Annotated in this window: 91 protein-coding genes, 2 tRNA genes and 1 other RNA gene; 31 read left to right on the top strand and 63 right to left on the bottom strand. The window is 69.8% G+C overall.

Features of this window, described 5'->3' with window-relative positions; genetic code table 11:
• Positions 1–1,151: GNAT family N-acetyltransferase (locus tag VEC03_RS18625; protein WP_324918705.1), on the top strand; the 1,151-nt coding region annotated here is incomplete at its 5' end.
• A gap of 3 nt (positions 1,152–1,154) precedes the next feature.
• Here the strand turns inward: VEC03_RS18625 and ppa are convergent.
• Entirely contained in the window at positions 1,155–1,697 is a 543-nt protein-coding gene (gene ppa / locus VEC03_RS18620; RefSeq protein ID WP_324918702.1) for an inorganic diphosphatase, read from the bottom strand.
• Positions 1,698–1,920: 223 nt separating this feature from the next.
• On the opposite strand from ppa, the gene VEC03_RS18615 reads away from it, so the two are divergent.
• The 7 genes from VEC03_RS18615 (at position 1,921) to glp (ending at position 10,477) form a co-directional block, all read left to right on the top strand.
• The gene (locus VEC03_RS18615; protein ID WP_324918699.1) at positions 1,921–4,089 is read left to right on the top strand and encodes a sodium-translocating pyrophosphatase; all 2,169 of its coding nucleotides are present in this window, start codon (positions 1,921–1,923) and stop codon (positions 4,087–4,089) included.
• A 122-nt stretch (positions 4,090–4,211) separates the two neighbouring features.
• Complete coding sequence (locus VEC03_RS18610) at positions 4,212–5,030, top strand: metal-dependent hydrolase (protein WP_324918696.1); 819 nt, start codon at positions 4,212–4,214, stop codon at positions 5,028–5,030.
• 31 nt (positions 5,031–5,061) lie between these two features.
• Positions 5,062–6,495: an aldehyde dehydrogenase family protein gene (locus VEC03_RS18605; protein ID WP_324918693.1), complete on the top strand. Its 1,434-nt coding sequence runs from the start codon at positions 5,062–5,064 to the stop codon at positions 6,493–6,495.
• Between the two features lie 184 nt (positions 6,496–6,679).
• On the top strand, positions 6,680–7,441 hold the full coding sequence (locus VEC03_RS18600; RefSeq protein WP_324918690.1) for an SDR family oxidoreductase: 762 nt from the start codon (positions 6,680–6,682) through the stop codon (positions 7,439–7,441).
• 44 nt (positions 7,442–7,485) lie between these two features.
• A complete protein-coding gene (moaA, locus tag VEC03_RS18595; protein WP_324918687.1) occupies positions 7,486–8,601 on the top strand; it encodes a GTP 3',8-cyclase MoaA in 1,116 nt (371 codons plus the stop codon).
• Complete coding sequence (gene mobA, locus VEC03_RS18590) at positions 8,601–9,209, top strand: molybdenum cofactor guanylyltransferase MobA (protein WP_414708517.1); 609 nt, start codon at positions 8,601–8,603, stop codon at positions 9,207–9,209. The genes moaA and mobA overlap by 1 nt, the downstream gene beginning before the upstream one ends.
• Positions 9,206–10,477 (top strand): gephyrin-like molybdotransferase Glp, encoded by a 1,272-nt coding sequence (gene glp / locus VEC03_RS18585; protein WP_324918685.1) that lies wholly within the window; start codon positions 9,206–9,208, stop codon positions 10,475–10,477. The genes mobA and glp overlap by 4 nt, the downstream gene beginning before the upstream one ends.
• Positions 10,478–10,479: 2 nt before the next feature.
• On the opposite strand, the gene VEC03_RS18580 is transcribed toward glp, so the two are convergent.
• The 5 genes from VEC03_RS18580 to VEC03_RS18560 all read right to left on the bottom strand — a co-directional run bounded on the left by VEC03_RS18580 (position 10,480) and on the right by VEC03_RS18560 (position 16,545).
• Positions 10,480–10,629 (bottom strand): hypothetical protein, encoded by a 150-nt coding sequence (locus VEC03_RS18580; RefSeq protein WP_324918682.1) that lies wholly within the window; start codon positions 10,627–10,629, stop codon positions 10,480–10,482.
• A gap of 143 nt (positions 10,630–10,772) precedes the next feature.
• Entirely contained in the window at positions 10,773–13,901 is a 3,129-nt protein-coding gene (locus VEC03_RS18575; RefSeq protein ID WP_324918679.1) for an efflux RND transporter permease subunit, read from the bottom strand.
• 21 nt (positions 13,902–13,922) lie between these two features.
• Complete coding sequence (locus VEC03_RS18570) at positions 13,923–15,173, bottom strand: efflux RND transporter periplasmic adaptor subunit (protein ID WP_324918676.1); 1,251 nt, start codon at positions 15,171–15,173, stop codon at positions 13,923–13,925.
• A 125-nt stretch (positions 15,174–15,298) separates the two neighbouring features.
• A complete protein-coding gene (gene rnhA, locus VEC03_RS18565) occupies positions 15,299–15,760 on the bottom strand; it encodes a ribonuclease HI (protein ID WP_324918673.1) in 462 nt (153 codons plus the stop codon).
• On the bottom strand, positions 15,757–16,545 hold the full coding sequence (locus VEC03_RS18560) for a class I SAM-dependent methyltransferase (protein ID WP_324918670.1): 789 nt from the start codon (positions 16,543–16,545) through the stop codon (positions 15,757–15,759). The genes rnhA and VEC03_RS18560 overlap by 4 nt, the downstream gene beginning before the upstream one ends.
• Between VEC03_RS18560 and gloB the strand changes: the two genes are divergently transcribed.
• The 4 genes from gloB to VEC03_RS18540 all read left to right on the top strand — a co-directional run bounded on the left by gloB (position 16,544) and on the right by VEC03_RS18540 (position 21,001).
• A complete protein-coding gene (gloB, locus tag VEC03_RS18555) occupies positions 16,544–17,314 on the top strand; it encodes a hydroxyacylglutathione hydrolase (protein ID WP_324918667.1) in 771 nt (256 codons plus the stop codon). The genes VEC03_RS18560 and gloB overlap by 2 nt on opposite strands.
• On the top strand, positions 17,311–18,813 hold the full coding sequence (locus tag VEC03_RS18550; protein WP_324918664.1) for a transglycosylase SLT domain-containing protein: 1,503 nt from the start codon (positions 17,311–17,313) through the stop codon (positions 18,811–18,813). The genes gloB and VEC03_RS18550 overlap by 4 nt, the downstream gene beginning before the upstream one ends.
• A 276-nt stretch (positions 18,814–19,089) precedes the next feature.
• The gene (locus VEC03_RS18545) at positions 19,090–19,656 is read left to right on the top strand and encodes a dTDP-4-dehydrorhamnose 3,5-epimerase family protein (protein WP_324918662.1); all 567 of its coding nucleotides are present in this window, start codon (positions 19,090–19,092) and stop codon (positions 19,654–19,656) included.
• 10 nt (positions 19,657–19,666) lie between these two features.
• Positions 19,667–21,001 (top strand): NAD(P)H-dependent oxidoreductase, encoded by a 1,335-nt coding sequence (locus VEC03_RS18540; protein WP_324918659.1) that lies wholly within the window; start codon positions 19,667–19,669, stop codon positions 20,999–21,001.
• 52 nt (positions 21,002–21,053) lie between these two features.
• Here the strand turns inward: VEC03_RS18540 and VEC03_RS18535 are convergent, their stop codons facing one another.
• From VEC03_RS18535 to dnaX, 10 genes are all read right to left on the bottom strand, one after another.
• Entirely contained in the window at positions 21,054–22,091 is a 1,038-nt protein-coding gene (locus VEC03_RS18535; protein ID WP_324918656.1) for an NAD-dependent epimerase/dehydratase, read from the bottom strand.
• Positions 22,092–22,101: 10 nt separating this feature from the next.
• Positions 22,102–22,809 (bottom strand): PIG-L deacetylase family protein, encoded by a 708-nt coding sequence (locus VEC03_RS18530; protein WP_324918653.1) that lies wholly within the window; start codon positions 22,807–22,809, stop codon positions 22,102–22,104.
• Between the two features lie 7 nt (positions 22,810–22,816).
• Positions 22,817–23,620, bottom strand: a complete 804-nt coding sequence (locus VEC03_RS18525) for a glucose-1-phosphate cytidylyltransferase (protein WP_324918650.1) — start codon at positions 23,618–23,620, stop codon at positions 22,817–22,819.
• A gap of 151 nt (positions 23,621–23,771) precedes the next feature.
• Positions 23,772–24,611 (bottom strand): ABC transporter permease, encoded by an 840-nt coding sequence (locus VEC03_RS18520; protein ID WP_324918721.1) that lies wholly within the window; start codon positions 24,609–24,611, stop codon positions 23,772–23,774.
• Positions 24,612–24,613: 2 nt separating this feature from the next.
• Positions 24,614–25,426, bottom strand: coding sequence for an ABC transporter ATP-binding protein (locus VEC03_RS18515; protein WP_324918647.1), 813 nt, complete (start codon positions 25,424–25,426; stop codon positions 24,614–24,616).
• Positions 25,427–25,531: 105 nt separating this feature from the next.
• A complete protein-coding gene (locus tag VEC03_RS18510) occupies positions 25,532–26,575 on the bottom strand; it encodes an ABC transporter substrate-binding protein (protein ID WP_324918644.1) in 1,044 nt (347 codons plus the stop codon).
• A 149-nt stretch (positions 26,576–26,724) separates the two neighbouring features.
• The gene (locus VEC03_RS18505) at positions 26,725–27,132 is read right to left on the bottom strand and encodes an MAPEG family protein (protein ID WP_324918641.1); all 408 of its coding nucleotides are present in this window, start codon (positions 27,130–27,132) and stop codon (positions 26,725–26,727) included.
• Between the two features lie 70 nt (positions 27,133–27,202).
• A complete protein-coding gene (recR, locus tag VEC03_RS18500) occupies positions 27,203–27,790 on the bottom strand; it encodes a recombination mediator RecR (protein ID WP_324918637.1) in 588 nt (195 codons plus the stop codon).
• 1 nt (position 27,791) lies between these two features.
• On the bottom strand, positions 27,792–28,124 hold the full coding sequence (locus VEC03_RS18495; RefSeq protein WP_324918635.1) for a YbaB/EbfC family nucleoid-associated protein: 333 nt from the start codon (positions 28,122–28,124) through the stop codon (positions 27,792–27,794).
• A gap of 50 nt (positions 28,125–28,174) precedes the next feature.
• Positions 28,175–30,064, bottom strand: a complete 1,890-nt coding sequence (gene dnaX, locus VEC03_RS18490; RefSeq protein WP_324918634.1) for a DNA polymerase III subunit gamma/tau — start codon at positions 30,062–30,064, stop codon at positions 28,175–28,177.
• Between the two features lie 74 nt (positions 30,065–30,138).
• On the opposite strand from dnaX, the gene ffs reads away from it, so the two are divergent.
• From ffs to VEC03_RS18460, 6 genes are all read left to right on the top strand, one after another.
• Positions 30,139–30,235: signal recognition particle sRNA small type (gene ffs / locus VEC03_RS18485), an RNA gene on the top strand.
• Positions 30,236–30,384: 149 nt separating this feature from the next.
• Positions 30,385–30,717, top strand: coding sequence for a thioredoxin TrxA (gene trxA / locus VEC03_RS18480; RefSeq protein ID WP_324918632.1), 333 nt, complete (start codon positions 30,385–30,387; stop codon positions 30,715–30,717).
• A 205-nt stretch (positions 30,718–30,922) separates the two neighbouring features.
• Positions 30,923–32,188 (top strand): transcription termination factor Rho, encoded by a 1,266-nt coding sequence (gene rho, locus VEC03_RS18475; RefSeq protein ID WP_324918629.1) that lies wholly within the window; start codon positions 30,923–30,925, stop codon positions 32,186–32,188.
• Positions 32,189–32,337: 149 nt separating this feature from the next.
• On the top strand, positions 32,338–32,598 hold the full coding sequence (locus tag VEC03_RS18470) for a type B 50S ribosomal protein L31 (protein ID WP_324918626.1): 261 nt from the start codon (positions 32,338–32,340) through the stop codon (positions 32,596–32,598).
• Between the two features lie 82 nt (positions 32,599–32,680).
• Complete coding sequence (locus VEC03_RS18465) at positions 32,681–34,369, top strand: hypothetical protein (protein WP_324918624.1); 1,689 nt, start codon at positions 32,681–32,683, stop codon at positions 34,367–34,369.
• Entirely contained in the window at positions 34,369–35,721 is a 1,353-nt protein-coding gene (locus VEC03_RS18460) for an MATE family efflux transporter (protein WP_324918621.1), read from the top strand. The genes VEC03_RS18465 and VEC03_RS18460 overlap by 1 nt, the downstream gene beginning before the upstream one ends.
• On the opposite strand, the gene phoR is transcribed toward VEC03_RS18460, so the two are convergent.
• The 11 genes from phoR to VEC03_RS18405 form a co-directional block, all read right to left on the bottom strand.
• A complete protein-coding gene (gene phoR / locus VEC03_RS18455) occupies positions 35,669–37,027 on the bottom strand; it encodes a phosphate regulon sensor histidine kinase PhoR (protein ID WP_324918618.1) in 1,359 nt (452 codons plus the stop codon). The two genes, VEC03_RS18460 and phoR, sit on opposite strands and share 53 nt — an antisense overlap.
• 12 nt (positions 37,028–37,039) lie before the next feature.
• Positions 37,040–37,750, bottom strand: a complete 711-nt coding sequence (gene phoB, locus VEC03_RS18450) for a phosphate regulon transcriptional regulator PhoB (RefSeq protein ID WP_324918615.1) — start codon at positions 37,748–37,750, stop codon at positions 37,040–37,042.
• A complete protein-coding gene (phoU, locus tag VEC03_RS18445) occupies positions 37,747–38,460 on the bottom strand; it encodes a phosphate signaling complex protein PhoU (protein ID WP_324918612.1) in 714 nt (237 codons plus the stop codon). Before phoU ends, phoB begins: the two co-directional genes overlap by 4 nt.
• 17 nt (positions 38,461–38,477) lie before the next feature.
• Positions 38,478–39,251, bottom strand: a complete 774-nt coding sequence (gene pstB / locus VEC03_RS18440; protein ID WP_324918609.1) for a phosphate ABC transporter ATP-binding protein PstB — start codon at positions 39,249–39,251, stop codon at positions 38,478–38,480.
• Positions 39,252–39,255: 4 nt separating this feature from the next.
• Complete coding sequence (gene pstA / locus VEC03_RS18435) at positions 39,256–40,149, bottom strand: phosphate ABC transporter permease PstA (protein ID WP_324918607.1); 894 nt, start codon at positions 40,147–40,149, stop codon at positions 39,256–39,258.
• Positions 40,146–41,102, bottom strand: coding sequence for a phosphate ABC transporter permease subunit PstC (gene pstC / locus VEC03_RS18430; protein ID WP_324918604.1), 957 nt, complete (start codon positions 41,100–41,102; stop codon positions 40,146–40,148). The genes pstA and pstC overlap by 4 nt, the downstream gene beginning before the upstream one ends.
• A 93-nt stretch (positions 41,103–41,195) precedes the next feature.
• Positions 41,196–42,233: a phosphate ABC transporter substrate-binding protein PstS gene (pstS, locus tag VEC03_RS18425; RefSeq protein ID WP_324918602.1), complete on the bottom strand. Its 1,038-nt coding sequence runs from the start codon at positions 42,231–42,233 to the stop codon at positions 41,196–41,198.
• Between the two features lie 178 nt (positions 42,234–42,411).
• The gene (glmM, locus tag VEC03_RS18420) at positions 42,412–43,746 is read right to left on the bottom strand and encodes a phosphoglucosamine mutase (protein ID WP_324918599.1); all 1,335 of its coding nucleotides are present in this window, start codon (positions 43,744–43,746) and stop codon (positions 42,412–42,414) included.
• Positions 43,743–44,600 (bottom strand): dihydropteroate synthase, encoded by an 858-nt coding sequence (gene folP / locus VEC03_RS18415; RefSeq protein WP_324918596.1) that lies wholly within the window; start codon positions 44,598–44,600, stop codon positions 43,743–43,745. Before folP ends, glmM begins: the two co-directional genes overlap by 4 nt.
• A gap of 76 nt (positions 44,601–44,676) precedes the next feature.
• Positions 44,677–46,590 (bottom strand): ATP-dependent zinc metalloprotease FtsH, encoded by a 1,914-nt coding sequence (gene ftsH, locus VEC03_RS18410; RefSeq protein ID WP_324918593.1) that lies wholly within the window; start codon positions 46,588–46,590, stop codon positions 44,677–44,679.
• A 163-nt stretch (positions 46,591–46,753) separates the two neighbouring features.
• Positions 46,754–47,416 carry an RlmE family RNA methyltransferase gene (locus tag VEC03_RS18405; protein ID WP_324918590.1) on the bottom strand — a complete coding sequence of 221 codons (663 nt, stop codon included), beginning with the start codon at positions 47,414–47,416 and terminating at the stop codon, positions 46,754–46,756.
• 36 nt (positions 47,417–47,452) lie between these two features.
• Here VEC03_RS18405 and VEC03_RS18400 point away from each other — a divergent pair, with 36 nt between their 5' ends.
• Complete coding sequence (locus VEC03_RS18400; RefSeq protein WP_324918587.1) at positions 47,453–47,926, top strand: YhbY family RNA-binding protein; 474 nt, start codon at positions 47,453–47,455, stop codon at positions 47,924–47,926.
• 9 nt (positions 47,927–47,935) lie between these two features.
• Here the strand turns inward: VEC03_RS18400 and VEC03_RS18395 are convergent, their stop codons facing one another.
• The 20 genes from VEC03_RS18395 to rpsB all read right to left on the bottom strand — a co-directional run bounded on the left by VEC03_RS18395 (position 47,936) and on the right by rpsB (position 68,517).
• Positions 47,936–48,379 (bottom strand): DUF4149 domain-containing protein, encoded by a 444-nt coding sequence (locus VEC03_RS18395; RefSeq protein ID WP_324918584.1) that lies wholly within the window; start codon positions 48,377–48,379, stop codon positions 47,936–47,938.
• Positions 48,380–48,381: 2 nt separating this feature from the next.
• Positions 48,382–48,858 (bottom strand): transcription elongation factor GreA, encoded by a 477-nt coding sequence (greA, locus tag VEC03_RS18390; RefSeq protein ID WP_324918582.1) that lies wholly within the window; start codon positions 48,856–48,858, stop codon positions 48,382–48,384.
• A gap of 136 nt (positions 48,859–48,994) precedes the next feature.
• Positions 48,995–52,246 carry a carbamoyl-phosphate synthase large subunit gene (gene carB / locus VEC03_RS18385; protein ID WP_324918579.1) on the bottom strand — a complete coding sequence of 1,084 codons (3,252 nt, stop codon included), beginning with the start codon at positions 52,244–52,246 and terminating at the stop codon, positions 48,995–48,997.
• A 2-nt stretch (positions 52,247–52,248) separates the two neighbouring features.
• Positions 52,249–53,418, bottom strand: a complete 1,170-nt coding sequence (gene carA / locus VEC03_RS18380; protein WP_324918576.1) for a glutamine-hydrolyzing carbamoyl-phosphate synthase small subunit — start codon at positions 53,416–53,418, stop codon at positions 52,249–52,251.
• A gap of 163 nt (positions 53,419–53,581) precedes the next feature.
• Positions 53,582–54,358: an RNA methyltransferase gene (locus VEC03_RS18375; RefSeq protein ID WP_324918573.1), complete on the bottom strand. Its 777-nt coding sequence runs from the start codon at positions 54,356–54,358 to the stop codon at positions 53,582–53,584.
• Positions 54,355–55,020, bottom strand: a complete 666-nt coding sequence (gene rnhB, locus VEC03_RS18370) for a ribonuclease HII (protein WP_324918570.1) — start codon at positions 55,018–55,020, stop codon at positions 54,355–54,357. Before rnhB ends, VEC03_RS18375 begins: the two co-directional genes overlap by 4 nt.
• Complete coding sequence (gene lpxB, locus VEC03_RS18365; RefSeq protein WP_324918718.1) at positions 54,992–56,110, bottom strand: lipid-A-disaccharide synthase; 1,119 nt, start codon at positions 56,108–56,110, stop codon at positions 54,992–54,994. Before lpxB ends, rnhB begins: the two co-directional genes overlap by 29 nt.
• 53 nt (positions 56,111–56,163) lie before the next feature.
• Positions 56,164–56,955: an acyl-ACP--UDP-N-acetylglucosamine O-acyltransferase gene (gene lpxA, locus VEC03_RS18360; protein ID WP_324918567.1), complete on the bottom strand. Its 792-nt coding sequence runs from the start codon at positions 56,953–56,955 to the stop codon at positions 56,164–56,166.
• Positions 56,956–56,965: 10 nt separating this feature from the next.
• Positions 56,966–57,409 carry a 3-hydroxyacyl-ACP dehydratase FabZ gene (gene fabZ / locus VEC03_RS18355; RefSeq protein WP_324918563.1) on the bottom strand — a complete coding sequence of 148 codons (444 nt, stop codon included), beginning with the start codon at positions 57,407–57,409 and terminating at the stop codon, positions 56,966–56,968.
• The gene (lpxD, locus tag VEC03_RS18350; RefSeq protein WP_324918561.1) at positions 57,406–58,374 is read right to left on the bottom strand and encodes a UDP-3-O-(3-hydroxymyristoyl)glucosamine N-acyltransferase; all 969 of its coding nucleotides are present in this window, start codon (positions 58,372–58,374) and stop codon (positions 57,406–57,408) included. Before lpxD ends, fabZ begins: the two co-directional genes overlap by 4 nt.
• A 7-nt stretch (positions 58,375–58,381) precedes the next feature.
• Complete coding sequence (locus VEC03_RS18345; protein ID WP_324918558.1) at positions 58,382–58,888, bottom strand: OmpH family outer membrane protein; 507 nt, start codon at positions 58,886–58,888, stop codon at positions 58,382–58,384.
• Positions 58,888–61,182 (bottom strand): outer membrane protein assembly factor BamA, encoded by a 2,295-nt coding sequence (gene bamA, locus VEC03_RS18340; protein WP_324918555.1) that lies wholly within the window; start codon positions 61,180–61,182, stop codon positions 58,888–58,890. Before bamA ends, VEC03_RS18345 begins: the two co-directional genes overlap by 1 nt.
• A gap of 55 nt (positions 61,183–61,237) precedes the next feature.
• Positions 61,238–62,614 (bottom strand): RIP metalloprotease RseP, encoded by a 1,377-nt coding sequence (gene rseP, locus VEC03_RS18335; RefSeq protein ID WP_324918552.1) that lies wholly within the window; start codon positions 62,612–62,614, stop codon positions 61,238–61,240.
• 16 nt (positions 62,615–62,630) lie between these two features.
• Positions 62,631–63,821 carry a 1-deoxy-D-xylulose-5-phosphate reductoisomerase gene (ispC, locus tag VEC03_RS18330; protein ID WP_324918549.1) on the bottom strand — a complete coding sequence of 397 codons (1,191 nt, stop codon included), beginning with the start codon at positions 63,819–63,821 and terminating at the stop codon, positions 62,631–62,633.
• Complete coding sequence (locus VEC03_RS18325; protein WP_324918546.1) at positions 63,818–64,672, bottom strand: phosphatidate cytidylyltransferase; 855 nt, start codon at positions 64,670–64,672, stop codon at positions 63,818–63,820. Before VEC03_RS18325 ends, ispC begins: the two co-directional genes overlap by 4 nt.
• A 13-nt stretch (positions 64,673–64,685) precedes the next feature.
• Positions 64,686–65,411 carry a polyprenyl diphosphate synthase gene (uppS, locus tag VEC03_RS18320; RefSeq protein ID WP_324918715.1) on the bottom strand — a complete coding sequence of 242 codons (726 nt, stop codon included), beginning with the start codon at positions 65,409–65,411 and terminating at the stop codon, positions 64,686–64,688.
• On the bottom strand, positions 65,408–65,971 hold the full coding sequence (frr, locus tag VEC03_RS18315; protein ID WP_324918543.1) for a ribosome recycling factor: 564 nt from the start codon (positions 65,969–65,971) through the stop codon (positions 65,408–65,410). The genes uppS and frr overlap by 4 nt, the downstream gene beginning before the upstream one ends.
• 20 nt (positions 65,972–65,991) lie before the next feature.
• Entirely contained in the window at positions 65,992–66,711 is a 720-nt protein-coding gene (pyrH, locus tag VEC03_RS18310) for a UMP kinase (protein ID WP_324918540.1), read from the bottom strand.
• Between the two features lie 86 nt (positions 66,712–66,797).
• Positions 66,798–67,688, bottom strand: a complete 891-nt coding sequence (gene tsf, locus VEC03_RS18305; protein ID WP_324918537.1) for a translation elongation factor Ts — start codon at positions 67,686–67,688, stop codon at positions 66,798–66,800.
• Between the two features lie 76 nt (positions 67,689–67,764).
• Positions 67,765–68,517: a 30S ribosomal protein S2 gene (gene rpsB, locus VEC03_RS18300; protein ID WP_324918535.1), complete on the bottom strand. Its 753-nt coding sequence runs from the start codon at positions 68,515–68,517 to the stop codon at positions 67,765–67,767.
• Between the two features lie 182 nt (positions 68,518–68,699).
• Here rpsB and VEC03_RS18295 point away from each other — a divergent pair, with 182 nt between their 5' ends.
• The 3 genes from VEC03_RS18295 to VEC03_RS18285 are packed head-to-tail and all read left to right on the top strand — an operon-like array spanning position 68,700 to position 72,788.
• Positions 68,700–70,034, top strand: a complete 1,335-nt coding sequence (locus VEC03_RS18295) for an amidase (protein WP_324918532.1) — start codon at positions 68,700–68,702, stop codon at positions 70,032–70,034.
• 19 nt (positions 70,035–70,053) lie between these two features.
• Entirely contained in the window at positions 70,054–71,325 is a 1,272-nt protein-coding gene (locus VEC03_RS18290) for a D-amino acid dehydrogenase (RefSeq protein WP_324918529.1), read from the top strand.
• A 26-nt stretch (positions 71,326–71,351) separates the two neighbouring features.
• On the top strand, positions 71,352–72,788 hold the full coding sequence (locus VEC03_RS18285) for an NAD(P)H-hydrate dehydratase (protein ID WP_324918526.1): 1,437 nt from the start codon (positions 71,352–71,354) through the stop codon (positions 72,786–72,788).
• Here the strand turns inward: VEC03_RS18285 and rnr are convergent, their stop codons facing one another.
• The gene (gene rnr, locus VEC03_RS18280; protein ID WP_324918711.1) at positions 72,789–74,999 is read right to left on the bottom strand and encodes a ribonuclease R; all 2,211 of its coding nucleotides are present in this window, start codon (positions 74,997–74,999) and stop codon (positions 72,789–72,791) included. It abuts the gene before it with no gap.
• Positions 75,000–75,057: 58 nt separating this feature from the next.
• Between rnr and VEC03_RS18275 the strand changes: the two genes are divergently transcribed.
• A tRNA-Leu gene (locus VEC03_RS18275) sits at positions 75,058–75,142 on the top strand.
• Between the two features lie 146 nt (positions 75,143–75,288).
• Here the strand turns inward: VEC03_RS18275 and rimO are convergent.
• The 5 genes from rimO to VEC03_RS18250 all read right to left on the bottom strand — a co-directional run bounded on the left by rimO (position 75,289) and on the right by VEC03_RS18250 (position 80,651).
• On the bottom strand, positions 75,289–76,668 hold the full coding sequence (rimO, locus tag VEC03_RS18270) for a 30S ribosomal protein S12 methylthiotransferase RimO (RefSeq protein ID WP_324918523.1): 1,380 nt from the start codon (positions 76,666–76,668) through the stop codon (positions 75,289–75,291).
• 78 nt (positions 76,669–76,746) lie between these two features.
• Positions 76,747–77,280, bottom strand: coding sequence for a polyhydroxyalkanoate synthesis repressor PhaR (gene phaR, locus VEC03_RS18265; protein WP_324918521.1), 534 nt, complete (start codon positions 77,278–77,280; stop codon positions 76,747–76,749).
• 137 nt (positions 77,281–77,417) lie between these two features.
• A tRNA-Val gene (locus VEC03_RS18260) sits at positions 77,418–77,494 on the bottom strand.
• 47 nt (positions 77,495–77,541) lie between these two features.
• Positions 77,542–79,749 (bottom strand): bifunctional (p)ppGpp synthetase/guanosine-3',5'-bis(diphosphate) 3'-pyrophosphohydrolase, encoded by a 2,208-nt coding sequence (locus VEC03_RS18255; protein WP_324918519.1) that lies wholly within the window; start codon positions 79,747–79,749, stop codon positions 77,542–77,544.
• The gene (locus VEC03_RS18250; RefSeq protein WP_324918517.1) at positions 79,746–80,651 is read right to left on the bottom strand and encodes an alpha/beta hydrolase; all 906 of its coding nucleotides are present in this window, start codon (positions 80,649–80,651) and stop codon (positions 79,746–79,748) included. Before VEC03_RS18250 ends, VEC03_RS18255 begins: the two co-directional genes overlap by 4 nt.
• A 96-nt stretch (positions 80,652–80,747) precedes the next feature.
• On the opposite strand from VEC03_RS18250, the gene VEC03_RS18245 reads away from it, so the two are divergent.
• Positions 80,748–81,518 carry a 3-hydroxybutyrate dehydrogenase gene (locus VEC03_RS18245; protein WP_324918514.1) on the top strand — a complete coding sequence of 257 codons (771 nt, stop codon included), beginning with the start codon at positions 80,748–80,750 and terminating at the stop codon, positions 81,516–81,518.
• Between the two features lie 2 nt (positions 81,519–81,520).
• Here VEC03_RS18245 and VEC03_RS18240 read toward each other — a convergent pair whose 3' ends face one another.
• From VEC03_RS18240 to VEC03_RS18230, 3 genes are read right to left on the bottom strand one after another with little or no spacing between them, the layout of a single operon-like run.
• Positions 81,521–82,336, bottom strand: coding sequence for a metallophosphoesterase (locus tag VEC03_RS18240; RefSeq protein ID WP_324918511.1), 816 nt, complete (start codon positions 82,334–82,336; stop codon positions 81,521–81,523).
• The gene (locus VEC03_RS18235) at positions 82,333–83,313 is read right to left on the bottom strand and encodes a diacylglycerol/lipid kinase family protein (RefSeq protein ID WP_324918508.1); all 981 of its coding nucleotides are present in this window, start codon (positions 83,311–83,313) and stop codon (positions 82,333–82,335) included. The genes VEC03_RS18240 and VEC03_RS18235 overlap by 4 nt, the downstream gene beginning before the upstream one ends.
• Positions 83,314–83,361: 48 nt before the next feature.
• Entirely contained in the window at positions 83,362–84,093 is a 732-nt protein-coding gene (locus VEC03_RS18230; RefSeq protein ID WP_324918504.1) for an SIMPL domain-containing protein, read from the bottom strand.
• 164 nt (positions 84,094–84,257) lie between these two features.
• Here VEC03_RS18230 and ompR point away from each other — a divergent pair, with 164 nt between their 5' ends.
• Entirely contained in the window at positions 84,258–84,989 is a 732-nt protein-coding gene (gene ompR / locus VEC03_RS18225; protein ID WP_055902032.1) for a two-component system response regulator OmpR, read from the top strand.
• A gap of 114 nt (positions 84,990–85,103) precedes the next feature.
• Positions 85,104–86,561, top strand: coding sequence for a sensor histidine kinase (locus VEC03_RS18220; RefSeq protein ID WP_324918498.1), 1,458 nt, complete (start codon positions 85,104–85,106; stop codon positions 86,559–86,561).
• A 33-nt stretch (positions 86,562–86,594) separates the two neighbouring features.
• On the opposite strand, the gene VEC03_RS18215 is transcribed toward VEC03_RS18220, so the two are convergent.
• The 5 genes from VEC03_RS18215 to VEC03_RS18195 form a co-directional block, all read right to left on the bottom strand.
• A complete protein-coding gene (locus VEC03_RS18215) occupies positions 86,595–88,037 on the bottom strand; it encodes a coniferyl aldehyde dehydrogenase (protein WP_414708518.1) in 1,443 nt (480 codons plus the stop codon).
• Positions 88,038–88,052: 15 nt separating this feature from the next.
• On the bottom strand, positions 88,053–88,328 hold the full coding sequence (locus tag VEC03_RS18210) for a KTSC domain-containing protein (protein ID WP_324918492.1): 276 nt from the start codon (positions 88,326–88,328) through the stop codon (positions 88,053–88,055).
• 43 nt (positions 88,329–88,371) lie between these two features.
• Entirely contained in the window at positions 88,372–89,565 is a 1,194-nt protein-coding gene (locus VEC03_RS18205; RefSeq protein ID WP_324918708.1) for a PLP-dependent aminotransferase family protein, read from the bottom strand.
• Between the two features lie 80 nt (positions 89,566–89,645).
• Entirely contained in the window at positions 89,646–91,550 is a 1,905-nt protein-coding gene (locus tag VEC03_RS18200; protein ID WP_324918486.1) for a 3'-5' exonuclease, read from the bottom strand.
• A gap of 151 nt (positions 91,551–91,701) precedes the next feature.
• A complete protein-coding gene (locus VEC03_RS18195; RefSeq protein ID WP_324918482.1) occupies positions 91,702–92,325 on the bottom strand; it encodes a hypothetical protein in 624 nt (207 codons plus the stop codon).
• A gap of 153 nt (positions 92,326–92,478) precedes the next feature.
• Between VEC03_RS18195 and VEC03_RS18190 the strand changes: the two genes are divergently transcribed.
• Positions 92,479–93,369 carry a YihY/virulence factor BrkB family protein gene (locus tag VEC03_RS18190; protein ID WP_324918480.1) on the top strand — a complete coding sequence of 297 codons (891 nt, stop codon included), beginning with the start codon at positions 92,479–92,481 and terminating at the stop codon, positions 93,367–93,369.
• Here VEC03_RS18190 and VEC03_RS18185 read toward each other — a convergent pair.
• The gene (locus VEC03_RS18185; RefSeq protein WP_324918479.1) at positions 93,366–94,988 is read right to left on the bottom strand and encodes a gamma-glutamyltransferase family protein; all 1,623 of its coding nucleotides are present in this window, start codon (positions 94,986–94,988) and stop codon (positions 93,366–93,368) included. The genes VEC03_RS18190 and VEC03_RS18185 overlap by 4 nt on opposite strands.
• Positions 94,989–95,021: 33 nt before the next feature.
• The gene (locus VEC03_RS18180; protein ID WP_324918477.1) at positions 95,022–95,939 is read right to left on the bottom strand and encodes a crotonase/enoyl-CoA hydratase family protein; all 918 of its coding nucleotides are present in this window, start codon (positions 95,937–95,939) and stop codon (positions 95,022–95,024) included.
• A 54-nt stretch (positions 95,940–95,993) separates the two neighbouring features.
• On the opposite strand from VEC03_RS18180, the gene nth reads away from it, so the two are divergent.
• Genes nth through crcB form a run of 4 tightly spaced genes read left to right on the top strand, consistent with a single transcriptional unit; the run spans position 95,994 to position 97,927 of the window.
• Positions 95,994–96,638, top strand: coding sequence for an endonuclease III (gene nth / locus VEC03_RS18175; RefSeq protein WP_324918474.1), 645 nt, complete (start codon positions 95,994–95,996; stop codon positions 96,636–96,638).
• 43 nt (positions 96,639–96,681) lie between these two features.
• Positions 96,682–97,245: a J domain-containing protein gene (locus VEC03_RS18170; protein ID WP_324918470.1), complete on the top strand. Its 564-nt coding sequence runs from the start codon at positions 96,682–96,684 to the stop codon at positions 97,243–97,245.
• A gap of 32 nt (positions 97,246–97,277) precedes the next feature.
• Entirely contained in the window at positions 97,278–97,547 is a 270-nt protein-coding gene (locus VEC03_RS18165) for a hypothetical protein (protein ID WP_324918467.1), read from the top strand.
• Positions 97,547–97,927 carry a fluoride efflux transporter CrcB gene (gene crcB / locus VEC03_RS18160; protein WP_324918465.1) on the top strand — a complete coding sequence of 127 codons (381 nt, stop codon included), beginning with the start codon at positions 97,547–97,549 and terminating at the stop codon, positions 97,925–97,927. The genes VEC03_RS18165 and crcB overlap by 1 nt, the downstream gene beginning before the upstream one ends.
• Positions 97,928–97,930: the final 3 nt, after the last annotated feature.

The following is a 97,930-nucleotide window of genomic DNA, read 5'->3' as shown; positions in this document are numbered from 1 at the left end:
CCGTCGTCCGCATCCATGGCGCCGTCTCGGAGATCGACGCCGCCGCCTGGGACAGCCTGCTGGCCGCGCAGGCCGCCCCCTCCCCGTTCATGCGCCATGCCTACCTCGATGCCCTGGAACAGAGCGACAGCGCTGCGCCCGAGAGCGGCTGGGCGCCGCGCTTCCTGACGGTGTGGCGCGGCCGCGAGCTGGCCGCGGCGTGCCCGATGTACCTCAAGGGCCACTCCTATGGCGAGTACGTGTTCGACTGGGCCTGGGCCAACGCCTACGAGCAGCACGGCCTGGACTACTACCCCAAGGGCCTGGTGGCGGTCCCGTTCACGCCGGTGCCGGGCTCGCGCCTGCTGGCGCGCGACGACCGGGCGCGACGGGCCCTGCTCGATGCCCTGCTGGGCCTGTGCCGGGACGAGCGCCTGTCGTCGCTGCACCTGTTGTTCCTCTCGGACGCCGACGCCGCAACCTGCAGCCAGGCCGGCCTGCTGGCGCGGCAAGGCGTCCAGTTCCACTGGCTCAACCAGGACTGGCCGGATTTCGATGCCTTCCTCGCCAGCCTGGCGCAGGACAAGCGCAAGAAGATCCGGCAGGAGCGGCGCAAGGTGGCCGATGCGGGCGTGGCCTTCCGGGCCCTGCGCGGCGGCGCCATCCGCGAAGCCGACTGGGACTTCTTCTACCGCTGCTACGAGCGCACCTACCGCGAGCACGGCAACCCGCCCTACCTGCGCCGCGACTTCTTCCGGCGCATGGCGGCCGACCTGCCCGATCACTGGGTCCTGTTCGTGGCGCAGCGCGCCGGCCGCGACATCGCCAGCAGCCTGGTCGCGCTGTCGGACGAGGGCACGTCACCGCAGGCCGCCTACGGCCGCTACTGGGGCGCCCTGGAGCGGGTGGACTGCCTGCACTTCGAGGCCTGCTACTACCAGCCGCTGCAGTGGTGCATCCAGCACGGCGTGCAGCGCTTCGAAGGCGGCGCCCAGGGCGAGCACAAGATGGCGCGGGCGCTGCTGCCGGTCAAGACGCGCAGCGCCCACTGGCTGGCGCACCCTGCCTTCGCCGATGCGGTCGAGCGCTTCCTCGCACGCGAGGGCGCCGGCATCGACGGCTACCTGGAGCACCTGGAAGGGCGATCGCCCTTCCGCCGCAACGGGGCCTGACCCTCAGGCCGCCTTGGGCGTGCGGCGGTAGTTCTGGATGCCTTCGAGGATTTCCTGGCGCGCCGCGTCCGGGCCTTCCCAGCCCAGCACCTTGACCCACTTGTTGGCCTCGAGGTCCTTGTAGTGCTCGAAGAAGTGGGAGATGGTCTTCAGGCGCAGCGGGTTCAGGTCCTGCGGCTTCTGCCAGTGCGAATAGATCGACAGCACGCGGTCCACGGGCACGGCCAGCACCTTGGCGTCGTCACCGGCCTCGTCCTGCATCTTCAGCACGCCCAGCGGCCGGCAGGTGACGACCACGCCGGGGATCAGCGGGACCGGGGTGATCACCAGCACGTCGACCGGGTCGCCGTCGCCGCTGATGGTCTGCGGCACGTAGCCGTAGTTGGTCGGGTAGTGCATGGACGTGCTCATGAAGCGGTCCACGAAGATCGCGCCGGAGGCCTTGTCCACCTCGTATTTCACGGGGTCGGCATTCATCGGGATCTCGATGATGACGTTGAAGGCATCGGGCGCCTGCTGGCCCGGCGTGACGTTGTCGAGGGACATGGGGGAGGGTTCTGGTGAAAGGAAAAACCTAGGACTAACCCTGATTTTACTTTCGCGACCCTGAGGCCATCCGGGCCGAGGCCGGCTGCCGACGAGTTTGGATTTATAGTCCGCCGGTTGGCCAATCGTCTCCCGACCGTAGGGAAGCCACGAGGAAGCAACGCAGCGGGGGCACCGCTCGCGGTGTCTCCTCCAAGCAGACAAACGGACAGGAGATGAAGAAATGAGTGGCAACTCGGCGCTGATACTGGCGCTCGTCTGCGGCCTGGCGGCCGTGGCCTACGGGTTCTGGGCCCGCAGCTGGATCCTCTCGCGCGACGCCGGCAACCCCCGCATGCAGGAAATCGCCTCGGCGGTGCAGACCGGCGCGGCGGCCTACCTTGCCCGGCAGTACAAGACCATCGCCATGGTCGGTGTGGTGCTGGCCATCCTGATCGGCGTGTTCCTCGACGGCCAGACCGCCGTCGGCTTCATCATCGGCGCGGTGCTGTCCGGCGCCTGCGGCTTCATCGGCATGAACGTGTCCGTGCGCGCCAACGTGCGCACCGCGCAGGCCGCCACGCACGGCATCGGTCCGGCGCTGGACGTGGCCTTCCGCGGCGGCGCCATCACCGGCATGCTGGTGGTCGGCCTGGGCCTGCTGGGCGTGACCGGCTTCTACTGGTTCCTGGTCGGCAACGGCCGCCTGACGCCCGACGCCAACCTGGCCAGCCTGCTCAACCCGCTGATCGGCTTCGCGTTCGGCTCCTCGCTGATCTCGATCTTCGCGCGGCTGGGCGGCGGCATCTTCACCAAGGGCGCCGACGTGGGCGCCGACCTGGTGGGCAAGGTGGAAGCCGGCATCCCCGAGGATGATCCGCGCAACCCCGCCGTGATCGCCGACAACGTGGGCGACAACGTGGGCGACTGCGCCGGCATGGCCGCCGACCTGTTCGAGACCTACGCCGTGACGCTGATCGCCACCATGGTGCTCGGCGCGCTGCTGGTCGGCGCCGCCGCCACCCAGGCCGTGCTGTACCCGCTGGCCCTGGGCGGCGTGTCCATCATCGCGTCCATCATCGGCTGCTTCTTCGTCAAGGCCTCGCCCGGCATGAAGAACGTGATGCCGGCCCTGTACAAGGGCCTGGCCATCGCCGGCGTGCTGTCGCTGGTCGCCTTCTACGCGGTCACCGTCTGGCTGATCCCCGACAACGCCATCGCCGCCAGCGGCTCGCAGATGCGCCTGTTCGGCGCCTGCGCCGTGGGCCTGATCCTCACCGGCCTGCTGGTCTGGATCACCGAGTTCTACACCGGCACGCAGTACTCGCCGGTGCGCCACATCGCCCAGGCGTCCACCACCGGGCACGGCACCAACATCATCGCCGGACTGGGCGTGTCGATGCGCTCCACCGCCTGGCCGGTGCTGTTCGTCTGCCTGGCCATCATCGTGGCCTACTGGCTGGCCGGCCTGTACGGCATCGCCGTGGCCGCCACGTCCATGCTGAGCATGGCCGGCATCGTGGTGGCGCTGGACGCCTACGGCCCCATCACCGACAACGCCGGCGGCATTGCCGAGATGAGCGAGATGCCCTCCTCCGTGCGCGACATCACCGACCCGCTGGACGCGGTGGGCAACACCACCAAGGCCGTGACCAAGGGCTATGCCATCGGCTCGGCCGGCCTCGCGGCACTGGTGCTGTTCGCCGACTACACCCACAAGCTGGAGAGCTTCGGCCATGCCATCAGCTTCGACCTGTCGGACCCGATGGTGATCGTGGGCCTGTTCATCGGCGGCCTGATCCCCTACCTGTTCGGCGCCATGGCGATGGAAGCGGTCGGCCGCGCCGCCGGCTCGGTGGTGGTGGAAGTGCGCCGCCAGTTCAGCACCATCAAGGGCATCATGGAAGGCACGGCCAAGCCCGAGTACGGCAAGGCGGTGGACATGCTCACCACGGCCGCGATCAAGGAAATGATCGTGCCCTCGCTGCTGCCCGTGGTGGTGCCGATCCTGGTCGGCCTGATCCTCGGCCCGAAGGCGCTGGGCGGCCTGCTGATGGGCACCATCGTCACCGGCCTGTTCGTCGCCATCTCCATGTGCACCGGCGGCGGCGCCTGGGACAACGCCAAGAAGTACATCGAGGACGGCAACCACGGCGGCAAGGGCTCCGAAGCCCACAAGGCCGCGGTGACCGGCGACACGGTGGGCGACCCCTACAAGGACACCGCCGGCCCGGCCGTCAACCCGCTGATCAAGATCATCAACATCGTGGCGCTGCTCATCGTGCCGCTGGTCGTGAAGTTCCACGCCGGCGATGCGGAAGCGGCCAAGGCGCATGTCACGTCGCCGCCCGCCGTGACGGCGCCGGCCGGCTCTGCCGCCCCCGCCGCGGTGCCGGCGAGCGAGACCAAGTAAGCGCCTCGCTCCCGACCGGAAAGGCCCGCCCCGGCGGGCCTTTTCCTTTGCGGCCGCCGCCGGCCTTGACTCTGTACGATCACCCGCCAAGCTTTCACCTGCATCCCGACCCCGACCTCGCCATGACCGATCTCGTCGTCCGCCGCCTGCTCGTCGACATGGAAGCGCCGATCCAGCGCCACTGGTGCGCGGGCGATGCGTTCCGCACGGCGTTGCTCAATGCGCTGTCGATGAGCTTCCCCGTCGGCGAGCAGTTCTTCATCGACAGCGTGCGCGACGGCTTCAAGGCGCTGCCGCCAGAGCTGCAGGACCGGTTCCGCGAGCAGGTCCAGGGCTTCGTCGGCCAGGAGGCCACGCACCGGCGCCTGCACGGCCTCTACAACGAGCACCTGGGCCGGCTCGGGCTGGTCAACCGCTGGGAGGAACGGGCCCGAAAACGGCTGGAGCTGATGGACGGCGTGGACGTGCGGCACTGGCTGGGCATCACCGCCGCCAACGAGCACTTCACCGCCATCCTGGCCGACTGGCTGCTGCACAACGCCGACCTGCTGGGCGACCGCGATCCGCGGCTGGCCACGCTGTGGCTGTGGCACAGCGCCGAGGAGTCGGAGCACAAGTCGGTCGCCTTCGACCTGTACCAGGCCCTGGGCGGCAACCATGATTGGCGCCTGCGCTGGTTCCGGCGCGTCACCTTCTTCTTCCTCACCGACACGCTGCGGCAGACGCTGGGCAACCTGAGGCGGGACGGCACGCTCTGGCGCTGGCGCACCTGGCGGCAGGCGGCTTCCTTCCTGTTCGGGCGGCGCGGCCTGGTGCGGCAGACCTTCGGTCCCTGGAAGCAGTACCTGCGGCGCGACTTCCACCCGAGCCAGCAGGACAGCAGCGCCTCGCAGCGCTGGCTGGCCGCGCACGCGCACCAGTTCGTGCCCGTGGGCCGCTGAGGGTCGCCGGCGCTGGCGCACAATCGGCGCCATGCAATTCCACTACATCGCCAACGAAGGCGTCCGTTCCGCATCCGGCCACACGCTGCCCGTCATCGATCCGTCCGACGGCCAACCTTTCGACGAACTGCAGCGCGGCAACGCCGAGGACATCGACCTCGCCGTGCAGGCCGCGCGCCGCTGCTACGACAAGGTCTGGAGCAAGCTCAGCGCGGCCGAGCGCGGCCGCCTGCTGATGCGCCTGTCGAACAAGGTCGCCGAGCACGCCGACGAACTGGCGGCGCTGGAGCAGCGCGATTGCGGCAAGCCGACCAAGCAGGCGCGCGCCGACGCCCTGGCGCTGGTGCGCTACTTCGAGTTCTATGCCGGCGCCTGCGACAAGCTGCACGGCGACACCATTCCCTACCTCGACGGCTACAGCGTGCTGACCTGGCGCGAGCCGCATGGCGTCACCGGCCACGTCATCCCCTGGAACTACCCGATGCAGATCTTCGGGCGCAGCGTCGGCGGCGCCTTGGCAGCAGGCAACGTGTGCGTGGTCAAGCCTTCCGAGGACGCCTGCCTGTCCCTGATCCGCGTGGCCCAGCTGGCGGCCGAGTGCGGCTTCCCGGCGGGCGCCATCAACATCGTCACCGGCCTGGGCCACGAGGTCGGCGACGTGCTGGCGCGGCACCCGGGCATCGACCACATCAGCTTCACCGGCAGCCCGCGCGTGGGCACGCTGATCCAGCAGGCCGCCGCCGAGCGGCACTGCCCGGTGACCCTGGAGCTGGGCGGCAAGAGCCCGCAGATCATCTTCGACGACGCCGACCTCGAGGCCGCCCTGCCCGCCGTGATCAACGCCATCGTGCAGAACGCCGGCCAGACCTGCTCGGCCGGCTCGCGGCTGCTGGTGCACCAGCCGCTGTACGAATCGCTGCTGGACCGCCTGGGCAACACCTTCTCCAACCTGCGGGTGGGCCCCGCGACGATGGACCTGGACGTGGGCCCGCTGATCCGCGCCAGCCAGCAGCAGCGCGTGTGGGACTTCCTGTCGGATGCCCAGCACGCCGGCATCCCCATGGTGGCCCAGGGCCAGATCGTCGAGGAGGCGCCGGAGACGGGCTACTACCAGGCCCCCACCCTGCTGCGAGACGTGCCGATCACCCATCGGCTCGCCCAGGAGGAGGTGTTCGGCCCGGTGCTGGCCGCCATGGCCTTCAAGGACGAGGACGAGGCCGTGGAACTGGCCAACTCGACCCACTTCGGGCTGGTGGCGGGGATCTGGACGCGCGACGGCGGCCGGCAGTTGCGCATGGCCCGGCGCGTCAAGAGCGGCCAGGTGTTCATCAACAACTACGGCGCCGGCGGTGGCGTCGAACTGCCCTTCGGCGGCGTCAAGTCCTCCGGCTACGGCCGCGAGAAGGGCTTCGAGGCGCTGTACGGCTTCACCACGCTCAAGACGGTGGCGATCCGGCACGGGTAATCGGCGGGCGGTCCCGCCATCCCTGGCCTCCGCTGACGCGCGACAGGAGTCGGGGAGTCCAGCAGCACGCTGTCGTTCACCCGCCGGCGGGGCTGCAGCGCTCGCCGCGGGAGGCCCTGGATTCCTGCCTTTTCAGGAATGACGGAGAAACCAGAGTCAACAATAGCGGATCAGAGGAAAACATATGCGAGTGAAAGACAAATCGATCATCGTCACCGGCGCCGGCCAGGGCATCGGCGAAGGCATTGCCCGGCGGCTGGCCGAGGAAGGCGCCCAGGTCATCGTCAATGACATCAACACGGCGCTGGGCGAGAAGGTCACGGCCGCGATCTGCGCCGCCGGCGGCCGCGCCTCGTTCTTCGCCGCCGACGTGACGAAATCGGCAGAAGTGAAGGCGCTGGTGCAGGCCGCGCTGGACCGCCACGGCAAGCTGGACGTGATGGTCAACAACGCCGGCTGGACGCACCGCAACCGCCCGGCGCTGGAGGTCAGCGAGGAGGAGTTCGACAAGGTCTATGCCATCAACATGAAGAGCATCTACCTGTCGACCATCCACGCCGTGCCGGCCTTCCGCGCCAACAAGGGTGGCAGCTTCATCAACATCGCCTCCACCGCCGGCATCCGGCCGCGTCCGGGGCTGGCCTGGTACAACGGCTCCAAGGGCGCCGTGATCACCACCAGCAAGTCGCTCGCCGCCGAGTTCGGCCCGGACAACATCCGCGTGAACTGCATCAACCCGGTGTTCAACCCCGACACCGGCCTGTCGGCCGAATTCGCGGGCGGCCCGGTGGACGAGGCCCGCCGCGCGAAATTCCTGGCGACCATCCCGCTCGGTCGCTTCTCCACCGCGCTGGACGTGGCCAATGCGGCGCTGTACCTGGCCAGCGACGAGGCGGCCTTCATCTCGGGCGTGTGCATCGAGGTGGACGGCGGCCGATGCGTGTGATCCCCCGCAAGCCGTAGGGCTGCCTGCTGCGGCAGAATCAGGCCGTGTCCGAACGTGCCATCCCCCAGGTCGACCCGCGCACGCCCGTCCTGCCGGCGCGAGTGCCGTCGATCCCGATCGTGGCCAGCGGCCGGCTGCAGGACACCTTCGCGCGGCCGCTGCGCGACCTGCGCATCAGCGTCACCGACCGCTGCAACTTCCGCTGCAGCTACTGCATGCCCAAGGAGGTGTTCGGCAAGGACTACCCCTACCTGCCGCATGCCTCCCTGCTGAGCTTCGAGGAGATCACCCGGCTGGCGCGGCTGTTCGTGGCGCACGGCGTGCACAAGATCCGGCTGACCGGCGGCGAGCCGCTGCTGCGCAAGAACATCGAGGTGCTGGTGGAGCAGCTCTCGCAACTGCGCACGGTCGAAGGCGAACCCGTGGAACTGGCCCTGACCACCAACGGTTCGGTGCTCGCGCGCAAGGCGCAGGCGCTGCGCGACGCCGGCCTGCGGCGGGTCACCGTCAGCCTCGACGGCCTGGACGACGCAGTGTTCCGCCGCATGAACGACGTGGATTTCCCGGTGGCCCAGGTGCTCGATGGCATAGCTGCGGCGCGGGCGGCCGGCCTGGATCCCATCAAGGTGAACATGGTGGTGCAGCGCGGCACCAACGAGCAGGAGATCCTGCCCATGGCCCGGCACTTCCGCGGCAGCGGCATCGTGCTGCGCTTCATCGAATACATGGACGTGGGCGCCACCAACGGCTGGCGAATGGACCAGGTCCTGCCCTCGGCCGAGGTCGTGAAGCTGCTGCAGCAGCATTTCCCGCTGCGGCCGCTCGACCCCACCGCGCCCGGCGAAACCGCCGAGCGCTGGGCCTACGAGGACGGCGCCGGCGAGATCGGCGTGATCAGCAGCGTCACCCGGGCCTTCTGCAGCAGCTGCAACCGGGCGCGGCTGTCCACCGAAGGCCGGCTGTACCTCTGCCTGTTCGCCGAACAGGGCTACGACCTGCGCGCGCTGCTGCGCGGCGGCGCGAGCGACGATGACATCGCCTCGGCGATCGGGCTGATCTGGCAGGGCCGCACCGACCGCTACTCGCAGCTGCGCGGCCAGCAGGCGCCGGACACCGGCGGCGGCCGGCGCCGGGTCGAGATGAGCTACATCGGCGGCTGATGGACGCGCAGCAGGTCACCGGCATCGTGCTGGCGGGCGGCCGCGGCTCCCGCATGGGCGGCGTCGACAAGGGCCTGCAGAACTTCAACGGCATGCCCTTGGCGCTGCACGCGCTGCTGCGCCTGCAGCCGCAGGTGGGTGAGTCCATGGTCAACGCCAACCGCAACCTGGCGGCCTACGAATCCTTCGGCGTGCCCGTCTGGCCCGACGCGCAGACCGACTACGCCGGCCCGCTGTCCGGCTTCCTCGCCGGCCTGGAGCAGTGCGGCACGCCCTGGCTGGCCACCGTGCCCTGCGACAGCCCGCTGTTCCCCACGGACCTGGTGCAGCGGCTGGGCGAGGCGGCCGAACGCGAGGACGCCGAGATCGCCATGGCCAGCGCACCCGAAGCGGACGGGCAGCAGCGCACCCAGCCGGTGTTCTGCCTCCTGCGCCGCGAACTGCTCGAGAGCCTGGTGCGCTTCACCCATGGCGGCGGCCGCAAGATCGACCAGTGGACGGGCCAGCACCGCACCGTGGTCGTTCCCTTCGGCCCGCCGCGCGACGACCCGCGCGCCTTCTTCAACGCCAACACGCTGGCCGAACTGCGCGCGCTGGAGCGCCCGTGAAGACGCTGGACCAGATCGCGGCCCGGTTGCAGGGCTACGACCCGCAGGCGCTGCCCGCCGCCGCGGTCAACGAGTTCCTCGCGCGCCTGGTGGAGCCCGTCGAGGACACGGAGGACGTCGCCATCGCCGATGCACTCGGCCGCGTGCTGGCGCAGGACGTGATCTCGCCGCTCAGCGTGCCGCCCCACGACAACTCGGCCATGGATGGCTATGCCTTCGACGGAGCCCAGTTGTCGCCGGATGCCGCCCTGACGCTGCAGGTGGTCGGCACGGCCCTGGCCGGCAGGGCCTGGCAGGGCCAGGTGGGCCCCGGCCAGTGCGTGAAGATCATGACCGGCGCCATCATGCCGGCGGGCCTGGACACCGTGGTGCCCCAGGAGTTCACCCGGCGGGCCGGCGAGCAGGCGATCGAAATCCCGGCCGGCGTACTGCGCCAAGGCGACAACCGGCGCCATGCCGGCGAGGACCTGATGGCCGGCCAGCCGGCGCTGCGCCAGGGCGAGCGCCTGGGCCCGGCGTCCTGCGGCTTGCTGGCCAGCCTCGGCTTGCCGCGCGTGCCCGTGTTCCGGCGCCTGCGCGTGGCCTACTTCTCTACCGGTGACGAGATCCTGAGCCTGGGCGAGGCGCCGCGCGAAGGCGCGGTCTACGACAGCAACCGCTACACGGTGCGCGGCCTGCTCGACCGGCTGGGTTGCGAAGTGATCGACATGGGCGTGGTACGGGACGAGCCCGCCCTGCTGGAGCAGGCCTTCCGCCGCGCCGCCTCCGATGCGGACGCCATCATCACCAGCGGCGGCGTCAGCGTGGGCGAGGCCGACTTCACCAAGGCCATGATGAAGCAGCTGGGCGACGTCGCGTTCTGGCGCATCGCCATGCGACCGGGCCGGCCCATGGCGGTGGGCCGCATCGGGAATTCCGTGCTGTTCGGCCTGCCCGGCAACCCCGTGGCCGTGATGGTCACCTTCCTCGCGTTCGTTCGCCCGGCTCTGCTGCAGATGATGGGCTGCCGCGACACGGCGCCGCCGCCCCTGCTCCGCGCCCGCAGCCAGGAGGCCATGCGCAAGAAGCCGGGCCGCACCGAGTACCAGCGCGGCATCGTCTCCACCACGCCCGACGGGCGACTGCAGGTGCGCACCACCGGCAACCAGGGGTCCGGCGTGCTGAGCTCCATGGTGCAGGCCAACGGCCTGATCGTGTTGCACCACGCCCAGGGCAGCGTGGCCGTCGGCGACGAAGTCGACGTGATGATGTTCGAGGGCGTCGTCTAGCCCTACGCGAACATCCGCCGCGCCTCGTCCGCCAGTTCCTGTCGCTTCATGACGAGCCGGGGCAGGTCCGGGTGCATGGGATCGATCTCGCGCAGCGCCCAGCCATAGAACGCCTGCGCGAACGTCAGGTGGATAAAGCGGAGGATCTTCATGGCAGCCATGGTGCGCGGCTACAGCAGAGCCATCCCGTCGGCGGCGCCCGGAACGCAGCGTCGGCGGCCGGCCGCACGCCGTGTCGGACGGCGGCGACGCGACGGCTGCGTGCAGCCCGCGCCGCGCGGCCGCCGCGGATCGGCTACTTGGCGATCAGGTCGCCGTGGTGCGCCGGCAGCTCGTCCTTGGCGACGGCCTTGTTGGCACCCGGCACCTTGGAGCGGGCGAACAGCGAGTACATGGTGGGCACCACGAACACGGTCAGCATCGTGCCCAGCGACATGCCCCCCACGATCACCCACCCGATCTGGGTGCGGCTCTCCGCGCCGGCCCCGGTCGACAGTGCCAGCGGCATCGCGCCCAGCACCATGGCGCCGGTCGTCATGAGGATGGGGCGCAGGCGCAGCGAGGCCGCCTCGACCACCGCATCCACCATGTCGCGGCCCTGCTGGCGCAGCTGGTTGGTGAATTCCACGATCAGGATGCCGTGCTTGGTGATCAGCCCCACCAGCGTGATCAGGCCGATCTGCGAATAGACGTTGAGCGATCCGCCGGACCACTTCAGCGCCAGCAGCGCGCCGATCATGGACAGGGGCACCGCCAGCATGATCACCAGTGGGTCGACGAAGCTCTCGAACTGCGCCGCCAGCACCAGGAAGATGAACAGCAGCGCCAGCACGAACACGATGCCCAGCGCGCCCTGCGAGTTGCGGTACTCGCGCGAGGTGCCGTTCAGGTCCGTGGTGTAGCCGGGCTTGAGCACCTTGGCGGCGGTCTGCTCCATGAACTGCAGCGCCTGGCCCAGCGAGTAGTCCGGCGACAGGTTGGCGGTGATGGTGGCCGAGCGGCGCTGGCCGAAGTGGTTCAGCTCGCGCGGGCTGACGCTCTCGCTGACCTTCACCAGTGCCGACAGCGGGATCATGGTGTCGCCACGCCCGCGCACGTAGATGCTGTCGATGTCCTCCGGCGTGGAGCGGCCGCTCGGGCGGTTCTGGATGATCACGTCGTACTGCTCGGCGTCGCGCTTGTAGCGGGTGACCTGGCGGCCGCCCAGCGTGGTCTCCAGCGCGCGGGCCACCACGTCCACGCTCACGCCCATGTCGGCGGCCTTGTCCCGGTCGACCTGGATGCGCAGCTCCGGCTTGTTCAGCCGCAGGTCCATGTCCACGCCCTGGATGCCCGGATTCTTCGCGATCTCGTCCAGCATCTGCCGACCCACCTGGGCCAGGTTCTCGTAGCTGTCGGAAGTCTGGATCACGAAATTGAGCGGCCGGTCGCGGAAGCCCTGCCCCAGCGAGGGCGGCGTCAGGATGAAGGCGTTGATGCCGGCCAGGCTGCCCACCTTGGGCTGCAGTTCGCGCGCGATCTCCAGCGTGGTGCGCTCGCGCTTCTCCCAGTCCACCGCGCGGTAGACCACGCTGCCCTGCGACACGGTGGGATTGCCCAGGCTGGCGAAGATGCGGTCGAACTCGGGGTAGTCCTGGCCCAGCTTCTCCAGCACCCGGGCGTAGCGGTCGGTGTACTCCATGGTGGAGCCGTCGGGCGCGTTGATGCTGGCCAGGATGGTGCCCCGGTCCTCCAGCGGCGACAGCTCGGACTTCATGGATGGCCACACCGCGGCGATCGCCAGCGCGCTGGCCAGCATGGCGCCGACCACGATCCAGCGCGCCTGCAGCAGCTTGCCCGCCGCACCGGCTGCGCGGGTGGTGAGCACCCAGCGCAGCACGCGCGCGTAGCCGTCGCACAGGGCCGTCAGCCAGCGCTCCATGCTGCGGTCGAACCAGTTCGGCTTCGGGTTGTGCCGCAGCAGCTTGGAGCACATCATGGGCGTGAGCGTGAGCGCCACGAAGCCCGACACCAGCACCGCGCCGGCCAGCGCCAGCGCGAACTCGATGAACAGGCGGCCGGTGCGCCCGGGCGTGAACGCCAGCGGCGCGTACACCGCCACCAGCGTCAGCGTCATGGTGATGACGGCGAAGCCGATCTCGCGCGCGCCCTTGATCGCGGCCGAGAACGGGTCCAGCCCCTCCTCGATGTGCCGGAAGATGTTCTCCAGCATCACGATGGCGTCGTCCACCACCAGGCCGATCGCCAGCACCAGCGCCAGCAGCGTCAGCGTGTTGATGGTGAAGCCGGCCAGCGCCATCATGCCGAAGGTGCCGATCAGGCTGACCGGGATGGTCACGATCGGGATGATCGAGGCGCGCACCGTGCGCAGGAAGACGAAGATCACCAGCGCCACCAGCAGCACGGCCTCGGCGATGGTGGTGTAGACGTTCTTCACCGAGCGGTCGATGAACAGCGAGTTGTCGTTGGCGACCTCGATGTCGATGCCCGGCGGCAGGTCCTGCTTGAGCTTGGGGATCATCTCCCGCACGCCCTGCGAAAGGGTCAGCGGGTTGGCGGTGGCCTGCCGGATCACGCCCGTGCCGATGGCCGAGCGGCCGTTCAGCCGCATGCCGCTGCGCTCGTCGGCCGGGGCTTCCTCCACCCGCGCGACGTCCCGGATCTTGACCGGGAAGCCGTTGACGTTGCGGACCACGATCTCGCCGAACTGGGCCGGCGTGACCAGGTCGGTCTGCGAGGTCACGCTGAACTCGCGCTGCTGCGACTCGATGCGGCCGGCGGGCACTTCCAGGTTGCTGCGCCGGACCGCGTCCTCGATGTCCTGGGTGGTCAGCCGGTAGCCGGCCAGCTTGTCGGGATCCAGCCAGACCCGCATGGCGTACTTGCGCTCGCCGTAGATGCGCACGTCGGCCACGCCGGTCACGGTCTGCAGGCGCGGCTTGATGATGCGGTTGACCAGGTCGTTGATCTGCAGCGGCGTGTAGGTGTCGCTGGTGAAGGCCAGCCACATCACCGGGAAGGCGTCGGCCTCGACCTTGGCGATCACCGGCTCGTCGATCGCCTGCGGCAGCTTGTTGCGCACCCGCGAGGTGCGGTCGCGCACCTCGGCGGCGGCGGCGTCGGCGTCCTTCTCGAGCCGGAAGCGCACCGAGATCTGGCTCTCCTCGGGGCGGCTGATCGAGGTGATGACGTCCACCGCGTCGATACCGGCGATGGAGTCCTCCAGCGGCTTGGTGACCTGCGATTCGATCACCTCGGCCGATGCGCCGGCGTACTTGACGCGCACGGTCACGACCGGCTCGTCGATCTTGGGGTACTCGCGCACGGCGAGGCGGTCGAAGCTGACGGCGCCGATCAGCACCACCAGCAGCGACAGCACGGTGGCGAAGACCGGCCGCCGGATCGCGATCTCGGGCAACAGCATGGCGCGCTCCTGGCTCGTTCGTCAGCGTGCGGGGGCCGCCAGGGCCACCCGGCAGGGATTGCCATCGGCCGGCGCCGCGGCAGCCTCGGCCTGCGGGGCCGGGCCACCAGCCGGCTTGCCGCCGACGGGGGTTCCGTTGGGTGCGGCGCTGCTAGCGCCGCCCTGCCCCGCCATGTCGACCACGCGCACCGCCATCCCGTCGCGCTGGATGCGCTGGTGGCCGGCGGTCACGATCAGGTCGCCCGGCTGCAGGCCTTCGACGATCTCCACCCGCCCCGGCTGGCGCAGGCCGATCTTCACCTCGACCCGCTGCGCGGTCTTGCTGTCCTGGTCGGGACCGTCGACCAGCCGGAACACGAACTGGTGGCCCCCCTGGGGCACCAGCGCCTCCTCCGGGACCACGCGGGCGTCGTTGCGTTCGCCGAACACGGTGGTGATGCGCGCGAACATGCCGGGGCGCAGCGCCAGCTGCCGGTTGTCGATGCAGCCGCGCACGCCGATGGAGCGGCCATCGGCATCCACCAGCGGGTCGATGGCTTGGATCACGGCCTCCCAGCGGCGGCCCGGCAGGGCATCGGTCTGCACGATGGCGGTCTGGCCGACCCGCAGCTTGGTCTGCAGGCGCTCGGGCAGGCGGAAGTCCACGTACAGCGCGTCCAGGTCTTCCAGGTTGACGATGTCGGCGCCGTCCTTGAGGTAGTCGCCGACGTTGACGCTGCGGATGCCGGCGATGCCGTCGAACGGCGCCACGATCCGCAGGCGGGCCGCGGTCGCCTCGGCCAGCGCCAGCTTGGCCTGCGCCACCTGCAGGTTGGCCGCGCTCTCGTCGACCTGCCGCTGGCTGATGAAGTTCTGCGCCACCAGCTCCTGGTTGCGCTTGTGGTTGGCCTGCGCGATGGACAGCTCGGCCCGGGCCTGCTGCACCTGGGCGCGCGGCAGCTGGTCGTCCAGTTGCACCAGCAGTTGCCCGCGCTGCACGCGCTGGCCGTCGCGGAAATTGAGCCGCGTCACGCGTCCGCTCACCTCGGGCCGCACGATCACGCTGCGGCGCGAGCGCAGGCTGCCCACCGCCTGGGCGTCGTCGGTCAGTCGCATCACCTCCACCCGGGAGACTTCCACCGCGGGGGCCCGACCGGCGGCACCCGTCGGCGCGGAAGCGGCGGCCTCCTGCGAAGGGGCGCCGGGTGCCTTGTGCTGATACCACCACGCAGCTGCCGATGCAGCCGCGATGCCGGCGACGGCGATCACCGTGTAGAGGGGCCTCGATGCCATGTACTGCTTTTTTCTGGGGGGATACGCCCGCGGGCGCGAACACGTCAATGTAGCAGCCGCGCTGGCTGCCGACATGAGCGCAACCCCGCGCCCGGCCGCAGCGCGGGCACAGCTTTACCGTGGCTTTACAGGGCGGCCCGGCGGGAACCCAGGGCCAGCTCGACGCCGCGGTTGGCCAGCGCATCCGCCCGCTCGTTGCCGGGGTCGCCGTTGTGGCCGCGCACCCAGCGCCAGTCGATGACGTGGCCGCTGTCCTGCACCAGCTGGTCGAGCTGCTGCCAGAGCTCGACGTTCTTGACCGGCGCCTTGCTGGCCGTGCGCCAGCCCTTGGCCTTCCAGCCCGGCAGCCATTCGGTCATGCCCTTGAGCACGTACTGGCTGTCCAGGTACAGCGTGACGTTGCAGGGCCGCTTCAGTGCCGAAAGGCCCTGGATCACGGCCATCAGTTCCATGCGGTTGTTGGTGGTGCTGCGCTCGCCGCCGAACAGCTCCTTCTCGGTGGCGCCGGACTGCAGCAGCACCCCCCAGCCACCCGGCCCGGGGTTGCCCTTGCAGGCGCCGTCGGTGTAGATCACGACCTGGTTCAAGAAATCTCCTGCTGCATCTCGGGCTGCGGGCGCCGGTTGGCCAGCGGCACCGGGGCGGTGGCGATGGACTTGGCCGGCTTCCAGAGCCGGCCGACCAGCTTCATGCCGCGCACCCGCTTGGTGGCGACCACGAAATAGACCGCCCCGAAGATCGGCCACCAGCGCTCGCCCACCGGGTCCATCCACTCGAACCGTTCCAGCCAGCGCTCGGTGGACAGGGCCGGCCGGTAGCAGCCGAAGCTGCCGGTCTCGACCTCGAAATTGAGCAGCCGCAGCCAGTCGCGCAGGCGCCGGTAGCCGATGAACTCGCCCGCGTCGGGCAAATACAGCTGGCCGAATCCGAGCCGCCGGTACAAATGCGCGCGCCGCTGGCGCAGGCCCCACAGGCTGGCCGGATTGAGGCAGGAAATCACGACCTTGCCTTCCGGCACCAGGACGCGTTCGACCTCGCGCAGCGTGGCGTGCGGGTCCAGATTGAGTTCCAGCGAGTGCGGCAGCACCACCAGGTCGAGGCTGTTGGCCTCGAACGGCAGGGCGGCATAGTCGGTGAGCAGCGAAGGGCGCCGCGTGCCGTCGTCCAGCGGGCGCAGGTGGCGCAGCCCCAGCCAGCGGTGCGGCATCCGGTTGGCGGCGAGCGCGTCGAGTTCCGGCAGCCCGAGCTGCAGCGCGTGGTAGCCGAAGATGTCGCTGACGGCGCGATCGAATTCGGCCCGCTCCCAGGCCAGCACGTGCCGGCCCGGCGGGGTCTCGAACCACTCGTGCATTCCTATAATCGCATCGCTCATGAAGTTGATTCCCCTGCCCGCCTTCCAGGACAACTATCTCTGGGTGTTGCACGACGGACATCGGGCGCTGGTGGTCGACCCGGGCGACGCGCAGCCGGTGGTCGATTTCCTCTCCCGCACCGGCCTGCAACTCGAGGCGATTCTAGTCACGCACCACCACCCCGACCACATCGGCGGGCTGGTGCCCTTGCGCGATGCCACGGGTGCCGCGGTCTTCGGGCCGGCGCGCGAAGCCATCCCGGGCCCGCTGCAGCGGCTGTCGCAGGGCGACAGCGCAACCGTGCTCGGCCTGCGCTTCCAGGTCATCGACGTGCCGGGCCACACCGCCGGCCACATCGCGTACTTCACCGACGATGACGACGGCGGCCCGCTGCTGTTCTGCGGCGACACGCTGTTCTCCGGCGGCTGCGGACGGCTGTTCGAAGGCACGCCGGCCCAGATGCTGGCCTCGCTGGATGCGCTGGCCGCGCTGCCCGATGCCACGCGGGTGTGCTGCGCACACGAGTACACCCTCTCCAACCTGCGCTTCGCCCGTGCCGTCGAGCCCGGCAACGAGGCGCTGGCCGCCTACCAGCGGCACTGCGAAGACCTTCGCGCACGCGGCGAGCCCACCCTGCCGGCGCTGCTGGGCGAGGAGAAGCGCATCAACCCCTTCCTGCGCAGCCGCGAGCCCGCCGTGGTCCGCTCCGCGCAGGCCTTCAATGGCACCACCGGGGATGACGTGGCCGTGTTCGCCGCCATCCGCCAGTGGAAGAACGAATTCCGATGAGAGTCCTGCTGCAGGCCGCCGGCCTGGCGATCACGCTCTGGCTGGCCGGCTGTGCAAGCACGCCGGGCGCCGACGCCCCCTCCTCCCGCGCGAGCGGCGCCGAAGAACCGACCACCGCTGCCACGGTGCCTGCCGGCCCTCCGGTGGTGCCCAGCGGGCCGCTCACGCCGATCACGACCGTCCACGCGACGTCGCTCAACGTCGTCCCCCTGCAGCCGCCGGCCGACCTGTGGGAGCGCATCCGCGCCGGCTTCGCCATCCCCGACATCGACTCGGACCTCGTGCGCCAGCACGAGCAGTGGTACGCCAGCCGGCCCGAGTACATGCAGCGCATGACGGACCGCTCGCGCAAGTACCTGTTCCACATCGTCGAGGAACTGGAGCGGCGCGGCATGCCCAGCGAGCTGGCGCTGCTGCCCTACATCGAGAGCGCCTTCAACCCGCAGGCGGTCTCCAGCGCGCGCGCCGCCGGCATGTGGCAGTTCATGCCGGCCACCGGGCGCGACTACGACCTGCGCCAGAACTTCTTCCGCGACGACCGCCGCAACGTGCTGGCGTCCACGCGCGCCGCGCTCGACTACCTGCAGCGCCTGTACGGCATGTTCGGCGACTGGCACCTGGCGCTGGCCGCCTACAACTGGGGCGAAGGCAGCGTGAGCCGCGCCATCGCCGCCAACAAGCGCCGCGGGCTGGGCACGCGCTACGTCGACCTGAAGATGCCGGCCGAGACGCGCAACTACGTGCCCAAGCTGCTGGCGGTCAAGAACATCATCTCCGACCCCGACAAGTTCCGCGCCGAGCTGCCGGTCATCGAGAACCACCCGTACTTCGACGTGGTGACGGTGGACCGCGACATCGACATCGAGCTGGCGGCCAAGCTGGCCGACGTGCAGCTGGCCGACTTCAAGGCCCTGAACCCGCAGCTCAACCGGCCGGTCATCCTGGCGGCGGGCACGCCGCAGATCCTGCTGCCCTGGGACAACGCCAAGGTGTTCACCCGCAACCTGGCCGAGTACAGCGAGGGCCGCTTCGCCAGCTGGACGGCATGGACCGTTCCCCGGACCATGAGCGTGGCCGAGGTCGCCCGGCGGGTGGACATGAGCGAGGCCGACCTGCGCAGCGTCAACACCATCCCGCCGCGCATGCTGATCAAGGCCGGCTCGGTGCTGGTGGTGCCGCGCCCGCCCAACATGCAGGACGACGTCGCCAGCCACGTGGCGGACAACGGCCAGCTGGCGCTGGCGCCCGAGGTGACCCTGCGCCGGCGCGTGGTCAGGGCCGGCAAGCGCGACTCGGTGGCCACCATCGCCCGGCGCTACCGCGTGACGGCTGCGCAGGTCGCCGACTGGAACGACGTGGCGACCGGCGCCCGCTTCAAGCCGGGGGAGAAGGTCGTGGTCTACGTGCCCGTCCGTGCCAAGGCGACCGCCTCCAAGCGCAGCGGGGTGAAGCCGGTCAGCACGCGCAAGAAGTCGGTCGCCAAGAAGCGGCGTCGCTGAGCCCGCGCTGCCCGCGGTGGCAGCTCTTCGAAGGCGCGAGGCCTCGGGTCGCAACGCGACCTTGCCCGCCGACTCCTGTATCGAACGTATGTGCTTGTGAACGCCGCGCGCGCGCAGCCGGCGGAACACATGAGCTTGGGCCCGGCGTGGCTTGCGACTCCGCGCTGCCTCGCCCTGCCGATGAGGCGCGGTCCCCCGGCGCCCAAACATACAAATTGACGGGCCCACGACGGCAGACGGTTTCTCACAATCCAGTCACGGAAGGTGAAACCACACATGCGATTTACCGAAACCAGCCTCCCCGGCGCGTTCATCATCGACATCGAGCCGCGAACGGACAACCGGGGGTTCTTCGCCCGGGCCTTCTGCCAGCGGGAGTTCGAGGAACATGGGCTCAAGCCGGTGATCGCCCAGGCCAACATTGCGTTCAACATCCAGCGAGGGACGCTGCGAGGCATGCATTTCCAGTTCCCGCCCTACGCGGAAACCAAGGTGGTCCGGGCCACCCGGGGCGCGATCCTCGACATCATCGTCGACCTGCGGCCGGAGAGCCCCACCTACCTGCGGTCCATCGCCGTCGAGCTGACCGCGGACAACCACCGGGCGCTCTACGTGCCCGAGCGGTTCGCCCACGGTTACCAGACCCTGGTGGACGACACCGAGACGAGCTACCAGGTCGGCGAGTTCTATGCCCCCGGCGTCGAGAGCGGGCTGTCGCCCTTCGATCCGGCGCTCCGGTTGGAATGGCCCTTGCCGGTGACCGAGATGTCGCCCAAGGACCGGGCGTGGACCGCGCTGGCCGAGGTCGGGGACACGGTGCGCCAGCGCATGACCCTTTCGTGAGAGGTGCACGATGATCATCGTCGACAACGCGCTTCAGAGGCTGGCGGCGCTGGACGCGCCGATCCGCGTGGGCATGGTGGGGGCCGGGTTCATGGCCCAGGGCCTGACCAACCAGATCGAGAACAGCGTGCCGGGAATGCGCATGGCCGCGATCTACAACCGCAGGCCCGAGCGAGCCCGGCACTGCTACGAGTATTCGGGCCGCACGCCCGTCATGGCCGGCAGCCAGTCGGCCTTCGATGCCGCGGTCGAGGCGCGCCAGGCGGTGGTCGCGGAGGATCCGTTCCTCATCACCCGCTCGCCGCACATCGACATCGTGGTGGACACGACCGGCTCGGTCGAGTTCGGCTCGCACGTCATCCTGGACGCCTTCAAGCACGGCAAGTCCGTGGTGCTGATGAATGCCGAGGTCGATGCGACCATAGGCCCCATCCTGCGCGTGTACGCGAAGCAGCACGGCCAGATCCTGTCGGCCTGCGACGGCGACGAACCCGGCGTCCAGATGAACCTGGTGCGCTGGGTGCGCGGGCTCGGGCTCAAGCCGCGGCTGGTGGGCAACGTCAAGGGCCTGCAGGACCCCTACCGCAACCCCACCACCCAGCAGGGCTGGGCCGAACGCTGGGGCCAGAACGCAGCCATGGTGACCTCCTTCGCGGACGGCTCCAAGATCAGCTTCGAGCAGGCCATAGTGGCCAACGCCACCGGCTTCGGCGTGCTGCAACGGGGCATGTCGCGCGGCCTGAAGTACGACGGCAGCATCATGGACATCGCCAAGCTGTACGACGTCGAGCAGCTGCGGGCCATGGGCGGCGCGATCGACTACACGGTGGGCCCCAGCCTCATCAAGGTGTTCGTGCTGGCCGAGCACGAGGACCCCAAGCAGCGGCACTACCTCAACCTCTACAAGATGGGCGAAGGGCCGCTCTACCCGTTCTGGACGCCCTACCACCTGGTCCATTTCGAGTGCCCCAACGCGATCGCGCGGGTGCACGTGTTCCAGGACGAACTCGCACCGCCGCTCGGCGGGCCGGTGGTGGAAGTCTGCGCGGTCGCCAAGCGCGACCTGAAGGCCGGGGAGACGCTCGACGAGTACGGCATGTACATGACGTACGGCGAGGCCGCCAATGCACGGGAGATGTGCGAGAACCGCTACCTGCCCGAAGGCCTGGTGCAGGGCTGCCGCCTCAAGCGCGACATTGGCCAAAACCAGGTGCTGACCTACGACGACGTCGAGCTGCCGCCCGACCGGCTGGCCGACCGCCTGCGCGCCGAGCAGTACGCCCACTTCATGGGCGAGACCTGGCTGGCCGACCTGCTGCAGGAGCGGCAGGCGCTTGCGGCCTGATGGGCCGGGCGCCCGCTCCTGCGCTGGTTCGGCGCGGGAGCGGGGCAAATGATCAATAGCGCCAGAACAGCCGCTCGTCGACCTGGCCCGTGGTCCTCAGGTACTTGATCTGCTTGAGGCGGGTGAAGGGCCGCGCGGCGAAGCCGTCGGCGTCCAGGCCGATGCGCTCGAACACATCGTGCAGCTGGCGGGCCCCCTTGGCCGCATCCCATGCACAGCGGAACGTGGGCAGCCGCTCGTGGATCTTGGCGAAGCTGACGCGGTAGCTGCGGTTGTCGCCACCCGAGGGGCCGAAGGACACCTCGCAGGCGGGATAGACGTCCGCGACGATCTTCGCGATCTCGCGCACCTGGTAGTTGTCGGCGTCGTGGCCCACGTTGAACACCTCGCCATGCACGGCGTCTGTCGGGGCCTCCAGCACGCAGGCGATCGCCTCGCAGATGTCCAGCACGTGCACCAGTGGGCGCCATGGCGTCCCGTCGCTGGTCATCACGATGCGCCCGGCGGTCGCCGCGATGCCGCACAGGTTGTTGAGGACGATGTCGAACCGCATTCGCGGCGAGGCCCCATAGGCGGTGGCGTTGCGCAGGAACGTGGGGGAGAACGTGGCCGAGGCCATCGCGCCCACGTCACGTTCCACCAGCGTCTTGCACTTGGCATAGGCCGTCTGCGGGTTGACCGGCGAACGCTCGGTCATGGGCTCGGCGCCGTCGGCGACGCCGTACACGCTGCACGACGAGGTGTAGACGAAGCGCCGCACGCCGGCGTCGCGGGCCAGCTGGGCCAGCCGCACCGAGGCCCGGTGGTTGATCCCGAAGGTCAGTTCCGGGTCGTTCTCGCCGAGCGGGTCGTTCGACAGCTCGGCCAGGTGCACGACGGCATCGATGCCCTGCAGGTCCGCGGCCTCGATCTCGCGGATGTCGCGGTTGACGGTGCGCGGGAAGCCGGGGACCAGCCCGCGGTCGCTGAACAGCCAGCCGTCGCGGTAGTAGCCGGTGTCCATGCCGACCACGTCGTGGCCTCGTGCCTGCAGCAGGGGGGCGAGCAGGCAGCCGATATAGCCTTCCACGCCGGTGACGAGCAATTTCATCGAAGGGGCCTCATGAGGAGCGGGTTGATGGATGCAGGCTCATACCCGGCGCAGCACGACCGGGCGCGCCGGACAGCATGAACTTGCGGCAGTAGAAGGCTTCGGCATACCGCGCGGCGCACTCGACGCCGCGCAGCCGCATGAGCGCGAGGAAGGTGTCCGGCGTGAGCCAGGCCTTGTTGCGCTCGCTCTGGAACGCCTCGCAGATCAGGGCGGCCTTGCGTTCGCAGACCTCCGGCTCCAGCGGCACGAAGCAGTTGGGTGTGCCCAGGTCGCCGTCGTACTTCGGGATCTCGTACTCGAGGATGAGGTGATGGCGCCAGGTGTTCCAGGTCAGGTCGCTGATGGTGCGGTGGTCCTGGTGGCGGTCGTCGCGGTGGTGCGTGAAGACGAGGTCGAAATCGGCCTCCTTCTTCAGCACCTCGAAGGCCTCCTTGATCTGGGCACCCTGGTAGGGGAAGTAGCCGTCGCGGAAGGCGTGCACCGTCACCTGCTGGGCGCCCGCCCCCTGCAGGAACGTCGCCGCGCTCGCACGTGCCTCGCGCTCGCGCTGCGGGTTGGAGGCGAAGACGACCCAGCGCACGTCCACGCCGGGCCGCAAGGCCAGCAGCTGCAGAACGGTGCCCCCGCAGCCGATCTCGATGTCGTCGCAGTGCGCGCCGAGGAACAGGACCCGCAGCGGCCTGGCCGGGTCCTGGAGCAGCGGCAGCGGCAGCATGGCCGGCTCAGTGCGCCGCGACTGCAGCCGGGGCCCCGGACCGCCAGATCTCCCACGGCGCCGTGCCGCTGGCGTACAGGCTCTCCAGCTGCTGCTTGTCCTTGTGGGTGTCCATGCTGGCCCAGAAGCCGTCGTAGACGTAGCCCACCAGCTGCTGCTCGCGTGCCAGCCGGCGGAAGGGCTCCTCGACCAGTTCCTCCCGGTCCTGCATGTACTCGAAGATCTCCTTGCGGAAGATGAAGAAGCCGCCGTTGATCCGCAGCCCGCCGTTGTTGATCGGCTGGATGTCCGAAACCAGGTGGGTGCCCTCCTGGAGCGACACGACGTGGTAGCTCAGGTTGGGGCGGACGCACAGGAAGCTGGCCACCCGCCCCTGCGCGTGGAAATCGTCCAGGTACCTGGGCAGCGACAGGTCGGTCAGCCCGTCGCTGTAGTTCGCCATGAACTCGTCCTCGCCTTCGAGGTACTTCTGGACGGCCTTGAGCCGCTGCCCGATGTTGGAGGAGACGCCGGTGTCGGCGAAGGTGATGCGCCAGTCCTCGATGTCCCGGCTCATCAGCTCCAGCTTCTTGCCACCGCCGGACAGCACGAAGTCATTGGAGACGCACTCGTTGTAGTCCAGGAAGTAGCTCTTGATCGCGTCCGCGCGGTGGCCGAGGCAGAGGATGAAGTCCTTGTGCCCGAAGTGGGCGTAGTACTTCATCACGTGCCACAGCAGCGGCCGCTGGCCGATCCGCACCAGGGGCTTGGGCAGGTTCTCGGCATCCCGGATGCGCATCCCCAGACCGCCACAAAACAGTACGACCTTCATGCCCGTTGCCCTGCCGATGTGCCGGCGCACCCGCCCCATGCAGGTGCGAAACCGGATCGCAGTTTGCGGGCAGCCGAGATTGATCGGATTGCCGCTTGGCGGCCGTTTCAGTCCTTACGCTTTGCCACTGGAAGACCTCGCGGCCGTGACGCTAGAGCTTCTCGGTCTCGCCTGCCTTCGGCTGCCACTTCATGAGGCGCTTCTCGATGCGGCCGACCAGCCCATCCAGCACCAGCGCGAACGCCGTCAGCACCACGATGCCCGCGAACACCGTGTTGACGTCGAACGTCCCTTCGGCCTGCAGGATGAGGTAGCCGACGCCGCGCGCGGAGCCGAGGTACTCGCCCACCACCGCGCCGACGAAGGCCAGGCCGACGGAAGTGTGCAGGCTGGAGAACACCCAACTGGTGGCGCTGGGCAGGTACACGGTGCGCAGCAGCTGGCGCTGGTTGGCGCCCAGCATGCGGGCATTGGCCAGCACCACCGGGCTGACTTCGCGCACGCCCTGGTAGACGTTGAAGAAGACGATGAAGAACACCAGCGTCACGGCCAGTGCCACCTTGCTCCAGATGCCCAGCCCGAACCACAGGCCGAAGATGGGCGCCAGGATCACGCGCGGCATGGAGTTGGCCGCCTTCACGTAGGGGTCGAGGATGGCGCTGGCCGTCGGAGCCAGCGCCAGCCACAGCCCGAAGGCCAGCCCCAGCAGCGTGCCGATGCCGAAGGCCAGCACCGTCTCCAGCAGCGTGACCCCCAGGTGGATGTAGATGTCGGCCCGGCCTTCCAGCCCCTCGGGGAACAGCGCGTTGGCGGGCAGGCCGAAGGGCAGGAACCACGACCAGATGCGGCCCGCCACCTTGATCGGCTCGCCGATGAAGAAGGCGGTCTGCTCGTTGCGCGAGGCCAGTTGCCAGATGGCCAGCACCAGGACCAGCACGCCGACCTGCCAGCCACGCAGGTTCCGCTCGTTGGGGCGCAGGGTGGTCCACATGGTCATGCCGCCTTCTGCAGTTGTTGCGCGTAGCCCTTGAGCACTTCCTCGCGCAGCTCGCCCCAGATGCGCGCGTGCAGTTCCACGAAGCGCGGCTGGTTGCGCACTTCGGCCACGTCGCGCGGGCGCGGCAGGTCGATGGCGAACTCGCCGATCGGGCGTGTGGCCGGACCCGCGGACAGCACCACCACCCGGTCGCTCATCGCGATGGCCTCGTCGAGGTCGTGCGTGATGAACAGCACGGCCTTCTTCTTCGCGGCCCAGAGTTCCAGCACCTCGTTCTCCATCAGCTGGCGCGTCTGGATGTCCAGCGCCGAGAAGGGTTCGTCCATCAGGATGATGTCGGGGTCCAGCGCCAGCACCTGCGCCAGCGCGGTGCGCTTGCGCATGCCGCCCGAGAGCTGGTGCGGGTAGCGATCCTCGAAGCCGGCCAGGCCCACGCGCGCCAGCCAGGCCCGGGCCTGCTCGCGCGCGTCGGCGTCCGCCACGCCGCGGTACTGCAGGCCCAGCATCACGTTGTCGATCGCGCTGCGCCACGGCATCAGTGCCTCGGTCTGGAACATGTAGCCGGCGCGGCGGTTCAGCCCCACCAGCGGTTCGCCGAACACCCGCACTTCGCCCGACGAGGCCTGCAGCAGGCCGGCGCCCACGTTCAGCAGCGTGGACTTGCCGCAGCCGGTGGGTCCCACCACCGACACGAATTCGCCGGCGGCGATGCGCAAGGTGGTGCCGGCCACCGCGGTGTAGCGCTGGCCGGGATCGTCCTTGGACCGGAAGGTGACGGTGATGTCCTGCAGTTCGAGCGCGTGCGGCATGGGCGCAAGCCTACCAAACCGAAGAGCCAGGCCGGCCGAACGAATGCCGGGCGGAGCCCCAGAAAAAAGCCGGCCTGCCGGCCGGCCCTGAGGAGAGGCGGCGCGTCAAGCCTTGTACTTGTCCTTGGCGCGGCGCGCGAACTCGTTGGTGTAGGTCTTGGCCAGGTCGATGCTGTCGCTCTTGATCGTCGGCACGAAGCTGGAGAGCGCCCGCAGCGCCGTGCGCGCGCCCTCGTCGGGCAGCACGCCGTCCAGCGAGATGGCCTCACGCACCTTGTTGAAGGAGGCCAGGTACAGCGCGCGGTCGCCCAGCAGGTAGGCGTCGGGCACCGTCTTGATGATGTCGCTGGGGCCGGCCGTCTGCAGCCACTTGAGGGCGTGCACCACCGCATTGGCCAGCGCCTGGCAGGTGTTGGGGTTCTTCTGCACGAACTCGGCGTGCGTGTAGAAGCAGGCCGCGGGCATGGGGCCGCCGAAGACTTCCTGCGTGCCCTTGAGCGTGCGCGTGTCGCTGATGATCTTCACGTCGCCCTTCTGCTCCAGCATGGTCATCACCGGGTCGGTGTTGCTCATGGCGTCGATCTGGCCCGAGCGCAGCGCGGTCAGCGCGCCGGCCGAGGTGCCCACGCCGACGAAGCTGACGTCGGATGCCTTGAGGCCGGCACGCGAGAGCACCAGGTTGGCCACCATGTTGGTGGACGAACCGGGCGCCGACACGCCGATCTTCTTGCCGCGCAGGTCGGCCACGGACTTGTAGCCGGGCATCGCCTTGGTCGACACGCCCACGGCGATCTGGGGCGCGCGCCCCATCAGCACGATGGACTGGATGAACTGGTTCTTGCTTTGCAGGTTGATGGTGTGCTCGTAGGCGCCGCTGACCACGTCGGCGGAGCCCCCCATCAGCGCCTGCAGCGAGCGCGAGCCGCCGGCGAAGTCGGAGATCTCGACGTCCAGGCCCTCGGCCTTGAAGTAGCCGAGCTGCTCGGCGATGGTAAGCGGCAGGTAGTAGAAGGCCGCCTTGCCGCCCACGGCGATGGCGACCTTGGGCTTCTCGAGCCGGTTCTGCGCCCGTAGGGCGGGGGCCGCCAGCACGGCGGCGGTGGCGGTGGCCGCCAGGGTGAAACCGCGGCGGGTGATGGTGTTCTTCATTGACGTCGAGCCTCTCTGATTCAGCTCGGGCAAGGGTAGCCAGCGCCCCTGCCAACCGCATCCGGAACATCCCGTGCGGGTTTCCACGTAAACGCCGGCGCAGCGCGACGAGCCCTGCGTTTTTCGGTGCCGGCAGCAGGTCTTTCGCGCTACCGCAGCGCCGAGAACAGGATTGCGAGGTTCACAAGGAAAGCGGCGGCCCAGATGGCCGATCGCACCGTCGGCAAGCCGGCCACGTACATGGCGATGTAGATGGCCCGCAGCGTGACGAACAGCACAGCCAGGATGTCGATGCGCGTCTGCGGCGCGCCGAGCTGGTGCGCGATGATCACCGCGCCGATGAACAGCGGCAGCGCCTCGAAGCTGTTCGCCTGCGCGGCATTGGCGCGGGCGCGCCAGTCGGTCTGCCGCGCGAGCCAGCCGCGCGGATCGCGGTTGTCGAAACCGCCCTGGCTGCGCGGCTTGCCGAAACCGCCCGCCTTCGCCAGGTAGGCGCACGCATAGGGCAGCAGCGCGGCGACCAGCACGCACCAGTAGGCCACGGTGAATCGGCCCATCGCTCTTCTCCTCTTCCGTTCTTCAGGCGGCGTAGCCGTATGCGGCCACCGCCATATGCGGGTGGGCCATCTACCGGCGGTCCACTAGCGCGTGCGCGATGGTGCCCAGGTCCACGTATTCGAGTTCGCTGCCGGCCGGCACGCCCCGCGCCAGCCGCGTGACCGTCAGTCCGCGCTGCTTGAGCGCCTCGCCGATCACGTGCGCGGTGGCCTCGCCCTCGGCCGTGAAGTTGGTGGCCAGGATCACCTCCTGCACCACGCCGTCGGTAGCGCGCTCGAACAGCTTGCCCAGGCCGATGTCGCGCGGGCCGATGCCGTCGAGCGGGCTGAGCTTGCCCATCAGCACGAAGTAGCGCCCGCGGTAGGCGGCCGTGCGCTCCACCGCGGCCTGGTCGGCCGGGGTCTCCACCACGCACAGCTTGCCGGCGTCGCGCTGCGGGTCGCGGCAGGTGGGGCAGACCTCGTCCTCGGTGAAGGTGTGGCACAGGCTGCAGTGGCGCACCCGGGCCACCGCCTGGCTGAGGGCCTGCGCCAGCAGCTGTGCACCTTCGCGGTCATGCTGCAGCAGGTGGTAGGCCATGCGCGAGGCGGACTTCACGCCCACGCCGGGCAGCCGGCGCAGGGATTCGATCAGGGCGTTGAGCGAGGCGTCGGCCACCCTAGAACGGGAGCTTCATCCCGCCCGGCAGGCCCGGCATGCCCGCGGTGATCTTCGCCATCTTTTCCTGCGAAGTCTCCTCGGCCTTGCGCACGGCGGCATTGAACGCGGCCGCGACCAGGTCCTCGAGCATGTCCTTGTCGTCGGCCAGCAGGCTGGGATCGATCTCCACCCGCTTCACGTCGTGCTTGCAGGTCATCGTCACCTTGACCAGGCCCGCGCCGGACTCGCCCGTCACCTCGATGGTGGCGAGCTCCTCCTGCGCCTTCTTCAGGTTGTCCTGCATGGCCTGCGCCTGCTTCATCAGGCCGGCGAGTTGTCCCTTGTTGAACATGTGCTTCCTCTTGCGGCACGGCGCCGCATGCAATGGGTGGATTGTGCCCGTCAGCTGGTCCGGATGCCGCCCGGCGCGATCTTCGCGCCGAGGTCGCGCACGAGCTGCTGCACGAAGGGATCGTCCTGGACGGTCTGCTCGGCCTGCCGCTGGCGTTCGGCCGCCGCGGCGGCATTGCGACGCGCCGGGCTGTCGGAAACCGCGCCGATCTCGACGCCGAGCGTCACCTCGTGGCCGGCCGCGCGCAGCGCCGCCTGCAGCCGCTCGCGCGAGTTGCCCTGGTTGAGCGACTCGCGCTCCACCCGCAGCAGCCAATGGCCTTCGTCCCGCGCCAGCAGCTGGGACTGCAGCGCGAGTTCGCGCACCAGGGCGCCGATCGCATCGGCGGCCACCAGCTGCTGCACGGTGGCGTACCAGAAGTCGCCGTCCTCGCTGGGCGAGTAGGTGCTGGCGGGAACCGCCGCCTCGCGCACGGACTCCGGCTGCAGCCGCACCGGCATGCCCATGACTTGGGCGCCGGGCACAGCCCGCTCGGCCACGGGCCGCTGGGGCACGCGCGTGGGCGGTTCGACGACGGGCAGCACGTGGCCCGGCGGCGCAGTGGATTCGGGAGCGGCTGCCCGCGCGGGTGCGGGTGCGGGTGCGGGTGCGGGTATAGGCGAAGCGGCAGGCGCAACGACCGGTTGGGGGGCGGCCCTGGCGGCCGACGGCGGCGTCGCAGCAACTGCCCGCGCCGCTTCCACCGGAACGGCGCCCCCGTTCCCGCTTGCCGCCCTCGCCTCAGGCGGCGACGAGGCTGCGTTCAGAGTTTTTTTTTCCGCCGTGGCCGTGGCCGCCGCCGCGCCGGGCTTGAAGGCCAGCAGGCGCAGCAGGACCATGGTCAGGCCGGCGTACTCGTCCGGTGCCAGTCCCAGCTCGGCCCGGCCGTGCAGGCACATCGTGTAGAGCAGCTGCGTCTCGTCGGCCGGCATCAGCGCCGCCAAGCGTGCGATCTCAACCTGGTCGGGATCGTTGGCATCGCCGGCATCCGGCACTGCCTGCACGACGGCCATGCGTTGCAGCACCGCGGCCATCTCCTCCAGCGCCCCCGCCGCGGACAGCCCGTGGGTGCGCAGCGCTTCCGAGATCTCGAGCACCTCGCGCGCGGCGGCCGACGCCAGCGCCTCGACCAGCCGGAAGACGTGGGAGCGGTCCACGCTGCCAAGCATGCGGCGCACCGCGTCCTCCTGCAGCGTGCCTTCGCCAAACGCGATTGCCTGGTCGGTGAGCGACAGCGCATCGCGCATGGAGCCGCGCGCCGCCCGCGCCAGCAGGCGCAGGGCCTGCGGCTGCGCCGGCACGCCTTCGGCCGCCAGCACGCGCTCGAGGTGCTCCTGCACCGTCTCGGGCGCCATCGGCCGCAGGTTGAACTGCAGGCAGCGCGAGAGCACCGTGACCGGCACCTTCTGCGGGTCGGTGGTGGCCAGCACGAACTTGAGGTACTCGGGCGGCTCCTCCAGGGTCTTGAGCATGGCGTTGAACGCATGCCCGGTGAGCATGTGCACCTCGTCGATCATGAAGACCTTGAAGCGGCCCTGCACCGGCTTGTAGACGGCCTGTTCGAGTAGCGACTGCACCTCGTCGACCCCGCGGTTGGACGCCGCATCCAGCTCGGTGTAGTCGACGAAGCGGCCGGCGTCGATATCGGTGCACGCCTGGCACACGCCGCACGGCGTGGCCGTGATGCCGCCGGAACCGTCGGGGCCCTGGCAGTTGAGCGACTTGGCCAGGATGCGCGACACCGTGGTCTTGCCCACGCCCCGCGTGCCGGTGAACAGGTAGGCATGGTGCAGCCGCTGCTGCACCAGCGCGTTGGAGAGCGCCTGCACCACGTGCTCCTGGCCGACCATCTCGCCGAAGGTCTTCGGCCGGTACTTGCGGGCGAGCACGAGGTAGGACATCGCGGCGATTCTAAGGGTGGGGTCACGGCGCTCCACGACGCTGTCGGACCCTGCGCTCGCCTACAATCACCAGTGACGGGCCTCCCCGCATGGTGAAGCGGCCAACCGGGTCAGGTGGGGAACCAAGCAGCCCTAACTGCGGAGCCAGTGCCGGGGGTAAGGCTCGTCACCCTCCCCTTCCTTTTCCCCGATCGTCCGGCCATCACGGACCGGGCCTCGCTATCGGCTCGATATGGCCTGCGGGCCACGGCGAGAGGGGACAAGGCCTTTCTGCCAGAATCGTGCTCAACCCAGGCCTCGTACCCAAGAAAGGAATTCCCATGGCCAGCGACCTCATCAAGCACGTTTCCGACGCCAGCTTCGAAGCCGACGTCCTGAAGGCCGGCAAGCCTGTGCTGGTGGACTACTGGGCCGAGTGGTGCGGCCCGTGCAAGATGATCGCGCCCATCCTGGACGAGGTCTCCGCCGACTACCAGGACAAGCTGCAGATCGCCAAGATGAACGTGGACGAGAACCGCGACATCCCGGCCAAGTTCGGCATCCGCGGCATCCCCACGCTGATGCTGTTCAAGGACGGCCAGCTCGCCGCCACCAAGGTCGGCGCCCTGAGCAAGGCGCAGCTGAAGGCGTTCCTGGACCAGCAGCTCGGCTGACCCCTGCCTCTCCCCGCGGCCGCCGGGCCGCCCTCCCCCGGCCTGCTTTTCCTGCCCCTATAATTTCTTCGCTGACCCGCCGCAATGCCGGCGGCGGCTCCCCAGAGTTCCCGGTCTGCAAGGCGCCTTCCGCCTTGGCGAAAGACCCTCCCCCACAACACCGAATACAGCGCCCCGCCGGGGTGCACCCACCGCAGCCGCAGCCATGCATCTGAACGAACTCAAGGCGCTCCACGTCTCCGAAGTCCTCAAGCAAGCCGAAGAACTCGAGATCGAGAACACCGGCCGCATGCGCAAGCAGGAACTGATGTTCGCGATCATCAAGAAGCGCGCGCGGGCCGGCGAGCAGGTGTTCGCCGACGGGGTGCTGGAGATCCTGCCCGACGGCTTCGGCTTCCTGCGCAGCCCGGACACCAGCTACACGGCCAGCACCGACGACATCTACATCTCGCCCTCGCAGGTGCGCCGCTTCAACCTGCACACCGGCGACATGATCGAGGGCGAGGTGCGCACGCCCAAGGACGGCGAGCGCTACTTCGCGCTGACCAAGCTGGACAAGGTCAACGACGGCCCGCCCGAGCAGAACAAGCACAAGGTGATGTTCGAGGCCCTGACGCCGCTGTTCCCCAAGGAGCAGATGAAGCTCGAGCGCGAGAACTTCAAGGGCGACGAGAACATCACCGCCCGCATCATCGACATCATCGCGCCGATCGGGAAAGGCCAGCGCGCGCTGCTCGTGGCCCCGCCCAAGAGCGGCAAGACGGTGATGATGCAGCACATCGCGCACGCGATCGCGGCGAACTATCCCAAGAGCCACATGATGGTGTTGCTGGTGGACGAGCGCCCCGAGGAAGTCACCGAGATGCAGCGCTCGGTCCAGGGCGAGGTGATCGCCTCCACCTTCGACGAACCGGCCGCGCGCCACGTGCACGTGGCCGAGATGGTGATCGAGCGCGCCAAGCGCCTGGTGGAACTCAAGCGCGACGTGGTGATCCTGCTGGACTCGATCACCCGGCTGGCCCGCGCCTACAACAACGTGGTGCCCTCGTCGGGCAAGGTGCTCACCGGCGGCGTGGACGCCAACGCCCTGCAGCGGCCCAAGCGCTTCCTGGGCGCGGCGCGCAACGTGGAGGAAGGCGGCTCGCTGACCATCATCGCCACCGCGCTGATCGACACCGGCTCGCGCATGGACGAGGTGATCTTCGAGGAGTTCAAGGGCACCGGCAACTGCGAGATCCACCTGGACCGCCGCCTGTACGAGAAGCGCGTGTTCCCCTCGATCCAGCTTAATCGCTCCGGCACCCGCCGCGAGGAACTGCTGCTGGCCCCCGAGATCCTGCAGAAGACCCGCATCCTGCGCCAGTTCATGTACAACATGGACGAGATCGAGGCGATGGAAATGGTGCTCAAGTCGATGAAGGCCACCAAGACCAACGTGGAGTTCTTCGACATGATGCGCCGGGGCGGCTGAGCGCGCGGAATCCGCTGGCGCCAGCAGCCCGTCCCATTGCCGGCCGGGCCGACGCACATCCCGGCCCGCCGCTATAATGGCGGGCTTACCTGCGGAAAGTAGGCTGGACGTCCCGGCCCGGCTCCCGCACCCGAAACAAGGAATTCGCCATGGCCAAGGAAGGCATCCACCCGAACTACCGCGAAGTGCTCTTCGTGGACCTGTCCAACGGTTTCAAGTTCGTCACGCGCTCGTGCGTGGCGACCCGCGAGACGGGCAAGGCCGACGACGGCCGCGAACTGCCGCTCTTCAAGCTGGACACGTCCAGCGAGTCGCACCCCTTCTACACCGGCACCCAGAAGTCGGTGGACAACATGGGCGGCCGGGTCGAGAGGTTCCGCAACCGCTTCGGCAAGACGGCCGCCCGCTAAGGCGACGCCGTCCGCAGGGGGCAGCACGGGAGACCGCGCTGCCCTTTTTCTTGCCCGGACGGTACATGGCACACTCGCCCGCGTGAACCAGCCGACCCCCGCCATCGTCGCCCAGAGCGCCGTGCGGCGGCTGCCGCGGCTTGCACTGCTGCTGTTCTGTGCCGCGTACGTGGTCCCCGGCTTCGTCGGCCGTGCGCCCTGGAAGAGCGCGGACGTCACGGCCTTCGGCTACATGCTCGAGCTCGCCAGCGGTCGCAGCGCCTGGCTGTCGCCGACGCTGCTGGGCCAGCCGCCCGAGTTCGATGCCCTGCTGCCCTACTGGCTGGGCGCCTGGGCGATCAAGCTGTCCCCGTCCTGGATCCCGGCGGATTTCGCGGTCCGCCTGCCGTTTGCCGCCCTGCTGGTGCTCACGCTGGCGGCCACCTGGTACGGCATCTATTTCCTGGCCCGCACGCCGCGCGCCCAGCCGGTGCCGTTCGCCTTCGGCGGCGAGGCCCAGCCCAGGGACTACGCGCGGGCCATCGCCGACGGCGGCCTGCTCGCACTGATCGCCTGCCTGGGGCTGGCCCAGCTGTCGCACGAGACCACGCCGGCCCTGGCGCAGCTCGGCTGTACGGCGCTGGCCTTCTTCGGCGTCGCCGCGCTGCCCTACCGCACCGCCAGCCCCTTGGTGGCGATCGTCGTCGGGCTGGCCGGACTGGCCCTGAGCGGGGCGCCCAGCACGGCGGTCCTGCTGGGTACCGGGGGCGCGCTGATCACGGTGCTGGATTCGCCCGACGACGAGCGCCTGCGCCGGCGCCGCTGGCTGTGGGCCGGCCTGCTGCTGGCGACCACCTTGGTCGTGGCCTGGATGGCCGGCGTGCTGGACCTATGGCGCTGGCGCATCCCCGATCCGGCCGACCGGAGTTGGCGCCCCGCGGCCCGCCTGCTGGTGTGGTTCACCTGGCCGGCCGGGCCGCTGGCCGCGTGGACGGTGTGGCGCTGGCGCCGCCAGCTCTCGGCCCGGCATGTGGCCCTGCCCCTGTGGTTCGCGCTGGTCGCCATCGCCTCCACCCTGCTGACGCACGCGTCCGACCGCTCGCTGCTGCTGGGACTGCCAGCGTTGGCGACCCTGGCCGTGTTCGCGTTGCCGACGCTGCGCCGCACGGTGGCGTCGCTGATCGACTGGTTCACCCTGCTGTTCTTCACCGGCTGCGCCGTCGTGATCTGGGTGGTGTGGATCTCGCTGCACACCGGCATCCCGGCCAAGCCGGCTGCCAACGTCGCCAAGCTGGCCTCGGGCTTCGAACCGAGCTTCTCGCTGCTCGCCTTCCTCGCGGCGCTGGCCGGCACGGTCGCGTGGGGCTGGCTGGTCCGCTGGCGCGCCGGCCGCAACCGCGCGGCGATCTGGAAGAGCCTGGTGCTGCCGGCCGGCGGCGCCGCGCTGTGCTGGCTGCTGTTGATGACGCTATGGCTGCCGGTGCTCGACTACGCCCGCAGCTACACGGCGGTGGTGCGCGGCGTCACGCAGGCCATGGACCACCCGGGCTGCGTGGAGGTGTTCGGCCTCACGCGCGGGCAGTCCGCGGCCCTGGGCTACCACGGCCAGCTGTCGCTGCGGCCCGCGGCCTGGCAGCCCCAGTGCCCCTGGCTGGTGATGGGCTCGGACTACCAGCCCGCCGCCGGCGTGGCGCTGGACATGAAGCAGTGGCGGCTGGTCGCCACCGTGCGCCGCCCCACCGACGCCGAGGACAACGTCCTGCTCTACGAGCGGCAGTCGCGGGTCGACTGATGTCCGAGCGCGGCATCATCGCCCGCCATGCGGGCACCGTGCTGGTGGGCCAGCTCGCCACCATGGCCTTCGGCGTGGCCGACACCCTGATCGCCGGACGCTATGCGCCCGAGGCACTGGCCACGCTGTCGGTGGGTTCGGCGGTCTACATCAGCATCTTCGTCGCGCTGCAGGCCATGGTGCAGGCGCAGCTGCCGGTCTGGGCGGAGTTGCGCGGGGCCGGTCGGGGCCCGGAGGTGGGCCGCTCGGTGCGGCAGGCCGTGTGGTTGTGCCTCGTCGCGATGGTGGTGGGGATGGCGGCGCTGCTGTTCCCGGACCCGCTGCTGCGATGGGCGCAGGTGCCGCCGCACTTGGAGCGGCAGGTGCTGGAGTACCTGGCCGTGCTGGCCCTGTCGCTGCCCCCGGCGCTGCTGTTCCGCGCCTATTCCACGCTGAACCAGGCGCTGGGCCGGCCGGTGATGGTGACCTGGCTGCAGGCGGCCTCGCTGCTGGTGAAGGTGCCCTTGTCGATCTGGTTCACCTTCGGCGGCGCCGGCGTGCCGGCCATGGGCCTGGCCGGCTGCGCCTGGGCGACGGTTGCCGTCAACTGGCTGCTGCTCGCGCTGGCGGCCTGGACCCTGCGCACGCATTCGCTGTACGAGCCCTACCGCATCTGGCGGGCCGTGGAACGGCCCGACTGGAACGTGCAGCGCGCCTTCGCCCGCCTGGGCGTGCCGACAGCGCTGGCGGTGATGGTGGAGGTGACCTCGTTCACGCTGATGGCGCTGTTCATCGCCCGGCAGGGGACGGTGGCGGCGGCCAGCCACCAGATCGCCAGCAACCTCACCGCGGTGCTCTACATGGTGCCGCTGTCGCTCGGGCTGGCCACCAGCGCCCGGGTCAGCTACTGGCTGGGCGCGGGCGACGACCGCCGCGCCCGCGAGACCCTGCGCACCGGCCTGCGCATCACGCTGCTGCTGGCCTGCACGAGCGCCGCCCTGATCGCGCTGTCACGCGACGGCCTCGCGCGGCTGTACGCCGGCGACAACCCGCGCGTGGTGGCGCTGGCGGCCGGCCTGCTGTTGTGGGTCGCCCTGTACCACATCGCCGACGCCACCCAGGCGCTGTGCGTGTTCCTGCTGCGCAGCTACGGCGTAGCCACCCGCCCGCTGGTGGTCTATTGCGTGCTGCTGTGGGGCGTGGGGCTGGGCGGCGGCTACCTGCTGGCCTACCGCGGGCTCGGCCCTTGGCCGCCCCTGCAGACGCCTGCCGCGTTCTGGGGCGCGGGCGGCATCGCCCTGGCCCTCACCGCGGCGGCGTTCACGGCGTTGCTGTGGCGCGTGGTGCGCTCGCACCGCCCGGTGCGGGCGTGACGCGCCGCACGCGCGCCGCGGGCAGCACGATGGCGAAGGTCGACCCGGCGCCGGGTCGGCTGTCGATGCGCAGCTCCGCGCCATGGCGCTGCGCCACGTGCTTGACGATGGCCAGCCCCAGCCCGGTGCCGCCGGTCTCGCGCGAGCGGCTGCGATCCACGCGGTAGAAGCGCTCGGTCAGCCGCGGCAGGTGCTCGGGCGGGATGCCGGGCCCGGTGTCGCGCACCGAGAACTCGGCGCGGCCATCCGGCAGCCACTGCCAGCGCACGTCGATGCGGCCGCCCACGGGCGTGTAGCGCACCGCATTGCTGGCCAGGTTGGACATGGCGCTGAGCAACTCCGGCGCGGAGCCGGCCACTTCCATCCCTGCACCCGGGTCGAAGGCGAGTTCGTGCGAGTCCTTGCCCACCACGGCCGAGAGCGAGCGCGTGTCCTGCTCGCATTGCGCCATTAGCGCCTCGACCGCGGTCCACTCCGCCGTGTCCGGCGGGGGGCTGCCCTCCAGCCGAGACAGGGTGAGCAGGTCGTTGACCAGCGACTGCATGCGGTGGGCCTGCTGCGCCATCAGCCCGAGGTAGCGGGCGCGGTCGGCTTCGCCCAGCGGGAGCTGCTGCAAGGTCTCGATGAAGCCGGCGAGCACCGTCAGCGGGGTGCGGACCTCGTGCGAGACGTTGGCGACGAAATCGCGCCGCATCGCATCGGCCTGCTCGATCGCCGTGACGTCGCGCGCCAGCAGCAGCTTGCGCCCCTGGCCATACGGGTGCAGCTGCAGGGACAGGCGCACCGGCCGGCCGGGCGAACTGTCGCGGGCGGTGATCACCACGTCGCGGCCGTAGGCGCCGGCCGCGTGGTAGTCGGCGAAGGCCGGATCGCGCAGCAGGTTGCCCACGTGCTGCAGCAGGTCGCGTTCCGGATCGATGCCCAGTTGCGCCGCCGCGGTCTGGTTGCACCACTCGATGCGGCCCTCGGCATCGAGCAGGATCACGCCATTGGGCGAGGCCTGGATGGCCGACAGGAAGGCCTGCAGGCGCTCGCCGGACTCCTGCGCCGTGCGCTCGCGCTGGCGCAGGGCACGGCGCAGGCGGTCCCCGATCTCGGTCCACAGGCCACCGGTTCGCGGCGGGTCGCCCTCGGCGCCGTCGCGCAGCCACCGCAGCAGGCGCATGCCCCGCACCAGGTCCAGCAGCCACCACGCCAGGCTTCCCGCGAGCGCGCCCACCAGGGCGCCCCGCTCGCCGGACAGCCAGCCGCCCAACGCCGCGCCCACGGCCTGGCACAGCACGAACGCAAGGGGGCGGCCCGTCATGGGAGGTACGGTTCAGTCGTCGCGCGGGACGGGTACTGGTTGCGCGGCAAAGCGATAGCCCGCGCCCCGCACGGTTTCCACCATCGCCCCGGCGGCGCCCAGCGCTTCGCGCAAGCGCTTCACATGGACATCGACCGTGCGCTCCTCGATGAACACGTGGTCGCCCCAGACCTTGTCCAGCAGTTGCGAGCGGCTGTGCACCCGCTCCGGATGCCGCATCAGGTAGTTCAGGAGCCGGAACTCGGTCGGCCCCAGCTTGAGCGGCTCGCCGCGCCAGCGCGCCCGGTGCGCCTGCGGGTCCAGCGACAGCTCGCCGATCTGCAGGGCCTGCCCGTCCTGCTCGGGCGCGCGGCGGCGCAGCACCGCGCGGATGCGCGCCAGCAGCTCCTGGGTGGAGAACGGCTTGGTGATGTAGTCGTCGGCGCCGGCATCCAGCCCGGCCACCTTGTCCGGCTCGTCGCCGCGCGCGGTCAGCATCAGGATAGGGATGGCGCGCGTGCGCTCGCTGGCGCGCCACTTGCGGGCCAGCGCCAGGCCGCTCTGGCCGGGCAGCATCCAGTCCAGCAGGATGGCGTCGGGCAGCACCGCGTCCAGCTCGCGCTGGGCCTCCTCGGCGTCGCCGGCACAGACCGGCTGGAAGCCGCCGTGGCGCAGGTTCACCGCCACCAGCTCGGCGATGGCCGGCTCGTCCTCGACCACCAGGACACGCGGTTGCAGCTTCATCGGCCCTCCTGCCGCAGCGCGGACTCCACCTCGGCCATGGACGCATGGCGCACGTCGGCCCCCATGACCACGTAGATGATGAACTCGGCGATGTTCTTGGCGTGGTCGCCGATGCGCTCGATGGCCTTGGCCAGGAACAGCAGGTCCAGGCTGGCCGAGATGGTGCGCGGGTCTTCCATCATGTAGGTGATCAGCTTGCGCACGAAGCCGTCGAACTCCTGGTCGATCTGGTCGTCGGCCTTGAGGATGGCCAGCGCCGCCTCGGTGTCCAGCCGGGCGAAGGCGTCCAGCGCGCGGCGCAGCAGCTCGGAAGCGAGGTCGGCCGCCAGCCGCAGCTCCGACGCCGGCAGCGAACGCGACGCGCCGCTGTCGATGATGGAGCGCACCATGCGTGCGATCTTGGCCGCCTCGTCGCCCACCCGCTCCAGGTTGGCGGTGGTCTTGGAGATGGCGATCAGCAGGCGCAGGTCGCGCGCCGTGGGCTGGCGCCGCGCGATGATGGACGACAGCTCGCGGTCGATGTCCAGTTCCATCGCGTTGACGCGCTGCTCGGTCTCCAGCACCTTCGAGGCGGCTTCGGCGTTGAACTGCGACAGTGCGTACACGGCCTGGCGGATCTGCGATTCGACCAGGCCGCCGAGTTCCATCACGCGCGCGGAAGCACCGCGAAGGTCGCTGTCGAACTGGGTGGAGAGGTGCTTGTCGGACATGGGCTCCTCCTGCCGGCTCAGCCGAAGCGGCCGGTGATGTAGTCCTCGGTCTCCTTGCGGGACGGCTTGAAGAAGATCTGCTCGGTCTCGCCCATCTCCACCAGGTCGCCCAGGTACATGTAGGCGGTGTAGTCGCTGACGCGGGCGGCCTGCTGCATGTTGTGCGTGACGATGACCACGGTGTATTCGTCCTTGAGTTCGCCGATCAGTTCCTCGATGCGCCCGGTGGAGATCGGGTCCAGCGCCGAGCAGGGCTCGTCCAGCAGCAGGACCTCGGGCTTGATCGCGATGCCTCGCGCGATGCACAGGCGCTGCTGCTGGCCGCCCGACAGGCCGGCGCCGCTCTGGTTGAGCTTGTCGCGCACCTCGGTCCACAACGCCGCCTTGCGCAGCGCCCATTCGACCCGCTCGTCCATGTCGGTCGCGCCCAGGTCCTCGAACAGCCGCACGCCGAACGCGATGTTGTCGTAGATCGACATCGGGAAGGGCGTGGGCTTCTGGAACACCATGCCGATGCGCGCGCGGATCAGCGCCACGTCCTGCTTCGAGGCCAGCAGGTCCTCGCCATCCAGCACGATCTGGCCTTCGGCGCGCTGGTCCGGGTACAACTCGTACATGCGGTTGAAGGTGCGCAGCAGCGTGGACTTGCCGCAGCCCGACGGGCCGATGAAGGCCGTGACCTTCCGGTCCGGGATCTCCAGGTCGATGCCCTTGAGAGCGTGGAACTTGCCGTACCAGAAGTTCAGGCCCTTGACCGCGATCTTGGCGGAAGGCGATGGCGATGGATTCATGGGATCAGGTCCGGTTGCGCGTCAGCAGGCGCGCCAGGATGTTCAGCCCCAGCACGGCGGCGGTGATCAGGAACACGGCCGCCCAGGCCAGCTGCTGCCAGTTCTCGTAGGGGCTCATGGCGAACTTGAAGATGGTCACCGGCAGGCTGGCCATGGGCTCGCCCATGTCGGAGGTCCAGAACTGGTTGTTCAGCGCCGTGAACAGCAGGGGGGCCGTCTCGCCCGAAATCCGGGCGACGGCCAGCAGCACGCCGGTCACCACGCCGGCGCGTGCCGCCCGCAGCGTGATCAGCGTGATCACCTTCCACTTGGGCGCGCCGAGCGCATAGGCCGCTTCGCGCAGGCCCGCCGGCACCAGCAGCAGCATGTTCTCGGTGGTGCGGATCACCACCGGGATCACGATCAGCGCCAGCGCCAGCGCGCCGGCCCAGCCGGAGAACTGCCGGAAGCGCGCCACCACGACCGCGTAGATGAACAGGCCGATCACGATGGAAGGCGCCGACAGCAGGATGTCGTTGACGAAGCGGGTGGACGAGCCCAGCCAGCCCTGCGGGTCGTACTCGGCCAGGTAGACGCCGGCCAGGATGCCGATCGGGGTGGCGATCAGGGTCGCCGCCGCCACCATCAGGAAGGAGCCGTAGATGGCGTTGGCCAGCCCACCCGCCTCATTGGGGGGCGGGGTCATCTCGACCAGCGTGGACCAGGCCAGGCCGGCGACGCCCAGGTTCACCGTCTCCCACAGGATCCACAGCAGCCAGAACACGCCGAAGGCCATGGCTCCCAGCGACAGGGCCAGTGCCACCTGGTTGACCCGCTTGCGGGCCGCGTAGCGCCGCTCGCGCTGCAACGCCGCATCCGACCGCGCGATCAGGCGGGCGCCGGTTCCGGTGCCGTTCATGCCCGTGCTCCCTCGCCCTTGCGCAGGCGCATCAGCAGCAGCTTGGAGAGCGCGAGCACCACGAAGGTGATGAAGAACAGCACCAGGCCCAGGTAGATCAGCGCCGCCTGGTGAAGGCCGCTGGCCGCCTCGGCGAACTCGTTGGCCAGCGCCGAAGTGATGCTGTTGGCCGGCTGGAACAGCGACAGCGAGTCGAGCTGGTTGAAGTTGCCGATCACGAAGGTCACGGCCATGGTTTCCCCGAGCGCGCGGCCCAGCCCCAGCATGATGCCGCCGATGACGCCGGCCTTGGTGTAGGGCAGCACCACGCGGGAGACGACCTCCCAGGTCGTCGAGCCCAGCGCATAGGCCGATTCCTTCAGCATCGGCGGCGTGACCTCGAACACGTCGCGCATCACGGCCGCGATGAAGGGGATGATCATGATGGCCAGGATGATCCCGGCCGAGAGGATGCCGATCCCGACCGGCGGGCCGGACACCAGGGCGCCCAGGAAAGGCACGCCGCCCAGCAAGGCCTGCAGCGGCTGTTGCACCCAGGTGGCCAGGATGGGGCCGAACACCAGCAGGCCCCACATGCCGTAGACGATGGATGGCACGGCGGCCAACAGTTCGATGGCCGTCCCCAGCGGGCGCTTGAGCCAGGCCGGCGACAGCTCGGTCAGGAACAGCGCGATGCCGAAGCTCACCGGCACCGCGATCACCAGCGCGATCAGCGACGTGGCGATGGTCCCGTAGATCATCACCAGGCCGCCATACTCGTTGGTGACCGGGTCCCACACCGTGCTGGCCATGAAGCCCAGGCCGTAGCGCTCGATCGCCGGCCAGGCGCCGACCACCAGCGAAGCCAGGATGGCCAGCAGCAGGCCCAGGGTGGTGATGGCGGCACCGCACGCGGCCCAGCCGAAGGCGCGGTCGGCCCAGGCGCCGGTGCGCCGCCCACCCGGCCGCTTCATGCCGCCAGCCCGCGCCCGCGGCGGCACGCGAGGAGCTTCGAGGCGGCCGTCATGGGCCGGGTGTGCAGAAGACAAGTGCGCCCTCAGGTCCCGTTACCTGGCGATGACCGGGCTGCCGGAGGTGTCCTTGATTCCGGCGGTCCACAGCTTGCGGATCTGGCCCTTGACCGCCTCCGGCATCGGCACGTAGTCGAGGTTCTCGGCCGTCGGGTCGCCGTTGGCGTAGGCCCAATCGAAGAACTTCAGCGCAGCTGCGGCCTTCGCGGGCTTGTCCTGGGTCTTGTGCATCAGGATGAAGGTGGCGCCGGTGATAGGCCAGGACTGCGCCCCCGGCTGGTTGGTCAGCACCTGGTGGAAGCTCCTGCTCCAGTCGGCTCCCGCAGCGGCCGCCTTGAAAGCCGTGTCTTCGGGTGCGACGAACTGGCTGGCCGAGTTCTGCATCAGCGCGTAGGTCATCTTGTTCTGCTTGACGTAGGCGTATTCGACGTAGCCGATCGAGTTGGGCAGGCGGCCGACGAACGCCGCCACGCCTTCGTTGCCCTTGCCGCCCGCGCCGGTCGGCCAGTTCACCGCCGTGCCCTCGCCCACCCTGGCCTTCCACTCCGGGCTGACCTTGGACAGGTAGTTGGTGAACAGGAAGCTGGTGCCGGAGCCGTCCGCGCGGCGCACCGGCGCGATGGCGGCGTCGGGAAGGCTCAGCGAGGGATTCAGCGCCTTGATCGCCGGGTCGCTCCACTTGCCGATCTTGCCGAGGTAGATGTCGGCCAGCACCGGGCCGCTCAGCCGCAGCTGGCCGGCCGCGATGCCCTTGATGTTGACCACGGGCACCACGCCACCGATCACGGTCGGGAACTGGACCAGGCCCTTGCTGGCCAGCTCCTCGTCCTTCAGGGGCGCGTCGGAAGCGCCGAAGTCCACGGTCCTGGCCTCGATCTGGCGCAGGCCCGCGCCGGACCCGACCGACTGGTAGTTGATGCGGGCGCCGGTCGCCTTCTGGTAATCGGCGGCCCACTTGGCATACAGCGGCGCCGGGAAGCTGGCGCCGGCGCCGGTGACGTCCTGTGCGGCCGCCAGGCCGGCGAGGGAAAAGCCGAGCAGGCCGAGGGCGGCCACGCGGATGGTCTTGTTCATGGAGTCAGTCCTTGGTAGTGCAACCGAAGAGCACTCTAGGCGTCGTTCGTGACGACTCTACGAAGGCTCCATGACAACTCCGTGACACTCGCCCGCATGGCAGCGGTGCGGCGCGCTCATCCGGCCCCGTGGCGGCCGCGCTCGAGCCACGCGGTCGCCGGCCGGGCCGCGCCAAGGGTCAGCCGGCCTGGATGGCCTGCGCCAGCTGCTGCGCGCCTTCCTTGGCCAGCGCGGCGTCCTGCGCCTCCACCATCACCCGTACCACCGGCTCGGTGCCGCTAGGGCGGATGAGGATCCGGCCGCGATCGGCCAGGCGCTTTTCCAGCGCCTCTTGCGCAGCCGGCAGGCCGCGGCTCTTCTTCCAGTCCTGGCCGGGCTGCAGCCGTACGTTGACCAGGGTCTGCGGGTACAGGCTCACGCCCTCGAGCAGCTGCGCCAGCGACCGGCCGCTGCGCGCGCAGGCCTTGAGCACCTGCAGGGCACTGATCAGGCCGTCGCCGGTGGTGTGCTTGTCCAGGGCCAGCAGGTGGCCGGAGCCCTCGCCGCCCAGCAGCCAGCCGCGCTTGTCCAGCTCTTCGAGCACATAGCGGTCGCCGACCTTGGCGCGCACGAACTCGACGTCGTGGCCGCGCAGGGCCATCTCGACCGCCATGTTGGTCATCAGCGTGCCCACGGCACCGGACACCCGCTCGCCGCGCGCCAGGCGCTCGGTCACCATCACGTACAGCAGCTCGTCCCCGTTGTACAGGCGACCGCTCGCGTCCACCAGCTGCAAGCGGTCGGCGTCGCCGTCCAGCGCGACGCCGAAGTCGGCGCCGTGCTCGCGCACCGCCCGCACCAGCGCTTCGGGATGGGTGGCGCCGCAGTCGCGGTTGATGTTCTGGCCGTCGGGGGCGCAGCCGATGCAGTGCACCTCGGCACCCAGCTCGTGGAAGACCTTGGGAGCGATGTGGTACGCGGCGCCGTGCGCGGCGTCGACCACGATGGTCAGGCCCTTGAGCGTGAGGTCGTTGGCGAAGGTGCTCTTGCAGAATTCGATGTAGCGGCCGGCCGCGTCGTCCAGGCGCCGGGCCTTGCCCAGGCTGGCGGAATCGGCCCAGGCGGGCGCCTCCTGCAGCGCGGCCTCCACGTCCAGCTCCCACTGGTCGGGCAGCTTGGTGCCCTGCGCGCTGAAGAACTTGATCCCGTTGTCGCCGAACGGGTTGTGGCTGGCGCTGATCACCGCGCCCAGGCTGGCGCGCTGGGCGCGGGTGAGATAGGCGACGCCCGGCGTCGGCAGCGGTCCCAGCAGCACCACGTCGACGCCGGCGGAATTGAAACCCGACTCCAGCGCGCTTTCCAGCATGTAGCCGGAGATCCGGGTGTCCTTGCCGATCAGCACCGTCGGACGCGGCTCGGAGCGCCTGAGGACCCGTCCGACCGCATGGGCCAGGCGCAGCACGAAATCGGGCGTGATGGGTGACTTGCCGACGGTGCCGCGAATGCCGTCGGTGCCGAAATACTGCCTGCTCATGTCGTGGGCCTCCCTTCACGCCCTTGTTGTTCACTGTCCATGGCCGCCCAGACATCGAGCGCCGCCACGGTCTCGCGCACGTCGTGCACCCGCACGATGCGGGCGCCCCGCTCGACGGCGAGCAGCGCTGCCGCGACGCTGGGAATCATGCGCTCGTTCACGGGCAGGCCGGTGATCCGGCCCAGCGAGGACTTGCGCGACCACCCCGCCAGCAGCGGATGCCCATGGGCCAGCAGCTCGTCCTGCCGCGCCAGCAAGGCGAAATTCTGCTCCACCGTCTTGCCGAACCCGATGCCCGGATCCCAGACGATGCGTTCGGCCGCCACTCCGCGGTCCTGCAGGGCGCGGCTCTGAGCCCGCAGCAACTCGACCACCTGCGGCACCGGGTCCCCGGCCATCGTTGCCTGCTGCATGGTGCGCGGCTCGCCGTGCATGTGCATGAGGCACACGCCGCAGGCCGGGTGCGCGGCCACGGCGTCCAGTGCGCCCCGCTGGCGCAGCGCCGCGATGTCGTTGACGATGTCGACGCCGAGTTCCAGCGCCCGGCGCATGACCTCGGCCTTGTAGGTGTCGACGGATACGGGCACGCCCAGCCGGACGGCGCCTTCCAGCACCGGCAGCACGCGCTTCAGCTCTTCCTCCAGCCCGACAGGCGGGGTGCCGGGCCGGCTGGACTCGCCCCCGATGTCCAGGATGTCCGCCCCTTCGGCCAGCAGCCGCTCGCAATGGTGCAGGGCCGCGTGCAGGCCGTGGTAGCGGCCGCCGTCGGAGAAGGAGTCCGGGGTGGCGTTGACGATGCCCATCACCCGCGGACGCGAGAGGTCGATGCGGTAGCGGGTCGTTTGCCAGTGCATGGGGTTGTCATTGTGCGGCAGCGACGGGCACCAAAAAGGGCCCCGAAGGGCCCCCTTTGCCCGGCTGCTCGCCGGATCAGGCCGCGGTCGGCGCCGGGTTGTCGGCCCCGACCGGGGCACCGCCCGAGCCGCCGCCGGACGACGGCGTGCGCGGCGTGAAGTCCTTGGGCGGACGCGGATCCTTGCCGGCCATGATGTCGTCGAGCTGCTCGGCGTCTATGGTCTCCCACTCGAGCAGTGCCTTGGCCATGGCGTGCATCTTGTCCTGGTTGTCCTCGATCAGCTTGCGCGCCAGGGCGTACTGCTCGTCGATGATGCGGCGCACCTCGGCGTCGACCTTCTGCATGGTCTCTTCCGAGATGTTGGTGGTCTTGGTGACCGAGCGGCCCAGGAACACCTCGCCCTCGTTCTCGGCGTAGACCATGGGGCCCAACGCCTCGCTCATGCCGTAGCGCATGACCATGTCGCGCGCCAGGTGGGTGGCTCGCTCGAAGTCGTTGGAAGCGCCGGTGGTCATCTGGTTCATGAACACCTCTTCCGCGATCCGGCCGCCGAACAGCATGCTGATCTGGTTCAGCATGTACTCGCGGTCGTAGCTGTAGCGGTCCTGCGAGGGCAGGCTCATGGTCACGCCCAGCGCGCGGCCGCGCGGGATGATGGTGACCTTGTGCACCGGGTCGCACTTGGGCAGCAGCTTGCCGATCAGGGCGTGGCCGGACTCGTGGTAGGCCGTGTTGCGGCGCTCCTCCTCGGGCATGACCATGCTCTTGCGCTCCGGGCCCATCAGGATCTTGTCCTTGGCCTTCTCGAAGTCCTGCATCTCGACCACGCGGGCATTGCGGCGGGCGGCCATCAGCGCCGCCTCGTTGCAGAGGTTGGCCAGGTCGGCGCCCGACATGCCCGGCGTGCCGCGCGCGATGACCTCGGCCTTGACGTCCTGGCCGATCGGGATCTTGCGCATGTGCACGTTCAGGATCTGCTCGCGGCCGCGGATGTCGGGCAGCTGCACGTAGACCTGGCGGTCGAAACGGCCCGGGCGCAGCAGCGCGGCGTCCAGGATGTCGGGCCGGTTGGTGGCCGCGATCACGATGACGCCCAGGTTGGTCTCGAAGCCGTCCATCTCGACCAGCATCTGGTTGAGGGTCTGCTCGCGCTCGTCGTTGCCGCCGCCGAGGCCGGCGCCGCGCTGCCGGCCCACCGCGTCGATTTCGTCGATGAAGATGATGCAGGGCGCGTTCTTCTTGGCGTTCTCGAACATGTCGCGCACGCGGGCCGCGCCCACGCCGACGAACATCTCGACGAAGTCGGAGCCGGAGATCGAGAAGAACGGCACCTTGGCCTCGCCGGCGATGCCCTTGGCCAGCAGCGTCTTGCCGGTGCCCGGAGGCCCGACGAGCAGCAGGCCGCGCGGGATGCGCCCGCCCAGCTTCTGGAACTTCTGCGGGTCCTTCAGGAAGTCGACGACCTCCTTGACTTCCTCTTTCGCTTCGTCACAGCCGGCAACATCGGCGAAGGTCACCTGGTTGTTGTTCTCGTCGAGCATGCGCGCCTTGCTCTTGCCGAACGAGAACGCCCCGCCCTTGCCGCCTCCCTGCATCTGTCGCATGAAGTAGATCCAGACCCCGATCAGCAGCAGCATCGGGCCCCAGCTCACGAGCAGCGTCATGAGCAGCGAGCCTTCCTCGCGCGGCTTGACGTCGAACTTGACGTCGTTGTTGATCAGGTCGCCGACCAGGCCCCGGTCGAGGTAGGTGGCCGTGGTGCGGATCTTGCGGTCGTCACTGGTGATGGCGACGATCTCGGTGCCCCCGGGGCCTTCCTGGATCACCGCATTCTTGATGCGCTTGGCCCGCACTTCCTCCAGGAAGTCCGAGTAGCCCATGACGCTGGCGCCGGCCGCACCGCGGGTGTCGAACTGCTTGAACACCGTGAACAGCACGAGCGCGATGACGAGCCAGACGGCGATTTTCGAGAACCACTGATTGTTCAACTCGGGACTCCGGGATGCGTGCCGATACGGCACCTCAGGCAGATGCGCCCCATTCTAGGGGTTTCAAGTCGTGGAACCCTGCCGTTGCGCAAGGAGCAGGGCGGACAAAAGGGTGACAGGCGGTAGCGGCCGGGGCGCCCGCCTACCGGCGAAAAGCCGGGCTTCAGGCGGGGTCCTTCAGGCCGATCCCGACCAGGAAGGTCTCGGAGGAGCGGTCCCGCGACGCCTTGGGTTTCAGAGGCTTGACCACGCGGAAAGTTTCCTTGAACAGGCGCACCAGCTGGCTGTAGCCGCTGCCGTGGAAGACCTTGGCCACCAGGGCGCCTTCGGGCCGGAGGTGCCCCCGGGCGAATTCCACGGCCAGTTCGACCAGGTGGCTGATCCGGGCGGCGTCGGCCGACTCGACCCCGGACAGGTTGGGAGCCATGTCGGAGACCACCACGTCGGCCTTGCGGCCGCCGACGGCCTGTTCCAGGCGGGCCAGCACGTCGCTCTCGCGGAAATCGCCCTGCAGGAAGGTGACCCCCTCCACCGGCTCCATCGGCAGGATGTCCAGAGCGATGATGGTGCCGGCCAGCTCGCCGACGGCCGCCCCCTGCGGGGACAGCTTGCGGCGCACGTACTGGCTCCAGGCGCCGGGGGCGGAACCCAGGTCGACCACCAGCTGCCCTGGGCGGATCAGCCCCAGCGCCTCGTCGATCTCCTTGAGCTTGTAGGCGGCGCGGGCGCGGTAGCCCTCCTTCTGCGCCAATTTGACGTACGGGTCGTTGACGTGGTCGTTCAACCAGGCCTTGTTGACCTTGCTGCTCTTGGTCTTGACTTTCACTCGGGCGCCTTCGGGGTGCGCGGGATAATAGCTGCCATGCCCGCCCTCCAACTGTCCATTGCCGAACGCAAGGCCCACCGGGCCGAAGCCCACCACCTCGATCCGGTGGTCATGATCGGCCAGGAGGGCCTGACGCCCGCCGTGCTGAAGGAAACCGACGCCGCCCTGAACGCCCATGGCCTGATCAAGGTCCGGGTGCAGGGCGACGACCGCGAGCAGCGCGAGGCCATCTACCAGCAGCTGGCGGACGAGCTGGGCGCCGCCCCCATCCAGCACATCGGCAAGCTGTTGGTCCTGTGGCGGCCCCAGCCCCTGAAGGAGAAGGCGGTCGACGAGGACCGCAAGCCCGGGCCGCGCGACTTCAAGGTGCTGAAGTACAGCTCGCGCGGCGGCCAGCGGCCGGAGGTCAAGACGCTGCGGGTGCTGGGCAACCAGCGCCTGACCGCCGGCGGGCAGGTCAAGCGGGCCAAGCCGAAGCAGAAGTCGGTGAAGAAGGGGCGTGCGGGGTAGCGCCCGCCGTCAGGGTCCCGAGGCGTCCGCATCGGGCGCAGCCGGCTCGGCCACCCGCCACAGCACCACCAGCGCGCACACCCACTGCAGCACGTAGGCCGCGCTGCCGGCCGTGTGCCACAGGCGCAGGTCCTGGCGGGCCATGATGCGCGGGGCGATGGCGAATTCGAGCAGCAGCGCCAGCAGCAAGCCGGCCAGCACGAAGGCGACCGCGCCCGATGCCCAGTCCATGCTCGGCGCCTTGCCCGTGCGCCGGGACGACAGCAGCAGCACCACGCCGCAGCCCACGCCGACCCAGGCCTGGGCCGAGAACAGCTTGGCGGCCGTCTGCCCCGCGAGCGCCGGCGTGGGCAGGTGCATGAACAGCAGCGGCACGGCCATGAAGCCGATGGCGCCCAGGCTGCCCCACCACAGGGCCGCCGCCAGCACCGCCACCCGCTGCCGCCAGCCCATGGTCAGACGTACTGGACGGCGACGATCTCGTAGTGCTTGATGCCGCCCGGGGCCTGCACTTCGGCGGTATCCCCTTCCTCCTTGCCGATCAGCGCGCGGGCGATCGGGCTGGAGATGTTGATCAGGCCTTCCTTCAGGTCGGCCTCGTCCTCGCCGACGATCTGGTAGCGGACCTGCTCGCCGGAGTCTTCCTCCTCCAGTTCCACGGTGGCGCCGAACACCACCTTGCCGCCGGCGTCCAGCGCCGCCGGGTCGATGACCTGCGCCGCCGCCAGCTTGCCTTCCAGCTCGCGGATGCGGCCCTCGATGAAGCCCTGGCGGTCCTTGGCGGCGTCGTATTCGGCGTTCTCCGACAGGTCGCCCTGCGCACGCGCTTCGGCGATCGCATTGATGACCGCCGGCCGCTGCACCGTCTTGAGGTGGTGCAGTTCGGCCTTGAGCTTCTCGGCGCCTCGCTTGGTGATGGGAATGGTGGCCATGTCTCGTCCTGCCCCTGTTTCGCGGAATCCAAAGGAAAACCGCCGGACGTTGCCGACCGGCGGTGTGTTGATGGGACCGATTATGCCGAAATCCGGCGCGGCCGGCCGGAGCTGGCCGCGATGGCCCGCGGCCCGGTCACCCCAGTTGGGCGTGCAGTTCCTGCAGGGAATACACGTCGAGGTCGTCCACGTACTTCATGCCTTCCACGGCCGCCTCGGCGCCCCAGATGGTGGTGAAGGTGGTGACCCGCGCCAGCAGCGCCGAGGTGCGGATCGCGCGCGAGTCGGCGATGGCGTTGCGGCGCTCCTCCACGGTGTTGATCACCATGCCGATCTCGTCGTTCTTGATCATGTCGACCACGTGGGGCCGGCCTTCGGCGACCTTGTTGACGGTCTGGCAGGGAATGCCGGCCGCGGAGATGGCAGCCGCCGTGCCCTTGGTGGCCACCAGCTCGAAGCCCATGGCGGCCAGCTGGCGCGCGATGTCCACCGCACGCGGCTTGTCGCTGTTCTTCACCGTCAGGAACACCTTCCTTGCCGCGTCGGTCGGTCGCGGCAGCCGGGTGCCGGCGCCCAGCTGGCTCTTGACGAAGGCTTCGCCGAAGGTCTTGCCCACGCCCATCACCTCGCCGGTGGACTTCATCTCGGGGCCGAGGATGGTGTCCACGCCCGGGAACTTGACGAAGGGGAACACCGCCTCCTTGACGCTGAAGTACGGCGGCGTGACCTCGTCGCCGATGCCCTGCTGGTCCAGCGACTGGCCCACCATGCAACGCGCAGCGACCTTGGCCAGCTGGATGCCGGTGGCCTTGCTGACGTAGGGCACGGTGCGCGAGGCGCGCGGGTTGACCTCCAGCACGTAGATCACGTCGCCGGCCTCGCTCTCCTGGATGGCGAACTGCACGTTCATCAGGCCGACCACGTTCAGCGCCTTGGCCATGGCGGCGGTCTGGCGCTTCAGTTCGTCGACCGTGGCCTTGGACAGCGAGTACGGCGGCAGCGAACAGGCCGAGTCGCCCGAGTGCACGCCGGCCTGCTCGATGTGTTCCATCACGCCGCCGATGAAGGTGCGCCGGCCGTCGGACAGGCAGTCGACGTCGCACTCGGTGGCGTCGTTCAGGAAGCGGTCCAGCAGCACCGGCGAATCGTTGGAGACCTTCACGGCCTCGCGCATGTAGCGCTCCAGGTCGCGCTGCTCGTGCACGATCTCCATGGCGCGGCCGCCCAGCACGTAGCTGGGACGCACCACCAGCGGGTAGCCCAGCGCCTGCGCCTTCTCCAGCGCCTCGGCCTCGGTGCGGGCCGTGGCATTGGGCGGCTGGCGCAGGCCCAGCTCGTTGAGCAGCTTCTGAAAGCGCTCGCGGTCCTCGGCGGCATCGATCATGTCGGGGCTGGTGCCGATGATGGGCACGCCCTCGGCCTCCAGGCCCAGCGCCAGCTTCAGCGGCGTCTGGCCGCCGTACTGCACGATCACCCCGGCGGGCTTTTCCTTGTCGACGATCTCCAGCACGTCCTCCAGCGTCAGCGGCTCGAAGTACAGGCGGTCGGAGGTGTCGTAGTCGGTCGAGACCGTCTCCGGGTTGCAGTTGACCATGATGGTCTCGTAGCCGTCCTCGCGCAGGGCCAGCGCGGCGTGCACGCAGCAGTAGTCGAACTCGATGCCCTGGCCGATGCGGTTGGGCCCGCCGCCCAGCACCATGATCTTCCTGCGGTCGGTGGGCTCGGCCTCGCACTCGTCCTCGTAGGTCGAGTACATGTAGGCGGTGTTGGTGGCGAACTCGGCCGCGCAGGTGTCCACCCGCTTGTAGACCGGTCGCACGCCCAGCTGCTTGCGACGCTCGCGCACCGCCTTGTCGGTGGTCTTGAGCAGCTTGGCCAGGCGGCGGTCGGAGAAGCCCTTGCGCTTGAGCAGGCGCAGCGGCTTCTCGCTCAGCGACGCCAGCGCGCCCTCGCCCTTGGCTTCGGCGATCCGGTCCAGCTCGAGCTCGATCTTCACGATCTCCTCGATCTGCACCAGGAACCACTTGTCGATCTTCGTCAGGTCGTGGACCTCGTCCAGGCTCCAGCCGGCAGCGAAGGCGTCGCCCACGTACCAGATGCGCTCGGGGCCGGGTTCGCCCAGCTCCTTCTCCAGCACCTCGCGGTCCTGGGTCTTCTCGTTCATGCCGTCGACGCCGACCTCCAGCCCGCGCAGCGCCTTCTGGAACGACTCCTGGAAGGTGCGGCCCATGGCCATGACCTCGCCCACCGACTTCATCTGGGTGGTGAGGCGGTCGTCCGCCTGCGGGAACTTCTCGAAGGCGAAGCGCGGGATCTTGGTGACCACGTAGTCGATGGTCGGCTCGAAGCTCGCCGGGGTGGCGCCGCCGGTGATCTCGTTGCGCAGTTCGTCCAGCGTGTAGCCCACGGCCAGCTTGGCCGCGACCTTGGCGATCGGGAAGCCGGTGGCCTTGGACGCCAGCGCCGAGGACCGCGACACTCGCGGGTTCATCTCGATCACGATCATGCGGCCGTCCTTCGGGTTGACCGCGAACTGCACGTTGGAGCCGCCCGTGTCGACGCCGATCTCGCGCAGCACCGCCAGCGAGGCGTTGCGCATGATCTGGTATTCCTTGTCGGTCAGCGTCTGGGCCGGCGCCACGGTGATCGAGTCGCCGGTGTGCACGCCCATGGGATCGAGATTCTCGATCGAGCAGATGATGATGCAGTTGTCCGCCTTGTCGCGGACCACTTCCATCTCGAACTCCTTCCAGCCGAGCAGCGATTCCTCGATCAGCAGCTCGTTGGTGGGCGAGGCCTCCAGGCCGCGCTTGCAGATGACTTCGAATTCCTCCGGGTTGTAGGCGATGCCGCCGCCGGTGCCGCCCAGCGTGAAGCTGGGCCGGATCACAGTGGGGAAGCCCACGGCCTTCTGCACCGCCCAGGCTTCGTCCATGGAGTGGGCGATGCCCGAACGCGCCGAGCCGAGGCCGATCTTGGTCATCGCCTCCTTGAATTTCTGCCGATCCTCGGCCTTGTCGATGGCCTCGGGCGTGGCGCCGATCAGCTCGACGCCGTGCTTGTCCAGCACGCCGTTGCGCCACAGGTCGAGTGCGCAGTTCAGCGCCGTCTGGCCGCCCATGGTGGGGAGGATGGCGTCGGGCTTTTCCTTGGCGATGATCTTCTCGACCGTCTGCCAGGTGATGGGCTCGATGTAGGTGACGTCGGCCGTGGCCGGGTCGGTCATGATCGTCGCCGGGTTGGAGTTGATCAGGATGACCTTGTAGCCCTCCTCGCGCAGCGCCTTGCAGGCCTGCACGCCCGAGTAGTCGAACTCGCAGGCCTGGCCGATGACGATGGGCCCGGCGCCGATGATCAGGATGCTCTGGATGTCTGTGCGCTTGGGCATGTCTATTTCTTGCGGGCGTCCATCAGGCCGGTGAACTTGTCGAACAGGTAGCCGATGTCATGGGGGCCGGGCGAGGCTTCCGGATGGCCCTGGAAGCAGAAGGCGGGCTTGTCGGTGCGCTCGAAGCCCTGCAGGGTGCCGTCGAACAGCGAGACGTGCGTGGGGCGCACGTTGGCCGGCAGCGACTTCTCGTCCACGGCGAAGCCGTGGTTCTGGCTGGTGATGGAGACCTTGCCGTTGTCCAGGTCCTTGACCGGGTGGTTGGCGCCGTGGTGGCCGAACTTCATCTTGTAGGTCTTCGCACCCGAGGCCAGCGCCATGATCTGGTGGCCCAGGCAGATGCCGAAGGTCGGGTAGCCGGCCTCGATCAACTCGCGCGTGGATTCGATCGCGTAGTCGCAGGGCTCGGGGTCGCCGGGGCCGTTGGACAGGAAGACGCCGTCCGGGTGGAGCTTCTCCACCTCGGCCGCGGGCGTGCTGGCCGGCACCACGGTCACCTTGCAGCCGCGCTCGGCCAGCATGCGCAGGATGTTCTTCTTGACGCCGTAGTCGAAGGCGACGACGTGGTACTTGGGCTGCTGCAGCTGGCCGTAGCCGGTGCCCAGGTCCCATTCGGTCTGGTCCCAGCCATAGGGCTTGTCGGCGGTGACGACCTTGGCCAGGTCCTGGCCGTTCATGGCCGGCGCCTGGCGGGCCAGCGACACGGCCTTGTCGACGATCTCGGGCGTGATCTCCTGCCCGGGTTCCAGCGCCATCAGGCAGCCGTTCTGGGCTCCCTTGGTGCGCAGCAGGCGGGTGAGCTTGCGAGTGTCGATGTCGGCGATGCCGACGGTGTTCTCACGCCGGAGGTAGTCGGACAGCGTGAGGCTGGTGCGGAAGTTGGACGCGACCAGCGGCAGGTCGCGGATGACGAGGCCGGCGGCATGCACCCGCGCCGCTTCGACGTCTTCTTCGTTGACGCCGTAGTTGCCGATGTGCGGGTAGGTCAGGGTGACGATCTGCCGCGCGTAGCTGGGATCGGTCAGGATTTCCTGGTAACCGGTGATGGCCGTGTTGAACACGACCTCGCCGGTGGCGGTGCCGGTGGCGCCGATGGAAGTACCAGGAAAGACCGTTCCGTCCGCGAGCGCCAGGAGGGCGGCAGGGCGAGCTCCCTGTTGAGACAAAAGCACTGGGTTCTCCGGATGGTGACGGTACGCCCAAACGACAGCCGGAACACGGGTTCCGGTGTTGCTTTTGTTCAGGAAAGGAGCTTCGGCTGCGCTAGGCGTACGGATTTGCGGGAAAGCCTCTGATTATAGCCCGCGGCTTGCGATTACGCAGGCTGGCAGGGCTTCACGCGCCGGCATCTGCCGCCGTGGCCGCGCTGGCATGCAGGCAGATCGCGGCCGCAGCGGCCACGTTCAGCGATTCCTCGCCGCCGGGCTGGGCGATACGCACGTGGACCACGGCCCGAGCCGCCAGTTCCGGCGAGACGCCCTGCCCTTCGTGGCCGAACACCCAGCCGCAGGGCCAAGGCAGCGTGGCCCGATGCAGCAGCTCACCCTCATGCGAGCTGGTCGCCAGCAGGGGAACCGACAAGCCTTCGACCAGCGACGGCGCCGCGGCATCGAACAGCTTCAGCCCGAAGTGCGCCCCCATGCCGGCTCGCAGCACCTTGGGCGACCACAGGGACGCCGATCCCTTCAGCGCCACCACCTGGCGGAACCCGAACGCCGCGGCACTGCGCAGGATGGCCCCGACGTTGCCGGCGTCCTGCACGCGGTCGAGCACCACGGTGGCAGCGGCGGAGTCGAACACCGGCGCCGGTGGCAGCTCCAGCACGAAGCCCATGCGGGCCGGCGACTCCAGGCTGCTCAGCGCGGCGAACAGCGGATCGGCCAGCACCAGGCTGCGCGGAGCCGGCAGGCGCTGCAGCGGATCGCACGATTCCGCGTACACCGCCAGCTGAGGGGCCACGCCGCGCGCCAGCGCCGCGCGGCACAGGTGGTCGCCTTCCAGCCAGGCGCGGCCCTGCCTGCGCCAGGCCGTGCTGTCGTGCGCCAGCAGGCGCAAGGCCTTGAACTGCGGATTGGCGGTGGAGCGGATGACCGCCGGCGCGGGTTCGGTCACGCCGCGGCGGCGAGCGGGTCGCCGCCCTGGGGATCGTTGCCGGCCATCATCAGGCTGACGGCCACCGGATTGAAGTACTTGCGGTGGTGGCGGCAGGCCCCGTGCACCCGCAGCGCCTCCAGGTGCTCGCGCGTGCTGTAGCCCTTGTGCGAGGCGAAGCCGTACTGCGGGAATTCCTCGTGCAGCTGCGCCAGCAGGCGGTCGCGATGGACCTTGGCCAGGATGGAAGCGGCGGAGATGGCCTTGACCTTGGCGTCGCCGCCGACGATGGCTTCGGCGAGCACGTCGATGCGCGGCAGCGCGTTGCCGTCCACCAGCACCTTCACCGGCTTGAGGCGCAGCCCTTCGACCGCGCGCTTCATGGCCAGCATGGTGGCGTGAAAGATGTTGAGGGTGTCGATCTCCTCGACGCTCGCCTGGGCGATCGAGCAGCACAGCGCCTTGTCCATGATCTGGTCGTACAGGCGCTCGCGGGCCAGCGGCGTCAGCACCTTGGAGTCGGCCAGGCCGCGGATGCGCTTGCCGTCATCGAGGATGACCGCAGCGGCCACGACCGGGCCCGCCAGCGGGCCACGACCGGCCTCGTCCACGCCGGCCATCAGGCCGACGGGGTCCCAGGCCAGCCGGCCCTGCTCAAGCTTCGATGACTTTTTCGATCGCATCCGTCGCCAGTCGGGCCGTGTCGCGCCGCAACTGGTGGTGCAGCACGGTGAACTGATCCCGCACGGCCGCCATTCTGGCAGGAGCCTCCAGCCAGTCCAAGACGGCACCGGCCAGTGCAGCCGGGTTGGCGTCGTGCTGGAGCAACTCGGGCACCACGAATTCCCCGGCCAGGATGTTGGGCAGGCCCACCCAGGGCTGGAGTTGCTGGCGGCGCATCACCTGCCAGCTGATCGCGTTCATCCGGTAGGCGATCACCATGGGACGCTTGAACAGGGCCGCCTCCAGCGTGGCAGTGCCGCTGGCGATCAGCGTCAGGTCGCAGGCGGCCAGCGCCAGGTGCGACTGCCCGTCGAGCACCTGCAGCGCTTCCGACAAGCCGGCGCGGCGGGCCGCGGCTTCGATCGCCGCGCGCAGGGCCGGCAAGGCCGGCACCACGAAGCGCAACCCGGGCCGGCGCTGGCGCAGCAGGACGGCGGCCTCGAAGAAGGGCTGCGCCAGGTAGTGCACCTCCGACGCGCGGCTGCCGGGCAGGATGGCCAGCACCTCGTCGCCGGCGGCCAGCCCCAGCTGGGCCCGGGCCGCCTCGCGGTCGGGTTCCAGCGGGATCAGCCCGGCCAGCGGGTGGCCCACGTAGGTGGCCCGCACGCCGTGGCGTGCGAGCAGGGCCGGCTCGAACGGAAAGATGCACAGCACGTGGTCGCAGGCCCGGCGGATCTTCTCGATGCGCCGGGGCCGCCACGCCCAGATCGACGGGCAGATGAAATGCACCGTGCGGATGCGCTGCTCGCGCAGCTGCAGCTCCAGGTCCAGGTTGAAATCGGGCGCATCGACGCCGACGAAGGCGCTGGGCCGCTCGCGCAGCAGCCGGTCGCGCAGCTGGCGGCGGATCCCGACGATCTCGCGGTAGTGCCGCAGCACTTCCACGTAACCACGGACGGCCAGCTTCTCGTGCGGCCACCAGGCCTGGAATCCCTCGGCGGCCATGTGCGGGCCGCCGATGCCGCCCGCCTGCAACTGCGGCCAGCGTTGCCGCAGGCCGACCAGCAGCAGGCTGGCCAGCAGGTCGCCGGACGCCTCCCCGGCGACCATCGCGATGGAAGGAGCCGACGCCGCGCCGGCCTGGGGCGGCGGGCCCGGTGGCGTCACCGGACGATGCCGCGCTGGGGCGACACGCGGGCCAGGAAGTCCTGCATGAGCTGTACGTCGGCCGCCGCCGACGGCGTCTCGCCCGCCAGGGCGGCGATCCGTTCGCGGGCCTGCTCCAGCGTCAGCCCGTCGCGATACAGCGCCTTGTGCATGGCCTTGACGGCGCCGATCCGCTCGGCCGAGAAGCCGCGCCGGCGCAGCCCCTCGAAGTTCATGGAGCGTGCCTGGGCCGGCTGCCCCTGGCTCATCACGAAGGGCGGCTGGTCGGCGAACAGCAGCGAGCACATGGCCGTCATGCCATGCGCGCCGATGCGCACGAACTGGTGCACCACCGTGAAGCCGCCCAGGATGGCCCAGTCGCCCACCTCCACATGGCCCGCGAGCTGCGTGTTGTTGGCGAAGATGGTGTTGTTGCCGACGATGCAGTCGTGCGCCAGGTGCACGTAGGCCATCAGCCAGTTGTCGTTGCCGACGCGGGTGACGCCGCCGCCGCCGGGCGAGCCGATGTTGAAGGTGCTGAACTCCCGGATCGTGTTGCGGTCGCCGATCACCAGCTTGCAGGGCTCGCCGGCGTACTTCTTGTCCTGCGGGATGGCGCCGAGCGAGACGAAGTGGAAGATCCGGTTGTCCTCCCCGATGGTGGTGCGGCCCTCGATCACCGCGTGCGCGCCCACCGTGGTGCGCGCGCCGATCCTCACCTCCGGGCCGATCACCGAGTACGGCCCGATGCTTGCCGTGGCGTCGACCTGCGCGCGCGGGTCCACGATGGCGGTCGGGTGGATCCCCATGCTCAGGCTCTCACGCAAGCGTGCGCATGGTGCACATGAGCTCGGCCTCGCAGGCGACCTCCTCGCCCACGCGCGTGACGCCCTTGAACTTGTAGATGCCCGCCTTGGCGCGCTCGAGCGTGACGTCCATGACCAGCTGGTCGCCGGGCTCCACCGGCCGCTTGAAGCGCGCGCCGTCGATGCCGGCGAAGTAGTAGACCGTCTTGTCGTCGGGCGTCACGCCCTGGGTGGCGAAGGACAGCAGCGCCGCCGCCTGGGCCATGGCCTCCAGCATCAGCACGCCCGGCATCACCGGCCGGTGCGGGAAGTGGCCGGTGAAGAACGGCTCGTTGATGGTGACGTTCTTGAGGGCGCGGATGCTCTTGCCCAGCTCGATCGACTCGACGCGGTCGACCAGCAGGATGGGGTATCGATGGGGCAGCTGCTTGAGGATCTGGTGGATGTCGAGCTTCATGACTTCTTCTCGAGGGCGCGGATGCGGTCGCGCAGGGCGGCCAGTTGCTTGAGCGAGGCCGCGTTCTTCTCCCAGGCGGCATTCTCGTCGATGGGGAACACGCCGGTGTAATGGCCGGGCTTGAGGATGGAGCGGGTGACCAGCGAGAACGACGAGACGTGCACGTGGTCGGCGATGGTCAGGTGCCCCAAAATGCCGGCGCTGCCGCCAATGGTGCAGTGCGCGCCTATGGTGGCGCTGCCCGCGATGCCGGCGCAGCCCGCGATGGCGGTGTGGCGGCCGATGCGCACGTTGTGGCCGACCTGGATCAGGTTGTCGAGCTTGACGCCGTCCTCGATCACGGTGTCGGCCAGCGCGCCGCGGTCGATGCAGGTGTTGGCGCCGATCTCCACGTCGTCGCCTATGCGCACCGCGCCCAGCTGCTCGATCTTCTCCCACTCGCCGGCGCGTGGCGCGAACCCGAAACCGTCGGCGCCGATCACCACGCCCGGGTGCAGGATGCAGCGCGCGCCGATCACGCAGCCCTCGCCTACGGTGACGCGCGACTTCAGCACCGTGTGGGCGCCGATGCGAGCGCCGCGCTCGACCACGCACAGGGGGCCGATGCGGGCGGTGGGATCCACCTGCGCCTGCGGGTCCACCACGGCGCTGGGGTGCACCGCCGGTCCCGCGGGCGGCGCCAGGCGCGACTTCCACAATTGGGTGACGCGGGCGAAATAGAGGTAGGGGTCGTCGGTGACGATGGCGGCGCCGCGGGCTAGCGCCGCCTCGCGCATGGCCGGGCCGACGATGACGCAGCCGGCGTTCGACGCCGCGAGCTGCTGGCCGTAGCGGGGGTTGCTGAGGAAGCTCAGCTGGGCAGGGCCGGCCGATTCGAGCGGCGCCAGCCCCTCGATGCCCGTTTCAGGGTCGCCGTGCAGCTCGCCGCCGAGCGAACCTGTGATGTCGCCCAGTCGCAGCCGCACGGGGGCCTCACTTGGCGGCGTTCAGCGCCCTGATCACCTTGTCGGTGATGTCGTGCTTGGGGTTGATGTAGACCGCTTCCTGCAGGATCAGGTCGTACTTCTCCTGCTCGGCGACCTGCTTGACCACGCGGTTGGCGCGCTCGAGGACCTGCTGCAGTTCCTCGTTCTTGCGGGCGTTGAGGTCTTCCTGGTACTCGCGGCGCTTGCGCTGGAATTCGCGGTCCTGGTCGATCAGCTGCTTCTGGCGCTGCTGGCGCTGGCTCTCGGACAGCGTGGGCGCCTCGCGCTCGTAGCGCTCGGACAGGCCCTTGAGCGAGTTGCCCAATTCGGCCAGCTCCTTCTCGCGGCGCGAGAACTCCTGCTCCAGCTTGGACTGGGCCTGCTTGGCGGTGTTGGCCTCGCGGAAGATGCGGTCGGTGTTGACGAAACCGACCTTGAATTCCTGCGCGAACGCGGGCGCGGCAAGGGCAATGGCGCACACCAGCGCCCACATGGGACGGCTCAGATACTTCATCAGAATGCGGTTCCGATCTGGAATTGGAATCGCTGGATTCTATCGCCGGCGAACTTGCGCACCGGCTGCGCGATGGCCAGGCGCAGGGGGCCGATCGGGGAGATCCACGAGACGCCGATGCCGGTGGACACGCGCAGCTGGCCGAAGTCCATCTTCTCGTTCTCGCCGAACACGTTGCCCACGTCGACGAAGCCGAACAGGCGCAGCGTGCGGTCGTTGCCGGCGCCGGGGAACGGCGTGAACAGCTCGCCGTTCAAGGTGATCTTGCGCGAGCCGCCGATGCTGGCGCCGGTGACGTCGCGCGGACCGAGCGTGCCCTGCTCGAAGCCGCGCACCGAACCCAGGCCGCCCGAATAGAAGTTCTTGAGCACCGGGAACGGACGTCCGCCCAGGCCCTTGCCCCAGCCCAGCTCGCCGTTGAAGGCCACCGTGAACTGCTTGTTCAGCGGGATGTAGTGCTGGTATTGGTAGGCCGCGCGCGCGTAGCGCCCGTCGGCGAACAGGCTGGCTTCGCCGTTCAGGCGCTGCAGCCGGCCCTGGGTCGGCGCGATGGCGCTGTCGCGGTCGTCGCGCGACCAGCCGATGGTCAGCGGCACGTTGTAGCTGGTGAAGCCCGCCGTGTTGGCGTAGGCCAGGTAGGCGGCCGGGATGTTGGTGCCCGGGCGGATCTCCATGCGCTCGGCGCCCGCGCCGAAATACACGGTGTCGAACTCGCTGAACGGCACGCCGAACCGGATGCTGCCGCCGGTGGTGGCCAGCGAGTAGTTGCCGCCCTGCTCCTCGTACGGCCTGGAGTTGCGGTGGTAAACGTCCAGGGTGCGCGACACGCCGTCCTGGGTGAAGTACGGATCCACCGACGTGAAGGCGATCGTGCGGTTGTACTTGCTGGTGTTCACCTCGACGCCCAGGTACTGGCCCGAACCGAAGGCGTTCTCCTGCTTGATCGAGAAGCCCAGGCCGAGCTTCTCGGCGCTGGAGAAGCCGGCCGAGAGCTGCAGGCTGCCGGTGGGTTTCTCGACCACCGAGATGTTCAGGTCGACCTGGTCGGGCGCGCCTGGCACGTCCGCCGTCTCGACGTTGATCTCCTTGAAGAAGCCCAGCCGGTCGACCCGGTCACGCGACAGCCGGATCTTGTCGGCGTCGTACCAGCTCGACTCGAACTGGCGGAACTCGCGCCGGATCACTTCGTCGCGGGTGCGGTTGTTGCCCGAGATGTTGACCCGGCGCACGTAGGCGCGGCGCGAAGGTTCCGCGGCGATGGTGAAGGCCACCAGGTTCTTCTCGCGGTCGATCTCCGGGCGCGCCTCCACGGTGGCGAAGGCGTAGCCGAAGTTGCCGAAGTAGTCGCTGAAGTTGCGGGTGGTCTCGGCCACCTGCTCCGCGTTGTAGGGCTCGCCGGCGCGGATGCGAACGAGGCTCTTGAACTCCTCCTCGCGGCCGAGGTAGTTGCCTTCCAGCTTGACGCCGCTGACCAGGAAGCGTTCGCCCTCGGTCACGTTGACCGTGATCGTGATGTCCTGCTTGTCCGGCGAGATCGCCACCTGGGTGGAGTCGATGCGGAACTCCAGGAAGCCGCGGTTGAGGTAGTACGAGCGCAGGCTCTCCAGGTCGGCGTTGAGCTTGGCGCGCGAGTAGCGGTCGGACTTGGTGTACCAGGACAACCAGCCGCCCGTGTCCAGCTCGAACAGGCCCTTGAGCGTGCCCTCGCTGAAGGCCTTGTTGCCGACGATGCGGATGTCCTTGATGCGGGCCGGCTCGCCTTCGGTGATGCTGAACGTGAGGTTGACGCGGTTGCGCTCGATCGGGGTGACGGTGGTCACCACCTCGGCGCCGTACAGGCTGCGGTTGATGTACTGGCGGCGCAGTTCCTGCTCGGCGCGGTCGGTCAGTGCCTGGTCGTAGGGCCGGCCCTCGGTGAGGCCGATCTCGCGCAGCGCCTTCTTCAGCGCGTCCTCGTCGAACTCCCGGGCGCCGACGAAGTCCACGCCGGCCACGGTGGGGCGCTCCTCCACGATCACCACCAGCACGTTGCCCGAGACTTCCAGACGCACGTCCTTGAACAGGCCCAGCCCGAACAGGGCCCGGATCGCGGCCGATCCCTTCTCGTCGTTGTACTGGTCGCCGACCCGGAACGGCAGGGACGCGAAGACGGTCCCCGGCTCCACCCGCTGCAGGCCCTCGACGCGGATGTCCCGCACGGTGAAGGGCTCGACGGCCCACGCATTGATCGCGAAGGCAGCGGCCGACAGCCCCAAGACGGCGCGCGCGCGCATGCGCTTGATTTGATTCTTCATTGAGTCCCGATCGCCCCGCCGTCTTCGGGGCAGGCTGCTGCGAGCCGCTTCTAGTTCAACCGAAGAGACGCGTGACGTCGTTGAACAGTGCGATGGTCATCATCACCAGAAGCACTGCCACCCCGCCGCGTTGCAGCCTCTCCATCCACGCGTCCGGGACGCCTCGCCCCGTGGCCGCCTCCCAAAGATAATACATCAGGTGCCCCCCATCGAGGACCGGCAGCGGCAGCAGGTTGAGCACCCCGAGGCTCACGCTGATCATGGCCAGGAACACCACGTACTGCATCAATCCCAGGCTGGCGGACTTGCCCGCGTAATCGGCGATCGTCAGCGGTCCGCTCAGGTTCTTCAGCGAGGCCTCGCCGATCACCATGCGGCCCAGCATCCGAACCGTGAGCACCGACACTTCCCAGGTGCGCACGGCCCCGCGCCACAGCCCGTCGACCGGGCCGTAGCGCACTTCCACCATCTCCGGCGTCGACCCCACGAAGGCGCCGATGCGGCCGATGCGGCGCTCCCCTTCCCGGGCCAGCTGCGGCGTCACCGCCAGCTCGATCACCCGGCCCTCGCGCTCGACGCGCCAGGTGCTTGCCTGCGGTTCGCCGGTGGCGGCCTGCATCCGGATCCATTCGCGCAGCTGCTGGCCGTCCACGACCGGCGTGCCGCCCACGCGCAGCACCAGGTCGCCCTTTCGCAGGCCGGCCTGCTGCGCTGCGCCGCCGGCGACGACGTCGCCGATCACCGGCCGGGTGAGCGGACCGACCAGGCCGATGCGGCGGAACAGCTGCGAGTCGGCATCGGGAGATTCGATGGCGCCGAGGGGCAGCACCACCTCGTGCTCGCCGCGGCGGCCTTCGTCCGTCATGGCGAGGCGGACGTCGCGCGCATCGAGCGCACCGCGCGTGAGCAGCCAGCGCAGCTGCTCGAACGAGCGCACCGGCTCCAGCTGTTCGCCCTCGAAGCCGGCCCGGGTCACGGTCTCGCCGCCCTGCAGGCCGGCCTGCTGCGCCACCGAGCCGGCCACCGGGGGCGCCAGCACCGGCCGGGGCTCCTGCACGCCCCACCAGTTGATGCCGGCGTACAGCAGCACCGCCAGCAGCAGGTTGGCCAGCGGGCCGGCGGCGACGATCATCGCGCGCGAACGCAGCGGCTGGGTGTTGAAGGCCAGGTGCCGCTCGCGCGGATCCACCGGGCCTTCGCGCTCGTCGAGCATCTTCACGTAGCCGCCCAGCGGGAACGCGGCGATCACGAACTCGGTGTCCTGGTTGGGGCGCTGGCGGCGCGGCTTCCAGCGGTACAGCGTGTGGCCGAAACCGACGGAGAAGCGCAGCACCTTGACGCCGCAGGCCACCGCCACCCGGTAGTGCCCCCATTCGTGCACCGCCACCAGCAGGCCCAGCGCGACGATGAAGGCAACGACGGTGGTCAGCATGGGCAGCCTCCCCGGTTCAGGCCAGTTGGTCGATGGCGGCCCGCGCCGCCTGGCGGGCACGCGAGTCCAGCGCCAGCAGGTCCGCCAGCGCCTGCGGCTTGGAGGGCGGCACGCACTCCAAAGTTGCAAGGTTCACGGCATGGATCTGGTCGAAACGGATGCGCCGGTCCAGGAACGCGGCTACGGCCTCTTCATTGGCGGCGTTCAGCACGGCCGTGGTTCCGGCCGGGCCGCGCAGCGCGTCCCAGGCCAGCTGCAGGCCGGGAAAGCGCTCGCGGTGGCCGTGGCTGTCGAGCGACTCGAAGCTCATGTCGGCCAGGGCGGTGAAATCCAGCGGCTCGGCGCCCGAGGCGATGCGCTCGGGCCAGGCCAGCCCGTAGGCGATGGGTACCCGCATGTCCGGCGTGCCGAGTTGGGCCACCACCGAATGGTCGCGGTACTGGACCATGGAGTGGATCACGCTCTGCGGGTGGATCACCACCTCCAGCCGCTCGGGCGGCAGGCCGAACAGGTAGCGCGCCTCGATCACCTCCAGCGCCTTGTTCATCATGGTCGCCGAGTCCACCGAGATCTTGCGCCCCATCACCCAGTTCGGGTGCGCGCACGCCTGCTCGGGCGTGACCTCGCGCAGGCTCTCCACCGCGCGCCGGCGGAACGGGCCGCCCGAGGCGGTGAGGATGATCTTGTCGACCCGCTGTGGCCAGGCAGCGGGATCCTCCGGCAGCGACTGGAAGATGGCCGAATGCTCGCTGTCGATCGGCAGCAGCGTGGCGCCGCCCTCGCGCACTGCCTGCAGGAACAGCTCGCCGCCGACGACCAGCGCCTCCTTGTTGGCCAGCAGCAGGCGCTTGCCGGCGCGCGCCGCCGCCAGGCAGGACGACAGGCCCGCGGCGCCGACGATGGCGGCCATCACGGTGTCCACGTCGTCGCGCACCACCAGTTCGTCCAGCGCGGCATCGCCGCCGAGCACGGTGGTCGGCAGGCCCTCGGCCCGGACGCGGTCGGCCAGCTCGCGCGCCGCGGCGGCGTCGGCCATCACCGCGAAGCGGGGGCGGAACTGCGCGCACTGCGCCAGCATGGGTGCCACCCGCGAGCCGGCGCTGAGCACGACGACTTCGTAGCGGTCCGGATGGCGCGCGACCACGTCCAGCGTATTGGCGCCGATCGAGCCGGTGGAGCCCAGGATGGCCAGGCGTTGTCGTGTCATGGGCGGGCCCAGGTAGCCAGCATCATGGCCAGCGGTAGCGTCGGCAGCAGCGCATCGACGCGATCGAGCACGCCGCCGTGGCCGGGCAGCAGGCCGCTGGAATCCTTGGCGCCGGCGCTGCGCTTGACCAGCGATTCGGCCAGGTCGCCGACCACGCTCATGGCGACCAGGAAGATCGCGGCCGGCACCAGGAACCAGGCACCGACCGCCGCCAGCCGGGAATAGAGGCTGGGCACCTGCACCTGCCAGTGGGCATCGGCGGCCACCCAGGCGAAGGCCAGCGCCAACACGCCGGCCACGCCGCCCCACACGCCTTCCCAGCTCTTGCCGGGGCTGATGGCGGGGGCCAGCTTGTTGCGCGTGAACTTCAGGCCGAATGCGCGACCGGCGAAGTAGGCGGCAATATCGGCCACCCACACCAGCAGCAGCACCGACAGCAGGAAGTTGATGCCGGTCACGCGCGCCTGCACCACGGCCAGCCAGGCGACGCACAGGGCGGCCAGCCCGCCGGCCAGCCGGACCGCTCGCGGGACCCCCGGCCAGCCGCGCACGCCGGCGCGCAGCAGCGCGCCACCGGCCAGCACCCAGGCGGCCCCGGCTGCGAGCCACAGCAGGGGTAGCGGCCGCTCCAGCCAGCCGGCACCCCAGGCCGCGGCACAGCAGGCCACGCACAGGAGGCCCAGAGAAACCGAACCGGCGTCGCTGCAGCCGTTCAGCCTCGCGAACTCCCAGCCGCCGGCCGCGATGGCCAGCAGCATCAGCACGGCGAACGGCCAGGGCGTGGGCCAGAACAGGGCCGGCAGCAGGACGGCCAGCAGGACGACGGCCGTGATGACGCGCTGCTTGAGCATGGCGCTCAGCTCCTCACGCGGCCTTGCGGGGAGCGGGCGGCTGCAGTTGCTGGGACGTGCGCCCGAATCGCCGCTCGCGGCCGGCGTAGTCGGCCAGCGCGGCATCCAGTTCGGCGGGACCGAACTCGGGCCAGAGCTTGTCGGTGAAGTACAGCTCGGCATAGGCGGCCTGCCAGAGCAGGAAGTTGGACAGGCGCATCTCGCCGCCGGTGCGGATCAGCAGGTCCGGATCCGGCACGTGCGCCAGCGCCATGGCGGCGTCCAGGCTCTGTTCGGTGATGGGCTCGCCACGCGCGGCGAGCCGGGCCGCCGCCTGCGCCACATCCCAGCGGCCGCCATAGCTGAAGCAGATGTTGAACACCAGCGAGGTATTGGCGGCGGTTGCGGCCTCTGCCGCCGCCAGCCCGGCGCGCACCTTCTCGGACAGCCCGGAGCGGTCGCCGATGAAATGGATGCGGACGCCTTCGGCCTTGAGGTGCGGCACTTCGCGCGACAGCGCCACCGCCAGCAGCTCCATCAGGCCGGAGACCTCCTCGGGCGGGCGGTTCCAGTTCTCGGACGAGAACGCGAAGACGGTCAGCACGCCCACGCCCCGCTCGGCGCAGTGGCGCACGCAGGCGCGCAGCGCGTCGACGCCCTTCTTGTGGCCGGCCACGCGCGGCAGGCAGCGCCGGGTGGCCCAGCGCCCGTTGCCGTCCATGACGATGGCGATGTGGTGGGGAATGGCGCTCACGGTCAGACCGCCAGGATCTCCTGCTCCTTGGCCTCGACCATCTTGTCGATCTCGGCCACGTGCCGGTCGGTGGTCTTCTGGATCTCGGCCTCGGCGCGCTTCTGCTCGTCCTCGGAGGCGAGCTTGTCCTTCACCAGCTTCTTGACGCCCTCGTTGGCGTCCCGGCGCAGGTTGCGGATGGCGATCTTGGCGGCTTCGCCCTCGTGGCGCACCAGCTTGGTCATCTCCTTGCGGCGCTCCTCGCTCATGGGCGGCATGGGCACCCGGATCAGGTCGCCCATGGAGGCCGGGTTCAGGCCCAGGTCGCTCTCGCGGATGGCCTTCTCGATCTTGGCGGCCATGCCCTTCTCCCAGGGCTGCACGCTGATCGTGCGGGCGTCCAGCAGCGAGACGTTGGCCACCTGGCTGATCGGCAGCATGGAGCCGTAGTAGTCCACGTGGACCGTATCAAGCAGGCCGGGGTTGGCGCGCCCGGTGCGGATCTTGGTCAGGTTGTTCTTGAACGCGGCGATGGACTGGTCCATCTTCGCTTCGGCCGACTTCCTGATCTCGGCGATGGTGCTCATGGTGTCCTCCTTGTTCGTCGTCAGGCGTAGACCAGCGTGCCCTCGTCCTCGCCCATCACCACGCGGCGCAGCGCGCCGTGCTTGAAGATGGAGAAGACCTTGATCGGCAGCTTCTGGTCGCGGCACAGGGCGAAGGCGGTGGCATCCATGATCCCCAGGTTGCGCGCCATCGCCTCGTCGAAGGTGATCCGCCCGTAGCGGGTGGCGGACGGGTCCTTCTTCGGGTCGGCCGAATAGACCCCGTCCACCTTGGTGGCCTTGAGCACCAGTTCGGCGCCGATCTCGGCGCCGCGCAGGGCCGCGGCGGTATCGGTGGTGAAGAAGGGGTTGCCCGTGCCGGCCGCGAAGATCACGACCTTGCCTTCTTCCAGGTACTGCAGGGCCTTGGGCCGAACGTAGGGCTCGACCACCTGCTCGATCGCGATGGCCGACATCACGCGCGCCACCAGCCCCTGCTTGTTCATGGTGTCGGCGAGGGCCAGCGCGTTCATCACGGTGGCCAGCATGCCCATGTAGTCGGCGGTGGCCCGGTCCATGCCGACCGAACCGCCTGCCACGCCGCGGAAGATGTTGCCGCCGCCGATGACCACCGCCACCTGCACGCCGCTGTGCACCACGTCCGCGATCTCCTCGACCATGCGGACGATGGTGGCCCGGTTGATTCCGAACGGGTCGTCCCCCATCAGCGCTTCACCGGACAGCTTGAGCAGGATGCGCTTGTGGGCGGGGGCAGCGGTCATTCAGGGGGCTCCGGGGTGGCGACGAAAACGAGTGTAGCGGTGCGGGGCTGCCCGCGGGGCGCCGCCCCGCGGGCGATGGGGCCGCCTCAGGCGCCCTTGGCAGCGGCGACCTGGGCGGCGACTTCGGCGGCGAAGTCGTCGTTCTTCTTCTCGATGCCCTCGCCCACCACGTACAGCGTGAACGCCTTGACCGTGGTGCCGGCGGCCTTGAGCATCTGCTCCACCGTCTGCTTGTCGTTCTTGACGAAGGGCTGGTTGAAGAGCGACACCTCCTTGAGGTACTTCTGCACCGAGCCTTCGATCATCTTGGCGGCGATGTCCGCCGGCTTGCCGGATTCGGCGGCCTTGGCGGTGGCGACGCTGCGCTCCTTCTCGATCAGCTCGGCGGGCACGTCGCTGGAGGCCAGCGCCACCGGCTTCATGGCGGCCACGTGCATGGCCACGTCCTTGGCCGCGACGTCGTCGCCCTCGTACTCCACCACCACGCCGATGCGGGTGCCGTGCAGGTAGGACGCGAGCTTGCTGCCGCCGGCGAAGCGCTTGAAGCGGCGGAAGCTCATGTTCTCGCCGATCTTGCCGATCAGGCCCTTGCGAACGTCTTCCAGCGTGGGGCCGAAGCCGTCCTGGCTGTAGGGCAGCGCGCCCAGCGCGGCCACGTCGGCCGGGTCGTTCTTGGCGACCAGTTCCGCCGCGGCCCGGGCCAGGGCGATGAAGCTGTCGTTCTTGGTGACGAAGTCGGTCTCGCAGTTGACCTCGACGAGCGCGCCGGTCGTGCCTTCGATGCTGGCGGCCACGACCCCCTCGGCGGTGATGCGGGCGGCGGCCTTGCCGGCCTTGTTGCCGAGCTTGACGCGCAGCAGTTCCTCGGCCTTCTCCATGTTGCCGTCGGCCTCGGTGAGCGCCTTCTTGCACTCCATCATCGGGGCGTCCGTCTTGGCGCGCAGTTCGGCGACCATGCTTGCGGTGATTGCTGCCATTGCTGTCCTCTTTCAGTATTCGGGCGGTAAAAAGGGGCCCGAGAGCCCCTTCCATGCATTGGGGAGTCGCGCGCCTTTACGCGCCGGCGCCTTCCTCGACCTCGACGAACTCGTCGCCGCCTTCGGAGACGGCGCGGGCCACGTCACTGACCGCGCTGGCGCGGCCTTCCAGCACGGCGTCGGCGATGCCGCGGGCGTAGAGCTGCACGGCCTTGGCCGAGTCGTCGTTGCCGGGGATCACGTAGTCGATGCCCTCGGGCGAGTGGTTGGAGTCGACCACGCCCACCAGCGGGATGCCGAGCTTCTTGGCCTCGGAGACGGCGATCTTGTGGAAGCCCACGTCGATCACGAAGATGGCGTCGGGCAGGTTGTTCATGTCCTGGATGCCGCCGATGTCCTTCTCGAGCTTGTCCATCTCGCGCTGGAACATCAGCTGTTCCTTCTTGCTCATGGACTCGAGGCCGGCTTCCTGCTGGGCCTTCATGTCCTTGAGGCGCTTGATCGAGGTCTTGACCGTCTTGAAGTTGGTCAGCATGCCGCCCAGCCAGCGCTGGTCGACGAAGTGCACGCCGGCGCGGCGGGCCTCGGTGGCGACGATCTCGCGGGCCTGGCGCTTGGTGCCCACCATCAGGATGGTGCCGCGGTTGGCCGACAGCTGCTTCACGAACTTCATCGCGTCCTGGAACATCGGGAGCGACTTTTCCAGGTTGATGATGTGGATCTTGTTGCGGGAGCCGAAGATGTAGGGGGCCATCTTCGGGTTCCAGAAGCGGGTCTGGTGTCCGAAATGGACGCCGGCTTCCAGCATTTCGCGCATGGAGACTGCCATGAGGGGTTCCTAGGTTGGGTCTAGAATCCGCCCCGCAATCGCGGCAGGCCTTGCAGCCGTTGCGACACCTGGTAGGGACGGATTCGCGAATGTGTCCTGCCGGTCTCACGGCAGCCGCACCATGCGACCGCCGCCCAGCAAAACCGCGAGATTCTAGCACAGGGACCCTCTCCTTCCCCCCGATGGACGACCTCATCGCCACCCGCGAGCAGCTCGGCAGCGGCCGTGGCAGCGCTTCCGAAGCCTTCGCCCAGGCACTGGCCATCGCCCGGTCGACCGCCTGCGACCACGCGTTCATCCGCACCTTTCCCGATGAGGCCGCCGCCGCAGCCCGTCCGGGCGTGGACCGCCTGCCGCTGGCCGGGCTGCCGGTCTCGATCAAGGACCTGTTCGACGTCGCCGGCCAGGTCACCGCGGCGGGCTCGGCCGTGCTGGCCGACGCACCGCCGGCGACGGCCGACTGCACGGCCGTGGCTCGCCTGCGCGCGGCCGGGGCCAGCCTGGTCGGCCGCACCAACATGACCGAGTTCGCGTTCTCGGGCGTGGGCATCAACCCGCACCACGGCACCCCGGTCAACCCGGCCGACCCGGCCACGGCCCGCATCCCGGGCGGCTCGTCCTCGGGCGCGGCCGTGTCGGTGGCCACCGGCGCCGCCTTCGTCGGGCTGGGCTCCGATACCGGCGGTTCCATCCGCATCCCGGCGGCGCTGTGCGGCATTGTCGGCTTCAAGAACACGGCCCGGCTGACCCCGGCCGATGGCGCGCTGCCGCTGTCGACCACGCTCGACACCGTCTGCGCCATGACGCGGTCGGTGCGCGATGCGGTGCTGGCGCACGAGATCCTGTCGGCGCGCACCGTCGCGCTGGAGCGCAAGCCGCTGGCCCAGCGCCGGTTCGCCGTCGCGCGCACCCAGATGCTGGACGGCATGGACGTCAACGTGGCGCAGGCCTTCGAGGCCGCACTGCGGGCCCTGCGCAACGCCGGCGCCCGGGTGGAGGAGATCGAGCTCGCCGAGATCCACGACCTCGGGACGATCCAGGCGACCGGCGGCTTCTCTGCGGCCGAGAGCTACGCCTGGCACCGCACCCTGCTGCAGCAGCGCGGCGACGGCTACGACCCGCGCGTGCGCACCCGCATCGAGCGGGGCGCGGGCATGAGAGCCTGGGAATACCTGGACCTGGTGCGCCATCGCGCCGAGTGGATCGCGCGGGTCGAGGCGGCCCTGCAGGGCTTCGACGCCGTGCTCTCGCCCACCACCCCCATCGTGGCGCCGCCGATCGCCGATCTGGCGCCCGGTGCCGAGCGCGACGAAGCCTTCTTCCGCAGCAACGCGCTCCTGCTGCGCAACACCAGCGTGGTCAACATGCTGGACGGTTGTGCGCTCTCGCTGCCCTGCCATGCGCCCGGCAGCCTGCCGGTCGGCCTGATGCTCTGGCACGGGCCGCTGCGCGACGACACCGTGCTGGACGTCGGCCTGGCAGTGGAAGCCGCCCTGCAGCCGCTGCGGCAGGGCTGAGAGCGGGCCGGGGAATTCCTTGAGAGTCGCCGTCATCGGCGCCGGCATCGTCGGCGTCACCACTGCGTACGAGCTGGCCGCCGACGGCCACCAGGTCACCGTGTTCGAACGCCGCGGTGCCGTGGCCGAGGAAACCAGCTTCGCCAACGCGGGCGTCGTGGCGCCGGGCTACGTCACCCCCTGGGCCGCACCCGGCATGCCGTCCAAGGTGCTGCGCTACCTGCTCAGCCGCCATGCGCCGGTGCGGGTCACCTGGCCGCTGACGGCCGGCGAACTGGGCTGGATGTGGCACTGGTGGCGCGCCTGCCGCCTGGACACCTACCTGGCCAACCGGGCGCGCCTGCAGCGGCTGGCCTTCTACAGCCGCGAACGCCTGCACTGGCTGACCGACACCCTGCAGCTCGAGTACGACCGCAGCCCCGGCTACATGGTGCTGCTGCGCTCGGAGAAGGACCAGCGCCTGGTCCAGCCCGGGCTGCAGGTGCTGCGCGACGCGGGGGTGACCTTCCGCGTGATCGACGCCGCAACTGCTCGCACCGTCGAGCCGGCGCTCAACCCCGACACGGCCTTCGTCGGCGCCATCCACCTGCCCGAGGACGAAGCCGGCAACTGCCGCCAGTTCGCCCTGCTGGTGAAGGACGCCGCCCGCGCCGCCGGCGCCCGCTTCGAATTCAACACCCGGGTGCTGCCACTGGACCGCGCGGCGCCGGCCACCTTGCACGTGCAGCAAGGCGAGGCCGCCCCGCGCACCGCAGCCTTCGATGCGGTGGTGGTCTGCGGCGGGCTCGAGTCGGCGGCGCTGCTGCGGCCGCTCGGCTTCCGCATCCGCCTGGCACCGGTGTACGGCTACTCGATCAGCGCCCCGATCCGCGAGAGCCTGAACGCGCCGCGCAGCGCCGTCATGGACGAACGCTTCAAGGTGGCGATCGCCCGCCTCGGCCAGCGCGTGCGCGTGGCCGGCAGCGCCGAGATCGGTGGCGATCCGCTGCACAAGCGGGCCGCCGCGCTGCAGACGCTCTACAAGGTGCTGCACGACTGGTTTCCGGGCGCGGCACAGCTCTCCAACACGGGCGCATCGGTGCAGGAATGGAAAGGCGCCCGCCCCATGCTGCCGGACGGCCCACCGGTGCTCGGCGCCTCGGGTGCGCCGGGCGTCTGGCTGAACCTGGGCCACGGCTCCAGCGGCTGGGCGCTGGCCTGCGGCAGCGCGCGGGTCGTGGCGGACCTGATGGCCGGCCGTGCCCCCTTGCTGGACCTGGAAGGCCTGGGCATCGAGCGGCTGGCCGGCTGACCGCCCGGCCGCCGCACAATCGGCCCATGCAGAAGGTCACGGCCGATCGCTCCTGGTGGCTGCACGACGTCGCCGCCACGCGGCGTATCGAGCAGCAAGCCGCTGCGACGCTGGCGCCGCAGGCACTGATGCAGCGCGCCGGCCTGGCCACGGCGCGGCTGGCGCTGGCCCTCGCGCCGCATGCGCGGCAAGTCTGGATCGCCTGCGGTCCCGGCAACAACGGCGGCGACGGGCTGGAGGCCGCAGTCCACCTGCAGCAATGGGGCAAGCCGGTGGTGGTGACGGTCGCGGGCGACCCGGACCGCTTGCCTGCGGACGCCGCGGCCGCGTGGCAGAAGTGCCGCTCCGCCGGCGTGCCGGTGCTCGAGCAGCCACCGGCGGACTGGGACCTCTGCATCGACGCGCTGCTGGGCATCGGGGCCGCGCGCCCGCTCCAGGGGCTCCTCGCGCGCGCCGCCGAAGCCATCGCTGCAGGCGAGGGCCTTGTGCTCGCCGTCGACGTCCCCAGCGGGCTGTCGGCCGACACCGGCCAGGGCAGCGGCGTCCAGGCCCATCACACCCTATCGCTGCTCACGCTCAAGCCGGGCCTGTTCACGGCCCGGGGACGGGATGCCGCCGGGCAGGTCTGGTTCGACGACCTGCAGGTGGAGCCGTCCGGCGACCTGGCCTGCGCCGAACTCGCCGGCCCGCCCGCGCCGCCCATCCGGCTGCATGCCAGCCACAAGGGCAGCTATGGCGACGTGGCGGTGATCGGCGGGGCCCCGGGCATGGCGGGGGCCGCCGTGCTGGCCGCATCCGCTACGCTCGCCAGCGGCGCAGGCCGCGTCTTCCTCTGTCCCCTCGACGAGCGCGCCGGCAGCCTGGTCCCGGGCCTGCCGGAGCTGATGGTTCGCGACTGGGGCCAGTTGCCGCTGGAGGAGCTGGCGGTGGCCTGCGGTTGCGGCGGCGGCAGCGCCGTTGCCGCGGCCCTGCCGACCGTGCTGGCACGCGCACGCACGCTGGTGCTCGACGCCGACGGGTTGAACGCCGTCGCCGCCGATCCGGATCTGCAACAACGATTGCGCGAGCGCGCCAGGCGCGGCCAGGCGACCGTGCTGAGCCCGCACCCGCTCGAAGCGGCGCGGCTGCTCGGCATCGAGACCTCGAAGGTGCAGGCCGACCGCCTGCACGCCGCCATCGATCTGGTGCAACGCTTCGACTGCGTGGTGGTGCTCAAGGGATCCGGCACGGTGCTGGCGGTCCCGGGCGCCCGCCCCCGCATCAACCCGACCGGCAACGCCCGCCTGGCCACGGGCGGCACCGGCGACGTGCTGGCAGGGATGCTGGCGGCGGCGCTGGCGGCCGGCGGCGATGCCTTCGATGGCACCACGGCCGCCGTGTACCGCCACGGGCTGCTGGCCGACCGGTGGCCGGCCGGGCAGCCGCTCACCGCCGGCGCACTGGCGCGCGCGGCGGCAGCCTGATCAGCCCCGGCGCGCCTTTCGGCCGCGGGACTTGGCGGCGACGGCCTTCTTCACCGCGTCCTTGACGTTGGTGACCGTCGCGCCCTTGCTGGCCTTCTTGGCGGCGCGCCGCAGGCCGGTGGCCCCGGTCGACGGCCCGCCCGCCCCCTTGTCGCGCATGGCGCGCGACTCCAGGTCCTCGCCTTCGCGCACCAGCCGGAAGTCGATCTTGCGCCCGTCCAGGTCGACCCGGCTGACCTGCACCCGCACCCGCGTGCCGATGGCGTAGCGGATGCCGGTGCGCTCGCCGCGCAGTTCCTGGCGTGCCTCGTCGAACTTGAAGTACTCGCCGCCCAGTTCGGTGATGTGCACCAGCCCCTCGACGTACAGCTGGTCGAGCGTGACGAAGATGCCGAAGGTGGTGGCGGCACTGACCACGCCGCCGAACTCCTCGCCCAGGTGCTCGCGCATGTACTTGCACTTGAGCCAGGCCTCGACGTCGCGGCTGGCCTCGTCGGCGCGCCGCTCGTTGGCGCTGCAGTGCAGGCCGGCGGCCTCCCAGGCCTGGGTCTCGCGGCTGGTGGGTGCCGGCTTCTTCGGCTTCTGGCCGGGTGGCGCCACCCGGCTGGCCAGCCGCCGCGCCAGCTTCTCGTGCGCCTCGCCCGGCGTGGGCAGCGCCGGCAATGTGTAGTGGCGGTTGGCCAGCAAGGCCTTGATCACCCGGTGCACCAGCAGGTCCGGGTAGCGCCGGATCGGGCTGGTGAAGTGGGTGTAGGCGTCGTAGGCCAGCCCGAAGTGGCCGCTGTTGATCGGCGTGTAGATCGCCTGCTGCATGGAGCGCAGCAGCATGGTGTGGATCTGCTGCGCGTCGGGGCGGTCCTTGGTGGCCTCGGCGATGCGCTGGAACTCCACCGGCATCGGCTCCTCGGAGATCGAGATGCCCACCCCCATGGCCTTGAGGTAGTTGCGCAGGATCTCCTTCTTCTCCGGCGTGGGGCCCTCGTGCACCCGGTACAGCCCCGGGTGCTTGCCCTGCTGGATGAAGTCGGCGGCACACACGTTGGCGGCCAGCATGGCCTCCTCGATCAGCCGGTGCGCGTCGGTGCGGGTGCGCGGCACGATCTTCTCGATGCGGCCGCTCTCGTCGCAGATGATCTGCGTCTCGGTGGTCTCGAAGTCCACCGCCCCGCGCATCTCGCGCGCCTTGAGCAGCGCCCGGTACACGTCGTGCAGGTTGAGCAGGTCCGGCACCCGCTCCTTGCGCCGCTGGGCCTCCGGGCCGCGCGTGTTGGCCAGGATGGCCGCCACCTCGGTGTACGTGAGGCGGGCGTGGCTCCACATGACGGCCGGATAGAACTGGTAGGCCTGGATCTCGCCGGTGGCGGTGATGAGCATGTCGGCCACCATGCAGAGGCGGTCGACTTCCGGGTTGAGCGAGCACAGGCCGTTGGACAGCTTCTCCGGCAGCATCGGGATCACCCGGCGCGGGAAGTAGACGCTGGTGGCCCGGTCGTAGGCGTCCACGTCGATGGCGCTGCCGGTCTCCACGTAGTGGCTGACGTCGGCGATCGCGACCAGCAGCCGCCAGCCCTTGCCGCGGCCGACCTTGGCCGGCTCGCAGTAGACGGCGTCGTCGAAGTCGCGCGCGTCCTCGCCGTCGATGGTGACCAGCGGGATGTCCGTCAGGTCCACCCGGTGCTTGCGGTCCGCCGGCCGCACCTTGTCGGGCAGCACGCGAGCCATGGCGATGCAGGGCTCGGAGAACTCGTGCGGCACGCCGTACTTGCGCACCGCGATCTCGATCTCCATGCCGGGATCGTCGATCTCGCCCAGCACCTCCTTGACGCGGCCGACCGGCTGGCCGTACAGGCTGGGCGGCTCGGTGAGTTCCACCACCACCACCTGCCCCGGCTTGGCCGCGCCGGTGGCGCCCTTGGGAATCAGGACGTCCTGGCCGTAGCGCTTGTCCTCCGGCGCGACCAGCCAGACGCCGCTTTCGTGCAGCAGGCGGCCGATGATCGGCTGCGGCGGACGCTCGACGATCTCCACCACCCGGCCTTCCGGCCGGCCCTTGCGGTCGTGCCGGACGATGCGCACGCGGACGCGGTCCTTGTGCAGCACCGCGCGCATTTCATTGGGCGGCAGGTAGACGTCGGTCTCGCCGTCGTCCCGCAGGACGTAGCCGTGGCCGTCGCGATGGCCCTGGATGACGCCCTCGACTTCATCGAGCAGGCCGATCGCGTGTTGTGTTCCGATGTTTTTGATATAGAATCCTTTTCTTTCCTGAAATGCCCAGGTGGCGGAATTGGTAGACGCACTAGTTTCAGGTACTAGCGGGTAACTCCGTGGAGGTTCGAGTCCTCTCCTGGGCACCAAGACAAATGATAAAGCCGGCCTCGTGCCGGCTTTATTGTTTGCGGGCGGAACCGCCTCGCCAGCAGGGCTTGCCGGGCGCTCGCGGGAGACACCCGCGGCGCCGCGGCCTGGCTGCGGTGAATGCGATGCGGGTGGCCTTCGCGGGTCAGACCGGGACCCCGACCAGGTCGTGACCCTCGGTCGCGACGATGCGCGCCCGGGTGAACTCCCCGACCTTGAGCTGCTTGCTCAGTTTTTCCGGCGGCAGCAGCCGCACGGTGCCGTCGATCTCGGGCGCGTCCGCGTAGCTGCGCCCCACCCCGCCCTTGCGCCCCAGTGCCGGTGCCGCATCCACCAGCACCTGCATCGTGGCGCCCACGCGACGCGCCAGCCGCGCCGCCGAGACCTCCTCGGCCACCGCCATGAAGCGAGCGCGGCGTTCCTCGCGCACCTCGGCCGGCAGCATGCCGGGCAGTTCGTTGGCTGCCGCACCCTCGACCGGGCTGTAGGCAAAGCAGCCGGCCCGGTCGATCTGGGCCTCGCGCAGGAAGTCCAGCAGGTGCTGGAACTCCTCCTCCGTCTCGCCCGGGAAGCCGGCGATGAAGGTGCTGCGCACCACCAGTTCGGGGCAGGCCTCGCGCCAGGCGCGGATGCGCTCCAGGTTGCGCTCGCCGCTGGCCGGCCGCTTCATCCGGCGCAGCACGTCGGGGTGGCTGTGCTGGAAGGGCACGTCCAGGTAGGGCAGCACGGCGCCGGTCGCCATCAGGGGAATGATCTCGTCCACCGATGGATACGGGTACACGTAGTGCAGCCGCACCCAGGCGCCGTGCGGCGCGGCCAGTTCGCCCAGGGCCTGCACCAGTTCCAGCGTACGCGTCTTGACCGGACGGCCGTCGAAGAAGCCGGTGCGGTACTTCAGGTCCACGCCATAGGCCGAGGTGTCCTGGCTGACCACCAGCAGTTCCTTCACGCCGGACTCGAACAGCGCGCGCGCTTCCTTGAGCACGTCGCCCACCGGCCGGCTGGCCAGGTCGCCGCGCATCGAAGGGATGATGCAGAAGGTGCAGCGGTGGTTGCAGCCCTCGCTGATCTTCAGGTAGGCGTAGTGCCGCGGCGTCAGCTTGATGCCGGCCGGCGGCAGCAGGTCCAGGAAGGGATCGTGCGGCTTGGGCAGGTGCGTGTGCACGTGGTCCATCACCTCCTGCGTCGCCTGCGGGCCGGTGACGGCCAGCACCGAGGGATGGACCTGCTGCACCAGCTTGCCGCCGCCTTCGCCGGCGCGCGCGCCCAGGCAGCCGGTGACGATGACCTTGCCGTTCTCGGCCAGGGCCTCACCGATGGTGTCCAGGCTCTCCTTGACGGCATCGTCGATGAAGCCGCAGGTGTTGACGATCACCAGGTCGGCACCCTCGAAGGTCCTGGCGGTGCGGTAGCCCTCGGCCGAGAGCCGGGTGAGGATCAGCTCGGAATCGGTCAGGTTCTTGGGGCAGCCGAGGCTGACGAAGCCCACCTTCGGGGCTGCCTCGGCAACGGGGGAATCACTCATGGTCGGATTGTCCCAGAGGGACTCGGTCAATGAAAAAGGGCGGGCATCCGGCCCGCCCTTCGCGCCGTTCGCGATGGCTCAGGGCCGCTTGCCCATGAAAGCGCCCAGCATCTGCTCGGTCTGCTTCTGCATCTGCTCCTGCATCTTCTCGAACATGGTGCGCGACTGCTCGACGTAGCTGCCCATCAGGCCCTGCATCAGCGGGTTCTGCATGTTCATGAACTGCGCCCACATTTCCGGCGTGATCTGCTTGGACTGCTCGGCCAGGCGGGCCTGGATGTCGGTGAACGCCTGCACGTTCTTCTCGAGGTAGGCGCCCATGAAGCCCTGCGCCGCATGCCCGTAGAAGCGGATGATGTTGGCCAGCGCCGCCTCGCTGAACATGGGCGCGCCGCCCGCCTCTTCCTCCAGGATGATCTGCAGCAGGATGCTGCGCGTCAGGTCCTCGTTGGTCTTGGCGTCGCGCACCACGAAGGGCTCGCTGTCCATGACCAGCTGCTTGACTTCGGCCAGCGTGATGTAGGAGGAGGTGTCGGTGTCGTAAAGGCGCCGGTTCGGGTACTTCTTGATCACGCGCTGCGACGGCGCAGCGGCGGCGGCTTTCTTGCTCACGAGGGGAACTCCTCCTGGATTCTTCGCGGCCGCGCCGTCGCGAGCGCGCGTGCCGCAGTGCAAAAGATTCTAGGAAGGCCGCCTGCGCGAGAGCCCGAAGGATAACCCTAGGGTGGAGCGAAAGCGGATCGGAAGATTGGTAGGCGCGATTGGACTCGAACCAACGACCCCCACCATGTCAAGGTGGTGCTCTAACCAGCTGAGCTACGCGCCTGAATGTCGTTCGAGAGGCGGGATTGTAGCAGAGGGCAACCGGCCGCTTCAGCGCCGCCGTGCCGCGATCACGCCGGGCACGTCGAGCACCAGTCCGAGCACGCGTGCCAGCCGGTTGGAATCGGCAATCTCGACGGTGAAGGTCATCCACGCAGTGCCGCGTAGCGACTGCGTCTGCACGCCGACCACGTTCATCTTCTCCTTGGCGAACACCTCGGAGATGTCGCGCAGCAGGCCCTGCCGGTCGGCGGCCTCCACCGCCACGTCCACCGGGTACATCGCGGACTCGCCCGCCTTGGACCGGCCCCACTCGACCTCGATCACGCGCTCCGGGTTGCGTCCGGCGATCTCGCGGAAGTTGCTGCAGTCGCGCCGGTGCACGCTGACGCCCTTGCCGCGGGTGACGAAGCCGGCGATGTCGTCGGGCGGGGCCGGCTTGCAGCAGCGCGCGAGCTGGGTCATGAGCGACCCGACGCCGACCACCAGCACCCCGCCGGTGGGCGACTTCTCGGCCGGCCGTGCCTTCTTCAGCAGCAGGTACTGGTCCTGCGGCAGCGGCGGCTCGGCCGGCTTGAACGCGGCCTCGACCTGGCGCAGCGAATACTCCTCCTTGCCCACCGCCAGGAACAGGTCCTCGGCCGTCTTGAAGCCGAGCTGGGCGGCCAGGTCCCCGAGCTTGAGCGCGGTGCGGCCCTCGCGCTGCAGCAGCTTTTCCACCGCCTCCTTGCCACGCGCCAGCGTCTCGGCCTTGGCCTGCTCGTTGAACCAGGCCCGCACCTTGGACTTGGCGCGGTGGCTGGCCAGGAAGCCGAGTTCCGGGTTGAGCCAGTCGCGCGAGGGGCCGCCTTCCTTGGCGGCGACGATTTCCACGGTCTGGCCGTTCTGCAGCGGCGTGTTCAGCGTGACCATGGCGCCGTCCACCCGCGCGCCGCGGCAGCGGTGGCCCAGGCTGGTGTGCACGGTGTAGGCGAAATCCACCGGCGTGGCGCCCTGCGGCAGCTCCACGATCTGGGCATTGGGGGTGAGCACGTAGATGCGGTCCTCGAACAGCCCGCGGCCGGCCCCCGCGAGGTCGCGCTCCCAGGCGAGCAGTTGCCGCAGCACGGCCAGCTTGGCGTCGTACTCGCCGGCGGCGGCCACGCCGCCGTAACCCTTGGCACCCGCCTCCTTGTAGGCCCAGTGCGCGGCCACGCCGTGCTCGGCGTGCTCGTGCATGGCCTGGGTGCGGATCTGGATCTCGATCGCGCGGCCGGCCTCGTCTCGCACCACGGTGTGCAGCGACTGGTAGCCGTTGGGCTTGGGTTTGGCGATGTAGTCGTCGAACTCGGAGGGGATGGACTCGAACTGCTCGTGCACCCAGGACAGGGTGGCGTAGCAGTCGCGCACCTCCGGCACGATCACGCGCAGCGCGCGGATGTCGAACACCTCGTCGAAATCCAGCGACTTGCCGCGCATCTTCTTGACGATGCTGTAGATGTGCTTGGGGCGCCCCTGCACCTGGGCCGCGATGCCCTGCGCCCTCAGCTTGCGCTCCAGCTGCACGCGCAACTGCTCGACGAAGGCCTCCCGCTCGGCCCGCTTCTCGTCGAGCAGCCGGGCCACCTGGTGGTAGGTCTCCGGTTCGAGGAAGCGGAAGGCCAGGTCCTCGATCTCCCACTTGATCTGCCACACGCCCAGCCGGTTGGCCAGCGGCGCGAAGATGGTCAGCGCCTCGCGTGCGACGCCCGCCGGCGGCACCGTCTTGCGCGCCGCATTCCAGCGCAGGGTCTGCAGCCGCGAGGCCAGCCGCAGCATCACGACGCGCAGGTCGCGCGAGAACGCCAGCAGCATCTTGCGCACGTTCTCGGCCTGTTCCTGCGGGAGCTCGCCGGCCTTTTCCGTCTCGTCGCCCGACGACCGTGCCTGGCGCTGCACGCGCACCAGCGCCGTCGTCTCCAGGGCCAGCGCAGCATAGCTCTCGCCGAAGGCCTTGGCGATCACCTCTCCGGGCTTGTTCAGGTGCTGGCAGGCATAGACGAGGTAGCTGGCGGCCTGCATGGCCTCGGAGCCGCCCATGGTCTTGAGGATGGCGGCCACGCCATCCGCGTGGCCCAGCGTGTTCTCGCCGGTATCCAGCGTTTCGCCGGCGATCAACGGCTCGGCGAAGGCACGCGCCCGTGCCAGCGCGTTGGCCTGGCGCGGCAGCGCCTGCTCGGCCGCGGCGATCAGCTCCGGGACCGCGCTGCTGTCCGCAGGTCCGACCGGCTGGCGCTTCATGGCTGCAGCAGGAATTCGACGGCGGCTTCGACCTGGTCGGGCGCGATGAAGGTGGGGGCGTGGCCGACGCCCTCGAATTCGACCAGGCGGGCGTGCGGCCCGCGCCGCGTCATTTCCAGTGCGGTCTCGCGCGACAGCAGGTCCGATTGCGCACCGCGCGTGAGCAGCGTGCGGGCCTCGATCGCGTCATAGAGCGCCCACAGCGTGGCCTCCCCCTGCTGCGCATCGCCGGCCGTCATGCCGCGAAGCGGCACGGCGATGGCCGGGTCGTAGTGCAGGGCCAGGCCGCCCTCCGGCAGCTCGCGCACCATCGCCTGCGACAGCGCGAGCCACTGCTCCGGCGTGTGGGGGCCGAAGCTGGTGGAGATGCGCCACATCGCGTCGGCCGCTTCCTGCAGGGTCCCGAAGCGGCCGGTCTGGCCCAGGTAGGCGCCGATGCGCTCGATGGCCTGCCACTGGATGACCGGGCCTACGTCGTTGAGCAGCAGCCGCCGGATGGGCGACGGCAGCGGCAGCCCCGGCGTGCCGGCGACCGCCATGCCGATCAGCCCGCCCATGCTGGTGCCGCACCAGGACAGGTCCTGCACCGCGGCCTGGGCCTGCAGCTGCCCCAGCATCGCCAGCATGTCGGCCGCATAGGTGGGCAGCACATAGCCCTGCGGGTTCTTCAGCCAGTCGCTGCGGCCGCGGCCCACCACGTCGGGGCAGACCACCCGCAGCGGACCTTCGGCACGTGCCAGCAGCGCCTGCGCCAGCACGTCGAAGTCGCGCCCCTGCCGCGACAGGCCGTGCACGCAGACGATGACCCGCGCGGCGGCAGGGTCGCCCCAGCTCCAGTACGCCATGCGATGTCCGCCGTCCGCGTCGGCACAGGGTACGTAGTTGAGCGTAGGAAGAGCCATGGGGAAAATCGTCCGATACTTGCCGCGACCGCGCGCCATGCAAGGGCACGCTCGAGTCCATCGCATCGTACCAACCCCCATCGGAGACCACATCCCATGCTCAGCGGCAAGACTGCCCTCGTGACCGGCTCGACCAGCGGCATCGGCCTCGGCATCGCCAAGGCCCTCGCCCGCCAGGGCGCCAACATCGTGCTCAACGGCTTCGGCGACGTCGAAGGCCCGAAGGCGGAGGTCGCGGCCCTGGGCGTCAAGGTGGCCTACCACGGCGCCGACATGAGCAAGCCGGCCGAGATCGAGGAGATGATGAAGTACGCCGCCGCCCAGTTCGGGCGGGTGGACATCCTCGTCAACAACGCCGGCATCCAGCACGTGGCCCGCATCGAGGATTTCCCGCCCGAGCGCTGGGACGCCATCATCGCCATCAACCTGTCGAGTGCCTTCCATGCCACGCGGCTGGCGCTGCCGGCCATGAAGGCCGCCAACTGGGGTCGCATCATCAACGTGGCTTCCGTGCATGGCCTGGTCGCCTCGGCCGAGAAGTCGGCCTACGTCGCCGCCAAGCACGGCATCGTCGGCCTGACCAAGGTGACGGCGCTGGAGAACGCCACCACCGGCGTCACCTGCAACGCGATCTGCCCCGGCTGGGTGCTGACACCGCTGGTGCAGAAGCAGGTCGACGCCAAGGCCCAGGCCAACGGCTGGAGCAACGAGGAAGCAACGCGCGCGCTGCTGGGCGAGAAGGAGCCCTCGCTGCAGTTCACCACGCCCGAGGAACTGGGCGAACTGGCCGTGTTCTTCTGCTCCCCTGCCGCCAACAACGTGCGCGGCGTGGCGTGGAACATGGACGGCGGCTGGGCGGCGCAGTAACGCTAGTCCGCCAGCCGCAGCGCGTGCGCGTGCGAGCAGTCGAAGCGATCCTGCGCCAGCTCGTAGTCCCAGCGTTCCACGCGACACTCGCGCGGCGCGTGGTCGGCCGGCGGCGTCCAGCGCACCACGTTCACCGAATTGGGTGACCCGTGCCGCACCCGCAGCGACAGGGCGGTGCCCGCCTGCAGGCAGAACAGCGCGCGCGGCGTGTCCGGCACCCGCGCGCAGGCATCGGTGAGGTAAGGCAGGTGGATGTGGCCGCCCAGCACCAGGTCGGCGCCGGCGCGTGACCAGGCCTGCACGGCGGCGTGGCCGCCCCGCAGCCGGTCGTGCTCGTCCTCCTCGCGCATCACGCACGCCGGCTGGTGCGTGACCACCACCCGCAGCTGCTCGCGCCTCGCCGACTCCAGCCGCCGCGCCACGCGCGCGACCTGCGCCTTCGACACCTCGCCGTGCTTGTGGCGCGCGGGCCGCGTCGTGTTCACGCCCAGCAGCAGCAGGTCCTCGCCATCCAGCTCCGGCTCCAGGTCGGCACCGAAGGCCGCCCGGTAGCCGCCATACGGATCCAGCACGCGCGCCGGCAGGTTGAAGAGGGGAATGTCGTGGTTGCCGGGCAGCGCCAGGATCCGGGCGATGCCCAGCGAATCGCAGAAGGCACGGGCCGCCGCGAACTGGTGCCGGCGGGCCCGCTGGGTGATGTCGCCGCTGAGCACCAGCACGTCCGGGCGCAGCGTCGCTGCCAGCCGCTGAAGTGCCGCGACCACCGGCGGGTCCTCGGTGCCGAAGTGCGTGTCCGAGATGTGCAGCAGCAGGCTCATTCGACCGGCACCCGGTCCTCGGGCCGGGGCAGCAGCAGCCGCAGCGGCCGCGCCGCCACGGCGAAGTGCAGCGGCGTGTCCAGCACGCCGACTTCGCCGTCCGCCGCGATCCGGACCCGGCGCCGGCCCAGCACGCGCACCGTGAGCGTGCGGAAGGCGAAGGAGTCGATCTGCTCCGGATCCCCGAGCCGGCCGAAGGCGCCCTTGAGCATCAGCCACACCATGGCGCCTGTGCCGATGGGGCGGGCGATCAAGGCGGCCAGCCGCCCCTCGCCGACGCGGGCCGCGATGCGCGGCTCCATCCCGATGCGATCGAGCTGCAGGCGGTTGTTGCCGACGAACAGGGTCGGCGTGCGCAACACCCTGCGCTCGCCATCGAGCTCGATCTCCAGCGTGAGCTGGCGCCGCCACTCGAAGATCGTCTTCAGCCCGGCCAGCAGCGCCACCCAGCGGCGCCGGCCGAACTGCTGCTTGAAGGCCTCGCGGTCCTGCAGCAGTTGCGGATACAGGCCGAGGCTGGCGTTGACCAGGAACAGCTGGCCATTGACCTCCGCCACCTGCACCGGCTCGGGTTGCGCCTGCAGCAGCGCGCGGGCGGCCGCTTCCAGTTCCAGCGGGATGCCATGCTCGCGGGCGAACAGGTTGAAGGTGCCCTGCGGCAGCAGGCCGACCGCGCAGCCGCGCTCCCAGGCCGCCCGCGCCACGGTGTTCAGGGTGCCGTCGCCGCCCACCGCCACCAGCACGCCGCCGCATTCGCAGGCGCGTGCCGCAGCGTCGGCGCAGGCGCGCGGCAGTTCGCCGGTGGCCTCCAGGGGGACGAAGCGGAACGGTTGCCCCGCTTCGCGGAACACGGCTTCGAGGATGGCGCGCTTCTCGTCGGCGGCGCTCGCACCCGAGCCCGGGTTGAGCACCACGAACAGCTCGGGGGGCGCGCCGGCGAGCACCGGCCCGCAGGCCGGATCGCGAAGGGCCTCCATGCGGCCCAGATTAGGGGCCGGCCGCGCGGGCGCCCTGTCGGACGCCGGCTATCGAAGCTGTACGGAACCCGACACGTTGACCACCACCGCGGTCTTGCCGGCTTCGACCGGCACCGGTGCATCGGCGGCGGCCTTGGCTTCCATCGCCATCACGCGCGGGCGCGGCGGCGGGGCCTCGTCCTGCGCGTGCACCGAGACCTCGCGCAGCGTGTAGCCGGTGAAGCCGAAGGCCTTGGCCAGCTCGCCGGCCTTGCTGCGGAAGCGCTCGACCGCCTGGCCCTGGGCCTCGGCTTCGGCCTGCCGCTTGCGCTCGCGGCTGAGCCGGAACGAGGCGCCCGTCATCGCCATGCCAGGCAGGCGGCCGGCCACCTGTCCGAGGCGGGCGAAGTCCGTGCCCTCCAGCACCAGTTCGGCCGTGCCGACCCAGGCGGTGATGCGCCCTTCGCGCCCGTAGCGCGGCCCCACGTGGAAGTTGCCGGTGCGCACCTCGAGCGCCCCGGGTTGCACGCTCTTGCGCGCCTCGGCCAGGGCCTGGTCGAGCACACCCTTGAGCTGCGACTGCACCTGAGCGGGATCGCTGCCCTCGCGCGTGACGGCCAGCTGGAGGCTCAGCAGGTCCTGCGGCACCTCGACGGCCGCCGAGGCGGCCAGCTGGACCACGTTCTCGGGGGCCGGCGCGGGCACCGGCACGAGTTGCGCCTGGGCCGCGAAGCCGGACAGCAGGGCAGCTGCCAGCAGCGGACGATGGATGGAGCGGGGGAAGCTGATCGGGAAAGTCATCGATGCTTGAATGTTTCTTCGGGCGCGGAGTTCACGCTTGAAGAGTGATTCATTCCCATGCGCCGCAACTTGTGTAACAGTGTGTCAGGCACCCGTCCGATCCACGTTTTTCCCGGTGCAAGGCCCTCAGAATCGGCTCTGTTACAAATACGTTTTGGATCATCATGACACAAGCTGCAGCCCGCACCGACAAGATCCTCGTGGTCGACGACGATGCCCGCATCCGCGACTTGCTCAGGCGATACCTGACCCAGGAGGGCTTCGAAGTCATCCTCGCCGAGGACGGCAAGGCCCTCAACCGGCTGATGCTCCGCGAGACGGCCGACCTCATCGTGCTGGACCTGATGATGCCGGGCGAGGACGGACTGTCCATCTGCCGCCGGCTCCGGGCCGCCAACGACCGCACCCCCATCATCATGCTCACCGCCAAGGGCGAGGACGTGGACCGCATCGTCGGGCTCGAGGTGGGCGCCGACGACTACCTCGGCAAGCCCTTCAATCCGCGCGAGCTGCTGGCCCGCGTGCACGCCGTGCTGCGCCGCCGCCCGGCCCAGGAAGCGCCGGGCGCCCCGTCCAGCGAGAACGAGGTGGTCACCTTCGGCCCCTTCGCCTTCGACCTGGGCGCCCGCACCCTGCGCAAGAACGGCGACGAGCTGCCGCTGACCACCGGCGAGTTCGCGATGCTCAAGGCGCTGGTGCGCCACCCGCGCCAGCCGCTGTCGCGCGAGAAGCTGGCCCAGCTGGCACGCGGCCGCGAGTTCGAACCCTTCGACCGCAGCCTGGACGTGCAGGTCTCGCGCCTGCGCAAGCTGGTGGAACTCGATCCCTCGGCGCCCCGCTACATCCAGACCGTGTGGGGCGTGGGCTACGTGTTCGTGCCGGACGGCGCGGGCTGAGTCCGCGTCCGACCTCGCCATGGGCCGATGGCGAATGACAAGTGAGCCGCAGCACTCGACAATGCGGCCCATGACCTCCCGAGGTCATCCGTCATCCGTCATCCGCCATTGCCAATGATCCGAGGGGTTTCGACCAGCATAGACGCCACCGGGCCCGCGCCGCTCGAGACGGCCCCGGCCCCGCTGGAGATGCGACCGCGCGTGGGCCTGTCCCTGTTCTGGCGCACGTTCTTCCTGTTGTCGCTGCTGCTGATCGGCTCCATCGTCGCCTGGCTGCAGACCTTCCGCGCGCTCGAGTTCGAGCCGCGGGCCGTGCAGACGTCCCAGCAGATCGCCTCGCTGGTGAACCTCAGCCGGGCCGCGCTGCGCTACTCCGACGCCATCGCCCGCGTCTCGCTGATCAAAACCCTGGCCGAGCAGGAAGGCGTGCGCATCCTGCCGAGCAAGCCGACCGACGTCTACGTGGTGTTCGATTCCGCGTCGCTCGACGAGCGCGTGGCCGACGAGCTGCTCAAGCGCCTGGGGCCCGGCACCATCCTGGCCTCGGCCGTGAATGGCGAGCAAGGATTCTGGGTCGGGTTCAAGATCGACTCCGACGCCTACTGGCTCCTGATGGACCGCGATCGATTCGCCCGCGTGGGCGGCCGCACCTGGCTGATCTGGCTGATCACCGCGGCCGGCCTTTCGCTGGCCGGCGCCGCCCTGATCGCCCGCCTGATCAACCGGCCGCTCAAGCAGCTGTCGTTCGCGGCAAGCCGCGTGCGCGACGGCGATTTCGACGCCAGCCGGCTGGACGAGAAGGCCGTCACCAGCGAGATCCGCGAGGTCAACATCGGCTTCAACCGCATGGCGCAGCAGCTCGCCAAGATCGAGCAGGACCGCGCCGTCATGCTGGCCGGCATCTCGCACGACCTGCGCACGCCGCTGGCGCGGCTGCGGCTGGAAACCGAGATGAGCGTGGCCGACCCGGAAGCGCGCGAGCACATGGCGTCCGACATCGACCAGCTCGACGCCATCATCGACAAGTTCCTCGACTACGCCCGGCCCGACCACGCCGAGCTCAAGCCGGTCAACCTGCGCAGCGTGGTGGAGGCCTGCGTCTATGCGGTGCAGGACCACGGCGACATGCGGATCAACACCGACGTGCCCAAGGGCCTGTACGTGCTGGCCGACGAGGTGGAGCTGGCGCGCGTGATCGCCAACCTGCTGGAGAACGCGCGCCGCTACGGCAAGACGCCGGAGACCGGCATCGCGGTGGTGGACATCGCCGCCAAGCAGCGCAACGAGTGGGTGCTGCTCAAGGTGCGCGACCACGGCATGGGCGTGGCGCCCGAGGCGCTGCCCAACCTGATCAAGCCCTTCTTCCGCGGCGACGCCGCCCGCACCGCCGCCACCGGCGCGGGGCTGGGCCTGGCCATCGTCGACAAGACCGTGCAGCGCATGGGCGGCATCTTCGCGCTCGCGAACACCACCTCGGGCGGGCTGGCCGCGCACATCAAGCTGCAGCGTCCGCGCGTGCCTATCGTGGAAGAGGCCGAGGCGGAGTCCACGCGGCCGGAAACCGTCGGCTGACGTTGGCCGGGCGGGCGCCTCGCCGGCCGCGGCTCACAGCCGCTTCATCCAGTGCAGCATCCGCCGCGCCAGCGGGCGGTACGGCGGCAGGAACAGCGACAGCGCGTTCACCGGAGACTGCAGGAACACCGGCTTGAGCTTGCTGAAGGTGTCGAAGCCCCAGCGGCCGTGGTAGTGGCCCATGCCGGAAGCACCGACCCCGCCGAAGGGCAGCCCCTCCTGACCGGCGTGCAGCAGCGTGTCGTTCACCGTCATGCCGCCGGCTGGCAGGGCGCGCATCGCGAGGTCGGTGCGCGCCCGGTCGCGATCGAACCAGTACAGCGCCAGCGGCCGCGGGCGCTCCTGCACGTAGCGCATGGCCTGCTCCACCGAATCGTAGGGCACCACCGGCAGCACCGGGCCGAAGATCTCCTCGTTCATCACGCGGGTGTCGGCAGGCGGATCCACCAGCAGCAGCGGGGCCATCCGGTGCCGCGCGTCGCTGCGCTGCTCGCCCGTGAACAGGGGCACACCGAGACTGCCCCGCTCCTGCGCCTCGGCCACGCCGGCCAGCAGGCGCTCGTACTGGCGCTCGTTGACGATGCTGCAGTAGTCGGTATCGGCCAGGCCGGACGGGTACATGCGCCGGGCCTGCTGCTGCGCGGCCTGCACGAAGGCCTCGAGTTCGGGCCGGTGCACCAGCACGTAGTCGGGCGCGATGCAGGTCTGCCCGGCGTTGACCAGTTTGCCCATCAGGAGGCGCTCGACGGCATGGGCCATCGGGTAGCCCGGCGTCACCACGCCGGGCGACTTGCCGCCCAGCTCCAGCGTGACCGGGGTGAGGTTGGGCGCCGCCGCCGCCATCACCTTGCGGCCGACCGGGGTCGAACCGGTGAACAGCAGGTGGTCGAAGGGCAGCGCGCTGAACTGCACCGCGACGTCGGCCCCGCCGGTGACCACCACCACTTCGTCGGCACCGAAGGCCTCGCCCACCAGACGCTGCATCAGCTCGCCGTAGGCGGGCGTGAACTCCGACAGCTTGAGCATCGCCCGGTTGCCGGCGGCCAGCGCCGCGGCCAGCGGGGTCACGGCCAGGTTCAGGGGGTAGTTCCAGGGCACGATGATGCCGACCACGCCCAGCGGCTGCGGCACGATGCGGGCCCGGGCCGGCAGGAACCACTTGCCGACGCCGGCGCGGCGCGGCTTCATCCAGCCACGGCCGTGCCGCAGCGCGCCCTTGATCTCCTCCAGGCTGGGCCAGACCTCGATGATCTCGGTCTCGATCGACGGGCGGTTGCCGAAATCCTGGTGGATGGCCGCCGCGATCGCCGGCTCGTGGTCGCGCACCAGCTGCAGCAGCCGGCGCAGGCGCTGCTCGCGCACCGGCCATTCCGGCCAGGGCTCGGCGGCCTGGGCCGCACGCAGCCGTTCGAACTGCAGCGCCAGGGCCTGCGCGGCCCCGGGCGTCGTTCCCGCGCCCGCGGCGCGTGCGTCCATGGTCACTGCGTCCATCTAGTCGCTCCCTCCACCGAACAGGTCGCCGAGTGTCTTGCCGCTGCCGCCCTGCCCTTCGGGCTTGCCTGGCGTGCCCTTGGGGTACTCCTCGGCGATGCGGTCTTCCCAGTAGGTCGCGGGGTTGGGTGCGCTGCACAGGCGCCGGAACACCTCCTGCGGCACGTGCTTGTAGGCCAGCACCGAGCGGTTGTCGAAGTGCAACTCGAGCTGGCGTGTACCGGGGTCGTAGTCCGCGCGACGGATGCGCCCGCTGGTGAACACCTGGCTGGTCATGGCATCACCTCCTGGTCGGTACGACGGCCTCGCGCAGCCGCTGCTACAGCGCCTTGCCGAGCCGCGCGATGCCTTCGCGGATCTTGTCCACGTCGGCGGTGGCGAACGACAGGCGCAGCGAACTGGCATCCGGATCCCGGGCGAAGAAAGGTGCGCCCGGCACGAACGCCACCCCCTGCTCGATGGCACGCCGGGCGAACTCGCCGGCATCGCGGACCTTGCCGCCGGCCCCGGTGAGCCGCGCCCAGAAGAACAGGCCGCCCTGCGGCTGGGTGAAGGTGATCGCGTCGCCCAGTTCGCGCTGCAGCGCGTCACCCATGGCCTGCGCCCGCTCGGCATAGACCTGGCGCACGTGCTTCAGCGTGGCCGGCATGCGCCCGCTGCGCAGGTACTGCGCCGCCGTCGCCTGGGCGAAGGTGCTGGTGTGGGCGTCGCTGAACTGCTTGCACATGGTGGCCTTGGCCAGCAGCTCCGCCGGCGCCACCAGCCAGCCCACGCGCAGGCCCGGCGACAACACCTTGCTCATGCTGCCGCAGTGCGCCAGCCACTCGCGCGAGCCGGGCACTTCGCTGCACAGCGCCAGCAGCGAGGGCGGCGGCGGCTCGGGGCTGAAGAACAGGTCGCCGTAGGGGTCGTCCTCGACGATCAGCGTCTTGTACTTCACGGCCAGCTCCAGCACCTTGCGCCGGCGCTCCAGCGACAGCAGCGCGCCGCTGGGGTTGCCGAAGGTGGGGATCAGGTAGACGAACTTGGGGCGGTGCTCGGCGATCAGCGCCTCGAGCCGATCCACCTGCACGCCCTCCGCGTCGATCGGCGCGGAGACGAGGTCGGCCCCATACAGCCGGAAGCACTGGATGGTGGCCAGGAAGGTGGGCCCTTCCACGATCACCTTGTCGCCGGGCCCGACCAGCGTCTTGCCCAGCAGGTCGAGCGCCTGCTGGCTGCCCGTCGTGACGATCAGCTGGCTGGCTTCCAGGCCGGCCACGCCCTTGGCCTGCTCGAACGCGGCCAGCTGCTGGCGCAGCGGGTCGTAGCCTTCAGTGGCACCGTACTGCAGCGCGGCGCCCGGCTCCTCGGCGAGCGCCTTCTGGCTGGCCTCGCGCAGGCCCTCGACGTCGAACATGGCGCTGTCCGGAAAGCCGCCGGCGAAGGAAATGATGCCCGGCTTGCCGAGCAGCTTGAACAGTTCGCGGATGGCGGAGGTTTCGACGTTGTCGAGGCGGGAGGCGAAAGGCAGAGGCATGGGGATCCTGGAATATGGCGGGGAAACCTGTTCTATTGTGGCGCCAACAACGGAGCCCACCATTGCTCCGCCATCTACGCAGGGGCAGGCTCCGGGGCAAGCCCGGCGGCCCCGGTGTCAACGGGTTGCCCGTAGGCGCGGCGCACCCGATCCACGCTTTGCGCAACCTGGGCAACCAACACATTGGATCCGACGCTGGACAAGTGCAGGCGGTGCGTGGCCCGGGTCATCCCCACATAGAGCAGGCGCAACTCCTCGTCGCGCCGGGCCGCCGACGTATCGAGTTCGTCCACGCCGGCAACGAACACGACCGGGAACTCCAGCCCTTTGCTGCTATGCAAGGTCGTCAAGCGCACGCACTCGCCTTCCGGCGCCGGCCCCTTCGATGGCCGGACAGGCACGCCCCTGGAGCGGAGGGCCGATTCGATGGATTCCAGTGTGCGATGGCGGGGGGCCAGCACGGCGATGTCGGCCGGCGAACGGCCTGCGGCAAGCTCCTCGGCAATCGCGTCCGCAATGTGCGCGGCTTCCTTGCGACCGTCGGCAAAGGCGTGCAACGTAGGCACGGGTCCGCTGCGTCCAGCCGACTGCGGCACGACCAACGGCGCCGCATCCTCGCTGGCAACCGAAGGGCCCTGCAACAGGGTACCGGCGCATTCCATCGCTACGGCCAGCACCTCGGTGGTGTTGCGATAGTTGATCTTCAGGATCTCGGTCCGACCCTGGGCCTCAATTCCCAGCTTCGCGAAGCTCATCCTGCGGCGCGACTTCTGGTAGATCGACTGCGCATCGTCGTACAGGACCAGCAGCGAGCGCGTGGCCGGATCCACCATCTGCGCTGTCGCTGCCAGCCAGTCGTCAGCCAGGTCGTGCGCTTCATCGATCAGGATGGCCGCATACTGGCCTTTCGGGATGCGCTCGCTGGCAATGCCCTGGCATGCGAGGCTGGCGAGTGCATCGAGCTCGTCGTGCGACAAGCGGGGGCGGACCGGCGCGAGCTGGTAGGTTCGGACCAGGTCCAACGCCCACGCGTGAAAGGTGCTGACCTGGACGTTGCGGCCTACGCCCTTGAGACGCAGCATCAGCTCGATCCGCTCGGCCAGGTTCTTGTTGTAGCAGAGCACGAGCACAGGCTTGCCTTCGCGCGCGATCGCCTCGAGCTGCGCGGCACGAAAGATCAGGATCATGGTCTTGCCGGAGCCAGCCGGCCCATGGATCACGCGGTGCCCCTCGCCGAGTCCGCGCGCCACGGATTCCTGTTGCAGGTCCATGACGTGCAGCAGGTCCTGGACCAGCAGCCGCGAAGGGCTGGGATCCAGCGGCAGGGACTGCTGCACGCCGACCCGCAGCTCGGGAAACAGCAACCCTCGCACGATGTTCATCTGCGGCAAGGTGAGGTGGGCCGACCAGCCGACGCTGAACATGCCCCACAACTTCTCCTGGAACGCCATGCTGTCCAGGTCGTCGGCAAGGTCTTCTGCCAGCAGCACCTTGTGCGGCTCGAACACGGCATGAAAGCTCGGATCGGCCTCCACGTCGGACCGCTTCACGTGGCTGAGAACCGCGCCCCAACCCCAAGGCATCAGCGGCTTGCCCCTGTGGCGACCCTCCGGATGAAGCAGCTCCGGAATCTTCTGCACCTGGTGCATCAGGTCCTGGACGTAATCACGTGCCTGGGCAACAGGATGCCGCTGGTGAACCGTACCGGACTCGGTGTCCAGCTGCACCAGCATGGGGTTGGCATCCCGGATGTTTTGGCGCTTCCATGCCTTGACTTCCAGCACCAGCAGTCCGCGCCTGGGATGGAGGATCACGAAATCCGGCTCACGGCCGGATCCCATGATGGGAATGTTGTGCCAGATCGTGTAGTCGTCCTCGAGGTGCCGTGCGAGTGCTTCCAGCACCCTGGCCTCTCCTCGATTGGCCTGTTCCCGAATGCGCTCGCGAATGCGTGTCTTGCCTTGAGGAAAAATCGCCAAGTCCCGATCCCCCTTGGCTGGAGTCTAGCCAAGAGCACACGCCAGCTAGCCGCGGATGGGTTCAATCCATGCCAAGCCCGACTGCGTCGGTCCGCGGCCCCCGCCGGAGGGACGCCCTGGATCCCGCCTGCAGGCGCCGTGCCGGGAAAGCTCAGCGCGATGGCTTGTCCCGCTCCCCGCGGCGGACTTCCTCGCGTTCCTGGTCAGGGTCGCGCAGGTCCAGCGGCCGCTGTTCGCCGACGTCGCCGGCGGCGAGCGCACGTTCGCGGATGCCCTCGGAGCGGTCGCTCCAGGCGGGCTCTCGGCTCTCGGCGAATCCCGGCGGGGCGTCCGGGCCCGTGTCCTCGGCGCGGGCGCCCAGGATGTCGTGGACCGTCAGCCGGCTCGGACTATGGTGGACCGCGACGTCGGCGGCCTGCAGGTCGTGCAGCAGGTCGCGGGCACGCTGTGCCTCGCGTTCGTCGACGTTGTCCACCACCAGCACGGTGCGGCCGCTGTCCACGGCGCGCGACCAGGTCTCGTGGCGGCGCTCGGGATCGTCCGCGCCGAACAGGTGCACGAAGAAGCCGGCGACCTTGTCCACCATGTCGCGGCTGGCGGCGATCTCGCGATCGGTGCCCTCCCACGCGCGCGGGTCCTCGCCCATGCTGTCGGAGTCGGTGGGGCCGCGGTGCTGCAGGTGGATGTCGCGCCGGGCGAAGCCGGCCTGGACCAGCCGCTCGCGGGCACGCTCGGCCGTGTCGCGGTCGTCGAAGGTGCAAAGCGCGGTATGCATCGGATACCTCCTGGGTCTGCCTTCCTTCATACGCCGCCAAGCGCACGGGTCCAGCGGACCGGCGGGCATCCCGGCGTAGGCGCGGGACTACGCGCCGGCTCGGCCGTTGCGAACGCCGGCGTTCACCGGCACGATCTATAAGAAGCGCTCGCCATGCTCGGTCCCCGCACGCTCCTGCGCCTCGCCATCCAGGCCGTCAAGGCCTGGTCCAACGACTACGCGCCTTCGATGGGCGCGGCGATCTCGTACTACACGGTGTTCTCGCTGGCGCCCCTGCTCGTGATCGTGATCGCCGTGGCCGGCGGTGTGTTCGGGCGCGAGGCGGTGATGGGCGAGATCACGGGCCAGATCTCGGGCATGGTGGGCACCCAGGGCGCGCAGATGGTCGAGCGGCTGGTGGCGCAGCACAGCGACACCGAGCGCGGCCTCGTCGCCGGCCTCACCAGCTTCGCGCTGCTGCTGGTGGGCGCGACCACGGTGTTCGCCGAGTTGCAGAACGCGCTGGACCGGATCTGGAAGGTGCCGGAGGCGGACAAGCCGGCCGGGATCGTCGGCATGCTGCGCTCGCGTCTGCTGTCCTTCGGGCTGATCCTGGCGGTGGCCTTCCTGCTGATGGTGTCGCTGGTGGTCAGCGCCGTGCTGGCCACGGTGGGCACCTGGGCCGGCGGGCTGGTGCCGGGCTGGGAGGCGCTGCTGCAGGCGCTGAACCTGCTGCTGTCCATGGCCTTCCTGTCGGCGCTGTTCGCGACCATCTTCAAGCTGATGCCCTCCGCCCCGGTGCGCTGGAACGACGTCTGGGTGGGCGCCGTCGTCACCGCGCTGCTGTTCGAGGTCGGCAAGCTGCTGATCGGCCTGTACATCGGCAAGAGCCGCGTCAACGAATCCTTCGAGGCGGCCGGCGCGCTCGTGGTCCTGCTGGTGTGGGTGTACTACGCCGCGCAGATCTTCCTGCTGGGGGCGGAGTTCACAAAGGCCTACGCCGACGCGCACGGCTCGCTGTCGGGGCCGCGCAAGGCCCCGCAGGAGAACCCGACGCGCGACTAGAAGCCGGCCGCGAGCCCGTCGCGGCGCGAGTCCGACGCGGCCACGTAGCCTTCCACCTTCGGATCACCGGCACGCCAGATGAACTGGCCGGCGCCGAAGTCCTGGTAGTTGTCGTCGATCACCTCGACCTGGTGCCCGCGGGCAGCCAGCTCGCGCACCGTGGCCTTGTCCATCTGCTGCTCGACGTTGATCTCCAGGCCGGCGTTGAAGCGCCAGCGCGGCGCGTCGCAGGCGGCTTGCGGGCTCTGCCGGTAGTCGAGCATGCGCACCAGCGTCTGCACGTGGCCCTGGGGCTGCATGTTCGCGCCCATCACGCCGAAGGACATGACGGGCTCGACCCGCCCGTCCACCCGACGGGTGAGGAAGGCCGGGATGATGGTGTGGAACGGCCGCTTGCCCGGCGCCACCTGGTTGGCGCCTTCGCGCAGGCTGAACCCATGGCCGCGGTTCTGAAGGCTGATGCCGAAGCTCGGCTCCACCACGCCGGAGCCGAAGCCCATGTAGTTGCTCTGGATGAAGCTGACCATCATCCCGTTCTCGTCGGCGGCGGTCAGGTAGATGGTGCCGCCCTTGGCCGGGTTGCCGGCGCCGAAGTCCTGCGCCTTCTTCGGATCGATCAGCCGGGCGCGGGACGCGAGGTAGGCGTCATCCAGCATCTGCGCGGCCGTCACTTCCATGGACGAGGGCTCGGCCACGTAGCGGTACACGTCGGCGAAGGCCAGCTTCATGGCCTCGATCTGCAGGTGCTGGGAGTCGGCGCCGTCCACCGGCAGGCCGGCCAGGTCGAAGCGCTCGAGGATGCCCAGCGCGATCAGGGCGGCGATGCCCTGCCCGCTGGGCGGGATCTCGTGCAGCGTGTAGCCGCGGTAGTCGCGCTCGATGGGCTGCACCCATTCCGGCTTGAAGCTGGCGAAATCCGCCGCCGTGATCGAGCCGCCATGCTCGCCCACGAAGCGCTCGATCGCCTGCGCGATCTCGCCGCCGTAGTAGGCGGCGCCGCGGCTCTCGGCGATACGCCGCAGGGCCCGCGCCGCGGCCGGGAACCGGAACAGCTCGCCGACGCGGGGCGCCCGGCCCCAGGGCAGGAAGGACTGCGCGAAGCCCGGCAGCGAACCCAGCTCGGGCGTGGCCGCGGCCCACTTCTGCTGCACCACCACCGGCAGCAGGTAGCCGCGCTCGGCGATCTCGATGGCCGGCTCCAGTAGGTCGGCAAAGGGCAGCTTGCCGAAGCGCTCCGAGAGGGCGACCCAGCCGGACACCGCACCGGGCACCGTGATCGAATCGGGGCCGCGCTTGGGCGGGCTGGCGGCGTCCTGGCCGTACTGGCGGCGGAAGTAGTCCGGGGTCCAGCTGGCGGGCGCACGACCGGCCGCGTTGAGCCCGTGCAGCGACTGGCCATCCCACAGGATGGCGAAGGCATCGCTGCCCAGGCCGTTGCTGACCGGCTCGCAGATCGTCATCGCCGCGGCGGCCGCGATGGCGGCATCCACCGCATTGCCGCCCTTCCACATCATGCGCAGCCCGGCCTGCGCGGCCAGCGGGTGCGAGGTGGAGACGACGTTGCGCGCGAGGACGGGAATGCGCGTGGTGGGATAGGGGTTGTGGAAGTCGAAGGGCATGGCGGGTGGCGGAACGCGTTCGCGGATCGACCGTCATTGTCCCTGCTGCCCGCGCCTCTTCCGCTCGTCGAGCTCGGCGATACGGGCACGCGCGTCCTCGCCCTCGGGGATGGGCTGGCCACTGTCGCGCCACTGGACGGCCGCCTTGAAGCCCTCCGCCTGCGCGTAACGGCGGAACCACAGGCCTTCCGGGTTGTGCCGGGTGATGCCGTCGAACACGGTGGCGAGCTGCTGGGATTGCTCCAGGCCCTGCGCCAGCATCACCTGGTTGACCACCAGCTTGTGCATGGCCAGGTGGCTGCGCGGCACGCCGGCGATGCGCTGCGCCAGCTGCATCGTGGCCTCCTCCAGCTGCGCCGCCGGCACGCACGCGTTGGCCAGCCCCCAGTCGGCAGCCGTGCGGCCGTCGATCGTGTCGCCGGTGAACATCAGCTGCTTGGCGCGGGTGGGGCCCAGCCGGAAGGTCCACATCGCGGTGGTCGGGCAGCCCCACACCCGGGTGGGCATGTAGCCGATGCGCGCATCCTCGGCCATCACCAGCAGGTCGCAGCACAGCGCGATGTCGCTGCCGCCGGCCACCGCATGGCCGTGCACCTTGGCGATGGTCGGCTTGGGGCTGCGCCACAGCGCCATGAAGTCCTCGGTGTTGCGCTTCATGTAGGCGTAGTCGGCCATCGGGTCCCAGGGGAAGCGTTCCTGCTGGCATGGATGGTCGACCTCGCCCTGGCCGAACACGGTCAGGTCGTAGCCGCCGCAGAAGCCTTTGCCGGCGCCCTCGACCACGATCACGTGCACCTCGTCGTCGGCATCGGCCCACTCGACCGCCTGGCGCAGCTCGCGCGGGGTGGCCTCGCCGATCGCATTGAGGCGCTCGGGCCGGTTCAGCACCAGGCGGGCGATGCGCGGGTTGGATGCGTCCTTGCGGATGTAGAGGGTCTCGAAGTCGGGCATGGCGGGCCTCCTGGATGACCGGGTGACGTTAACACCGGCCTACACTCCGCAGCCGTGAAAGACGCCGACGTCGAACCCTTCTTCGCCACCCTGAAGGCGGCCAATCCCTCCCCGCAATCCGAACTGGAATACAGCAGCGTCTTCGAGCTGCTGGCGGCCGTGCTGCTGTCGGCGCAGGCCACCGACGCCGGTGTCAACAAGGCGACACGCCGGCTGTTCGTGGTGGCGCCGAGCCCGCAGGCCATGCTGGACCTGGGCCTGGACGGGCTCGAGAGCCACATCCGCACCATCGGCCTGTACCGCACCAAGGCGCGCAACCTGCTGGAGACCTGCCGGCTGCTGCTGGAGCGCCACGGCGGCGAGGTGCCGCGCACCCGCGAAGCCCTGGAGGCCCTGCCCGGGGTGGGCCGCAAGACGGCCAACGTGGTGCTGAACGTGGCCTTCGGCGAGCCGACCATGGCGGTGGACACGCACATCTTCCGGGTCGCCAACCGCACCGGCCTGGCGCCAGGCAAGGATCCGCTGCAGGTCGAGATGAAGCTGCTGCAGCGGGTGCCCGAGGCCTACATGGCCGATGCGCACCACTGGTTGATCCTGCACGGACGCTACGTGTGCGTGGCGCGCCTGCCCCAATGCTGGCGCTGCGCCGTGCGCGCCTACTGCGACTACGAACCGAAGACGCCGCCACCCCGCACGTAATGCCGGATGCATCACGTTCCGGTCCGTGATAGGGTCCGGCCCCATGTCTGCCAAGGGTCCCGCCTCCTTGTACGACGTGCTGGGGTTGAGCCCCGCGGCGTCGGCGCAGGACGTGCGCCAGGCCTGGCGCCGCCTCGCGCAGCAGCACCACCCGGATCGCAGCGACACGGCCGACAGCGAGGCCATGGCCCTGATCAACCAGGCCTACGAGGTGCTGTCCGATGCCGACCGCCGAGCCCGCTACGACTTCGGCCGCACCCGCTCCACCGAGCCGCGCCAGCCGGGCCGCGTCCGGCTGCCGGCCGATCGCACCAAGGCTCGCCTGGCCTGGGGTGCGGCCATTGCCGTGGCGACCGCCTTCGCCGCCGCGTGGGCACTCGTGGGCCGTTCCGACAGGACCGCATCGCCAGCGGAAGCGGCCGTGGCCCCAGACGTCCCGGCCCGTCCCGCTCGCCCCGCCTCGCCGCGTGCCGTACCGCAGCAGGCCGCCGGGCCGGTCGACACCGAGCCGCCGCTGCGCCTGATTCCCGCGACGCGCATCGAGGCGCGGCGGGTGGCGCCGGACGCCGGGCCCGCGCAGGGCCAGGCCACCGCCCGCCTGCCCTGAGCGTCCAGCGGCGCCCTGCTACATTGGTCCGCATGGATCCCGACGACATCCGGCAGCAGCTGGCCGAGCAGGCCCAGCACATCGAGGCGCTGAAGGACAACCAGTTCGCGCTGGTCGCCCAGGTGCAGGTGCTGCAGGCGGCCCTGGCCAGCGCGCTGAGGCACCACCCGGATCGCGCCGCCGTGCTGGCGAACTTCGAGCGCTACATGCAGGTGGCCAAGGAATCCGCGCCCAACCTGGCCGCCCGCATGGAAGGCCTGGAAGCCGGCATTCGCGCCCTGCTCGACCAGCCCCCCGCCTGATGGCGGCCGTCCTCCTGCTCTGCCTGGGCGCCTCGGCCGGGGCGCTGGCCCGGTGGCATCTCTCGCTCTGGCTGAACACCGGCAGCACCTGGCTGCCCTTGGGCACCCTGGCCGCCAACCTGGCCGGCGGCTGGCTGATCGGGCTGCTGGTGGCCATCCTGCAGGCGCAGCCGCAGCTCGATCCGCTCTGGCGGCTGGCGTTGATCACCGGCTTCCTCGGCGCCCTGACCACCTTCTCGACGTTCTCGATGGAGACCGTGCAGCTGCTGCAGGCCGGGCGCATCGGCCAGGCCCTCGCCCTGTCGGCGCTGCACCTGGTCGGGTCGCTGGCGCTGACTTGGGTGGGCTTGCGATGCGGGGAATGGGTGCTGGGGCGATAGCCG

The organism is Ramlibacter sp. (genome assembly GCF_035627355.1).
Taxonomy (GTDB): domain Bacteria; phylum Pseudomonadota; class Gammaproteobacteria; order Burkholderiales; family Burkholderiaceae_C; genus Ramlibacter.
This window is presented reverse-complemented; position numbering and strand designations above follow the sequence as displayed.

Excerpts from the sequence above, each read along its gene's own strand:
- greA (WP_324918582.1), bottom strand. The coding sequence starts at position 48,858 with ATGGCCACCATTCCCATCACCAAGCGAGGCGCCGAGAAGCTCAAGGCC.
- lpxB (WP_324918718.1), bottom strand. The coding sequence starts at position 56,110 with ATGGTCGCCGGGGAGGCGTCCGGCGACCTGCTGGCCAGCCTGCTGCTG.
- crcB (WP_324918465.1), top strand. The coding sequence starts at position 97,547 with ATGGCGGCCGTCCTCCTGCTCTGCCTGGGCGCCTCGGCCGGGGCGCTG.
- VEC03_RS18325 (WP_324918546.1), bottom strand. The coding sequence starts at position 64,672 with ATGCTCAAGCAGCGCGTCATCACGGCCGTCGTCCTGCTGGCCGTCCTG.
- VEC03_RS18400 (WP_324918587.1), top strand. The coding sequence starts at position 47,453 with ATGCCCGCCCTCCAACTGTCCATTGCCGAACGCAAGGCCCACCGGGCC.
- dnaX (WP_324918634.1), bottom strand. The coding sequence starts at position 30,064 with ATGTCCTACCTCGTGCTCGCCCGCAAGTACCGGCCGAAGACCTTCGGC.
- VEC03_RS18165 (WP_324918467.1), top strand. The coding sequence starts at position 97,278 with ATGGATCCCGACGACATCCGGCAGCAGCTGGCCGAGCAGGCCCAGCAC.
- VEC03_RS18470 (WP_324918626.1), top strand. The coding sequence starts at position 32,338 with ATGGCCAAGGAAGGCATCCACCCGAACTACCGCGAAGTGCTCTTCGTG.
- VEC03_RS18615 (WP_324918699.1), top strand. The coding sequence starts at position 1,921 with ATGAGTGGCAACTCGGCGCTGATACTGGCGCTCGTCTGCGGCCTGGCG.
- pstS (WP_324918602.1), bottom strand. The coding sequence starts at position 42,233 with ATGAACAAGACCATCCGCGTGGCCGCCCTCGGCCTGCTCGGCTTTTCC.
- VEC03_RS18220 (WP_324918498.1), top strand. The coding sequence starts at position 85,104 with ATGATCCGAGGGGTTTCGACCAGCATAGACGCCACCGGGCCCGCGCCG.
- fabZ (WP_324918563.1), bottom strand. The coding sequence starts at position 57,409 with ATGAAGCTCGACATCCACCAGATCCTCAAGCAGCTGCCCCATCGATAC.
- VEC03_RS18185 (WP_324918479.1), bottom strand. The coding sequence starts at position 94,988 with ATGCCCTTCGACTTCCACAACCCCTATCCCACCACGCGCATTCCCGTC.
- pstB (WP_324918609.1), bottom strand. The coding sequence starts at position 39,251 with ATGAATCCATCGCCATCGCCTTCCGCCAAGATCGCGGTCAAGGGCCTG.
- ompR (WP_055902032.1), top strand. The coding sequence starts at position 84,258 with ATGACACAAGCTGCAGCCCGCACCGACAAGATCCTCGTGGTCGACGAC.
- VEC03_RS18210 (WP_324918492.1), bottom strand. The coding sequence starts at position 88,328 with ATGACCAGCCAGGTGTTCACCAGCGGGCGCATCCGTCGCGCGGACTAC.
- VEC03_RS18535 (WP_324918656.1), bottom strand. The coding sequence starts at position 22,091 with ATGAAATTGCTCGTCACCGGCGTGGAAGGCTATATCGGCTGCCTGCTC.
- VEC03_RS18240 (WP_324918511.1), bottom strand. The coding sequence starts at position 82,336 with ATGAGCCTGCTGCTGCACATCTCGGACACGCACTTCGGCACCGAGGAC.
- ispC (WP_324918549.1), bottom strand. The coding sequence starts at position 63,821 with ATGACACGACAACGCCTGGCCATCCTGGGCTCCACCGGCTCGATCGGC.
- glmM (WP_324918599.1), bottom strand. The coding sequence starts at position 43,746 with ATGAGCAGGCAGTATTTCGGCACCGACGGCATTCGCGGCACCGTCGGC.
- phoU (WP_324918612.1), bottom strand. The coding sequence starts at position 38,460 with ATGTCCGACAAGCACCTCTCCACCCAGTTCGACAGCGACCTTCGCGGT.
- mobA (WP_414708517.1), top strand. The coding sequence starts at position 8,601 with ATGGACGCGCAGCAGGTCACCGGCATCGTGCTGGCGGGCGGCCGCGGC.
- VEC03_RS18250 (WP_324918517.1), bottom strand. The coding sequence starts at position 80,651 with ATGGCTCTTCCTACGCTCAACTACGTACCCTGTGCCGACGCGGACGGC.
- rimO (WP_324918523.1), bottom strand. The coding sequence starts at position 76,668 with ATGAGTGATTCCCCCGTTGCCGAGGCAGCCCCGAAGGTGGGCTTCGTC.
- VEC03_RS18575 (WP_324918679.1), bottom strand. The coding sequence starts at position 13,901 with ATGCTGTTGCCCGAGATCGCGATCCGGCGGCCGGTCTTCGCCACCGTG.
- VEC03_RS18600 (WP_324918690.1), top strand. The coding sequence starts at position 6,680 with ATGCGAGTGAAAGACAAATCGATCATCGTCACCGGCGCCGGCCAGGGC.
- gloB (WP_324918667.1), top strand. The coding sequence starts at position 16,544 with ATGAAGTTGATTCCCCTGCCCGCCTTCCAGGACAACTATCTCTGGGTG.
- VEC03_RS18515 (WP_324918647.1), bottom strand. The coding sequence starts at position 25,426 with ATGCCGCACGCGCTCGAACTGCAGGACATCACCGTCACCTTCCGGTCC.
- VEC03_RS18580 (WP_324918682.1), bottom strand. The coding sequence starts at position 10,629 with ATGAAGATCCTCCGCTTTATCCACCTGACGTTCGCGCAGGCGTTCTAT.
- bamA (WP_324918555.1), bottom strand. The coding sequence starts at position 61,182 with ATGAAGAATCAAATCAAGCGCATGCGCGCGCGCGCCGTCTTGGGGCTG.
- VEC03_RS18395 (WP_324918584.1), bottom strand. The coding sequence starts at position 48,379 with ATGGGCTGGCGGCAGCGGGTGGCGGTGCTGGCGGCGGCCCTGTGGTGG.
- pstA (WP_324918607.1), bottom strand. The coding sequence starts at position 40,149 with ATGAACGGCACCGGAACCGGCGCCCGCCTGATCGCGCGGTCGGATGCG.
- VEC03_RS18235 (WP_324918508.1), bottom strand. The coding sequence starts at position 83,313 with ATGGAGGCCCTTCGCGATCCGGCCTGCGGGCCGGTGCTCGCCGGCGCG.
- ppa (WP_324918702.1), bottom strand. The coding sequence starts at position 1,697 with ATGTCCCTCGACAACGTCACGCCGGGCCAGCAGGCGCCCGATGCCTTC.
- pstC (WP_324918604.1), bottom strand. The coding sequence starts at position 41,102 with ATGAAGCGGCCGGGTGGGCGGCGCACCGGCGCCTGGGCCGACCGCGCC.
- VEC03_RS18545 (WP_324918662.1), top strand. The coding sequence starts at position 19,090 with ATGCGATTTACCGAAACCAGCCTCCCCGGCGCGTTCATCATCGACATC.
- VEC03_RS18255 (WP_324918519.1), bottom strand. The coding sequence starts at position 79,749 with ATGAAGCGCCAGCCGGTCGGACCTGCGGACAGCAGCGCGGTCCCGGAG.
- carB (WP_324918579.1), bottom strand. The coding sequence starts at position 52,246 with ATGCCCAAGCGCACAGACATCCAGAGCATCCTGATCATCGGCGCCGGG.
- VEC03_RS18295 (WP_324918532.1), top strand. The coding sequence starts at position 68,700 with ATGGACGACCTCATCGCCACCCGCGAGCAGCTCGGCAGCGGCCGTGGC.
- rpsB (WP_324918535.1), bottom strand. The coding sequence starts at position 68,517 with ATGGCAGTCTCCATGCGCGAAATGCTGGAAGCCGGCGTCCATTTCGGA.
- VEC03_RS18190 (WP_324918480.1), top strand. The coding sequence starts at position 92,479 with ATGCTCGGTCCCCGCACGCTCCTGCGCCTCGCCATCCAGGCCGTCAAG.
- VEC03_RS18195 (WP_324918482.1), bottom strand. The coding sequence starts at position 92,325 with ATGCATACCGCGCTTTGCACCTTCGACGACCGCGACACGGCCGAGCGT.
- lpxA (WP_324918567.1), bottom strand. The coding sequence starts at position 56,955 with ATGGGGATCCACCCGACCGCCATCGTGGACCCGCGCGCGCAGGTCGAC.
- VEC03_RS18230 (WP_324918504.1), bottom strand. The coding sequence starts at position 84,093 with ATGACTTTCCCGATCAGCTTCCCCCGCTCCATCCATCGTCCGCTGCTG.
- rnhB (WP_324918570.1), bottom strand. The coding sequence starts at position 55,020 with ATGCGATCGAAAAAGTCATCGAAGCTTGAGCAGGGCCGGCTGGCCTGG.
- phoR (WP_324918618.1), bottom strand. The coding sequence starts at position 37,027 with ATGACGGGCCGCCCCCTTGCGTTCGTGCTGTGCCAGGCCGTGGGCGCG.
- rseP (WP_324918552.1), bottom strand. The coding sequence starts at position 62,614 with ATGCTGACCACCGTCGTTGCCTTCATCGTCGCGCTGGGCCTGCTGGTG.
- VEC03_RS18570 (WP_324918676.1), bottom strand. The coding sequence starts at position 15,173 with ATGGCATCGAGGCCCCTCTACACGGTGATCGCCGTCGCCGGCATCGCG.
- trxA (WP_324918632.1), top strand. The coding sequence starts at position 30,385 with ATGGCCAGCGACCTCATCAAGCACGTTTCCGACGCCAGCTTCGAAGCC.
- VEC03_RS18540 (WP_324918659.1), top strand. The coding sequence starts at position 19,667 with ATGATCATCGTCGACAACGCGCTTCAGAGGCTGGCGGCGCTGGACGCG.
- VEC03_RS18525 (WP_324918650.1), bottom strand. The coding sequence starts at position 23,620 with ATGAAGGTCGTACTGTTTTGTGGCGGTCTGGGGATGCGCATCCGGGAT.
- VEC03_RS18495 (WP_324918635.1), bottom strand. The coding sequence starts at position 28,124 with ATGTTCAACAAGGGACAACTCGCCGGCCTGATGAAGCAGGCGCAGGCC.
- rho (WP_324918629.1), top strand. The coding sequence starts at position 30,923 with ATGCATCTGAACGAACTCAAGGCGCTCCACGTCTCCGAAGTCCTCAAG.
- pyrH (WP_324918540.1), bottom strand. The coding sequence starts at position 66,711 with ATGACCGCTGCCCCCGCCCACAAGCGCATCCTGCTCAAGCTGTCCGGT.
- VEC03_RS18170 (WP_324918470.1), top strand. The coding sequence starts at position 96,682 with ATGTCTGCCAAGGGTCCCGCCTCCTTGTACGACGTGCTGGGGTTGAGC.
- tsf (WP_324918537.1), bottom strand. The coding sequence starts at position 67,688 with ATGGCAGCAATCACCGCAAGCATGGTCGCCGAACTGCGCGCCAAGACG.
- VEC03_RS18180 (WP_324918477.1), bottom strand. The coding sequence starts at position 95,939 with ATGCCCGACTTCGAGACCCTCTACATCCGCAAGGACGCATCCAACCCG.
- VEC03_RS18560 (WP_324918670.1), bottom strand. The coding sequence starts at position 16,545 with ATGAGCGATGCGATTATAGGAATGCACGAGTGGTTCGAGACCCCGCCG.
- frr (WP_324918543.1), bottom strand. The coding sequence starts at position 65,971 with ATGAGCACCATCGCCGAGATCAGGAAGTCGGCCGAAGCGAAGATGGAC.
- VEC03_RS18520 (WP_324918721.1), bottom strand. The coding sequence starts at position 24,611 with ATGTGGACCACCCTGCGCCCCAACGAGCGGAACCTGCGTGGCTGGCAG.
- VEC03_RS18530 (WP_324918653.1), bottom strand. The coding sequence starts at position 22,809 with ATGCTGCCGCTGCCGCTGCTCCAGGACCCGGCCAGGCCGCTGCGGGTC.
- VEC03_RS18610 (WP_324918696.1), top strand. The coding sequence starts at position 4,212 with ATGACCGATCTCGTCGTCCGCCGCCTGCTCGTCGACATGGAAGCGCCG.
- VEC03_RS18510 (WP_324918644.1), bottom strand. The coding sequence starts at position 26,575 with ATGAAGAACACCATCACCCGCCGCGGTTTCACCCTGGCGGCCACCGCC.
- VEC03_RS18345 (WP_324918558.1), bottom strand. The coding sequence starts at position 58,888 with ATGAAGTATCTGAGCCGTCCCATGTGGGCGCTGGTGTGCGCCATTGCC.
- VEC03_RS18215 (WP_414708518.1), bottom strand. The coding sequence starts at position 88,037 with ATGGACGCACGCGCCGCGGGCGCGGGAACGACGCCCGGGGCCGCGCAG.
- VEC03_RS18505 (WP_324918641.1), bottom strand. The coding sequence starts at position 27,132 with ATGGGCCGATTCACCGTGGCCTACTGGTGCGTGCTGGTCGCCGCGCTG.
- VEC03_RS18605 (WP_324918693.1), top strand. The coding sequence starts at position 5,062 with ATGCAATTCCACTACATCGCCAACGAAGGCGTCCGTTCCGCATCCGGC.
- VEC03_RS18285 (WP_324918526.1), top strand. The coding sequence starts at position 71,352 with ATGCAGAAGGTCACGGCCGATCGCTCCTGGTGGCTGCACGACGTCGCC.
- VEC03_RS18550 (WP_324918664.1), top strand. The coding sequence starts at position 17,311 with ATGAGAGTCCTGCTGCAGGCCGCCGGCCTGGCGATCACGCTCTGGCTG.
- VEC03_RS18460 (WP_324918621.1), top strand. The coding sequence starts at position 34,369 with ATGTCCGAGCGCGGCATCATCGCCCGCCATGCGGGCACCGTGCTGGTG.
- folP (WP_324918596.1), bottom strand. The coding sequence starts at position 44,600 with ATGCACTGGCAAACGACCCGCTACCGCATCGACCTCTCGCGTCCGCGG.
- VEC03_RS18245 (WP_324918514.1), top strand. The coding sequence starts at position 80,748 with ATGCTCAGCGGCAAGACTGCCCTCGTGACCGGCTCGACCAGCGGCATC.
- phoB (WP_324918615.1), bottom strand. The coding sequence starts at position 37,750 with ATGAAGCTGCAACCGCGTGTCCTGGTGGTCGAGGACGAGCCGGCCATC.